We start from the raw sequence: 115,343 nt of genomic DNA on the forward strand, positions 1-115,343 counted from the left end.
CATGGCGATAGTAGGCTCGGAAATCTTCTGGAAAGGAATTGCCTCCGGGTTTTCTCCACCGCAGAGAGTATCACCGATATGGATGTCTGCAATACCGGAACTAGCAACGATAGAACCAATTGTAGCTTCCTTTACTTCAACCTTATTCAGACCGTCAAACTCATAAAGCTTGCTGATCTTAACTTTCTTACGTTTGTCCAGATCATGATGGTTTAACAGAGTCAGCTCCTGATTTACTGCAATTGTACCATTCTCAACTTTACCTACACCGATACGTCCAACATATTCGTTGTAGTCAATGGTACTGATCAGAACCTGAGTATCTGCATCAGGATCTCCCTCCGGAGCCGGGATATATTTCAGGATAGCGTCAAACAGCGGAGCCATATCCTTAGGAGTATCATTTAAGTCGATCACAGCATGACCTGCTTTTGCAGAAGCATACAGGAACGGACAGTCAAGCTGCTCATCAGAAGCACCAAGATCCATAAGAAGTTCCAGAACTTCATCTACAACCTCGTCAGGACGAGCCTCGGGACGGTCGATCTTGTTGATACAAACGATTACATGGAGATCAAGTTCAAGGGCTTTCTTAAGAACGAATTTAGTCTGAGGCATAGCACCTTCGAAAGCATCAACGAGAAGAATAACACCGTCTACCATCTTAAGTACACGTTCTACCTCGCCACCGAAATCAGCATGTCCTGGTGTGTCGATGATGTTGATCTTTGTATCTTTGTAATGAATAGCTGTATTCTTGGATAAAATAGTGATGCCACGTTCACGTTCGATGTCATTGGAGTCCATGACACGTTCCTGAACTTCCTGGTTCTCACGGAATACACCGCTCTGTTTCAGAAGCTGGTCAACCAGAGTTGTTTTACCGTGGTCAACGTGTGCGATAATGGCTACGTTACGGACGTCTTCACGTTTTGTTCTCATAAAATGATTTCCTTTCCTCTTTACTAAATGATTGGTAATGTATTTATTCCTATTATATGTGTTTTTTTCTTCAATAAGTTACCCGATTTTCCAGTTTACCACATTTTCCACAGATTACAAGGTGTTATAATAATTTTTTTTATTTTTACAGATTCTGGTTCTAAACAGGAAAGCCTGTACATAACCTTATAAAGAACAATATAAGGTACGCCAGGGCAGGAGAACAGAAACTGCAGTCTGTCCTGAGAGGAAGGAGAACAAATTATGGCAGATAAAATTATTGAAAACAATCAGGTATCAATGATGGGCAAGATTGCAGCAGGATTTACCTTCAGCCATCAGGTGTTTGGTGAAGGCTTTTATATGACAGAGCTTATGGTAAAAAGGCTCAGCGATTCAGAGGACAGGATTCCGGTAATGGTTTCGGAACGGCTGATCGATGTGACACAGGATTATATTGGAGAGTATGTAGAGATTCACGGACAGTTTCGTTCCTATAACAGGCATGAGGAGAAACATAACCGTCTGGTGCTTTCTGTGTTTACCAGAGAACTGAAATTTGTAGAGGAAGAAGATGATATAGTTCCGGTAAACCAGATTTTTCTGGATGGCTATATCTGTAAACCTCCGGTATACCGGAAAACTCCTCTGGGACGGGAGATCGCGGATCTGCTTCTGGCTGTGAACAGACCTTATGGAAAATCTGATTACATACCTTGCATCTGCTGGGGCAGAAATGCCCGATATGCTTCTGCCTTTGAAGTGGGTGGCCATGTACTGATCTGGGGCAGAATCCAGAGCAGGGAATATATGAAACGGACAGGAGAAAATGAGACAGAGAAAAGAGTGGCTTATGAGGTATCTGTGAGCAAACTGGAATATATAGAATAAAAGATTCTGCATTCTGCTGCCTGTGAACAGTGACCGGGAAATAACATTTACTTGCAATTATTCAGAAACTGAGGTAATATAAGCGTATTCAAAAACAATTCAGGTCAGAGGCAGATACCTTTTGACTCTGACATTATTTTATTAGATTAAGAGGAATTGTCTGTCATGGAAAAGGAATTTACAGAAGTTTACTGTGGAAGTGGGAAAGGCAAGACTACTCTGGCAGTTGGCCAGTGCCTGAAAGCTTCTGCCAACGGTAAGAGTGTGATCATTATTCAGTTTCTGAAAGGTAAGGAGCGGCGAGAACTGGATTTTCTGGAGGAGCTGGAGAATCAGGATATCAAGATTTTCCGGTTCGAAAAGATGGAGAAATGCTATGAGCAGCTTAATGACCAGGAGAAAGAAGAGGAAAATAATAATATCCTGAATGCGTTGAATTTTGCAAGAAAGGTAATTGCTACTCAGGAATGTGATTTTCTGCTGCTGGATGAAATTCTTGGACTGCTGGATTATGGAATTGCAACAGAGGAGGCGTTGGAGGAAATCCTGAAGCTGAAGGATGACAGTATGCATATTATTCTTACAGGAAGAGTTTTACCGGAGGGACTGCGTAAATATGCAGACAGTGTAACCACATTGACAACAGAACTTCTGCACTGTGATAAGCAGTAAAGTGCTAACTGTTCACATGCTGTTATTCCGCCAGGTGTTGAGACGGAAAGTTGATAATAAAAAAGATAGCTACAGAAGAATAAGGAGGAAAGCAAATGGCAATTTTTAAAGGTGCGGGCGTTGCAATCGTAACCCCTATGTATGAGGATGGTAAGGTTAATTATGACAAGCTTGAGGAGCTTCTGGAGTTCCAGATCGCCAACAGTACAGATGCCATCATTATCTGTGGAACCACAGGTGAGTCATCTACTATGACACATGGAGAACATCTTAAAACAATCAAATTTGCAATTGATAAAGTAAATAAAAGAGTGCCTGTTATTGCAGGTACAGGTTCCAACTGTACAGAAACTGCGATCATGATGTCAAAAGAGGCAGCTTCCTATGGTGCAGATGCACTGCTGGTGGTAACTCCTTATTATAATAAGGCAACACAGAAGGGACTGATCGCTCATTATACAGCCATTGCTGAAGCTGTACCGGAAACTCCGATTATTATGTATAATGTACCAAGCCGTACCGGATGTAACATTCAGCCTGCAACAGCAGTAGCTCTTGCAAAGAATGTAAAGAACATCGTTGGTATCAAGGCTGCAAGCGGAGATCTGTCACAGATCGCAACGATGATGTCCATGGCTGACGGATGCATTGAACTGTATTCCGGAAATGATGACCAGGTATTGCCGATCCTTTCACTTGGCGGACTTGGAGTGATTTCTGTACTTTCTAACGTGGCTCCCAAGGAAACTCATGATATGGTCATGAAATTCCTGGAAGGAGATATCAAGGGTGCAGCTGAGATCCAGTTAAAGGCAATCCCACTGATCCATGCATTATTCAGCGAAGTAAATCCTATTCCTGTAAAAGCAGCCCTGAACCTGATGGGTAAGGAAGCAGGCCCGCTTCGTATGCCGCTGACAGAAATGGATGATGCAAATAAAGCAGTTCTGGCACAGGCTATGAAGGACTTCGGTATCAAACTGGCATAAGGAACAGGACAACGGAATTTGAAAGGAAATTACAAATGGTAAAGATTATTATGCATGGCTGCAACGGCCACATGGGGCAGGTGATTTCCGGACTTGTAGCACAGGATCCGGATGCGGAGATTGTAGCTGGTATTGATGTAGCAGACCAGGGTAAGAACAGCTATCCTGTTTACACAAATATGAAAGAATGTCAGGTAGAAGCAGATGCTCTGATCGATTTTTCTTCTGCCAAAGCGACAGATGCACTTTTAGATTATTGTGCAGAACGTAAGCTTCCGGTAGTTTTATGTACTACAGGATTAAGCGAGGAGCAGCTTGCGAAGGTGGAAGAGACAGCGAAGAAAGTAGCTGTTCTGAAATCTGCCAATATGTCTCTGGGTATTAATACATTAATGAAACTGATCCAGGATGCGGCAAAAGTTCTGGCTACAGCAGGTTTCGATATGGAGATCGTGGAGAAACATCATCGTCTGAAACTGGATGCACCCAGCGGAACAGCGCTGGCTCTGGCAGACAGCCTGAATGAGGCTATGGATAACCAGTATCATTATACTTATGACCGCAGCCAGAGACGTCAGATGCGTGATGATAAAGAAATCGGTATTTCTGCTGTACGAGGCGGTACGATCGTGGGAGAGCATGAAGTGATCTTTGCAGGTCCCGATGAAGTGATCGAGTTTAAGCATACTGCATATTCCAAGGCCGTATTTGGCAAGGGAGCGGTTGAAGCAGCCAAGTTCCTGGCAGGTAAACCGGCAGGACGTTATGAAATGAGCGATGTGATCAGCGCTAAATAATACAAAAGAGGAAATACATTTATGTTATCTGTAAATGTACTTCCTCTTTTTTTATAATTTTTTATAAGTCAGGAGCGTAACTCCTTTTTCTGATATTGAGAAAACCATGGACAATAGAATCAATGCAGATATGCATAATTCAGCAGGGTGCGTGAATCCTGCCACCTGGCTGCAGAGGTCGGACCGCCAAGAACTACCGAAATATAGGTATGGCCTTTACTGGATTGGGATAAGCCTATGAAACAGTATTTGGCTTTGTTGGTAAATCCGGTTTTCATTCCCTGTACACCCGGAACATTTCCAAGAAGGGCATTTGTGGTGTTTACATAGAATCTGCGTCCTGTGTTCAGACTGCTGAAGGAATAAGAGCCTGTCCGGATCAGGCTGCGGAAGGTCTGGTTGCGAAGTGCATATCGGGCAATTATGGCAAGATCAGAAGCTGTGGTGTAGTGGTTATATCCTGCGTCCAGTCCATTTGGGGTAGCAAAATGTGTATTTGTGCATCCTATTTCAGCAGCCTTTTTGTTCATAAGCTTTACAAATTTGTCGGCAGAACCGCTGACATGTTCTGCAATGGCCACTGCAGTGTCATTATGGGAAGGAAGCATCAGTGAATATAGAAGATCCCGCAGGTAAAAAATTTCTCCTGCATTGGCATAGAGCTTGGAAGCTTCAATAGATGCTGCGTAGGGAGAGAATTTCACCTTTTCATTTAATTTACAGTTTTCCAGAGCAAGAATACAGGTCATGATTTTGTGGTACTTGCATTTGCATGAGGGACATCTGCGTTTTTGGAGTATATGACTTTTCCGGTGTCTGCATTGATTAAAAGTGCACAGTCAGATGACAGATTGTAATTTAATCCGGAATGATGCAGAACTCCACTGTTGTCAAAGTAATAATTTACTTTCTTGATCTTTTGCTGTCCTGTGACAGCTTTGTAGTCAGAACCAAAATAGAATTTTCTGCCGGAAGTATCGGTGCACCATCCGGTAATTGCTGCTCCGTCTTTTCCTGCATAGTAATAATCTCTCTTATAGTGAATCAGAGAGTTGCGGAACAGATATCCCTGGGAGCGGGTGCCGAAGTAGTATTTTTTACCGTTGACAGTGTGCCAGCCTGAGTTACATTACTGCTGAAAATAAGAAAAAATACAGTAAGGAACAGTAAAAAAATATTGCTTTTTCTCTTCATAAGACATCTCCTGTAAAATTAATAAAGAATATATGTGTTACTAATAATCAGAATAGCGCGAAAAAGTAAGTTTTTCCAGTATAGTACAAATTTTTTTGCACATATTAAACATACAAAGGTTACTGTTTACTTTGTGATCGGTAACGTACAATATTAATTCCGGAAGAATCTGTCCTGTCAGGGTGGAAGAGACCCGGAGAAAGGGAGAAAAATATGAGAAAAAATGCAAAAAAAATTTTGGTGGGCGCTGTGCTGATTCTGACTCTGGCTATTTTTACAGCCTGTGGGAGCAGTAATAATGCGGATGAGGTGGAAAAAGAGAATAACAAGACAACAGAGGAAAATGTGGCAGAAAATGAGAGTGTAGATAAGAATGATACAGACAGCAGTGAAAAAGATGAGAAGGGTACAGATGAGAATAGGGAAGAACAAAAGAAAGAAGACAGTAACAATGATGGCACTGTATCCGGTGAGCTTGGAAACAGTGTAAAGGATCTGGGCGAAGGCGTGGGAAATGCTGTTGAGGATGTGGGAGATGCAGTGGGAAATGCCACGGAAGGAAGGTAAGCCCTAAGCTTTTTGGAACGGTAGTGCGGATTTATGGGATGGGATCGTTGCTGGGAACGAAGTGAACAGTAACACAATAAATCCGCACTGTAAGTCCCGGGTTGCGGTATTGAGATAATTTATGGTATTATCATGATAAAGTGTAAGGCGGCAGCCACTGCAGATAAAAATATACGGAGGTAGAAAAGAATATGAGATTTCGCCCATGTATTGATATACATAATGGAAAAGTAAAGCAAATAGTAGGAGGGAGCCTGACAGATGTGCAGGATCAGGCAGAGGAGAATTTTGTGTCAGAACAGGACGGTGCATTTTATGCCAGGTTATACAGGGAAGCCGACTTAAGCGGCGGGCATGTGATTCTTCTTAACAGCCAGGATTCTCCATATTATGAGGCAACCAGGGCACAGGCATTTCTGGCGCTGAAGGCTTATCCCGGAGGTCTGCAGCTTGGAGGTGGGGTGAATCCTCAAAATGCAGGTGTTTATCTGGATGCAGGAGCCAGCCATGTGATTGTTACCTCTTATGTATTCAGGGATGGCAGGATTTCCTGGGAAAAGCTGGAGGAAATGGAGCAGGCTGCAGGACGGGAACATCTGGTCCTGGATCTAAGCTGCAGAAAAAAGGAAAACAGCTATTATATAGTTACAGACCGCTGGCAGAAATTCACAGATGTACCGGTAACCCTGGAGACTATGGAAGAGCTGGGTGAACACTGTGATGAGTTCCTGGTACATGCAGTGGATGTAGAAGGAAAAGCCCATGGAGTAGAGACGGAGCTGGCGGAGCTCCTCAGCGGATATACAAAGCGGCCGGTTACCTATGCCGGAGGTGTTGGTTCTATGGCTGATATTGAACTGCTGAGAAAATATGGGAAAAATAATCTGGATGTTACGGTAGGTAGTGCACTGGATCTTTTTGGAGGGAAAATCCCGTTCAGAGAGCTTGCAGAACTGCGCTAAAAGGTATACTGAATCTGCATGACCTTTATAATTGCGGCAGGAATTAGAGAATACATAGGAAAATAACAGAAAAAATGTGAAATTTTTATAAAATGATGTTAAAATTCGGAAAGGTGTGTTATAATAGGTTCATCAAACAGCAAAGGGGATGGAAGCATGAAATTTATCATCAGCGGAAAAAATATAGCAGTTACCGAGGGACTGAGAACGGCGGTAGAGGATAAGCTCGGCAAACTGGAAAGGTATTTCACTCCTGACACCGAGATTGTAGTAACTTTAAGTGTTGAAAAAGAAAGACAGAAAATTGAAGTGACAATTCCTGTAAAAGGCAACATCATCCGTTCTGAGCAGATCAGCAATGATATGTATGTATCTATTGATCTTGTGGAAGAGGTCATTGAACGTCAGCTTCGCAAATACAAAAATAAACTGGTAGACAAACAGCAGGCAGCAGCCAATTTCCAGAAAGCATATCTGGACAAGGATTACGAGGAAGATGAAGAAGTTAAGATCATCCGTACCAAGAAATTCGGCATCAAGCCAATGTATCCGGAGGATGCATGTGTACAGATGGAGCTTCTGGGACATAATTTCTTTGTATTCTATAATGCAGAGACAGATCAGGTAAATGTAGTGTACAAACGTAAAGGTAATACTTACGGACTGATCGAGCCGGAATTTTAGTACATTGTTTCATAAATTCTAAAAGATCATAGAAATTCAGCCAGGTTTGGAAAAGGGAAATTTCCCAGGTTCCGGCCTGGCTGTTTTTATTTGTCTGTGAGTTTTGACGTAGTATGGAAAATATGATAAAATGTAAGGAAATTGCAGCTGTGAAAAAAGACAGCTGTAAAAAATCCTGAAAAGAAAAGAGGAACAGAACATTATGAGAGAAGCTGGAGTTTTAATGCCAGTTTCTGCACTTCCATCCCGTGTAGGTGCAGGAGAGCTTGGTGAATCAGCATTTCATTTTATAGAATTGTTAAAGAAAAATCATGTCAGGATCTGGCAGATTCTTCCTTTGAACCCTGTAGGATATGGAAATTCTCCCTATCAGCCATATTCTTCCTGTGCAGGAGATGACATTTATATCAGTCTGGATACTCTGGCAGAAGAGGGACTGCTCAAAAAATCACCAATGCTTTTTCTGGAAAAGTGTAAAAAGGTGGATTATGAAAGAGTCCGTCAGTACAGAGAGCCCTATCTGAGAGCGGCATTTATGGCTTTTGTGGAGCAAAAGGGCTATGAGAAACCAGAGTATAAAGAGTTTGCTGCTCAATCCTGGGTCTATGAATATGGTGTTTTCCGTGCATTAAAGAAAGCAAACAACGGAGCCTGCTGGAATGAATGGCCAGAGGAAGACCGTACCTGGCCTGAGAACAGACACGTACTGGATACAGAGGCAGAAGCAGAAGCAAGATACCAGATGTTCCTTCAGTATATTTTCTATACCCAGTGGATGAAAGTAAAGAAAGCTGCCAATGAAGCAGGAATCCAGATTATGGGAGATGTTCCTTTCTATGTGGGACAGGACTCTGTGGATGTGTGGGGCGGAAAGGATAATTTCCTTCTGGACACAGATGGACGTCCGATTTTTATTGCAGGGGTACCACCGGATTATTTCAGCGCAGTAGGACAGAGATGGGGAAATCCAATCTATGATTGGGAGCATATGAAAGAGCAAGGCTATCAGTTCTGGACAGACAGGATTGGATATAGTAATAAACTTTTTGATATTATCCGTATTGACCATTTTCGTGCATTTGACACATACTGGAAGATTCCAGCTTCCTGTCCTACTGCCATTGAAGGGGAGTGGATCGAGGCACCGGGTTATGAGGTTATCGATATTCTGCAGGATAAGATTCCGGGACTGAACCTGGTGGCTGAGGATCTGGGAGATCTTCGCCCGGAAGTACTTACCCTGAAGGATCATTACCATCTGAAGGGAATGAAGGTCTTCCTTTTCTCTGTTGAAACAGGTGGAAAATATGCCCGAGATATTTTCCATGATGTGGAAAACATGATCTTCTATACAGGAACTCATGATAATGATACAGTGATGGAATGGTATGGCAGGCTCAGCACAGCAGCCAGGAGAAAATTCCGCAAATTCCTGAAGCGCAACGGAGCAAAACAGGGATCTGTAAAGGACAGAGTGCTGGCTTATACTCTGGGCAATCAGGCAGAATATGCTATTATTCCGATGGCAGATATTCTTGGACTTGGAAAAGAGGGTCATATTAATACACCTGGAACCATCGGTTCCCCTAACTGGGAATGGCATTTGCCGGATTTTGTACAGGCAGAGAAGGAACTGGTTTCTTATGGCCGTCTGATTGTAAAGACAGGCAGAAGTTAAGTCTTTGGTTTGCGGTTTTGTTCTTGGTTTGTTCATGAAATATTTATTGTGTTCCGCCATGGAAAGTGTTAAAATGTTCATTGTTATGTATTAAATGAGATAGTGTATGCTCTAAAAAAGATAAACAGGAGTTAAATTTATGAATATGTTTTCAAAAGTATTCGGGAGCCGCAGCCAGCGAGAGGTAAAGCGCATTATGCCTTTGGTGGACAAGATTGAAAGTCTGCGCCCGGAGATGCAGAAGTTAAGTGATGAGGAACTGAAAGGAAAGACCAGAGAGTTTAAGAAACGTCTGGAAGAGGGAGAGACACTGGATGATCTTCTTCCGGAGGCATTCGCAGTTGTTCGTGAGGCCGGCAAGCGTGTTCTGGGCATGGAGCATTTCCGCGTACAGCTTATCGGTGGTATTATTCTCCACCAGGGTCGTATTGCAGAGATGAGAACCGGTGAAGGTAAAACTCTGGTAGCTACTCTTCCCTCTTACCTGAATGCCTTGGAGGGTAAAGGTGTGCATATCGTAACTGTCAATGATTACCTGGCAAAGCGTGATGCAGATGAGATGGGACAGATCCACAGATTCCTGGGACTGACAGTAGGCGTTGTACTGAATGATATGAAGCAGGATGAGCGTCGTGCTGCATATAACTGTGATATTACTTATGTCACCAATAATGAGCTTGGTTTCGATTATCTGCGTGACAACATGGTTATCTATAAAGAACAGCTGGTTCAGAGAGATCTGCACTACTGTATCATCGATGAGGTGGACTCCATTCTTATCGACGAGGCACGTACCCCTCTTATTATTTCCGGACAGAGCGGTAAGTCAACCAAGTTATACGAGGCTTGCGATATCCTTGCGCAGCAGTTAGAGCGTGGTGAAGCCAGCCATGAGATGACTAAGATGGCAGCCATTATGGGTGAGGAGGTTATCGAGACCGGTGATTTCGTTGTAAATGAGAAGGATAAGATCGTCAATCTGACAGAGCAGGGTGTTCATAAAGTTGAGAATTTCTTCCATATTGAGAACCTGGCTGATCCGGAAAATCTGGAAATCCAGCATAATATTACTCTTGCACTTCGTGCACATAACCTGATGCATAAGGATCAGGATTATGTAGTAAAGGATGATGAGATCCTGATCGTAGATGAATTTACCGGACGTATTATGCCGGGCCGTCGTTATTCCGATGGACTTCATCAGGCAATTGAAGCAAAAGAGCATGTTAAGATCAAACGTGAGAGTAAGACTTTGGCAACTATTACATTCCAGAACTTCTTTAATAAATATGACAAGAAGGGTGGTATGACTGGTACAGCTATTACAGAGGAAAAAGAGTTCCGTGATATCTATGCAATGGACGTTGTTGAGATCCCGACTAACAGACCGGTTATCCGTGTTGATCATGAAGATGCTGTTTATATGACAAAGAAAGAGAAATTCAATGCAGTTGTCAATGCTGTAGTGGAGGCTCATGCAAAACAGCAGCCTGTACTGGTTGGTACAATTACAATTGAAACTTCTGAATTACTCAGCCGCATGCTGAAAAGACAGGGAATCAAGCATAATGTATTGAATGCCAAGTTCCATGAACTGGAGGCAGAGATCGTAGCACAGGCAGGTCAGGCAGGGGCAGTTACCATTGCCACTAACATGGCTGGCCGTGGTACGGATATTAAGCTGGATGATGTGGCAAGAAATGCCGGTGGCCTGATGATCATCGGTACAGAGCGTCATGAATCCAGACGTATTGATAATCAGCTCCGTGGACGTTCCGGTCGACAGGGAGACCCGGGTGAATCCCGTTTCTACATCTCTCTGGAGGATGACCTGATGCGTCTGTTTGGTTCTGAGAGACTGATGAAGATCTTTACTTCTCTGGGTGTTGCAGAGAATGAGCAGATTGAGCATAAGATGCTTTCCAATGCTATTGAGAAAGCACAGGAGAAGATTGAGTTTAATAACTTTGGTATTCGTAAAAATCTTCTGGATTATGACCAGGTTAATAATGAACAGCGTGAGATCATTTACAAAGAGCGTCGTCAGGTGCTGGATGGTGAGAACATGCGGGATGCTATTTACAATATGATCCAGGATACAGTAGACAGCTATGTGGATATGTGCTTCTCTGATGATGTAGATTCTGAAGAGTGGGATCTGAATGAATTCAACGGAGCTATCAGCCCGATCATTCCTCTCAAACCTCTGACACCGGAGAGTGTAAAGGGCAAGAGAAGAAATGAGATCAAGCATGAACTGAAGGAAGAGGCTGTGAAGCTTTACGAAACAAAAGAAGCTGAGTTCCCGGAACCGGAGCAGCTTCGTGAGCTGGAGCGTGTAGTTCTGCTGAAGAGCATTGACAGCAAATGGATGGATCATATTGATGATATGGAAATCCTTCGTCAGGGTATTGGACTGGCAGCTTATGGACAGAGAGATCCGGTTGTTGAGTACAAGATGAATGCCTTTGATATGTTTAATGAAATGATCAATTCTATCCAGGAGGATACTCTCCGTATGCTGTATCATGTACATGTAGAGCAGAAGATAGAGAGAGAGCAGGTTGCCAAGGTTACCGGAACCAACAAAGATGACAGTGGTGTGAAGAAGCCGGTTCAGAGAAAGGAAATCAAGGTATACCCAAATGATCCGTGTCCATGTGGAAGCGGAAAGAAATATAAACAGTGCTGCGGACGCAAGAAACCAGCCTGATGCTGATGTGTTAAATCATATCAACAGGGGGAAATTATTATGAAAAGAGAGTCTTTTGGCTCCCGTCTTGGCTTTATCCTGGTGTCTGCAGGATGTGCCATTGGTATAGGAAATGTGTGGAAGTTTCCATATATATGCGGAGCATATGGCGGAGCAGCCTTTATTTTGATTTATTTGTGTTTCCTGGTAATCCTGGGAATTCCGGTGCTGGTGTCAGAGTTTGCTGTAGGTCGTGGAAGCCATGTCAGTGTTGCAAAATGCTTTGACAGGCTGGCACCGGAGGGAACCTGCTGGAAACCTCTGAAATACATAGGCATTATCGGCTGCTATATGCTGATGATGTTTTACACTACCGTAGGCGGATGGATGCTGTATTACTGCTTCAAAAGCCTGCGGGGAGATTTTGTGGGAGCGGATACCGAGGCTGTTGCAGGGGCTTTTTCCAATATGATGGGAGATGCACCTACCATGATCCTGTGGATGGTGATTGTCTGTGTAATAGGCTTTATCGTCTGCTTCATGGGATTGCAGAATGGTATTGAGAAAATTACCAAGGTAATGATGAGCGCTTTGCTGATCATTATGCTGGTCCTGGCAGTTCATTCTGTGATGATGGACGGAGCCGGTGAGGGAATTAAATTCTACCTTATTCCTGACTTTCAGAAAATCAGAGATGCAGGACTGGGAAATGTGATCTTTGCGGCATTGAGCCAGTCGTTCTTTACTCTGTCCATAGGTATCGGTGCCATGCTGATCTTCGGAAGCTATCTGGATAAATCCAGAAGTCTCACAGGGGAGGCTGTAAGCATTACAGTGCTGGATACCTTTGTGGCACTGACAGCAGGATTTATTATTATCCCGGCATGTTTTTCCTATGGAATCCAGCCGGATGCAGGCCCAAGCCTGATTTTTATCACTTTGCCCAATATTTTTGCGAAAATGAGCGGAGGGGTGCTGTGGGGAAGCCTGTTTTTCCTTTTCCTCAGTTTTGCAGCGATTTCAACGATCATTGCTGTATTTGAGAATCTGATCGCATTTAATATGGAAATGTTTGGATGGAATCGTAAGAAAAGTGTATTGGTGTGTGCGATTCTGGTAATATTGTTAAGTCTTCCATGTGTGCTGGGATTCAATGTATGGTCTGATATTCAGCCTTTGGGAGAGGGAAGCACCATTATGGATCTGGAGGATTTTATTGTCTCCAATAACCTTCTGCCACTGGGCAGTCTGGGATATCTTTTGTTCTGTACCAGAAAAAATGGCTGGGGATGGGATAATTTTATTGCAGAAGCCAATGCAGGTGCAGGAATGAAATTTCCCAAGAGCCTGAGAGGTTATGTAGCTTATGGCATTCCCGCTATTGTAATCGTGATTTATCTTAAGGGATATTATGATAAATTTGTAGGTATGGGAGCAGGAGTGCTGGCTGGCTGGATGATCGTAGCACTGGCACTGCTTGGTTTTGTGTTTTATTGTGCATTTGGCACAAGGAAAAGAAAAAGATAAATTAATGTAAGAGAAAAAGCAGCAGATCACTCTGGGATGACTCAGAGGGTCTGCTGCTTTTTGGATGCTCCGGGAGACTGTTGGAATTGTTTGCGGTAGGCTCTGGAAAAAGTACTGTATTCTGCAAAACCACTTTCCTGGGCGGCTTTGATCACAGGCATTCCCTGGTCAATAAGGGATCTGGCCATAAGAAGGCGTTTGCTTACGATATAGTTGTGAAGGGTATATCCGGTTTCTTCTTTGAATTTGCGCATAAGATGATATTTACTTACATAATATCTGGCGGCAAGCTTTTCCACAGACAGATCTGCCTGCAGATTGTGATTGATATACTGGAGAAGGCTGGCAATCTGTGAGTCGTAGGAATAGGATTTCTTATCATAAATATATTGTTTTTCCAGAAAAATCCGGTTGAGATATACCATAAATTCCTGGAACAGCGCCTGGGTCAGGATCTCCTGTCCGAAGGCATGGGTTCTGGCAGAGTCTTCAAGCTGGAAGAGAGTTTCCTTTAATTTTTCCTGGAGATCGGAGCTCAGGCGGATAAGGTTGTAGCTGCGGTCTCTGGCCTTCTGGAAGCAGCTGAGCAGTTCCTGATGGGGAATATCATTCTGGATCCAGAGGATGAAGCGTTCATAGGAAACAGAAGAATCAATCTCCGGTCTGTGAATGGCATGTCTGTCTACAAGAAGAATATCCCAGGGCTTCAGAGGGTATGACCTGCCTTCAATATGGTAGGTGGCTTTGCCGGAGAGAAAGATCACTACTTTATGAAAATCATGATAATGCCAGGAAAACTCCCGGCTGGCCTGATCCCTGAGATGAAAAAGTCGGAAGGCTTCGTTGAGATATCCTGTTTTTTCGGATGGTTCATTTCGATCTGTGAAAAACATTTGTCTATCCTCCTTTCCATATCATATCATTTGCTCTTGTAATACTGCAAGAGTAAGATGAAAAAAATATGCTATAAAAATATTGACATTAGATAAAGATAATAGTATCATAAAAACACAAAGTTAATAGAAAAGCTTTGTAACTATTTCGAATGGGTAAAGAAATAGAAAACTGAATAGGCAGGTGATGCGTATGGGAAAGACTGTGATATCAGGAAGTTGGTATGGCAGTCTTTTTTTGTTATTACCGCACTATTTGCAATATAAAGCGCAGTTTAATCTATATACATAGTAAAAAATTAAATATATAATAATAGAAAATAAAACTGGATGCAAAATATTTTTTGATTTTCGTTTCATTGTTAAGGTAAAGGGGAATAAAATTATGAATCATACAATTATTATGAGTAAATATCAAGGGCTTGGAAATGATTATCTGATCCTGGATCCAAAGAAAAACAAAGTTGAGCTTCAGGGAAAAAAGGTGGCACTTCTCTGCCAGAGAGGTTTTGGGCTTGGCGCAGATGGTGTGTTGTATGGACCGGTGGAGATGGAAGGAAAGCTGGGTGTCCGCATTTATAATGCAGATGGAAGTGAATCTGCGATCAGTGGTAACGGAGTACGTATTTTTGCCAAATATCTGATGGATCAGGGATATGTGACGGAGAAAAAATTTGATATTGAAACTCTGTCAGGAACTATTCATGTTGAATGTCTGAATGGCCGTGCCACGGAATTCCGGGTGAATATGGGCAAGGCTTCCTTTGTTTCCAGGGAAATTCCTGTAACAGGGGAAATGCGAGAAGTGATTAATGAATCCTTTATTTTTAATAAGAAGGAATATAAGGCTACCTGCCTGACTGTAGGAAATCCCCATTGTATTATTTTTACAGATCAGGTCAGCGAAGATCAGGTAAAGAACCTGGGACCTTATGTAGAAAATGCAGATGAATTTCCGGAGAGAATGAATCTGCAGATCTGCCATCAGATTGATAAAGGAAATCTGGATATTGAGATCTGGGAGAGGGGCTCCGGATATACCAAGGCTTCCGGTACCGGAAGCTGTGCAGCTGCAATGGCAGCCTATAAGCTGGGACTGGTAGAATCCAGGATTAATGTAAACCAGCCTGGCGGTATGATACAGATTGATATTGCAGAGGATGAGACTATCTACATGACAGGAACTGTAGGGTACATTGCAGATGTCAGTGTGGCAGAGAGCTTTTTCTCATAAGGATTGATATTTTCCATACAGATTTCATTTGTATTTTTTTCAATGGTATGCTATTATCTTTGGAGAGTTACCACCAGAGAGTGAGTAAATTGAAATAAAATAAGAAAGTGGGTGAAGCTGTGGTTGAATTAGATCAGTTCAAGAGCATTCTTGCAACATACACAGAACCATTAGTGGAAGTGAGGGATTCACTTTGACCTGGCTAATAAGGAGCAGAAGGTCGAAGAATTAGAGCGTGAGATGGAAGCGCCGGATTTCTGGGATGATGCAGAAGTTTCCCAGAAGAAGATGAAAGAATTAAAAGATATGAAGGATGACATGGAGACCTATCAGAGTCTGGTAACGCAGATGGAGGATATGGAAACCATGATTGAAATGGGTTATGAGGAGAACGATCCGGAATTGATTCCTGAGATTCAGGAAATGCTGGATGAATTCCAGAGGAACTTTGACAGTATCCGGATCAAGACTCTTCTTTCCGGAGAGTATGACAGTGAGAATGCCATTATCAAGCTGAATGCCGGAGCAGGTGGTACAGAGGCCTGTGACTGGTGTAGTATGCTTTACCGTATGTATTGCCGTTGGGCAGATAAGAAGGGATTTTCCATGGAGGTACTGGATTATCTGGACGGAGATGAGGCTGGTATTAAGTCAGTAACCTTCCAGGTGAACGGAACCAATGCCTATGGATATCTGAAATCTGAGAAGGGTGTACATCGTCTGGTACGTATTTCTCCTTTTAATGCTGCAGGTAAGCGTCAGACTTCTTTTGTATCCTGTGATGTTATGCCGGATATTGAGAAGGATCTGGATGTGGAGATCAATGATGAGGATATCCGTATTGATACCTACCGAAGCAGTGGCGCCGGCGGTCAGCATATCAACAAAACGTCTTCTGCTATCCGTATTACACATTTCCCTACAGGAATTGTGGTACAGTGTCAGAATGAACGTTCCCAGCATATGAATAAGGACAAAGCCATGCAGATGCTGAAAGCCAAACTGTATCTTCTCAAACAGCAGGAAGCGGAAGCAAAGCTTTCCGGTATCCGTGGAGAAGTGACAGATATCGGCTGGGGCAACCAGATCCGTTCTTACGTTATGCAGCCATATACTATGGTCAAGGATCATCGTACCAACGAGGAAACCGGAAACGTGGATGCAGTGCTGGATGGAGGCATTGATCTTTTCATCAATGCATATCTGAAATGGATCGCACTGAAGAAATAAGCGCATTTAGAGATTGAGTGTCTGAAGCTGCTGTCAATGTGTCTGTTGCGGCAGCTTCTTTTATTTATAAAATGATTGCAGATTTAATTCGTGTATGGTAACATATCCAGTGTATAAAAACAAATGTCTTTAAGAAACAGACAGGAGAGAGATATGTCAAAAACTCCAGCAGAAAAGAAGAAATATTATGTGGTGAGGGAGCGGGCAGTGCCTGAAGTCCTTCTGAAAGTAGTAGAGGCGAAAAAGCTTCTGGATTCCGGTAAAGTCAGCACAGTTCAGGACGCAGCAGAGCAGACCGATATCAGCAGGAGCTCCTTTTACAAATATAAGGATGATATATTCCCATTCCATGAGGAAACCAAGGGAAAAACCATCACATTTATCATCCAGATGGATGATGAGCCCGGACTTTTGTCCGTTGTCCTGCAGACAATTGCCCGGTTTCACGGAAATATCCTTACCATTCATCAGAGTATTCCCATCAATGGAGTGGCAACACTTACATTGAGTGTGGATATTCTTCCGGGTGAGGGAGATGCAGAGGGAATGGTAGATACCATTGAGCACAGTGAGGGAATTCACTATCTGAAAATATTAGGCAGGGAGTAAAAAAATGATCAATGTAGCAGTTTTAGGATACGGCACAGTAGGCAGCGGTGTGGTAGAGGTTATCAATACAAACCACGAGAGTATTAACAAACGTGCCGGACAGGAAATCAATGTTAAATATGTTCTTGATCTGAGGGATTTTCCGGGAGATCCGGTGGAGAAAATCCTGGTTCACGATTACGAACAGATTGTTAATGATCCGGAAGTGGATATTGTTGTGGAAGTAATGGGAGGCGTGGAGCCTGCGTATACTTTTGTCAAAAAAGCACTTCTGGCAGGAAAAAATGTCTGCACCTCCAATAAGGCACTGGTTGCGGACAAGGGACGCGAGCTGATGGATATTGCCAGAGAAAAGAGTATTAATTTCTTATTTGAGGCAAGCTGCGGCGGCGGTATTCCGATTATCCGTGTGATCAATTCTTCTCTTACCGGAGATGAGATCGATGAGGTAACAGGTATCCTTAATGGTACTACGAATTACATGCTTTATAAAATGAGTACAGAGGGCTGTGAGTTTGATACTGTTTTAAAGGAAGCACAGCAGAAAGGCTACGCGGAAGCAGATCCCACAGCAGATGTAGAGGGATATGATGCATGCCGCAAAATAGCAATCTTGTCTTCTCTGGCATACAGTGAATATTTTGATTATAAGGATATTTATACAGAGGGCATCACAAAAATTACGCCTGAGGATATGGAGTATGCTGCAAAGCTGGGCAGAACCATTAAACTTTTGGGCACAAGCCGCAGAAATGCAGATGGTACCTGTTATGCAATGGTAGCTCCTTTCCTGATCGGCAGGAACAGTCCACTTTACAGTGTGAATGATGTATTTAATGCAGTCTTTGTACATGGAAATATGCTGGGAGATGCAATGTTCTATGGAAGTGGTGCAGGTAAGCTTCCTACTGCAAGCGCAGTAGTGGGAGATATTGTAGACGCTGCTAAGCATCTCCATACTAATATTTTTACCAACTGGAACAGTACTCCTGCAAAGTTGAGACCACTGGATCAGGTATCCGGAAGATTTTTTGTAAGAGTCAAAAAAGAAGCTGCAGAGGAAGCGAAGGAAGTATTTGAAAATGCAGAGATGATCTGTCTGGATCAGCTGCCGGAGGAATGTGCTTTTATTACAACGGATATGACACAGGGAGAATTTTGTGCGAAGGCTGAAAAGCTGGGGGATAAAGTCCTTGCAAAAATCAGAGTGAAAGACTGATATAGGGATAATGGAGGAAGTAAGAAATAATGTTGATTGTCAAGAAATTTGGCGGAACTTCTGTTGCAAATAAAGAACGTATTTTCAATGTGGCTGCCCGCTGTATTGAAGAGTACAGGAAGGGAAACGATGTGGTGGTAGTTCTGTCTGCAATGGGAAAATATACAGATGAACTGATCACTATGGCAAAGGATGTAAATGAGAAACCTCCTAAAAGAGAGATGGATATGCTTTTTACCATCGGAGAGCAGATGTCTGTGGCATTGATGGCTATGGCACTGGACAAACTGGGAATTCCCGCTGTATCCCTGAATGCTTTTCAGGTTTCCATGCATACTACCAGTACCCATGGGAATGCAAGACTGAAAAGAATTGATACAGAACGTATTAAAAGAGAACTGGAAAACAGGAAAATTGTAGTTGTCACCGGTTTTCAGGGAGTCAATAAATATGATGACTATACTACTCTGGGAAGAGGCGGTTCCGATACAACAGCAGTAGCTCTGGCAGCAGCACTCCATGCAGATGCCTGCGAGATCTATACGGATGTGGATGGTGTATACACTGCAGACCCGCGTAAGGTTCCAAAGGCGAGAAAGCTTAAGGAGATCACTTATGATGAGATGCTGGATCTGGCAACTCTTGGTGCAGGGGTACTTCATAACCGTTCCGTGGAAATGGCCAAAAAATATGGAGTGCCGCTGGTTGTGCGCTCCAGCCTGAATAACAGCGAGGGAACTGTAGTAAAGGAGGAAGTTACAGTGGAAAGAATGTTGATCAGCGGTGTGGCGCTGGATACAGATGCAGTGCGGATCGCAGTAATCGGATTGAAGGACACCCCCGGTGTTGCTTTTAAATTATTTGATACACTTGCAAAAAAGAATATTAATGTAGATGTGATCCTGCAGTCTATCGGACGAGCGGGTACCAAGGATATCTCCTTTACGGTCAATGAGAATGATCTGGATGATGCCATGGCAGTGCTGGAAGCAAATCAGGCACGTCTGGGATATGTGGAGCTCCATGCAGAGAGAAATATTGCCAAGCTTTCTATCGTAGGTGCGGGGATGATGAGTAATCCCGGTGTTGCCGCAAAAATGTTTGAAAGCCTTTATAATGAAGGTGTAAATATTAATATGATCTCCACCTCTGAAATCCGTGTAACTGTGCTGATCAGTGAGAAGGATGGAGTACGTGCCATGAATGCAGTACATGATGCATTTAATCTGGCAGACTGACAGAACTGAATCAGGCAAATAGTGAAGCGGATGATTTATCCGCTGATGATAAGAATCCTGCAAAACCTGCGGCGTTATAAAGATTATGACATCGCAGGTTAGTTATTGAAGAGGAGTTTTTCATGACACCAACAAAAGAATTAAAGAAACGTGCCCGGGAGGCATTGGCGGAAAAGATGGGAACCGTGATCCTGGCGTTTGTTGTATTGATCATTTTAAGTTTTGGAAGCGGATGGATTTCCAACACATTGTTTCCGGAAAATTCTAAGCTGAATATAGCTTTGGGATATGTATTTAGTTTTATTATCAGTATTCTGATCAACGTGATTTCGGCAGGAATGCTCTATATGTACCTGAATATTGCCAGAAACAAAGAGTTTTCACTGAATGATCTGTTTTATTTTTTTAAGAAATATCCGGACAGAGTGATCACAGCAACCTTTGTGCTGGCATTTATCAATGTGCTGACCATGCTTCCGTATACGATCTATGGATATTCACTTCCCACAGACATCTCAGATATGAATCTGCTGATGGAGATGGCTGTGAAAAGTGGGGTGCTGATGATTATCGGAACTGTTGTTTATGAGATCATTACGATTCCGCTGGAAATGACCTATTATATTCTGGCTGATAATCCTCAGACAAAGGGGATGGATGCACTGAAGGAAAGCATAGAGATGATGAGAGGGAATTTTTGGAGATATTTTCTGCTGAAGCTTAGCTTTGTTCCACTTATGTTCCTTTCTGTTTTTACATTTTATATTGCACTTTTATGGATCATGCCTTATATGACTATGACAGAGACCATGTTCTACCGTGATCTGAAAGGGGAATTGAAGAGATCGGGAGAAACTGAGCCTCCGACTTATGGTTATCAGTCGGAACCATACTTTAAATCTGTGGATACAGAGGCGGAGGCAATTGTAAATCCAGAGGCAGACCAGGATGACAGAGCTGAGAAGGCAGACTTATGGAATATACAGCCGGATTCTGAATCCCGGGAAAGTGCGGATAACGAAAGCACAGAACAGCCACAGACGGCAGAGGAGATTCAGGAGGAAAAGAAACCTCAGGAAGAACAACCGGAGGAAGAGGACAACGAGCCAAAACCCTGGGATGAATACTTTAACCGAATCAAGTAAGCATTATACAGTAAACCGATAAGAGGAGAATAGAAGAAACTATATGGATATTATTCAGGTAATTACACAGGAATTAAAAGTAGAAAAATGGCAGGTGGAAGCTGCAGTCAAGCTGATTGACGAGGGAAACACGATCCCCTTTATTTCACGATACAGAAAAGAGGCCACAGGTTCTCTGAATGATGAGCAGCTCCGTACCCTTTATGAGAGGATGTCTTATCTGAGAAATCTGGAGGATAAGAAGAATCAGGTATTAAAGAGCATTGAGGATCAGGGTAAACTGACAGCTGAGCTGAAGAAACAGATTTTGGATGCCCAGACCCTGGTAGTGGTAGAGGATCTTTATCGTCCATACCGTCCGAAACGCCGCACCCGTGCTACCATTGCAAAAGAGAAGGGACTGGAGCCTCTGGCTGATATTATCCTGCAGCAGATGACAGAAAAGACAGTGGAAGAGGAAGCAGAAGCCTATGTTTCTGAAGAAAAGGGCGTTAAGAATGTAAAAGAGGCTTTAAACGGCGCAAAAGATATTATTGCAGAGCGTATTTCCGATGAGGCAGATTACCGTATTTATATCCGTAATATCACAGCGAAAAACGGAAGTATTTCCTCCACAGCCAAGGATCCGGAAGCGCAGTCTGTATATGAAATGTATTATGATTTCGAAGAGCCGGTGAAAAAGCTTGCAGGTCACAGAATTCTGGCATTAAACAGAGGAGAAAAGGAAAAATTTATCACTGTAAAGGTGAACGCACCGGAGGAGGATATTCTCCGATATCTGAACAAAAGAGTGATCACCGGTGATAATCCTAATACTACCCCTATTCTGAAGGAAGTGACAGAGGACAGCTATAAGCGTCTTATTGGTCCGGCAATTGAGAGAGAAATCCGCAGTGACCTTACAGACAAGGCAGAGGATGGTGCTATCCATGTATTTGGCAAAAATCTGGAGCAGCTTCTCATGCAGCCTCCAATTGCAGGGAAAGTTGTGCTGGGCTGGGACCCTGCATTCCGTACAGGCTGCAAGCTGGCTGTTGTAGATGCAACCGGAAAGGTTCTGGATACCACAGTGGTATATCCTACAGCGCCTACCACAGAGAAGAAGATCCGTGCTGCCAAGGACACGGTAGAGAAAATGATCGATAAATATGGGGTTTCCCTGATTTCTGTAGGTAATGGAACTGCCTGCCGTGAATCTGAGCAGGTGATCGTAGATATGCTTAAGGAGATTCCGGAGAAGAAGGTACAGTATGTGATCACCAACGAGGCAGGTGCTTCTGTATATTCTGCAAGTAAGCTTGCCACAGAGGAATTCCCTAACTTTGATGTGGGACAGAGAAGTGCAGCTTCCATTGCCAGACGAGTACAGGATCCGCTGGCTGAGCTGGTAAAGATCGACCCAAAATCCATTGGTGTAGGCCAGTATCAGCATGATATGAACCAGAAAAAGCTGGATGAGGCTTTGAGTGGTGTGGTAGAAGACTGCGTAAATAAGGTTGGCGTTGATTTGAATACAGCGTCTGCTTCCCTATTGGAGTATATTTCAGGTATCAGTAAGGTGATCGCAAAGAATATTGTAGCTTACAGAGAGGAAAATGGACAGTTTACAGACCGAAAAGAGCTTCTCAAGGTTGCTAAATTAGGACCAAAGGCATATGAACAGTGTGCCGGTTTCATGCGTATTTCAGGAGGAAAGAATCCGCTGGATGCTACCAGCGTACATCCTGAGAGCTATGCGGCTGCAGGTGCACTTCTGGATAAGCTGGGCTACAAGACAAAGGATGTTGCAGCAGGAAATCTGCTGGGGCTTTCACTTCTGGTAAGAGATTATAAGAAGATGGCCAAAGAACTTGGAATCGGTGAGATCACCCTCAGGGATATTGTGAAGGAGCTGGAGAAGCCGGCCCGTGACCCTCGTGAGGATATGCCCAAGCCAATTCTCCGCTCTGATGTGCTGGAAATGAAAGACCTGAAGGAAGGAATGATTCTGAAGGGAACCGTCCGTAATGTTATTGATTTCGGTGCTTTCGTAGATATCGGCGTACATCAGGACGGTCTGGTACATATCTCCCAGATGACAGAGAGATTCATCAAGCACCCACTGGAAGCAGTGAGCGTGGGAGATGTTGTGGATGTAAAGGTAATTGGCGTTGATCTGAAGAAGAAACGTATCAGCCTGTCTATGAAGGGGCTAAATTAATGAAAGCTTTGCTGCCTGTGTATCTGTTATTCTGCCTTTTCACGGTGTGAGGTAAGGTGCTCTTCCAGGCAGCGGGCGGCAATACTCTGGGGACGCTTTACATTGCGGATCAGACAGATCTTTCGTTCGGGCAAAGCTTCCAGAAGAGGGATCTGTACAACTTTTCCCATGGCAATATGTTCTGCAGACAGAGCCTCCGGGAAAAAGCCAATGCCCAGGTTGTGCTGGATCAGGGGGAATACCTGATCTGTGGTGGCAACCTCCATATCCGGTGAAAAGGGCAGATTGTGACGCATAAAAAATTGAGTATAAAGCTCATGAGTGCTGGTACCGGGACCGATTCCCACCAGAGGGATATCCTGGAGATCTGCCAGGTGATGAGGAGTGGAGGCTATATCTGCAAATTCCGGTCCTCCCAGCAGAATCTCGCGGAAAGAAAAGAGGGGGATTCTCTGCAGTGGCTTTTTCAATGCAATAGGTGTGGTGATCACTGCAAAATCCACCAGACCATTTTCCAAAGCCTGTATTGCCTGTGGCGTGGAGTGGTTGGAGATGCGCAGCTTTACATGGGGATACTGGTGATGAAAGGATTCCAGTTCTGTCAGCAGGATCAGACGGAGGGCAGTTTCGCTGGCTCCGATATTTACCAGACCGCTTTCCAGACCCTTTTCTTTCAGAAGTTCATTTTCTCCGGCCACAAGCTGCTCCATGGCGATGGACACATGGTTATGAAGGCGTTCTCCTTCTACTGTAAGCTGGACACCTCTGTTGGAGCGGATGAACAGTTTGCAGCCCAGCTCATTTTCCAGAATGTTCATACAGCGGGTAATATTGGGCTGATTATTTCCCATTACCTCGGCAGCTTTGGAAAAGCTTTTATACTGAGCAACATAGTAAAAAATACGATAGTAATCAAGGATCATGCTTTATAAACTCCTTCTTAAATATATAAATTTGTGATAACTGATATAGAAATTTTATGTTGGTATTCAGATGTGGTAACAAGTATAATACCACGTGGACGAAAAAGCAACAAAAAAGTATAAAATCAGGAGATTATGAAATATGAAAGAGACAAACAAAATAATCAGGATCAATGATGTGGAAGAAGCAAAGAAGCTGGTAAGTGCGGCAGTGAAATGTCCCTTTGATATTGATATTGTAGCAAAAGGAAAGCTTTTTATTGATGCTAAGTCTATTCTGGGTGTGTTAAGTCTGGGGGTGGAAGAGCCGCTGGAGCTGAAATATGATGGCTTTGATGAGAATTTTGAGGCAGTTGTCCTGAGTCTGCAGAGCTGAGGGAAACTGTCCGGACAGGAGGGATTATGACAGGAATAACAGTAGCACAGCCAATCTGGGTGTATCTGATCGCTGTTAATATCTGTACGTTTTTGGTCTATGGTATAGATAAGCAGAGAGCGAGATCGGGCAGATGGCGCATTCCTGAATCCCGACTGCTGCTTCTGGCAGCAGTGGGAGGTTCCCTGGGAGCCTGGATGGGAATGTATGTTTTTCACCACAAAACAAAAAAAGCGAAATTTTATCTGGGTATCCCCCTGATATTGGTTATCCAGTGTGCATTAACATTTATATTGGAGAGATAGAGAGTGAATCCCCGCCGGGCTGGCGGGGATTTTCTCTCTTCAGGTTATTTCAGTACAGGTTCCGGAACAGAAATAAATTCTTGTTACATAGTATGGTCCGTGTTATGCTATCATATTGAAATCAAAAGTTTACTGATTTTGAAGAACAGGAAAGGGGAGTAGATCATTTGGAACAGGAAGTGCAGCAGGCAGTTAATATATTAGATAATTACAGACAATATTTTACGGATTATATGCCTGAGCTTACGAAATTTGGACTGAAGGTTGTAGCTGCAATCCTAATCTTTATAGGAGGCAGGAAGGTGATCCAATGGATCATCTATCTGATCAAGGCCTCTATGGAAAAGGCTTCTGTAGACAAAGGAGTTGTGCAGTTTATCGGCTCTCTGCTGAGAGTCTGCCTTTATATTCTGCTGGTATTTACCATCGCCACTCACTTCGGAGTGAAAGAGTCTTCGGTAGCGGCCCTTCTGGGTACTGCCGGTGTGACTGTAGGTCTGGCTTTGCAGGGGGGCCTGGCAAATATTGCAGGTGGTATCCTTCTTCTTACTTTTAAGCCATTTCAGGTAGGAGATTATATTATCATTGCCCAGCAGAATGAATGTGAGGGTACAGTATATAAAATTGAAATCTGCTATACCACTCTGATTTCTATTGATAATAAGCATATTGTGATCCCAAATGGAACTCTGTCAAGCAGTATTATTACCAATGTGACTGCCAGGGATCTGCGAAAGCTGGAGATCAAGGTGGGAATTTCCTATGATGCAGATATCCATAAAGCAAAAGAGCTTCTGGAGGATATTCTCCACAATGATGAAGATACCAAGGATGATAAGGGAATGGTGGTATTTGTGGATGAGCTGGGAGAAAGTGCTGTGATCATGGGATTACGGGTGTGGGTGGCCACAGATAAATACTGGCCGGCAAAATGGCGCCTGAATGAGCTGATCAAGGAATCTTTTGACGCAAATGGTATTGAGATTCCTTATAATCAGCTGCAGATTCATGTTAAAAAACAGAAAACAGAAGCATAAGATGATGGATAATCATTAACAACGGTTTCTTTTATTTACAAAGTAGTTCAGGATGCCTCCGCCTATTATGATCACCAATGCCACTGCAACCACTCTTTTGGCTGCTTCCTGGGGCATCTGGCTTTTGGAGCCGATGGAGGCAGAGTAGAAGGTAAGGGTATACTGGATCTCCCTGGGAGCACCCATAGCTACAGTATCTGCGATTACCGGCATTGCCTCGTCTACAGCCAGGATCGGGATTTCAAATACAGAATTTCCGCCGTCCTCATTGACAGGCAGATATTTCTCACCGTCTACGATCATATAATCATAATTAGAGCTGCTCCACTGGATTCTGGCGGTGGCAGCTTTATTTTTTACAGTAATAAGAGTAGGAGAGGTGACGCTGGCTTTGCCGCTGCCGCCCTCCAGCTCCACTTCTATAGAATATTCACCATCATCTTTGTCAAATTCTATTCCCTTTGCTTCGGAAGCACCAAAGCACAGGCTCGATGAGATCAGAATATAAAAAAATATGGAAGCCATACACAGTATGGAGCAGAATTTATGGGATTTCTTGATCATTTTTAACTCCTCTTTTCTTTGTATTTCAGATTCCGGACTGTAAGAAAATTGCCGGAAGCCGTGGTGCTTTCTACTATAGCATACCTGAATGGTTATGTAAATGTTACTGTGAACGGAGTGAACAGCAATATATTTGGAAATATATATAGAAAAACGGATGCCTTATTGAAAAAAAACTGCTGCTTTAGTATAATGGAGAATACGTGCGAATATTAAAGTTGAAAATACAGGAGGAAAAGATAGATGAGAGGAATTTTATATGGTGTAGGAGTTGGCCCTGGAGATCCGGAGCTTATGACATTGAAGGCAGTCCGTATGATCAGGGAAAATGAGGTGATCGCAGTTCCGGGTGCAGATGTGAAGGAAACAGTGGCATACAAGATCGCAGTCCAGGCAGTACCGGAGCTTGCAGACAAGGAACTTCTGCCTATTTATATGCCAATGACTCATGACAGACAGGAGCTTGAAATCAATCATGAGAAGGGAGCCAAAGCTCTGGAGGCTGTTCTGGATACAGGAAAGAATGTAGTATTTCTGACTCTTGGGGATCCTACCATTTATTCCACATTTACTTATGTACAGAAGAGAGTAGAAGCTGATGGCTATGAGACCGGACTTGTAAGCGGTATTACCTCTTTCTGTGCCACAGCAGCCAGACTGAATATTCCTCTCACAGAGTGGAATCAGCCATTACATGTACAGCCGGCAGTACATCGTCTGGACAGTGAACTGGATCAGCCGGGTACCTATGTGCTGATGAAATCCGGCAAAAAGATGAATCAGGTAAAGGAAATTCTGGCAAAAAGCGGACGCAATATCCGTATGGTGGAGAACTGTGGAATGCCGGATGAGCATATTTACAACAGTGTAGAAGAAATTCCGGATGATGCAGGCTATTATTCTCTGATCATTGCAAAGGAACAGGATGGAGGATTATGATCGAGACCAGAGATCTGACAAAAACCTTTGACAATTTTACAGCTGTGGATTCCCTGAACCTGAAAATTGAAAAAGGGGAATTTTTTGGCCTTCTCGGACCGAACGGAGCAGGCAAGACAACGACCATCAGCCTGCTGTCAACCCTTCTTCTTCCCACAAAGGGAGAAATCCTTATAGACGGTCAGCAGCTTACAAGAAAACGTCCTGATCTGAAGAGAAAGATCAGTGTGATCACCCAGGAATATTCCATGCGTCAGGATATGAATATGGATGAGATTATGGAATACCAGGGACGGCTCTATTTTATGCCGCGAAAGCAGATAAAAGAAAGAACAGAAGAACTTCTGGAGTTCTGTGACCTGCTGAAGTTTCGCAAACGTACAGTCCGTAAGCTTTCCGGTGGAATGAAGCGTAAGCTGATGGTCTGTCGGGCATTACTGACAGATCCGGAGATTCTGCTTTTGGATGAACCCACAGCAGGTATGGATGCTCTTTCCAGAAGACAGATGTGGAATCTTCTGCGTAAGCTTAATGAGAAAAATCTGACGATCCTTCTGACCACTCACTATATGGAAGAAGCCCAGAACCTCTGTAACCGGGTGGCACTGATGGACCATGGAAAGCTGGAGGAGGTAAGTACTCCGCAAGCATTGATCGAAAGTCTTGGTGCTTATGCAGTAGACGAGATGACAGCAGATGGAACACAGAATCACTATTTCCATACACGACAGGATGCTATCCGGTACCTGGAAGGACTTACAGGCCAGGCCTCTCTTCGTGAGACCACATTGGAAGACGTCTTTGTAGAAAGAGCCGGGAAGCATTTGAATACAAAATAACCGGAGAGAAAGAACATGGGAATTATAACAATATTATGGGAGAAGTGGGTAGAATTCCGTCGGGATTTCTATAAGATCACACTGGCGGCAATGATCGCACCGTTAATGTATCTAATCGTATTCGGAATGGGAATCCAGACCACTTCTCATGGACAGCCATACCTGAACTTTCTGATTCCGGGTGTGGTATCTCTGACAACTATGAACGGAAGCTTTAATGCCATTGCGCAGAACCTGAATGTGCAGAGGCTGTATGAGAAGGCTTTTGATCAGGTGATGATTTCCCCTACACCCTTATGGCAGTTTATTGCCGGACAGATCATCGGGGGAAGCCTGCGCGGTCTGTATGCAGGAGGAATCATACTGCTTCTTACAGCACCTATTGAGACCGGACTGATCTTCAACGGATGGTCCTTTCTGGTGATGTTCCTGAACGGAGCAGTATTCTCAGCTATCGGTGTGGTAGTATCCTTTCTGGCAAAAAACCACGCAGACGTGCCGAGATTTTCCAACTATATCATTATGCCTATGGCATATTTGTGTAACACCTTTTTCTCAACAGAGAAACTTCCGGGATTTATAGGCAAGTTTGTATCAGCCTTGCCATTATCCCAGACCAGCCATCTGATGAGAAGCATTTCATCAGGTGAGGCAGTGAATTACACTGGTATTGGGATTCTGCTCCTTTATTTGCTGGTGTTTACTGTAGCAGCATCATGGTTTATTTATAAGAAGAAAAATCTGTAACTGAAATCTTCTTAAAATAATGCAGATAATGCATCTAAGGCAATATCCAGTTCCTGCTTTGTATTCTCAGGTCCGAAAGAAAACCGGAGAGTACCTTCCGGGTATGTTCCAAGGGTTTTATGTGCATTTGGTGCACAGTGAAGGCCAACTCTTGTCATAATTCCGTAAGTACTGTCCAGTTCAAAGGCGGCCTGAGCCATATCCATATGTAAGGTCTGGACGGATACAACTGCACAACGTTTTTCAGTATTTTTTTTACCGATCATACGCAGGAATTTTTCTTCAGGATCCAGATTCAGGATCCCATCTATAAAGTATTGTGTCAGCATTAATTCATGGCTGAGGATTTCTTCCATGGATTGTTTCTCCAGATCACAGAGCGCGGCATGCAGTCCCAGAATCCCAGGTATATTGGGAGTTCCGGGCTCGAAACGATCCGGAAGAAAGGTCGGTACTTCCTCAGAATGAGAGGCGCTTCCTGTTCCTCCGCTGATAAGAGGCTCAATTTTCGTTGCCAGTTCATTGCGGATCAGAAAGCCACCTGTTCCCTGTGGCCCTCGGAGTCCTTTGTGACCTGTAAATGTCAGTGCGTCTATGTGATATTTCTCCATATCAATATCAATGGTTCCTGCTGTCTGTGCAGTGTCCAGAATAAAAAGAAGTCCATGTTTTTTGCAGAAATTTCCGATTTCCTGTGCCGGCATGACAGTTCCGCATACATTGGAAGCATGAAGACAGACAACAAGCTTAGTATCAGGACGAAGGAGTGTAGCTGCCCTATCAAGCAGAAGACTGCCGTCAGAAGCGCATGGGATTCTGTCAAAAGAAATTCCATGTTTCTCCAGCTGTACAAGAGGACGCATCACTGCATTATGCTCCATGGCAGTTACAAGTACATGATCGCCGGGTTTTAGAAGTCCTTTCAGAAGAATATTCAGACTGGCGGTGATATTTTCTGTAAAAATAACATTCTTACCCTTTCCGGAAGTAAAGTGAAAGAGTTTCAGAAGCTGTTCTCTTGTCTCAAAAATCTGCTCCTCCACAGAATAAGCTGCCCGGTATCCTCCCCGGTTCACATTTACAGCAGAGCCTGACAGGTAATCATAAACTGTCTGTGCTACAGATGGCGCCTTAGGAAAAGACGTACTGGCCTGATCCAGATAGATTTTGTTCATAGTAACAATCCCCCGTATTTTATATCGTACTATAGTTATTATTGTTGCTAACTTCATTCTCAGACACGCTCTAGGATATCACAATTTATAAAAGGAATCTATAAAATATCGTAAAACAGGAGGCAATTAAATGATCAGACTTCAGGATATTGCGGATATGGCAGGGGTGAGCCGGACTACGGTTTCCAATGTGATCAATGGAACGGTATGATTTTAAAAAGTTCAAGAAGATCATGATCAAATGGCAGGAAGAACTGGCAGGAAAAGCATGGAACAGTCTTTTCCTTGGGAACCATGACCAGCCAAGAAGTGTATCCAGATTTGGAAATGATAATCCTGCTTATCGGGATATTTCAGCCAAGATGCTGGCAACCTGCCTTCATATGATGCAGGGAACCCCCCTATGTATATCAGGGCGAAGAGCTTGGAATGACTAACATCTATTTCGACAAGCTTGAGGATTACCGCGATATCGAAAGCCTTCATTATTTCACTGAGCTGACAGAATCAGGCAGACTGACACCGGAGTATATGATGAAATGCCTGATGCTCAGAAGCCGTGACAATGCCAGAACACCTATGCAGTGGGATACATTCGCAGAAGGAGCTCAGTGCCTGATCACAAATATGGGCAGAACAGTGTTTGACAGGAAAATTGTCCTGAATCCATATGAAGCATTTGTGCTTTATAAAAAAGACTGAAAAATCAATAAAATCTCTTGAAATGAGTATGCGTATATAGTATAATCGGTTTCAGTTAAAAGAAAATTCTTCGGGGTTGGGTGATCGCAGTTGCGAAATTCCCTACCGGCGGTATAGTCCGCGACCCGCTTCGGCGGCTGATTTGGTGAAATTCCAAAACCGACAGTAAAGTCTGGATGAGAGAAGAACACGCAGTATACAAAAGTACGTGCTCAGTGCCCCGGATGGATATCCGGGGCTTTAATGTTGTTGTAACAGCATTCTTGTGGAATTTTCTTTTGCAGAAGGATGTGGGGATTTTGCCTGACATCTGCAAAAAATAATTTCAAAGGAGAGAAACAGTATGAGTGAACAGGTATTGAAAAATGGAAACGTGATGGCAAGGAGCAAGACGAGGACTATCACACAGATAGCCATGCTTGGCGCTATCGCAGGAATTTTAATGAATCTGGAGTTCCCGCTTCCTTTCCTGGCACCGACTTTTTATCAGCTGGATTTTTCAGAAATCCCGGTACTGGTTGGCTCATTTGCAATGGGACCGATCGCAGGTGTTCTGATTGAACTGGTAAAGATTCTTGTGCATCTGGTAACAAAGGGATCTATGACAGCAGGTGTAGGTGATGTGGCAAACTTCATCTTTGGATGTACATTTGTAGTTCCTGCAGGTCTGATTTACCGTTACAAATCTATTAAGAGCAGAAAACATGCAGTGATCGGAATGGCAGCCGGAACTGTACTTACAGCAGTAGTTGCATGCTTTATTAATGCATTTGTTTTACTTCCGGCATACGGAAAAGCTTTTGGAATGCCGATTGAGGCATTTATTGAAATGGGAGGAGCTGTGCATAACTCTGTGAACAGTCTGCTTAGCTTTGCAGCACTGATTATTTTCCCATTCAATATCTTTAAATACACACTGACATCTCTGATCGTATTCTTTATTTATAAGAGAATCCGTGTAGTGCTCAAAGGAGATTGATAGTAATAGGGGCGCAGAGAGACTGCGCCATTGCAGTATTAGAGAGAGATAATGGCAGACATGTCTGGGGGAAGGGGTGCTGTGAAAGTCATTTTCTGACCGGTTATGGGATGGGGGAATTCCATGTGGTAGGAATGTAGGGCCTGGCGGGTGATGTGTTCCATGTCAGGGTTGTAGAGGTAGTCTCCGATCAGGGGATAGCCCAGGTATTTCATATGGATACGGATCTGATGGGTGCGGCCGGTTTCCAGCTGAAGGGAGACCAGGCTGTGCCCATTTTCTTTTTTTACCAGTTTATAATGGGTGATGGCTTCTTCGCCATGGTCAAAATCTACGGTGCGTTCAATGATGGAGCCTTCTTTGCGGGAAAGAGGGGCTGTGATGGTTCCAGCAGGTGGGGTGAGGTCACCCTTTACGATGGCCAGGTATTCCCTGTGTACCAGGCGTTTTTTTGTCATATCAGCCATAATACTGGCGCTGACCAGATGCTTGGAAATTACGGTGAGCCCGGAGGTATCCCGGTCCAGGCGGTTGCTGCAGCGGAAGATAAAAGGCTTTCCCTGATCCTGGTAGTACCATGCCAGGGCATTGGCCAGAGAATTATAGTAGTTTTTCATGGAAGGATGGATGGGCATTCCTGCAGGCTTGTTGATCACCAGGATGTCTTCATCTTCATAAATGATATTCAGGGGAAGCTTTACCGGCGGGATTTTCTCCGAGGATTCTGTCTCGCAGATACAGACCTGTAGATGGTCACCTGCAGCCAGGGTCTGACGCATATAGTAGTGGATTCCGTTTACCAGGATGCTCTGGGGCATCCGTTTGATTTCTGTGAGATTCTGCCGGGAGTATCCCTTTCTTCTGAGAAATTGTTCTACCCGGAGTCCGTTCTGAGATTCTGGGATTGTATACTCTATGGTTCGGTTCATTCAGGTTCTCCTATTAGGTGTGAAATATCAGATGTGAGATGACGCCCATCTCTGTAGGTGGCGGTAACAAATTAGTATCAGGATTCAAGAGTTATACGAACAGCAGATCATGATTAATGGTTTTATAAAATAACCTTCTGCATTCCCGGAGATCCTGTGTCTGGCCCAGCACCCACATCATTTTGGTGACAGAAGCTTCCAGAGTCATGTCATAGGATTCCAGTATGGGAAATTTCTCCTTGATCACTTTTCCAACCTGGTAGACCTCCATATCGCTGCCCTCATGGGTTACCTGAGTAGCCATGCATACCAGTTTACCGGAAGAGATCCAGTCTGAAAGTGCATTCAGAAAACTGTCATTGCCATAGTTTGGAAGACCGCCTACGCCAAAGGACTCGATGATAAGTCCGTCATAGGAGTCTGCCAGAGTGTCCAGGATCCGTCCGTCAGTTCCAGGAATCAGTTTCATGAGAAAGATGTTAGTATTCATCTGATGGTAAAAAACCAGCGGGCGGGTATTCTGATCTTTGTCATCAATATAAAAGATGATCTTGTTATCGTGAACAGAGGCAATATCAGGGTAATTAATACTGGAGAAGGCATTGTAGCTTTTGGAAAATTCCTTCTTGGCTCTGGTACCGGCAATTACTTTGCCGCCAAATACAATGGAGATACCGTGAGCCCGGTCGTGGGAAGCAAAACGTAGGCTGTCCAACAGATTGGAGCGGGCGTCTGTGATGGCCAGATCAATTGGTTTCTGAGCTCCTGTGATCACGATAGGACGGCGGTTATTCTGGATCAGATAGGACAGGGCAGCTGCAGTGTAAGCCATGGTATCAGTGCCGTGGCAGATTACGAACCCGTCGTAGAATTCATATTTTTTCTCAATGAGCTGTGCCAGCTGCAGCCAGTGGTCAGCACATACATTGGTACTGTCCAGGGAAAAAGGCTGCACTGTGTCGATGGTGCAGAACTCTCTGGCAGTGGGGATATACTCCAACAGTTCTTCTGCGGAAATCTGAGGGGAAAGTCCCTCTTTGGTATATTTGGAAGCGATTGTGCCGCCGGTGGCGATCAGTAGGATTTTTTTCATAATAGTGTACTCCTGAGTTTTGATTATTATAAAAAATTTCAGAATCGTAATATTTTCTATTATACACAGAGGACGGAGAAAGGGCAAGACAGGGAATTTCTCTGTTTTGGGAGTTTCTTTTCGTGATTATGAAAGACATTGACTTTTGAAAAAATTAAGTGTAAATTATCTGTTGTGTCAGGTGTCTTGTCAGGTGAAATGACAGATACCAATATACAATGACCATATGCGTGCAAAGCGCAGTTTATTTTTATGATTGTATATATTGCACAAAAACACATATCTATAATTGTAAAACATATATAAATTATCTCTTGATATTTTATAAAAAAAAGAGTAAAACTTTAAATAAATAAAAAAGAGAAATGCATAGAACAGGACAGGTCACAGAAGGAACCGGATTACAGAGAGTCGCAGGCAGGTGAGATGCGGCAGATGGTGTTTTGTGATATCACCCGGGAGCATCCCGCTGAAATCTATAGTAAGCCGGGACGTGGTCTTCACGTTACAGGAGAAGCTGTTTGGTTTAGACAGTGTTAAGAGATTGTATCTGGTGACAGGTATAATAATACAAAGTGGTACCACGGAATATTCCGCCTTTGTTATCCAATTGGAAATTGGATAGCAGGGGCGTTTTTTATATATAAATATAAAAGAAAGAAGAGGGAAGACATTATGAGTGGAATAGTAATGATGATAATAGCCATTGTAGTGCTGGGTGTAGCATATCTTCTGTATGGCCGTTATCTTCAGAACAAATGGGGCATTGACCCAAAAGCAAAAACACCGGCATATGAGATGGAGGATGGAGTGGATTATGTACCGGCTGATACCAATGTGGTATTTGGTCATCAGTTTGCATCTATAGCAGGTGCAGGTCCTATCAACGGACCGATCCAGGCAGCAATTTTCGGTTGGCTTCCGGTTATGCTCTGGATCCTGATCGGTGGTGTATTTTTTGGAGCAGTTCAGGATTTTGCATCTATGTATGCCTCTGTAAAGAACAAAGGCCGTACAATCGGATATATCATTGAAGCTTATATCGGAAAACTGGGAAAGAAATTATTCCTTTTATTCTGCTGGCTGTTCTGTATTCTGGTTGTTGCAGCATTTGCAGATGTTGTGGCAGGAACCTTTAACGGATTTGTGACAGATAACGCAGGAACCGTTACCAAGGTAGCAGCAAATGGAGCAGTTGCAACAACTTCCATGTTATTTATCATCGAGGCAGTGGGACTGGGATTTTTCCTTAAATATTCCAAGTTTAATAAATGGATCAATACTGCAGTGGCTATTTTATTATTAGTGCTCGCAATTGCGCTGGGACTTAAATTCCCGGTATATGTAAGTCTTGGAACCTGGCATATTATTATCTTTGCATATATTCTGGTAGCCAGTGTTGCCCCTGTATGGGCATTGCTCCAGCCTCGTGATTATCTGAACAGTTATCTGCTGATCTTCATGATCGTTGGCGCAGTTATCGGTGTATTTGCAGCCAACCCATCCTGTAATCTTAAGGCATTTACAAGCTTTAATGTGGACGGACAGTATATGTTCCCTATTCTTTTCGTGACAATTGCCTGCGGTGCAGTTTCAGGCTTCCATTCACTGGTATCCTCCGGTACTGCATCAAAACAGATCAAAAATGAAAAGAACATGCTTCCGGTTTCCTTTGGTGCAATGCTTATGGAAAGTATGCTGGCAATTATTGCACTGATCGCTGTTGCATCCTTTGCAGATGGTGAGGCAGCAGCACAGGGACTTACCACTCAGCCGCAGATATTTGCAGGTGCTATTGCAAACTTCCTTTCTGTAATCGGTTTGCCACATTCACTTGTATTTACACTGATCAATCTGGCTGTATCAGCCTTTGCACTGACCTCTCTTGATTCAGTGGCCAGAGTAGGACGTCTGTCATTCCAGGAATTTTTCCTTGATTCTGATACAGACGAGGAAAATATGAGCCCGTTCTTAAAAGTAGTAACCAATAAATATTTTGCAACAATCATTACACTGGTACTTGCCTATCTGCTTACAAAGGTTGGATATGCAGAAATCTGGCCACTGTTTGGTTCTGCCAACCAGCTGTTATCTGTACTTGCCCTTGTAGCCTGCGCAGTATTTCTCAAGAAAACAAAACGCCAGGGCTGTATGCTCTGGATCCCTATGGTATTTATGATGGCAGTTACCTTTACTGCACTGGGTATGACCATCAGTAAGCTTACAAAAGCATTATTTACCACAGGCCTGGATCTTGGAAATACCTTACAGCTTATCTTCGCAGTGTTACTGCTGATCCTTGGTGTGCTGGTAGCAATCCAGGGAGTGAAGAAGCTTTTTGAAAAAAATGATGAAAAACAGACTGCATAATTTATGAAGGATAGCGGTTGATATTCTTACATAAAAATAAAAATCTGAAAAAAGACACTTTGGGAGTTTCCCGAAGTGTCTTTTTTAATAGGGTGATTATTCAATCGAATCAAGCAAGTAGCGGAGAGGATGATTTTATCCGTTTGACTTTGCGGTATATTTTGTTCAAATTAAGTTACCGTAGTTAGTAGGATTTTCAATCACCTGTCGATAGTCAGCCAATCAATTTCTCATTCACATACTCAAATCCGAGACGTTTCACAGTATCTGCAAACCGTTCTCCTGCGATTCCTTCATTTTTGAAGAGAAGGATTGCTTTCTCTATGACGGCCATTACTTCTTCTTCCTCTGTGAAAATTCTGGTAAGAGCCTGACCGTGTGAGATTCGCTTACCCCAGCGGCCTCCGATATAGATCTTATAACCATTCTGATATTCCGGTACTGCGCCGAAAGGACATTTTCCCTTGCATCGTCCGCAATGGATACATTCTTTAGGATCAATGTAAAGTTTACCGTCAACTAATTTCGGAACGTGGACAGGACAGCTTTTTTCAATCTGACATTTCTTACATCCCCGGCATTTCTCTGCATCCGGTTTTGGGATTCTCTGGCCGATAATTCCCATATCATTCAGATTAGGTTTTACACAGTTATTTGGACATCCGCCAACTGCGATCTTGAATTTGTGCGGGAGTACCACATCGTGATAGCCTACATAAAAACGCTCATGGATCTTCTTGCTGAGTGCAAATGTATCAATCAGACCATACTGGCAGGTTGTTCCCTTGCATGAGACAACAGGACGCACTTTAGCTCCGGTTCCGCCTGTCATCAGGCCATGCTCTCCAAGGAAGGCAATGGTTTTGTCAATATTATCATAAGGAACTCCCTGGATTTCCATACTCAGGCGGGTTGTCATAGTAATCTGACCATTTCCGAATTTATCTGCTGCGTCCGCAATGGCACGATGTTCATCTGTGGTAATATGACCATTTCCTGTAATGACCCGAATATTAAAGATGTCATCATATCGTTTGTCCTGAAGACATCCAAGACCTTTTACCCGTTTGATTTCCTCGGGACTCAGTTTTTTGTTGTCGGATGTTGTTATTTTTTCCTCATTCATGTTTAAGCATCTCCTTTATGTAGTTGTTGCTTTTCTCTGATATATACGGCGTTTCTTTTGTTGATTATAGGCTTCATAAATGATAAAATCAATTTATGAATTTTTATTATACGATAAGTAACATTTATGGAATTCTGATATCAATAGAGTGGAAGAGTTCAAGGAGGATATTATGTTAGATCACAGAACGGAAACCTTTATGGCTGTATGCAGTGTTATGAATTACAGGGAGGCGGCAGAGCTGTTACATATCACCCAGCCGGCAGTTACCCAGCATATTCAGTTTCTGGAGAAGGAATATGGCTGCCGTCTTTTTCTTTATGAAAACAGAAAACTGATCAAGACCCCTGCTGCACAGATGCTGGAGGATTACCTGTGTTCCGTTCAGCAGCGCGAAAATTTTCTCAGGGAAAAGATAAAAAACAATGGTCTCCGGGAACTGCGTATCGGTGCAACCAAGACCATTGGTGACTATGTGATTACAGACAGGATTCACGATTTCTTAAATCAGCCGGATACGGCACTCACTCTGATCGTGGATAACACAAAGCATCTTTTGCATTTATTGGAACAGAATACTCTGGACTATGCCATCATAGAAGGATTCTTTGACAAAAACAGATTTGGAAGCCAGTTATATCGCCGGGAACCTTTTGTGGGAATCTGTCCGAAGGATCATCCTTTTGCAGGCCGTGAAGTATCTGTAGAGGAGATTTTGAAAGAAACTCTGATCCATCGCGAAAACGGCTCCGGAACTCTGGCTATCCTGGAGGAAAAGCTTCTGGAGCATAATGAATCCCTGGAACGTTTTCACCGGCATATATGCATTTCCAGTTTTAAAATGATCATCGATCTGATCAAGTCCGGGTATGGAATCTCATTTGTATATGAAGTACTTGCCAAAAGCGACCCGGAGCTTGGAATCTTTACACTGAAGGGTGAGCCCATAGTCAGAGAATTTAATGTTATTTATCTGAAGCATGCGGATGTGAGGGAGAAGATGGAATGGTTTTTATGACCGCTTGCGTCTGTACTCGTTGGGGGCATTCAAAATTGTTTCTTAAAAGCAGTTGGAAAGTGGCTCTGGCTGGAAAAGCATGAAATGAACTATCAGTTCCAAAAATTGTTATAATAAGAGTCCGTATGCAGAACTTTTGTATATAATAGACTAAGTGAATATCTGGAAATGAGATTAAAATGCCAGACCAGAAAATCGATAACCTTTTAAATCTTGCAATGGATGCAACCCCACAGGAGCGTAGAAAGTCAGGAAATCTTAATGTAGGATATGATCCTGCAACCAGGCTATGGGATGTGATCATAAAGTACAGCGGACCGGAAAGTGGTCTGGCTGGAAATGGAATTCAGGTAGTGCCACTGTTAGGGGGCTATGCAGTGGTAACTTTGCCGGAAAGTGAGATTGATGAGTATTCCCACAGAGTGCAGGTGGAATTTATGGAGAAACCCAAACGCTTGTATTTTGAATTGTTTCAGGCGAAGGGAGTGAGCTGCATCCGCACAGTGCAGACCGGCAGGAATGGACTGACGGGAAAAGGAATCCTGACAGGAGTTGTGGATTCAGGAGTGGATTATTTTCACCCTGATTTCCGAAATGCAGACGGAAGCAGCAGAATTTTACGTTTATGGGATCAGAGCATACAAGGAAAATCACCCCAGGGATATGTGACAGGAACTGAATATACGAAAGAGCAGATCGATGAGGCGCTTGCACTTGGAGAAAACCAGGGCAGGCGCCTTGTTCCATCTTCGGATTACAGTGGACATGGAACTTCCGTGCTGGGGGTTGCAGCAGGAAATGGAAGGGCGTCAGATGGGGTGAATCAGGGAGTTGCCTATGAAAGTGATCTGCTGGTTGTGAAAATGGGAATTCCCAGAGAGAACTCCTTTCCCAGGACTACGGAGCTGATACAGGGGATTGATTATCTGGTGCGGCAGGCACTGACTATGGGACGGCCAATGGCAATTAATCTCAGTTTTGGAAATAATTATGGATCCCACAAAGGAGAGTCCCTTCTTGAAACATATATAGATATGGTTTCTTCCACAGGACGTCTGGCTATCTGTACAGGTACAGGGAACAACGGCAATCAGCCTCTGCATGAGGGCGGAACCCTGAAACAGGGACAGACCAGACAGATAGAATTATCTGTGAGCAGCAGGGAACCAACATTAAATGTGCAGTTATGGAAATCTTATGAGGATGAAATGAGTATTTATATTGAAAATCCATCCGGAAACCGGATCGGCTCCTTAGACGAAAAGCTTGGTCCTCAGAGGTACAGACTGGGAAATACAGATCTTTTAATCTATTATGGCAAACCTGGACCCTATCATCTGACACAGGAAATCTACATAGATTTCCTTCCTGGGAAAACTTATGTGGACAGTGGAGACTGGAAAATTATCCTAAGTGGAAAAAAGGTCAGAGGAGGAGAATATTACTTGTGGCTGCCAGGTGGAAATACCCTGAACAGAGGAACTGGGTTTTATGAACCAAGGGCATATGGGACTTTGACCATACCTGCCACAGCCCGGCGGGTTATTGCAGTTGGAGCATATGATTCGCTGGTTGACTCTTATGCGGATTTTTCTGGAAGGGGCAGCAGAATGCTGCCATATCTGAAACCTGATCTGGTGGCACCGGGAGTAAACATAGTTGCTCCCGTACCCGGCGGTGGTTACAGAACAGTAACAGGGACTTCCTTTGCAACACCCTTTGTCAGCGGATCCGCAGCATTGTTAATGCAATGGGGGATTGTAAATGGAAACGATCCCTACCTCTATGGGGAAAAAGTAAAAGCCTATCTCCGAAAAGGCGCCAGACCATTGCCGGGGTACGAGGAGTATCCCAATGAAGAGGTGGGGTGGGGAGCACTTTGCCTGGAGAATAGTTTTCCAAAGTGAGAATGTTGTAGATATGAGGAAAACATGCTATGGTATATACAATGTGTAAAAAGAAACAAAGAAAAAATAGAAAGTGTGGTCAAGCAGAATATATGAAGTACGAACATATCACAGAGGGCCGTTTCATAGACCGTCCCAATCGGTTTATTGCACATGTGGAGATCAATGGGCAGGTGGAAACGGTTCATGTAAAGAATACAGGCAGGTGCAGGGAGCTTCTGGTCCCGGGTACACAGGTTTTTCTGGAAAAGAGCAGCAATCCGGCGAGAAAGACAGCCTATGATCTGATCTGCGTAAATAAAAAGGGCAGGGGTCTGATCAATATGGATTCTCAAATTCCTAATAAAGCAGCGCTGGAATGGATAAAGGCAGGACATCTTTTTCCGGAGAAGGTTCAGGTAACGCCGGAGAAGACCTATGGAAATTCCAGATTTGATCTTTACGTCTGTTCAGAGAAACGTAAGGCTTTTATAGAAGTGAAAGGTGTCACTCTGGAATCTGACAATATAGCACGCTTTCCTGATGCACCGACAGAAAGAGGTGTGAAGCATCTGAAGGAGCTGATCCATTGTATGCAGGAAGGATACGAAGCCTATCTGCTTCTGGTGATCCAGATGAAGGGAGTTGACAGGTTTGAACCCAACTGGGAAACTCATCGGGAATTTGGAGAAACCCTGCAGGAGGCAAAAAAGGCAGGAGTGCATATTCTGGCCTATGACTGCCTGGTAGAACCTGACAGAATGGAAATTCAGGATCCGGTACCTGTATGCCTTGCTTCTGACTGGAAATAAAAAAGTATTCCCGCAATCAGCAGGTCCTATTCAAAATTCCATTGCCGCAGGCAATCTGGAATGAATTTTGGCTACGTTACTGTGAACAGTAACGTGTGTTTTATACTTCAGAGCAGTAAATAATTGTAGATATGAAAGTATATGAAATGTATAATATGTATCAGAAGTTTTGTTGACAGATTTATAGGCAGATCAGCCAAAAACCTGAGATGCTTATGAAAAAAGTTCCTGTAAAAGTTTTTTACGTGGAACTTTTTTTGCACCGTTTTGATGTTTACCCGAATTGGATAAGCCCTCTGTTTTAACCGAATCAAGTAAGTCCCCTGCTTCAATTGTGAAAAGCAATAAGCAGTGGGTGGGGACTTGCTTGTATCAGGAGGAGTGCAAGCTCCTTCTGATAAACTGCGGAGCAGTTATTCGGTGTAGAGCTACGTAGCGAAGCGGATTGCGAATATCCGCTTGACTTGGGAAAACAAGGTCACTGACACGCAGGTTATGAAACAGTAATAAATGGAAAGAAACTGGATATGAGAAAACATCGGACAGTGAACTGCCGGAGATTGTTATCGGAATAGATTATTTTGAACCTTACAGCTATCAGACGAGTGATGGCGAGTATAAAGGTATTGATGTGGAACTTGCAGAGGAAGCCTTTCAGAGGCTGGGCTATCAGCCTGAATTTGAGAAGGTTGTCTGGGAAGATAAAGAGAAACTTTTGTCAGATGGAACAATAGACTGTCTGTGGAGCTGCTATTCCATGAATGAAAGAGAAAACAAATATCAGTGGGCAGGACCGTATATGTACAGTCGTCAGATGGTGGTTGTAAGAGCCGAGAGTGAAATCCGGACACTTCAGGATCTGAAAGGGAAGAGGATTGCAGTTCAGGCGACTACAAAAGCAGAAGATCTCTCTCTTCATAATATAGAATCAAATCTTCCGCAGGCAGAACAGGTGAACTGTTTTTCTTCGTCGAATGAGCTTTATGCTGCACTTAGAAAAAATTATGCAGATGCGATTGCGGGACATGAGGCAATGCTTGGCAGTCTGATACAGGATGGCAAGGGCGCTTACCGTATGCTGGAGGAAAGTCCTTATAAATCAGAACTTGGAATTGCTTTCAAAAAAGGAACTAACGAAGAACTGGCAGAAAAGCTTATAGAAACGTTTACAGAGATGCAAAGTGAAGGGATTACAGAAAAAATAGTTACAAAATACGGATTGGATGCGGACGAAACTCTGCCGGGAGGAGAAAGTAAATGAGCAGACAGATAAGAAGGCAGATACCGCAGAAACAGAAGAAAAAGAGGGTCGACAGAAATGCGTGTTTGCTTGTGTTTATTCTGATTTTTTCCGGAATACTGACTTTTCTTTTGCTGACAGCGAGAGATAATAACAAGCTGAATAGTACTCTGGATGAGACCTTTGACTTTGTAAAAAATCGAATTGAAAGTTATGAGATTTATAACACCAATGATCAGGTGAAAAGCCTGGTACGTCTTTTGGACAAAACAACAGAATTAAGCAGAGTCATAGAACAGGAGGGAAATCTCAGTACAGAAATGCTGGACGAATATGCCAGGGAACAGCGTCTGACAGGAATTCTTGTACTGGATCAGAATCTGGAAGTGACAGAACAGAATGCAAAAGATGGAGATACTATGCCGCTGTGGCAAGACAGGATGCAGCAGGTATCCTGATCACATATGCGCAGAAGGAGGAAGTAAATGAGCTTAACGGAGATCTGACGATGGCATCGTTATTTTCTGACTTTCCTTTTGAGATGAATGGAAGTGTTGTGATCTGTGATGATGATAAGGTTGTCAGTACAAACAGACAGGAGCTGACTGCCCACTCTATAAAAGAAGCAAAAAGTCAGTATAAAAATAAATTTGAGGCAGATGAGAATGGAATTGTCCATCTTCGTTCAGAGACAGGAAACTGGTTCGGATGTCGGGAGAAGATCAAAGACTACGATGCATATATCTTTTTCCCGGAAAGTCAGGTGTACATCACACGAAATATTATATGTGTGATTTATGTGCTGCTTGCACTGCTTCTTTTCTTACTTTATCGGGTGAACAGGAGCAGAACAGAAAAGAGAAGTATCCTTCAGGACCAGAAAAGACTTCGGGTGATCAATGCACTGGGGCATGCATATGCCTCTATTTCTCTTGTGAATCTAAAAACAGAGGAAATCGAAATCCTGAAATCTTCAGGAAATATGAAGCCAGATCAGAAAGGGGATATGCTTTTCAAAGCGCATCAGGAAGAACTTATAAGGCAGGTGATTGCAGAGCCATTTCAGAAGGCATACTGGGAATTTGTCGATATAAGTACAGTGGCAAAACGTCTGGAAGAACGTGAAACGCTGAGTTTTACAGCTCGGACAGTGGATGAAAGATGGATGACAATGATCATTGTGCCACAGGGATATGATAAAGATGGGAAATTGTGTACAGTTCTGGTTGCAATCCGTGATGTGACAGAAGAAAAAGAACGTGAGATTGCGCAGGATAGGAATCTGAGAAATGCACTTGCGGCTGCGGAACATGCGAACAGGGCGAAGACTGTGTTTCTGAATAATATGTCTCATGATATCCGCACGCCGATGAATGCGGTCATTGGATTTACTGCGCTTGCATACCAATCATTGCGATGACTGTCAATGCTTTTGAGGAAGACCGTAAAAAGGCAATCAAAGCGGGTATGAACGCTCATATTGCCAAACCAATCAGTGTAGATATAATTCTGGAAAATCTGGAGAGAATGCGCCAAAACAGAAAGTATTTTAATGAACCTGCTGAGAAGAGTTAAAAACTTTTCAGCAGGTTTTAATTTATCCAAAAAATTACATGCATACTGTCAGAAGTGCTAGTGTAAATATCTGAGCGTTCACGTATAATGTAGATAAACAAAAAATCTTCTCACAAAATTAAGTAAAAAAGAGTCCGAGAAGTACATTAAAAAAGAAAGGAGATGTTTGTATGAGTAAAAAAATGAGGTTGTGGATGGCAGGAACAGTAGGAGCCTTAATGGCAGGCTTTATGAGCGTAAGTGTTTATGCCCTTGAAGAAAAGGATGTTATTGGAACCTGGTATGTAAATGAGCTTTCTATGGGCGAAGGTGCATCCTTCCATCCGGGGGCAATGGGAATGGAAGTGACCGTGGACATTAAAGAAGACGGTAAAATGGAAACAACAAGTTCTGTTTATGGGGAAGAGCCTGAAGTAGATGAAGCAGAGTGGAAAATAGAAAATGATAAAATTTTGATGACTCATAATGATCAGACAGAAGAATGTGAGTACAAGGACGGTAAGATAACCTTAACAGCAGATGGAACGACAATGATCCTGAGTCAGGAAAAGGAAGAGTACGAGCCTTATGTACCGGGCAAACCGGTAGAAAATCCAACCATGAAGGATTTTGAAGGAGAATGGAGCTGTACTCTGATGGAAGCATTTGGAATGCAGATGCCGGTTAATGCTGACTTTACAGGATTTGAAATGAGTATGTCTGTGGAAGACGGAAAGGCTGAAATTATCTTAATAGAGAGCGGAGAAGAGACAAAAGTAGAACTTCAGGGCGACGTGGAAGGAAACGCACTGGTATTAAAGGCTGTAACAGAGGATGAGGCAGGAACTATGTTTTTCAGTCTTGATAATATGAAGTTCAATTTACTGGATGATGGAAAACTGTGTTTGATAGCAGAAGACGATGCAGAGGAATCTGATGACGGCGAAGAAGCAGATGATTCTGAAACAGGTGAAGTTGATTTTTCCGTAAAGACATATTTTGAAAAAATAATTGTTACAGAATAAGGTAAAATACTGCCGCACCATTCCGGTGAGGCAGTATGGGTTTTCAGATAAAAAAGGAGGATAGGGTATGGGATTATTTGATAAGAAAATCTGTGACATCTGCGGAGAGAAAATTGGGTTATTGGGAAATCGAAAACTGGATGACGGAAATCTGTGTAAGGATTGTGCGAAAAAATTATCACCATGGTTTGAGGAGCGGCGGCATAGTACGGTAGAGGATATCAAACGCCAGCTGGAATATCGTGAAAAAAACAAAAAAGTGGTAATGGACTTTTGTATAACCCGTCAGATCAATACCAGAAATTACAATGTTTTTATTGATGATAATAAAGGAAATTTTACTGTTGCACGGAAACTGGATGTCAATGAAAACCCGGACATAGTTCCTTTATCAGCCATTGTACAGTGCAGAGTTGATGTAGATCAACAGCAGCATGAGGAAACATATACAAAGGATGGAGAAACTGTAAGTTATCAGCCACCGGTATATAAATATGAATTTGATTATACCATGCGTATTAAAGTGAGAACCCAGTGGTTTGATGATATGGATTTTCGCTTGAATACTTTTTCTATAAGCAGTGATAACAGAAGGGAATTGATGGAAGTGGAGCAGACTGCTTATCAGATTATTGCGGCACTGACACCAAATGCAGCGGGAATGCAGCCCGGAATGCCAGGAATGAACATGAATGGAGGGATGCAGCCCGGAATGCCGGGAATGAACATGAACGGAGGAATGCAGCCTGGGATGCCCGGAATGAACATGAACGGAGGAATGCAGCCCGGAATGTCCGGAATGAACATGAACGGAGGAATGCAGCAGACGGGAATGTCAGAAACGAACATGATCGGAGGAATGCAACAGAATAACAGTTCATGGAAATGCCAGTGCGGTGCAGAGAATACCGGAAAGTTTTGTGAATACTGTGGTCAGCCAAGACCGTTTTAAGCAATGGGAAACAGAGTGGACAGGATTGTTCACTCTGTTTGTGATAAAAACTCTGAAAATAGATGATTCTTCTGAAAACTATATGATAAAATAGTGCTTTATAGTATAATTATTACAAAAATAGGTTGGGTGTGTTTGAAAAATCATTCCCGCAAATTGTGACGCACATCTTGCGTAAAGCATTTTTCAAACCCGCTCCGATGAAAGAGGAATTTTCATGACATACAGTAAAAAGAGGGCTCTGTCATATGCAGTGATTTTGATAAGTGTGTTGCTGGCTTATTTCTGCAGGCAGGCGAGACCGGAATATGTTTTTATGAGAAATCTGGCAGATCAGTGCCGTAACTGTATTTATCTGGGAATGTACTGTGCCTGGGTGATTTATCTGGAAAAGCATGTAGTACATAGAAAAACGCGCAGATGCCTGACTGCAATTGGCTGTCTGATGGTATTCTGGTTCTTTGTGCGGACAGTGAAATTTCATATTCTTCATGATCCTCTTGGAGAACATATCTGCTGGTATCTATATTATATTCCAATGATTCTGATTCCGGTTCTGGGTTTGGCAGCAGCAATGTTTTTAGGCGAAAAGGAGGAAGAGAAAACGGTCAGAAAGGTTATAATTCTGTTGACTGTGGCAGCGATATTGATTGTAAGTGTTTTTACAAATGATTTGCATCAGCTGGTATTTCGTTTTTTCAAACAGCCCCCATTTTCGGATGAAGATTACAGCTATGGCATTGTTTTTATGGTGATTCAGGGATGGATCTTGATCTGTCTGACAGGGATGGAAATTATTCTGATCAGAAAAAGCAGAATTCCGGGAAAGAAACAGTTCTGGCTGCCGGTGATTCCGGGAATATTTCTTCTGGGATGGAATATCGGAAATATACTCCGCCTGCCTTTCATCAAAATCATTGCAGGGGATATGACGGCAGTGTGCTGCCTTTTAATGGCAGCAATTTTTCAGGGTTGTATATTATGTGGATTGATACAGACCAATAATCGATATTTTGAATTATTCCAGACTTCCGGAGGACTGGATGCAGAGATTACGGATCATTCTTTTCAGCGCTATTATCATTCCGGTGACTTTCCTGAGTTGTCGCCTGAACTGCGTAAAATCATAATAGACAGATCATCCGTACAGGAACAGGGAATCCGGATCAACCATATTCCTATAAGGGGAGGACATTTGTTTTGGTCAGAGGATATTTCGGTACTGCTGGATCAGTATCAGGATATTCGGGAACAGCAGGAGGAACTGACTGCCAGAAACCGTCTGTTACAGAAAGCTTATCAGAAAGAGGCTGAGCGGAGAAAGACAGAAGAACAGAACCGTCTGTTAAATATGATACAGAATCAGACCGCCGGTCAGCTGGAATTGCTGTCACAGTTTATGGATGAGCTGGAACGGACAGAATCAAGGGAACAATATGATCGGATTCTCGGTAAAATTGTAGTTGTTGGCACGTATTTGAAGCGGAGAAAGAATCTGGTACTGACACAATATGCATCAGATGGAAATCTGCTTACAATGGAAGATCTCAGACAAAGCCTGGCGGAATCCTGTGACAGCTTAAAATTATGCAGGATCCGGGCTGCTTACTACGTGGAAAATGTGGATGTGCAGCTGAATGCAGATGATATACTAAAATGCTATGACACCTTTGAATGGCTTGTGGAACGATTGGTTGATATCATGCAATCTGTTTTTTACCGTGTATCACAGATGGATGATGCTCTGCGGATCTCTGTTCATATTGTATCAGAGGTGGATCTGCGTGGAGTCATGTCAGAAAGACCGGAATTAAAAGTGCAGCAGGAAGATGAAAACGAATGGTTTATCAGTTGTATCGTCTTCAGAAAGAGAGGTGGAAGATGATCGATTTTGTGGAATGCGGTATGGCAATGCAGGATTTTCTGATGATTCTTCTTGAAATCTGCCTGATTTTGGAACTAATTCTCCTGTTGGTAAGAATCACCTGTTTTTCCGGAAAAAAGAAAATCGTAACGGCAGTGGCTGTCTTTGCTGTTTCTTTTATGTTTATGGGCGTTCTGATGAATGATCACAGATATTGTCTGGGAGAAAGTTTCTATCAGCCAATGCTTCAGGGGTATCCGTTCAGCGTTTTAATGACGGTGGTTATAGGATTATTGCTTTATCTTTGCTGGGCAATCCGGAGCGAGAGACGCAGATATCATCATTCTCTGTCTTACTGGTCTGTGAATGAGGCTGTGAATGACGTTCCCTGTGGAGTCTGTTTTTCGGATCCTTTTGGAAGGATTGTTTTGTGTAATACCAAGATGCAGGAACTGAGCAGAATCATGACAGGTTCTTATCTGCAGGATTATGAAGCATTAAGGAAAGCAATGAGTGGGGAACCTGAATCGGAAGGTCTTTGCAGATTGAGCAAAGACAGCAATGTGTTTTATTTTCCTGATGGTTCTGTCTGGATGTTTCAGGACTATGGTCTGCAGGAGCCGGATTGTGCAGGATATCTGCAGACAGTGGCAGTTAATGTATCAGAAATTTATTACAATGGTGAAAAGATCAGGGCAAACAATGAAAAGCTGGAAATCCTGAATCATAAGCTGGAGGAAATGTACGAAAAAATCGGAGATAAAATCAGAGAGCAGGAGACGCTTGTCATGAAAATGCAGGTTCATGACAATTTTGGACGAAGCCTTCTGTCAATACGCAGAATACTGGAAAGAAAAGAAGATCCGGATAAAATGGATAAACAGTTGTCTGTATTGAAACATCTGGTTTATATTCTTACCGGTTCTGCTGTTGAGAGTATGGAAGAAGTATATAAGGATACGATCAGACATGCAGAAGAGCTTGGAATTTCAGTTCAGATCAGTGGAAACTTTCCGCTGCATCCATCTTACAGGCTGCTGACAGACAGAGCAATCCGTGAATGTGTGACAAACTGTGCCAGACATGCCCATGGCAGTACTGTTTGGGTGAAGATAGACAAAGGTGCAGATGAATACAGCATCCGGATCACCAATGATGGAGAGGCACCTGACAGAAATGCGGAAGAGGGCGGTGGTTTATCTGCGCTGAGAAAGGCCGCTGAATCAGGAAAATGCAGGATGCAGGTTTCTTTTTCCCCTGAGTTTTGTCTGATATTGAAAATGCCTCTGGCAGAAAGGATGGGATTCGATGGTACGGATACTGATAGTAGAAGATCAGAAGATCATGCAGAAGTATTTTGAATATATTATTATGCAGGAGCCGGAATTCCGACATGTCCAGACAGTGTCAGATGCACGTGAAGCTGTAAAAATCTGTGGTTATTCGGCAATTGATTTTGTGATCATGGATGTGCAGACGTTTCATAATCATGATGGGCTCAGTGCCGGAAAAGAGATCAGGGAGAAGTATCCCTATACAAAGGTATTGATCGTTACTTCCCTGATTGATCCCAAGGTGCTGGAGAGGGCAAAAAGTGGATGCGCAGACAGTCTCTGGTATAAGGATCACGGGGAAGAGGAAATACGGAGTGTGATCCACAGAACCTTAAATGGTGAGCATGTATTTCCGGATGTGACACCGAAGGTGGAGCTTAACTGGATCACAAGCGGCGATATCAGTCCCAGGCAGATTGAGATGCTCCGCCTGTATATCCGTGGAATGTCATATTCAGAGATTGCCAGGGAAATGAAATGCTCTACCTCCGGGGTGAGATGGAATTTTCAGGAAATGATCACCAGGGCAGGATACAGCTGTAAAGAAGACCTGATAGCGGCAGCATTGGAAAGTAAACTGATCGTAACTACATTAAAATAGAAATCTGATAAACTGCGAAGTTATTCTGTTATGAGCAGAAAGCGAAGCGGAGTGCAAATGTCTGTTTGACAAGAAGGGAGATGAGAGTATGAAAAAATATTCGGTTGTTGTATGTATTTGTGCGGTACTGTTTTCTGTTGGTATCCATGGCGGAGGTATGAGAGAAGTATTTGCCAGAGCACCTGGGGCAGATGAGAATCTGGCAATTCTGCAGGACATTATCAGGGAAAATGAATGTCAGGCCGGAATGGCATTTCTGGGATATACCTATGAAGGTGCAGAGGCAGCAGAGATACTTGAATATACCAGACAGGGAGAAGTGGCAGCTGCGTATCCTTTTTTACAGGATGGAACAGTGGTTGATGCAGGGGGATATGAAATTTATGCCATTGTCCCGGGGGATGACTGCAGGGTCAGCGTTTATCCGGCTCAGCCTACGGAAGAAGGGGAATATCTGGATGATCTGAATGCCCCATACTATAGGGGGCAGGAGAATGAAATCATTATCCTGCGCTGCAATGTGAGTGAGATTCATTCCAATGTGATGGTTTCTGTACAGAAGCAGAATATGAGTGTGCAATACCATCCGATGGTGTCGTTAAAGGATGGTCATCTTGCAGCAGAAAACCACTGCTATGATTTCTCCATATATTATAATTGGGATGAGTATGATCCGGAATATAATCCGGTGTATGAGTCAGAGTACGATCCAGAGTGTAATCCGGAGCATGATTCAGCATTGAATATAAAGATTGCCAGAGAACAGCTTTCTAAGACAGATGAAGTCAGCTATTACCTTGGTCTTGGGATGTCTCTGTGGTATACAGGTACCGAGGAGTACATTGAAGGAAGAAATTGTCCGGTATTTGTTCTGGGAACGGATCATGAGGATCATTTTACAAAAGAACATTATTATGCAGTAGGAGATAATGTGGTTTATTATTATGATCCGTCTGGTGACGCATGGCTTCTGCTGGGTGCAGGCTGACAGAAGCTTCACCAATATATCATAGAATTTTGCTTAATCAGAGAAAGAGGAAACAGACATGAATGATTTTTTGACAGAAAAAAATAAAAAAGCAGGGGTGTTGGGAAAACTGAAGTGGGTTCTTTGTGGCTTCTGCATACTTTTATCCCTGGGAGCCATTGGTGCATCGGAGAAGTATATTGGTGAAGGACGCTGGGGAATGGCAGCAACAGAGATTCTGCTTTGTCTGTTATTTTTATATCCAACTTTCAGGGAAGTCCAGAAAGCATTACGGAAGAAAAAAGCCAGGGAAATTGCCTGCTGGTTTGAATCTTATGCCCAGAATACGGTCTCATTTGAGAAACTTGAGCAGGAGCTGGGAAAAGGTGCAGTAAAAAAACTGGAAAAATTTATTGTCAGGGGATATATCCGGAATATCCAGATAGACAGAGAAGGAAATTATATTATGATTACTGCACCAAACAGACGTGTAAATGAAAAGATTTATATTACAGTTACCTGTACCAGCTGCGGTGCAAAGAATCAGGTAATAAAAGGACGTCTGAGCAATTGTGAATACTGCGGACAGCGTCTTAACTCATGATACAAGTACTGAGAGAGGATTATCAGAAGTGTTCATAAAAAGGAGAATAAAAGAAACAGATGTGTTCAATCAAAAATAGCGGCAGTGTTGCCGCTATTTTTATGAGCTGTAATCTAGGAATACTTCAGTATTTTACCATTTTTTATATTAAAAACTATTTTATGAGTTTTTTCTGACGAATCATTATTATTCATTTCGTATAGAATGGTCATCTGATTACCGGAAATGTTTATTTTATATGGCCAGTAATTATTGGCTTTGGATGTGTTTGTTTTCCAGAGAATCTTTCCTTTTGTTGATACTTTGTAAACATAGTTATCGTAGTATCCGGTTACATATAGATTGTCATTTTTGTCAAATTTGCAAAGGTGTCCTGCAGGACTGATTTTTTTTGCAGTCCATAACTGTTTTCCGTCTTTTTTTCGAAGTACGACGATTTTTGAACTTTCAAAAACATAAACCTTATCCTTGCGGACAATACATTTTGTCCTTGGAAGCTCTGTAGCAGTATATTTCTTTGTAACGTATTTCCAGACTACTGTTTTCTTTGCATCCAGTCCTCTTACAGTCATGGATTCTTTGGAATTGGAATAGGAAGTTTTGGATTTAACGGTTGTAGCTGCAGGTTTGGCAGCCTGAGTCGGGATTGATATGATCAGTATTGAGAATACAAACAACAGTGACGTCAACAGGATTTGTTGGATTTTCTTCTTCATGTAAACACGCTCCTTTCTGATAAATGTTTCTGATAAATGAGTGGTTGGGGGATAAATATTTTCTTTAATTATATCATATCTTTTTGAAGCCTGCATTAGTATTTACTTGTATGGAGAGTAATTATTCCATCACCGAAGGCGATTTCTAAAGATTTGAGTTTGAGAGCGTAACTGTGTGAAGACGTTAAATCGTCATGGTTGCTATAGAATATGGTATATTGTATCCAATTTGCTAATTTCATATCTTTTACAGTACAAATATCTGCACTTCATAGAATTTTAGGATGAAACCATAGAAGAAATTTATAAAATTTGCCAATAAAACTGGATAAAATGAGCATTTTGTGATACATTTATTAAGGAATATATATTGAACTTATTTATCTGGTTTTATTGGCCCTTTTTAGAGTGCAGAGAGATGGAGGGAACGTATAAGAGCAGATACCATAAGGATATAATTTTTACTATTTTATCATAAGGAAGGTGAGCAATTGGAAAACTATACTAAGTACAAACTGAAAAGCAATGATGAACTTGCATCAGTGCTTGACGGTAAGGACAACCTGTTTGTGATTGCCTGCAACAAATGTTTCAAAGAATTTGAAACTGTTGACGAACCGGATTGTGACGAATTTCTGAAATTCGCTGCAGATCAGGGAAAGAATGTTACAGGCAGTGCGAAATTTGATTTCTTATGCAACAAGATGCACACAGAAAGAAAATTACAGGATCTGATTCCGGAAGGTACAGAGAATGTAGTAGTAATTTCCTGTGGCCTTGGTATTCAGACCGTTGCGGATCTGGCAGGTAAGCCGGTAGTTGCTGCAAGCAACACCCTTAACTACAGAGGTCATCATGGCATGGCACTTACCAAGAAGAGCTGTGACGCATGTGCGCAGTGTTATCTGAACATTACCGGAGGTGTCTGTCCGATCGTTGACTGCTCAAAGAGTCTTGTCAATGGACAGTGCGGTGGAGCAAAGAATGGAAAATGCGAAGTAGATCCCAATAAAGACTGTGCATGGGAGAAGATTTACCAGAGACTTGCAAAACAGGGACGTCTGGAAGAATTCTTAAACCAGCCTGTACAGGTTCGTGATTTCTCCAAGGTTAATTTCAAAGTGATCAACGACTATGTGAAGTCCATCAGAGAAGACAGACTGGACGGATATTATGGCGGTGTTCATCCGTCAGAGCGCAAGGAATTCAGTGAGCACATCGCTCTGAAGAAATTCCCGGATCCGAAGACAGTTGTAATCTCCATGTCACAGCATCTGGGCGCACCGGCCAATCCGATTGTTCAGGTTGGTGACACTGTAAAAGTTGGTCAGAAGATCGGTGAAGCTGCCGGATTTATCAGTGCTCCGGTACATTCCAGCGTAAGCGGAACTGTAGTTGCTGTTGAACCGCGTATGCATGGTACACGTGGAAGCGAAGTGATGGCTGTTGTCATTGAATCGGATGGAAAAAATACTCTGCACGAATCCGTACAGCCACATGGTGATCTTGACAACCTTACTCCGGATGAGATCATTGATATCATCCGTGAAGCCGGAATCGTTGGTATGGGTGGTGCAGGTTTCCCGACCTGTGTCAAACTTAAACCTGCAAAACCGGTAGATACTATCCTTCTCAACGGATGTGAATGTGAGCCTCTGTTAACAGCTGACCACAGAGTACTCCTTGAGTATGCAGATGACATTATTTTTGGTCTGAAAGCAGTCCTTAAGACAACAGGTGCCGAGAAGGGTATCATCGTTATCGAGGATAATAAGCCGGATGCCATTGAATTAATGCAGAAAAAAGTTGCTGATATCGGAAATATGGAAGTATTTGTTGCAAGAACTAAATATCCCCAGGGCGCTGAGAAAACTCTCATTAAGCGCGTTATGGGAAGAATTGTTCCAAGCGGTGGTCTTCCGGCAGATGTCGGCGTTGTAGTAGATAATATCAGTACAGTAAAAGCAATCTCCGATGCAATCCAGACAGGAATGCCTCTGGTTGAGCGTGTTGCTACAGTAACAGGCGAGAAGATCAAGAATCCTGGAAACTTCGTTATCAAGATCGGTACAAGCGTAAGAGAGCTGATCGATTACTGCGGTGGATTTACAGATGACGATGTTCTGGTTAAGATGGGTGGACCAATGATGGGATTCCCTCTGAACACATTGGATGTACCGATGATGAAAGGCTCCAATGGTATTATTGCCATTGAACCGGATGAGACAAAAGAACAGCCATGTATCAAGTGCGGACGCTGCGTAGATGTATGTCCGATGGAACTTTCACCTCTGTATTTTGTGAAATATGCGAAAGATGAGAACTGGCAGGGCATGAAAGACATGAACGTTATGGATTGTGTTGAGTGCAGATGCTGTCAGTATATCTGTTCTTCCAAGATTCCGATCATTAACAGTATCAAAGCCGGAAAAAATGCAGTAAGGGGGATGAAGTAATATGTTGATTACCCAGTTAAAAGCAAAAGAAGCGATTACATCACTGACGGCCGGAAAGAAAGTTTTCATTATCAACTGTCATGGATGTAAGGAAGTTCGTTTTCCGGAAAAAGAAGCTGCCCGACTTCAGAAGGAACTTGCTGCTGAAGGAAATGTGACAGGGATCATGACAACTGATTACATCTGTAATCCGGAAAATATGGAATTACGTCTTAAGAAACATATGAGCAAGATCCAGGAAGCAGATCTGGTTCTGGTATTCTCCTGCGGTGTTGGTGTACAGACCGTTTCAGAATATCTGGAAGATAAGATGGTCTGTGCAGCCTGCGATACATATCCGGTACCTGGTTTCCAGGGCGTGACACCGTTAGAGTACAAATGTGACCAATGCGGTGAATGCTACCTGAACCTGACAGGCGGGATCTGCCCGATCACAGCATGTTCAAAGAGCCTTGTGAACGGCCAGTGCGGTGGTTCCAAGAACGGTAAATGTGAAGTGGACAGCGAGATGGAATGTGGATGGGAACGCATCTACAGACGTCTGAAAGAGATTGGACGCCTTGACGCGCTGAAATGTCCCACACAGATTCATAACTTTGCAACAGACGATGAATTAAAATAGATTATAATGATTGGAGCAATGTACAATGAAAATGAAAGAATTATTCGACCGTGGTGAATTTGTAGTTTCTGCAGAAGTAGGACCGCCAAAAGGAATCCACGTAGATGAGCTGGTAGAAGAAGCAAAAACATACCTTAAGGATGTTCATGCAGTTAACGTAACTGATAACCAGTCTTCTGTTATGCGTCTTGGATCTCTTGCAATGTGTAAGGTTCTCAAGGATGCAGGCATGAATCCGATCTTCCAGCTTGCATGCCGTGACAGAAACCGTATTGCCCTGGAGTCTGATCTTCTCAGCGCTGCAATGCTGGGCATTGACAATATCCTCTGCCTTACAGGCGACCATACAAAGATGGGTGACCACCCACAGGCAAAACCTGTATTCGATCTTGACTCCGTATCCCTTCTTCACACAGTGAAGCTTCTGGAATCCGGTGTAGATCTTGGCGGAAACGAACTGGTTGGCGAGCCTCCGAAATTCTCCAAGGGTGCTGTTGTATCTCCATGCAGCGATTCCGTTGATGCGCAGCTTGCAAAAATGGAAAGAAAAGTAGCTGCAGGTGCAGAATACTTCCAGACACAGGCAGTATTTGAGCCGGAGAAATTCATCAAATTCATGGAAAAAGCAAAACAGTTCGGAAAACCTGTACAGGTTGGTATCATCATTCCGAAGTCCGCCGGAATGGCTAAATTCATGAACAATAATGTTGCCGGTATTCATGTTCCGGACGAAATGCTTGAGGAACTGAAAGCAGATAAAGAAAAGACAAAAGCAGGTATCACAGGTGTTGAGATTGCTGCACGTATTATCAAAGAGTGCAAGCCATACTGTCAGGGTGTACATATCATGGCACTTGGTTGGGAATCCAAGATCCCGGATCTGCTGAAACTGGCTGAGATCTAAAACGTAAATCTCTGAAATGAGAATCTGAAAATTATTATCAGGAGCTGTCTGAATTTCGGATGCAAAGCCTGCATCCGGGGCGGACAGCTCTTTTATTTGAAAAAGAACATTGACGGCACAGGATTTTGGCGCTATCATTAATGAAAACTTGTAACTGTGAAACTGTGAACAGTTACAAAACTAAATATACTGGAGGTAATGACATCATGAAGACAATTGAGACAAAGAATGCACCGGCAGCGATCGGACCATATTCTCAGGCGAAAGTAGCCAATGGATTTGTATATGCATCCGGACAGGTTCCGCTGGACCCGGCTACAGGAGAAGTGGTAGGAACTACCATTGAAGAACAGACGGAACAGATTATGAAGAATATCGGTGCTATCCTTGAAGCAGCAGGAGTTACCTATGAAAATGTGATCAAAACCACCTGTTTCCTGGCGGAAATGGCAGATTTCGCAGCTTTTAATGCAGTTTATGATAAATATTTTACCGGAAAACCGGCCCGCTCCTGTGTGGCTGTAAAGCAGCTTCCTAAAAATGTGCTGGCAGAGGTTGAAGTGATTGCAGTAGTAGAATAAGAAAACCGGCCAAGAAAGGAAATACAAAATGAGTACCTGGGAAGATAATGTGCGTAAAGTAATTCCATATACACCTGGCGAGCAACCGAACCAGCCAGATATGATCAAGCTGAATACCAATGAAAATCCTTATCCCCCTGCACCGGGGGTGGAGAGGGCTCTTAGAGAGCTGGAGACAGATACCCTGAGACTATATCCGGATCCTACAGCAGGAGATCTGGTCCATGCCATTGCAGAGAGATATCACCTGAAGGATGAACAGGTTTTTGTGGGTGTGGGATCTGATGATGTGCTGGCTATGAGCTTTCTGACTTTTTTTAATTCAGAAAAGCCGGTTCTTTTTCCGGATATCACCTATTCCTTTTACGATGTGTGGGCAGATCTGTTCCGGATTCCCTATGAGCGTCCGGCTCTGGATGAAGATTTCCACATTCGGAAAGAAGATTATTTCAGAGAAAACGGAGGAGTGATCTTTCCAAATCCCAATGCACCAACAGGTGTAGAACTTCCCTTGGAGGATGTGGAGGATATTATCTGTCATAACCGGGATGTAATCGTGATCGTGGATGAGGCATATGTGGATTTTGGTGGTACATCTGCAGTTTCACTGATTGAAAAATATGACAATCTTCTGGTAGTGCAGACCTTCTCCAAGTCCCGTTCTCTGGCAGGAATGCGTATTGGCTTTGCCTGTGGCAATGCAAAACTGATCAAATATCTGAATGATGTGAAGTATTCCTTTAATTCCTATACTATGGATCGTACAGCTTTGGCTGCCGGTGTGGCAGCAGTGAAAGATCAGGAATATTTTGAGGAAACCTGTAATAAGATCATGGAGACCAGGGAATGGACAAAAAAAGAGTTAAAGGCCCTTGGCTTTTCTTTTCAGGATTCCAAATCTAATTTTATTTTTGCATCTCATGAGACCTGTCCTGCAGCTGAGCTTTTTGCAGCGTTAAGGGAAAAGCATATTTATGTGAGATATTTTCCTAAGGGACGTACAGAAAACTTCCTTCGTATTACCATTGGAACCAGGGAAGAAATGCAGAAATTTATTGACTTTTTGAAAGAATATTTGAAATAGGAGGCTTTATGGAAGCACTGGTACAATGGTTTTCCCATAACCTTTCACAGTATATTTCTCCAGAGGGAGCGGTATTTTTTATTTCTATGATTCCCCTTCTGGAGTTACGAGGAGGGCTTTTGGCGGCATCTCTTCTGAAAATACCCGCAGTGACGGCAATTCCTCTATGTATAGCAGGGAATATTATCCCCATTCCCTTTATTTTGCTTTTCATCAGAAAGATTTTCAAGGTGATGAAAAAGACAAAGATTTTCCGGGGATTGATCCAGAAACTGGAAGACCGGGCAATGGGAAAAAGTGATCAGGTAAAAAAATATGAGTTCTGGGGGCTGACGCTGTTTGTGGGAATTCCACTTCCCGGAACAGGGGCATGGACAGGCTCTCTGATCGCTTCTTTGCTGGAGATTGATATTAAGAAATCTTCACTGGCAATCCTTACCGGAATTATTATGGCAACCGTGATCATGTATGTAGTTTCCTATGGAGTTGTAGGAAATCTGGTTCACTGATTAAGCATTGACTGTATAATGCAGAATGTTCAGATAAGAGCAATATTGTAGAAGAAGAAAAACACTGTCTTCTTATGTCTATTAGATATAGGAAGTCAGTGTTTTTTGTTGTGCGCTAATGTCAGATACTGGCTGAGATCAGAGCAGTTTACGTTTCAACATATCTGCATTGGCGGCATATTTCAAGGCTGTTTCTTTTGTGATACGGTTCTGCCGGAATAATTCCAGCAGACTCTGATCCATGGAACGCATGCCCTCATGAGCAGAGGAAGAAATTACACCGTCTATCTGATGTACCTTATTGTCCCGGACCATATTTCGGATGGCAGGATTCAGGCGCATCACTTCAAATACAGGAATGTTGTGACCTTCCACATCCGGCACCAGCTGCTGGGAGATGACTGCCTGAAGAACCATGGAAAGCTGGATGGAAATCTGGCGTTGCTGTGAGGGTTCGAAGACATCTACGATACGTCCTATGGTGTTGACAGCTCCGATGGTATGCAGACTGGACAGAACCAGATGACCGGTCTCAGCAGCAGTCATAGCAGTCTGAATCGTTTCATAGTCTCTCATCTCTCCAAGAAGGATTACGTCAGGGCTCTGGCGGAGAGTGGCTCGCAGAGATACCAGATAGCTTTCTGTGTCTGTGCAGATCTCCCTCTGGCTGACAATACAGCGATCATGTCTGTGCAGATATTCCAGAGGATCCTCCAGGGTAATAATATGCCCTTCTCTGGAATGGTTGATCTTGTCCACAAGGCAGGCCATGGTAGTAGATTTACCGCTTCCTGCAGGACCTGTAACCAGTACCATACCCTTGGTAAAATCAGCAGTGGACATGACATCTTCCGGAATATGGAGGATGTCGGGATTGGGCAGTTCAAAAGCAATCACGCGGATCACAGCTGCCAGGGAACCTCTTTGTCTGTAGGCATTCACACGGAATCTGGACAGTCCGGGGACAGAAAAAGAGAAATCATCATCTCCTGTATTCAGGAAAGGATCAATATTTCTGTTATTAGCCAGCTGATAGATCTGCCGGATCAGTGCATCCGTATCTGCTGGCATAAGTCTTTCTCCGTAAGTAGAAAGCTTGCCGTCAATTTTTACAGATAAAGGTCTGCCGGCTATGATAAAAATATCAGAAGCATGTCTGGTGGCTGAATAGGATAAAAAATCCGGGATATTAGATGATGTCATTTAGATTCTCCTTTGTTGTAAACAGGCTGTCGGGTATCTGGAGTCCAGGTTCCGGTACTGATGGTTTTCCATGTAATGATTTTGAGATCAGGCAAAGTGGAGGCACCGGCATATTCTGCTTTTGCTTCCACGTAGAGAGCCAGAGTGTCTGAATAATCCAGAGTGAGGGAAAAGGTTTCTGACTGTCTGGACCAGACAGTATTTTTAAAGTTTTTTTCCAGATTTTTCATCTGGGAAAGATAGCGCTCTTTGTCAGAAGCGGATTCGGCAGTTTTCCGGATATATTCTGTGATTTCTGTATACTGTGCAGTGGCATCAGAACAGGCTTTATAATAGGCTGTGGTCTGATCCAGGGACATCTGGCTGGTCTGCAGGTCCTGACGGGAAGTACCCAGAGCCAGGAGTGACAGGATCACCATACACAGGATAGAAAAGATGACAAACATGGATGGCAACCCACTGGAAAGAAATACAGTTCTGCGTTTATTCATGTCCTGCCTCCTTTCCGGAAAAGGGAAAGGTGATAACAGTTTCATATAGGATTGTATGAGAAGCGTTGTAAAAGGTCAGTTCAGCTTCTTTTTTTGTGTTTGAGAGGGAAAGCTGTACAGACAGGCTGTACTGTGCCTCATCTTCGGAACAGATCGTCCATTCTTTGTCATAATAATAGTAAATTTTATCAGATTCTGCAATACCTCCGGGAAGGAGTGATAAAAAGTCATCGGGATTTCCGGTCCAGCCCTCCAGAATTTCTCCTGCAGAAACAGTCAGCGTCTGGATGTGATTCAGCTCCCGGGCTTTTCTGCGGTCTGTGCCGGCTGCGGCGAAAATCCGGATGCATGCAGTACAGGCAAGAGCCAGAATCAGGATAGAAAGGATCATTTCCATCAGAAAGAGACTGGATCCGGAACGTTTGTTAAGCTTTTGCATAGTAATCATCCTTTCTGTCATGGAGTTCCGGAGTGCAGAACCAGGCTGCTCTGTTCTCCCTGACAATCCTGAAATGTAATCTGGTAAAAGTGACCGGAGGTTTCCTGTATCCTGAAATCATTGAGACTGGAAATTATAGTTCCCATTTCAGGAGAAGGGGAGGTGTCTGCAGCTGTGAAAAGTTCCTTCAGACTGTTGTCCTGCAGATAAATATAGGTAATATATTTTGTTCCCTCTATTATATCGGTCATGCACAGGGCCTGTGAATTTTCCAGAGTGTCACAGTAGATTTCCTGATCTGTGCCGGTGTCATGCTGTCGGAATTTGGCTGTTACATAGGCAGAGGCAGTGTACAGGTTATTATTTTTCTGACTGCCGGCAACAGAAACGCTGTAGGCTCTGGCTCCGAATAAAAGCATAAGTAAAAGGAAAAGGAGAAATAAGCCAAAGATCATGACAACAAAGATCCTGTGGACAGAATGTCTGGGAGAGAGTTTGTTATTCATGAGAGACCTCCCTTCTGCTGAGAAAGAACCAGGACGCTGATGGAGGGCAGCAGGTTAGAACCGTTGGGCACATATTCTACTACAAATTTATCAGGGTCATAGGAGATTTTATAATCTGTAAGCAATTCCTCCAGATTCTGGGGATAGTTTCCGGTCAGCGCATAGGTATGGATGGCTCCCTGCTCCAACGCTCTTTTTAAAGTGGTCTGCTCTTTTGTGACAGTCTCCCTGCCTGCACCTGTGATGCCCAGATAGAAGATCAGACAGACAGCTGCCAGAAGCAGTATGGGGAGGAATGCCTGCAGTCTTCTTTTTATCCGTGCTCTGTCTGTTTCAAATATATCCATAGTGGTCACCTCAAATTGCAATATCAGAAAGGATTCCAAGGAGCGGCATCATTACAGAAAGGAGGACCAGACCGATCAGGACAGAGAATATGATCACGATGGTTGGTTCTACAATGGAGATAAGATTCCCTGTAACTGTCAGTGATGAGTCGCGGTAGCGTTGGGCAAGGCGGTTCATGACTTCATCTGCAGAGCCGGCCCGCAGACCTACAGTGATCAGCCTTGCATCCATTCCCTGAAAAAGTTCTGAGTCAGACAGTGCATTTTCCAGCAGAGCACCTTCTTCCAGCAAAGCACAGGCTTTTGCATTTTTTTTCTTAATATCCGGCTGGGAGATAAGCTGTCCGGCCATTTCCAGAGTGGTAATATGGTCCATGCCGCTGTGAAGTCCCATGGCAATGGCCTGGGTCAGTCTTGCATAATCGGCAGAAATGGAGATTTCCCTTATATGGGGAAGATGACCGGCCAGGTTTTGCAGATAAATGCGGCCTCTGGAAGTAAAGAAAAGAACAGCAAAAGCAGCAATCATTACCAGGATCACGGCGAATACTACAGCGGAGTACTGGCTGATCATACTGCCGGCATGGAAAAGACCGTTGGAGAACTGATTCATTTCCAGTCCCATCTGCTGAAATACCTGGCGGAATACAGGTAAAACCTTTGACAGGAGGATAAGGATCACAGCAGCCATCATCACCAGCATGAGAAGGGGATAGGTGATTGCACTTTTAATATTTTCTGATATTTCCATCTCTTGCTGGTAGTGCAGGGAGAGACTGTTCAGTACCTCGTCCAGGCATCCGGTTTCCTCTCCGATTTTTACATAAGAGATCATAGAGTCCGGAAAAAGCCCGGTATTGTGAAGAGAAATATAAAAGGAACCGTTTTCTTCATAATCTGTCTGGAGGGACTGGAAAAAATCTCGTCCCTTTTGGGTATGACTATCCTCCAGCATCAGCTGGATTCCTTCTGCACAGGAGATTCCTGAGTGCAGAAGGATAGAAAACTGTTCGCAGAAATAAAAAAGCTCCTGATTGGTTAGTTTTGCTTTCATGAAAATTTTATTCCTTTCTGAGACTTGCGGCAGACTTATCTTGTAAATTGTACAGTGTAATTTTCATCATCTCCTATGTATTGCCGGATGGATGCATCTTCCTTGCTGTTGGAGTCAAAGGTGGGATCCATGCGGGACCAGGAATCGCCACTGAATTCCACGGCCTTATCCACCCATCCTCTGGAGCGTATATATATGCTGATCCAGGCGTGCTTGACAGTACCGGCATATCCGATCTGAAGCTTACAGGGGATGTCGCGGCTTCTGAGCATGGCTGCTGTAAGGGCGGCGTAGTCAAAGCAGATTCCCTTTCCTGTTTCAAGGGTCTGGTCTACATCCGGAAGATAATCAGAATCCACACTTTCTGCCAGTTCATAATCATAGGTGACATGGCTGATAACATAATTATAAATTGCCTGAAGGGCATCAATGTCGGAGGTACCCTCTGATACAATGGAGAGGGCTAGCTTACTGGCCTTTGATTCCGGCGAAAAATTCACATACTGATTGGGATAGAGAAAGGGGAGGAATTCATTATCTAACTGAACATCCAGATTCTCTGCGAAAAGAGCTGCATATTGTGTACCGTCTATTTGCTGGTAACAACAGATCTGATAAGTACCGCTGCCGTCTGTAAAGGGAATTACAGCGGTTTCACCGGGCTGTATAAAATAGGAATAAGTAGTTCCACCGTCTGCTGTCAGCTGAACGTTCACCTTTTGTCTTGCGGAATCAGCCACAGCAGTGAGATAACCCTGTGTGATATTGGAGATATCCAGAGCCAGTGGGGAATTTCCTACAACTTTTTTCCCGGGAGCTTTGGGAACCAGTACCTGAAGAGGGGAATAATCGGGAGGCTCTTTGGAGTCTCCGGCAGAAGTCCCGCAGCCTGCCAGAACCAGACAGGAAATCAATACCAGGACGACAAAGACATGGACAAAATGAGGTTTTGACATTGGTTCGTTCCTTTGCGTATATTTAAAATAAAAAATGTGTATATAAAGATGATAGTATTTGGGGTTAAAAAGTATTTCTATCAACAGTATAGCAGATTAGCGGAAAAAGAAAATGTAATTTACAAAAAAATTAATATTTGTAATAATTTGCCGGTAAAACTGTATTGACATTCTCAAAAACGCGGAATATACTATAGATAAATAAAGGCAAACCTGTTGAAAAGCAGGGACGCAAAGCCAAGGGTCTAAGATTAGCATTGCTGATTATGACAGCCGGTTGCCACATTAAATTCCAATTATGTAATGTGATTTCAGGAAAGAGCTGATTTGGATCAGCTTATATTTGTGGTAGCCGTTTATATTGATAAACGGTTTTTTTTATTTCCACAAATAGGAAAGTCAATTTTAATCCATATTGCTTCTGATATCTGGATCCATTTACGTAGGATTGCAACATTCAGAAAGGATGTGTAAGGTTTATGAAAAAGAAAATCACTGAATTATTGAAAAAGAGAAGGGTAGCAGCAGGATTAACTGCAATTGTGCTTGCTGTAGCTGTGGGCAGTGTGGCTGTTGTACAGCAGAAAAGCCAGATACCGGAGCTTCCGGTGTATACAGACCCTGAGATGGAAACTAACATTGAAGAAGAGGAGACACCTCTTGCAGATAAGCCGGTGGTTAAAACTACTACAAGTAAGAAAACCACGACTAAGAAAGTAAAGATGAAAAAGGCAGCAGCAAAAACATACACAAAAGAGCTTCCTGCCACATCAACTACTTCCAAAAAAACAGCTCAGACTTCCAGTGCTTCAATTGTAACCAAGACAACAGTTGTAAAAAAGATTGAAGAGAAATATACAAAGAAGTCAAAAGTGAAAGTGGTTACTACAGTAGCTACTACCACAGTTACCACAACTACAACAGCAAAGGCAGGAGTTTCCACAGGAGTTAATTCTGCAGGCGCAGTTAATAATAGTGGTGTTACAGGTACTGTTGAGGTTGGACAGCTTGCTCCGAAAGAAGACAGCCGTGTACTGACAGCATACAGAACCCTTGGATTTAAAGTCAACGTAGATCCATCTGTTTCTTATTCAGGATATTTCAATGCCCGTAACAGACAGATCACATTGAAAAAAGCAAATGAGACCATTTATCATGAATTGGGCCATTTCATCGCATTTATTGCCGGTAATGTAGACACTACATCAGAATTCAAGACTATCTATAATCAGGAGAAGAGCCTGTACACAGCTTATAATAAAGCTTATGTAACACAGAACAGTTCAGAATATTTTGCAGAATCAGCGAAAGAATATGTTCTGAACCCAGGTGCATTAAAAGCTGCAAGACCGAAGACTTATGAGGCTGTCAGATCAGCGGTTGAGTCTATTACAGATGAACGTATTGCAAAGATTCAGAAATATTACGGAGCAATCTGGAAATAATTTATAAAGTGATGAGCGAAGCCGGAAGCATGGATATGTTTCCGGCTTTTTGTAAGCTCCTTCTGATAAACTGCGGAACAGTAACACAGAACGAATTTTGGCGGAAAAGGTAATAGAAAACTACTTGCATGCAGGGGCAGGAAGAGAATATAATATGAGACAATAGAGTAGCAGTAGACAGATAACAGAAAGTATGTTAGTATATACAAAATATCTGATATTCTTGCCATTTCCGGCAGTTTATCCCATTAACAGAAACAGATAATACAAAGAAGATTGATAAATGTTATATTTTAATATAGCTGCAGAAAGCTGTGAGGTATTTATATGAGAGAAAAGTATGAATCATTATCTCTGGCAACATTAAAAGATCTGGCAAAAGCCAGAGGTTTAAAGGGAGTGTCAACGTTGCGGAAACCGGAACTGATCGAACGGATGCTTCAGGAGGATCAGTTGGAGAACGAAGAGAATAATAAAAAAGCTGAGAATAAAGAGTCTGATAAAAAGGCGGAGGAAGAGGAGCATAAGAAAGCAGAAAATGAGTCTTCCCAGAGCCATGTATCTGCGGAAAATGTACAACTGGACAGCGGAGAGAAGGCCAATGGGATTCTGGAGGTGCTTCCGGATGGATATGGATTTATCCGATGCGAAAATTATATGCCCGGTGAAAACGATATTTATGTATCTCCTTCTCAGATCCGCAGATTTAATTTAAAAACAGGAGACATCATCCGTGGTAATATCAGGATTAAGACCCAGGGTGAGAAATTCAGTGCCCTTTTGTATGTGACTTCCATCAATGGATTCCATCCCAGCGAGGGCCAGAGACGATATAATTTTGAGGATATGACCCCTGTTTTTCCCAATGAACGTCTGCGGATGGAGAGACCAGGTGGAACTGTAGCCATGAGGATCGTGGATCTTATCAGTCCAATTGGAAAGGGACAGCGTGGAATGATTGTGTCCCCGCCAAAGGCCGGTAAAACCACGCTTTTGAAGGATGTGGCCAAATCGATTCTTAAAAATAACCCGGATATGCATCTGATCATTCTTTTGATCGATGAGCGTCCTGAAGAGGTTACAGATATTAAAGAAGCAATCCGTGGAAGCAATGTGGAGGTGATCTATTCTACCTTTGATGAGCTTCCAGAGCATCATAAGCGTGTATCTGAGATGGTAGTGGAGCGTGCGCGCAGATTGGTAGAGCATAAAAAGGATGTTACCATTCTGCTGGATTCCATTACCAGACTTGCAAGGGCATACAACCTGATCATTCCGCCAAGCGGACGAACTTTGTCTGGTGGTCTTGATCCGGCGGCTCTGCATATGCCGAAGCGGTTTTTCGGAGCTGCCAGAAATATGCGGGAGGGAGGCAGCCTGACTATTCTTGCTACAGCGCTGGTAGATACCGGAAGTAAGATGGACGATGTGATCTATGAGGAATTTAAGGGAACCGGTAATATGGAGCTGGTACTAGACAGAAAGCTGCAGGAGAAGAGGGTATTCCCTGCTATTGACATCCAGAAATCCGGCACCAGACGAGAGGATCTTCTTCTGACAAAAGAGGAACAGGAAGCTGTGTATATTATGCGTAAGGCATTGAATGGTATGAAGTCTGAGGATGCGGTAGAACAGATCCTGAATATGTTTGCACGGACCAGAAATAACGAGGAATTTGTGCAGACAGTGAAAAAGCAGAAATTCATTTAAAAAAAATGTAAAATACCTTGCATTCCTCCGGGGGCTGTGATATAATCAAAAAGCTGTTTAATTAATAGTAAATTTGCTGGTGCCGTATAAGCGGCAATCAGTGATAATTCGTCAATGAATACGAATAGTAAATAGAATCTTTACAGAGAGGTGAAAATCATGAGAGAAGGAATCCATCCGAACTACTATCAGGCAACTGTAACCTGTAACTGCGGTAATACATTCGTAACAGGTTCTACAAAGCAGGACATCCACGTAGAAATCTGCTCCAAATGTCATCCATTCTACACAGGTCAGCAGAAAGCTGCACAGGCTCGTGGACGTATTGATAAGTTCAATAAGAAATATGGTCTGAGCAAATAATCAGAATATAGTATGAATTGAGAAGGTTGAGGTTGGGAAATCTCAACCTTTCTTGGTCTTTAGGAGAAAAGGATGAAATCATCAAATATTGGCGGCCAGGCAGTTATGGAAGGCATCATGATGCGCCATAAGGATAAATACTCCATTGCAGTGCGCAGGCCGGACAAAGAAATTGAGTTAAAGGTAGAGGACTATAAGTGTATATTTGGAAATGCAAAATTCCTGAAATATCCGCTGATCCGTGGAGTTGTAAGCTTTGTGGATTCCCTAGTGGTAGGAACAAAGTGTCTGATGTACTCTGCCGAGATCGCAGGTGATGAGGAGGATGAGGAAGAAGCAGAAAAGAATGCATCCCTCACTGAGGAAGAGCTTGCAGCAAAAAAGAAAAAAGAAGACAGGCAGTTTAAATGGCTGTTATATATTACAGTAGCAATTTCTATTGTAGTATCCATTGCGGCTTTCATGCTTCTGCCGTATGCACTGGCCAGTCTTTGCCGTAAGGTAGGAGCTTCTGAGTTTGTGGTGACCATTGTGGAGGCTTTTGTAAAGCTGGCATTGTTTATGGGATATATGCTTCTCATTTCCAGAATGAAGGACATCCAGAGAACCTTTATGTATCATGGGGCAGAACACAAGTGTATTAATTGTGTGGAGCATGGTCTTCCGCTTACAGTGGAGAATGTACTGGCAAGCTCCAGACTGCATAAAAGATGTGGAACCAGTTTTCTGTTTCTGGTAATGATCGTCAGTATTTTTCTGCATTTTATATTTGTACTGGTACCGGTTTACTGGGTAAGATTATTCGGAAGACTTTTGATGGTACCCATCGTGGCAGGTATTTCTTTTGAGATCATTCAGTGGGCAGGCAGATCAGACAGCAAGATCGCAGATTTCTTCAGCAAGCCAGGTCTGGCAATGCAGAAGCTTACTACAAAGGAACCTACAGCGGATATGGCAGAGGTTGCCATTAAGGCTGTTGAGGCGGTGTTTGACTGGAGAGCATATCTAAAGGATGAATTTGATCTGGAGATTCCTTATCCTTCCGATGAAGAGACAGCTGCTGAAAAGTAGGAGAAAAGACCTGGGAGGAAAGAAACTATGGAAACCCTTACAGGATTATTAAAAAAAGGACAGGAAATTCTTGTACAGGCAGGAATTGAGGAGGCCGGGCTGGATGCCCGCCTCCTTCTGGAATATATCACAGGAAAAAGCCGGGCGTATTACCTTGCACACGGAGAAGAATGTGTTACAAAAGAGACAGCGGACCGGTATCTGGAGTTGGTCACAGGTCGCTCGCAGCATATCCCTCTTCAGCATCTGACGCATCAGGCTTTTTTTATGGGATATGAATTTTACGTTAATGAGGATGTGCTGATTCCCAGACAGGATACGGAGACGCTGGTGGAGGAAGCACTCAGACTTCTGAAGGGCAGGCAAAAGCCCAGGGTTCTGGATATGTGCACAGGTTCAGGCTGTATCCTGACCAGTATTCTGCTGGAAATTCCGGATGCATCCGGAACAGGGGCAGATCTTTCGGAAAAAGCATTGAAGGTGGCTGCCTGCAATGCCCGGAGGCTTCAGACGGCAGACAGGGCAGAGTTTGTAAAAAGTGATCTGTTTTCTTCAGAATATTTCAGCGGGCCGGCTTATGATATGCTGATATCAAACCCACCCTATATTCCCACAGAGGAGATTGAGGGACTGATGGAAGAGGTAAGGCTGCATGATCCCCGGATGGCTTTGGATGGAAAGGCAGACGGACTGTACTTCTACCGTGCCATTACGAAGCAGGCAATGGATTATATGCTTCCCGGAGGCTGGCTTCTCTATGAGATTGGCTGGGATCAGGGAAAGGCTGTGAAGGAGCTGCTGGACAAAGAAGGATTTATAAATACAGAGATAAAGAAGGACCTGTGTGGATTAGACCGCGTAGTCCTGGGACAGAAATCATTACAGGAGGAACAGAATGTTTGATAAATTAGACGATCTGCTCATTCGCTTTGAGGAGGTACTGAATGAACTGGGAGAGCCCGGAGTTACAGATAACCAGGAGCATTTCCAGAAGCTTATGAAGGAGCAGAGTGATCTGCAGCCTATCGTAGACACTTATCGTGAATATAAGAAAAATAAAGAAATCATCCAGGACAGCATTGCCATGCTGGAAGAGGAAAAGGATGAAGAAATGAGGGAAATGCTCAAAGAGGAGCTGTCCGATGCGAAGAAAAAGGTAGAGGAGTTGGAGCATGAACTGAAGATTCTTCTTCTTCCGAAGGATCCAAATGACAGTAAGAATGTTATCGTAGAGATCCGTGCAGGTGCCGGCGGAGATGAAGCAGCTCTTTTTGCAGCAGAAATCTACCGTATGTATGTGAAGTATGCGGAGTCACGGCGCTGGAAAACAGAGATGATGAGCCTTAATGAAAACGGAATCGGCGGATTTAAGGAAGTCACTTTCATGATCACAGGTGCAGGAGCTTATTCCAGACTGAAATATGAAAGTGGTGTACATCGTGTGCAGCGAGTACCGGAGACAGAATCCGGCGGACGTATCCATACCTCTACCTGTACAGTGGCAATTATGCCTGAGGCAGAGGAGATAGATTTCCATCTGGATATGAATGACTGTAAATTTGATGTGTTCCGTGCTTCCGGTAACGGCGGACAGTGCGTTAATACTACAGATTCAGCAGTACGACTGACTCATATTCCTACAGGTATTGTAATTTCCTGTCAGGATGAGAAATCACAGCTGAAAAATAAGGATAAAGCCCTGAAGGTACTTCGTTCCCGTCTGTATGAGATGGAGCTTGCCAAGCAGCATGATGCAGAGGCAGAGGCACGCAGGAGTCAGATTGGAACCGGTGACCGTTCAGAGAAAATCCGTACGTATAATTTCCCTCAGGGACGTGTGACAGACCACAGGATCAAATTGACCCTCCACCGACTGGATAATATTTTAAACGGTGACCTGGATGAGATCATTGATAGTCTGATCGCAGCAGATCAGGCAGCGAAGCTGAGTAACTTACAGGATGAGGCATAAATATGAGAATTGCGGGAGCTGCTTTGCAGCGGAGCAATTCGTAGACATCAAGTTAGGGGCAAAATCCCTTTTGACCCTAACATCATAAATATAGCTATAAATTAAGGAGGAGCATTATGGGAAAATATTTTGGAACAGATGGTTTTCGAGGAGAAGCTAATGTCAAACTGACAGTAAATCATGCATTTAAGGTTGGACGTTATGTAGGCTGGTATTATGGCCGGAACCACAAAGCAAAGATCGTTATCGGTAAAGACACCAGAAGAAGCAGCTATATGTTTGAATATGCTCTGGTAGCAGGACTGACTGCATCCGGTGCAGATGCATATCTTCTTCATGTTACTACCACACCAAGTGTTTCCTATGCAGTCCGCACAGAGGATTTTGACTGTGGTATTATGATTTCTGCAAGCCACAATCCCTTTTATGATAATGGAATCAAACTGCTGAATGGAAATGGACAGAAGATTGAGGCTGAGATTGAGGCTAGGATCGAGTCTTACCTGGACGGCGTGCTGGAAGAACTTCCTCTGGCAACCCGGGAGGATGTAGGACGTACTATAGATTTTGCTTCCGGACGTAACCGCTATATCGGACATCTGATTTCTATTCCATGCCGTGATTTCAAAAATATTAAAGTTGGTCTGGATTGTGCAAATGGAAGCTCCTCAGCTATTGCCAAGAGTGTATTTGATGCACTCCGCGCAAAAACATACGTGATCAATAACGAGCCGGATGGAACTAATATTAATACAAACTGTGGTTCTACACATATTGAAGTGCTTCAGAAATATGTGGTGGATAACGGTTTGGATATTGGTTTTGCCTATGATGGAGATGCAGACCGCTGTATTGCAGTGGATCATCTGGGAAATGTGATCGATGGAGATAAGATCATGTATGTCTGTGGAAAATATCTCAAAGAGCAGGGAAGATTAAATGGCAATACAGTGGTAACTACTGTAATGTCTAACCTGGGTCTGTACAAATCCCTGGAAAGAGAAGGAATTGATTACGAGCAGACAGCAGTAGGGGATAAATATGTTGCCGAGAATATGATGGAAAATAATTACAGCATTGGCGGTGAGCAGTCAGGACATATTATTTTCAGCAGATATGCAGCAACAGGAGATGGAATCCTGACCTCTCTTATGATCATGGAGGCCTGCGTAGAGAAAAAAGCAACTCTGTGTGATCTGGCAAAGGAAATGAAAGTTTATCCTCAGCTTCTGCGCAATGTGCGTGTGTCTGACAAGAAGACTGCCAGGGAAAATCCGGCGGTTGTAAAGGCTGTTGAGGAGGTTGCCATATCTTTGGGCAATGAAGGTCGTATCCTGGTCCGTGAAAGTGGTACAGAACCTCTGATCCGTGTTATGGTAGAGGCAGGAACAGATGAACTCTGTCATGAAAATGTAGACCGGGTAGTGAAAGTAATGGAAGCAGAAGGTCTGGTTATTGATTAAATTTGTGATATAAAGGATACTCATGAAGAATAGAAAGATAGCAGTGTTTTTAGCTGTATGCCTGGGAACTGTCTTTTTTTCCGGCTGCAGCAGTGATATGAAAAATTACAGACAGGCATCCAGTGACCTGGAAGCGGAAAAATATGACGAAGCGCTGCAGGAATTTGAAACTGCCATTGCTGCCGGTGTAAATCCGGCAGGCTCTTACAGAGGGGCAGGCGTGGCGAATGTGCATCTTGGAAATTATAAAGAGGCCATTGAGAATTTTACGGATGCTTTGAATTGTAAGAAGGTGGGAAAGTCTCTGAAAAAGGATATTTTATCTTACAGAGCAGCTGCATACCTGAAAATAAAAGCATATGATGAGGCAATGGCAGACTGTCAGTCCATTGCAGCGGATTACGATATGGATGCAGATGTGTATTTTCTTACAGGTGAGGTGGCACTGGCCATGGATTCCTATGAGGAGGCTTCCGTTGATTTTGAGCAGGCATATGGAGAAGAAGCTACTTACGATATGGCAATCCGCATTTACAGTGCTTATCTGGAAAAGGATATGGAAGCAGATGGAACCCGCTATCTGGAAGCTGCTCTGGCAAAGACTGCAGACAATGCCCAGGATCACTGTGACAGGGGACGGGTATATTATTATATGAGTGATTATGATAATGCCCAGAAAGAACTACAGGAGGCTGCAGATGATGGCAATACAGAAGCCGTACTGCTTCAGGGAATGGTTTACATGGAACAGAAGGATACTGCCAGTGCCAGAAAGAAATTTGAGGAATATGTATCTCAGGCAGAGGACAGTGCTAGAGGCTTTAATGGTCTAGCTCTCTGTGATATTGAGGATGGAGATTATGACAGTGCTCTTTCCAATATTTCCAGTGCCCTCACCTTTGCAGAAGGAGAGGAACTGAAAAGCCTTTTGTTTAATGAAATGACAGTATATGAGAAGAAGCTTGATTTTGCAACTGCAAAACAGAAGGCAGAAGAGTATCTGGAACTGTATCCGGATGATAAGACGATGAAAAAGGAACTGGCATTTCTGAAAACCCGTGTAACCGGGCAGAATGAAAATTCCGGAGCAGAGACAACAGCAGGGGATACTGCTGCGGACAGCAGTACTGCAGATAATACAAATACAAACAGTTCAGAGGAACAGTAGGAGAGTATATGGAAGAGCTTAGCAGATTAGAAGAACGGGTAATCCTTATAGGCGTGCAGACGGCTGCAGAGGACAATGTGCTGGACTCTTTGGACGAGCTGGAGGAGCTTGCAGAAACTGCAGGAGCAGTGACTGTGGGAAGGATTATCCAGAACCGTGAGGCAGTACATCCCGGTACTTATATCGGTAAAGGTAAAATAGAGGAAGTGCGTTCTCTGGTATATGCCATGGATGCCACAGGAGTAATCTGTGATGATGAGCTGTCTCCGGCACAGCTGAACAATCTGGAGAGGGAGCTTGACTGTAAGGTTATGGACAGGACGTTGCTGATTCTGGATATTTTTGCTGCAAGGGCAGTTACCAGTGAAGGAAAGATTCAGGTGGAGCTGGCACAGCTTCGCTATCGTTCGGCAAGGCTGGTAGGTTTGCGGGAATCTCTGTCCCGTCTGGGCGGTGGAATCGGAACCAGAGGACCTGGTGAGAAGAAGCTGGAGACAGACAGACGTCTTATCCGCACCAGAATTTCAGCCCTGAAGCAGGACCTGGCGCAGGTGGGAAAGCACAGAGAACTGCTCCGTACCGGACGGGCAAGAGGTAAGGTAAAGACAGCGGCTATTGTAGGATATACCAATGCCGGAAAATCCACTTTGCTGAATAAGCTTACAGGTGCATCGGTTCTGTCTGAAGATAAATTATTTGCAACCCTGGATCCTACTACAAGAATTCTGAATCTGAAGGATGGACAACAAATCCTGTTGACAGATACTGTTGGTTTTATCAATAAATTGCCACATCATCTGGTGGAAGCCTTTAAAAGTACACTGGAAGAGGCTAAGTATGCAGATTATATTATCCATGTGGTAGATGCTTCTAATCCTCAGGCAGAAATGCAGATCCATGTGGTATATGAGACCTTGAAGGAACTGGGGGTGCTGGGAAAAAAGATTATTACCCTTTTTAATAAGCAGGATGCACCGGGGGCAGCAGTACTCAGAGATTTTAAATCAGATTATTCGCTGAAAATTTCAGCCAGGACCGGGGAAGGGCTGGATGCATTAAATGATCTTCTGGAGAAGCTTCTGACAGAGGAGCTGATCTATGTAGAGAGAGTTTTTCCTTATCAGGAGGCTGGAAAAATTCAGTTGATCCGTGAATTCGGACAATTGATCTCAGAAGAATATACAGAGTCCGGAATTGCTGTAAAGGCAAGAGTTCCCCGGGAAATCTACCCTCAGGTAGTATAAAAAAACAGAAAGAGAAACACCATATAATGTTTTAACGATTAAAATAAAACACAATATATGGTGTTTTTTAATGTTGACGGAATTACAGGACGATGATACAATGAAACGGAATCATTATTTACATGAGAAGGTTGGGAGGCTTTGATATGTTTCAGGTAGTGAAACGAGATGGACAGATGGATGAGTTCAAGATAGGTAAGATCACATCTGCCATTGATAAAGCGTTTAATGCGCAGGAAAAGAATTACAGCAAAGAGATGATTGATCTGCTGGGACTGCGGGTGACAGCAGATTTTCAGAATAAGATCAAGGATAATAAGATTTCTGTAGAAGAGATTCAGGACAGTGTGGAGAATGTACTGATCCAGGCTGGATATGCAGATGTGGCAAAGGCATATATCCTTTACCGCAAGCAGAGGGAAAAAGTGCGTAATATGAAATCTACGATTCTGGATTATAAAGAAATCGTAAACAGCTATGTAAAAGTAGAAGACTGGCGTGTAAAGGAGAATTCTACAGTTACTTATTCTGTAGGGGGACTGATCCTGAGTAACTCCGGTGCAGTAACTGCAAATTACTGGCTGTCTGAGATTTATGATGATGAGATTGCCGAGGCTCACAGAAATGCGGATATCCATATCCATGATCTGTCTATGCTTACAGGATATTGTGCGGGCTGGTCATTGAAGCAGCTGATCCAGGAAGGCTTGGGAGGTATTGAAGGTAAGATCACTTCTTCACCGGCCAGACATTTAAGTGTACTTTGCAACCAGATGGTGAATTTCCTGGGAATTATGCAGAATGAGTGGGCCGGTGCCCAGGCATTTTCATCCTTTGATACATATCTTGCTCCTTTTGTAAAGGTTGACAACCTGAACTATCCGGAAGTGAAGAAATGTATTGAATCCTTTATCTACGGGGTAAATACTCCCAGCAGATGGGGAACCCAGGCTCCGTTTTCCAATATTACTCTGGACTGGACAGTTCCGGATGATCTTGCAGAGCTGCCGGCTATTGTAGGCGGCAAAAATATGGATTTCAAATACAAAGACTGCAAAAAAGAAATGGATATGATCAATAAGGCCTTTATCGAGACCATGATCGAGGGAGATGCCAACGGCAGAGGTTTCCAGTATCCCATCCCCACATATTCTATCACAAAGGAATTTGACTGGTCAGATACAGAAAATAACAGATTGCTTTTTGAAATGACTTCCAAATATGGAACCCCATATTTTTCCAATTATATTAACAGTGATATGAAACCCAGCGATATCAGAAGTATGTGCTGCAGACTTCGTCTGGATCTGAGGGAGCTCCGTAAAAAGAGTGGCGGTTTCTTTGGTTCCGGTGAGAGTACAGGTTCCGTTGGTGTTGTTACCATTAACATGCCGAGAATTGCTTATCAGTCCAAGACTCCGGGAGAATTTTACAGACGTCTGGATCATATGATGGATCTGGCTGCCCGTTCCCTGCACATCAAGAGAGAAGTGATCACCAAGCTTCTCAATGAGGGCCTGTATCCTTATACTAAGAGATATCTGGGCAGCTTTTCCAATCATTTCTCTACCATTGGTCTGGTGGGAATGAATGAGGTTGGGTTAAATGCCTGCTGGCTTGGAGGAGATATGTCTGATGAGCGTACCCAACAGTTTACCAAAGAGGTTCTTCTCCATATGAGAGAGCGACTGTCTGATTATCAGGTGGAATATGAAGGTGAACTGTTCAATCTGGAAGCTACTCCGGCAGAGTCTACAGCTTATCGTCTGGCAAAGCATGACAGAAAGCGCTGGCCGGATATCCGTACAGCCGGAAGCAGAGGTGATACTCCATATTATACAAACAGTTCCCACCTTCCGGTGGAATATACAACAGATATTTTTGATGCACTGGATATTCAGGATGAATTACAGACACTGTATACTTCAGGTACTGTATTCCATGCATTTATCGGTGAGAAGCTTCCTGACTGGAAGGCTGCAGCTGCGCTGGTTCGTAAGATTGCTGAGAATTATAAGCTTCCGTATTACACAATTTCTCCTACATATTCAGTATGTAAGGAGCATGGTTATATCAGCGGAGAGCATTTTACCTGTCCGAAGTGTGGTAAAAAGGCGGAGGTTTACAGCCGTATTACCGGTTACTACCGTCCGGTACAGAACTGGAATGACGGTAAAGCACAGGAGTATAAGAACCGTACCCTGTATGATGTGATGCATTCACAGCTGAAAAAAATGAAGCCTGTACACACCAGTGTGGTAACTATGACAGAGGATGATGTGAAAATCCAGCCTGTGACAGAACATAAATATCTTTTTACTACCAGTACCTGTCCAAATTGTAAGATGGCCAAGAAGATGCTGGAGGGTGAAGAGCTTGAGATCATTGATGCTGAAAAAAATCCGGAGATGGCCAGGGAGTTTGGAATTATGCAGGCACCTACGCTGGTGGTTATGAGCGGAAAGAATGTGACAAAGTATGTAAATGCATCAAATATCCAGAAGTATGTGGATGATCTGGAGGAATAAAAGGATGATCTGCTGTGCGGCAGTGAATAAATACAGAGGGCTTTAAAATTAAGAGGACAGTTTCCTGCATAAGAGCGGAAACTGTCCTCTTAATGCTGTTGAGAACGGAGAAAGAACAGTAACTGTCGTTGTTTATTTACTGTTTGCTGGTAATATATTTTGAATATATGAAATATATCTTGACTAATCAACTAGGAAAACTTATAATTGTAAAAGACATATGGAATAAATCTGTTTAGTAGTGGAGCGGATGATTTTATCCGTTTGATAAGAGATAAAGGGAGGTTTTTGTATGCAGATTTCGACAAAAGGAAGATATGCACTGAGACTGATGCTGGATCTGGCTGTGCATAATACAGGAGAACTGGTAAAAATTAAAGATATTGCGGCCAGAGAAGCTATTTCAGAGAAGTATCTGGAGCAGATTATTTCGTCCTTGAAGAAGGCTGGATATGTGAAGAGTCTGAGAGGAGCGCAGGGCGGATATATGCTGGCCAGGGATCCAAAAACTTATACGGTCGGGATGATTCTCAGGCTGACGGAAGGCAGTATGAAGCCTGTAGCCTGCCTGGAGGATGAACCGAATCAGTGTGACAGGGCCGGAGAGTGTGTGACTCTGCGGCTGTGGAAGATGCTGGATGAAGCCATTGAAGGGGTGCTGGACAAGGTAACTCTTCAGGACCTGAAGGACTGGTATGAACAGATGGGAAATGATTATGTGATATAAAAAATTCCCTTGACAAACAGGGAAAACAGGAATATCATATCAATAACATATAATTCATATTTAGATACTATGAAATAAGGAGGGCGAACTCATGGCAAAGATTTATAAGAATGCAGCGGAACTTGTTGGTAATACTCCTCTTCTGGAGGTTGGAAATATTGAGAAAAATCTGGGACTGGAAGCAAAAGTTCTGGTAAAACTGGAATATTTTAATCCGGCAGGAAGTGCAAAGGATCGTATCGCACTGAGCATGATCGAAGATGCAGAGGAAAAGGGAGTATTGAAACCTGGTGCAGTGATCATTGAGCCTACATCCGGAAATACTGGAATTGGTTTGGCTTCTCTGGCTGCGATCAAGGGATATAAGGTGATCCTGACTATGCCTGAGACAATGAGTGTTGAGCGTAGAAATATTCTGAAGGCTTACGGCGCAGAGATTGTTCTTACAGAGGGAAGCAAGGGAATGAATGGTGCAATTGCAAAAGCAAAAGAACTGGCAGAAGAATATGAGAACAGCTTTATTCCGGGACAGTTTGAGAACCCTGCAAACCCTGCGATCCACAGAAAAACTACAGGACCGGAGATCTGGAGAGATACAGACGGACAGGTAGATATCTTTGTAGCTGGTGTTGGTACAGGCGGAACGATCACAGGTGTTGGGGAATATCTGAAATCCCAGAATCCGGATGTAAAGGTTGTGGCAGTAGAGCCTGCAACTTCACCTGTACTTTCTCAGGGAAAGAGTGGCCCTCATAAGATTCAGGGAATTGGTGCAGGATTTGTGCCGAAGGCATTAAATACAGAGGTTTATGACGAGGTTATCCCTGTAGAGAATGAGGATGCGTTTACAACAGGAAAGCTTATTGCAAAGCAGGAAGGAATCCTGGTTGGTATTTCTTCTGGTGCAGCTCTGTATGCAGCAATTGAATTGTCTAAGAGACCGGAGAACAAAGGTAAAACCATCGTAGCACTTCTTCCGGACTCAGGAGACAGGTACTATTCTACAGCATTATTTGTATAAAACAGCAGTGTAATCTGAAAAAAGCCCTGAAAGGGGCTTTTTTTAGGTTACCCAGATGTGATAGAATAGCTATGTTAATCTTGGGGATAATCCCTGACAATCATTTTAGAGAATAATTTTTAATCAGACAGGCTAAGGGCAGCAGTTTAACCGAATCAAGTAGCGAAGCGGATTGCGAATATCCGCTTGACTTATGAACCAATAACAGGACAGATTTAGTAAGATAGGATGGAATGAAACTATGAGAAAAGCAATTATTGCCATGAGCGGTGGAGTGGACAGCTCCGTAGCAGCTCTGTTGACCAAAGAATCCGGTGACCAGTGTATCGGAGCAACTATGAAACTGTTTCACAATGAAGATGTAGGAATTAAACGGGAGAAAACCTGCTGTTCTCTGGATGATGTGGAGGATGCCAGAAGTGTATGCTACAGAATGGGGATTAAATATTATGTTTTTAATTTCTCTGAGAGATTCAAAGAAGATGTTATGGATCGCTTTGTAGATGCTTATGAACATGGATGTACGCCCAATCCCTGTATTGATTGCAACCGTTATCTGAAATTTGACAAAATGTTCCAGAGAATGCGTGAGCTGGAGTATGACTATATTGTAACCGGCCATTATGCCCGTGTGGAGTATGATGAGGAAAGGGGCCGCTATCTGCTAAAGAAAGCAGTAGATGATACCAAGGATCAGAGTTATGTGCTTTATATGCTTACACAGGAGCAGCTGGCACATATTTCTCTGCCATTAGGCGGACTGCGAAAAACAGAGGTGCGTGAGATCGCAGAAAAACATGGCTTTATTAATGCCAGAAAGCATGACAGTCAGGATATCTGCTTTGTGCCGGATGGAGATTACGCGAAGTTTATTGAACAGTACACGGGACGTAAGTCCAAGCCAGGAGATTTTGTAGATATGGAAGGGAATATCCTTGGCAGACACAAGGGAATCATTCACTATACACTTGGTCAGAGGCGTGGCCTGGGAATTCCGGCGGCAGCCAGACTGTATGTGTGTGATATTTCACCGAAAACCAATCAGGTTGTGCTGGGAAGTAATGAGGATCTTTTTCATACAGAGCTGACTGCAGAAAAAGTAAATTTGATTTCCTGCGAATCCTTGAAAGAACCAATGAGACTGAAGGCAAAAATCCGCTATCGCCATCCGGAACAGGATGCAGTGGCTTGGCAGACAGAGGATGGAGTTCTTCATGTGCGCTTTGACAAACCGCAGAGAGCCATTACAAAAGGACAGGCAGTTGTTCTCTACGATGGGGATATTGTTGTAGGCGGCGGTGTGATTGAGAGCTGTATGAAATAAACAGGATATTATGAGGGGCAAAATATTTTGCCCCTCATTTTATGTCCAGGAAGTGCTGTTTTGTTTTGCAGTTCTCATAAGCTAGTACATCGTTTTCGAAATACCTATACGACGCACTTGTTTGCGAACCCGATTGATATAGTTATAAACTATAAGAAACAATAGAAAAAGACTACTCTTTTCCTATTGACATACTAGGATTAAAGTGATAATATACAAATATGATAAATCATATCAAACAGATATGAAATATGTAGAAAGAAAAGAGGCTTCGAGATGAGAGTATTAAAAAGCCAGAATCGAATTTATATAGAAGAAAAACGAATGTGCCGATGAAAGATATTATCAGGAGAACATTATTAGAAGAATATTATTATAAGATAAATCAGAGAAAGATGAGGAAAAAAACATGAGCAAAAAAATCGAAAGAAAAGACAGAAAATTTAAATTTGAAACATTACAGCTTCACGTAGGACAGGAAAGTCCGGATCCGGTTACAGATGCCAGAGCAGTACCAATTTACCAGACATCTTCCTATGTATTCAGAAACTGCGATCACGCAGCAGCTCGTTTCGGACTTGCAGATGCAGGTAATATTTACGGACGTCTGACAAACCCTACAGAAGATGTATTCGAGAAGAGAATCGCAGCACTTGAAGGCGGTTCTGCAGCACTTGCAGTAGCATCCGGTGCAGCAGCAATCACATACACCATCGAGAATCTTGCACAGCAGGGGGATCACATCGTAGCAGCCAAGAATATCTACGGTGGAACAACAAACCTGCTTGAGCATACACTTCCGTCTTATGGAATTACAACAACATTTGTTGATGTATTTGATCTTGAAGAAGTAGAGAATGCAATCCAGGACAACACAAAAGCAGTGTATATTGAAACTCTTGGAAACCCCAACTCTGATGTGGTTGATATTGAAGCGATTGCAAAAATTGCTCATGCACATAAAATCCCGCTTGTTGTAGATAACACATTTGCAACACCTTACCTTGTAAGACCGTTTGAATATGGTGCAGACATCGTGGTACATTCAGCAACTAAATTTATCGGCGGCCATGGAACAACCATCGGTGGAGTTATCGTTGAAAGTGGTAAGTTTGACTGGGAAGCATCCGGTAAATTTGCATCCCTGACAGAGCCTAATCCAAGCTACCACGGAGTAAGCTTCACAAAGGCCTGCGGACCGGCTGCATTTGTTACAAAAATCCGTGCAATTCTTCTTCGTGACACAGGTGCAACAATTTCTCCGGTAAGCTCATTTATTTTCCTTCAGGGACTTGAAACACTGTCTCTTCGTGTAGAACGTCATGTAGAGAATGCACTGAAGGTTGTTCAGTATTTAAATAATCATCCACAGGTAGAGAAGGTTCATCATCCATCTGTATCCACAGATCCGGCTCAGCAGGAGCTTTACAAAAAATACTTCCCTAATGGCGGTGGTTCTATCTTTACTTTTGAAATTAAAGGGGATGCACAGACAGCAAAAGACTTTATCGACAACCTGGAACTGTTTTCACTTCTTGCAAATGTAGCAGATGTAAAATCTCTGGTCATCCATCCTGCAACTACCACACACAGCCAGTGCACAGAGGAGGAGCTTCTGGATCAGGGAATTAAGCCGAACACTATTCGTCTTTCCATCGGTACAGAGAACGTAGATGATATTATCCAGGATCTGGATGAGGCATTTAAAGCTATAAAATAAATCCATAAAATAAATCAGAGAGCTGCTTTTGAAACTAAGATACAGTTTCAAAGGCAGCTTTTTTAACCGAATCAAGTAAGTCCCCTGGGTCGGTTACGAAAAGCAATAAGCAGTTGTTCGGTTATGAGCAAGTAGCGAAGCGGATTGCGAATATCCGCTTTAATACAGAGGGAGGTTGACAAATACTAAGAAACTGATATAATCATAAAATGCAATTTAATTGCAAATATGAAAATATGGCCTGACGGGCCGGGTGATACAGAATTATCAGAAAGGAAAAACAATATGATTGATATTATCATGGATTCCGTAATAGACAGCTTGAAATTGATACCATTTCTTTTTCTGACCTATCTTTTTATGGAAGCTTTAGAACATAAGACGGGGAGCCTTGCAAGGAAACGTATCCGCACAGCCGGGAAATTTGGTCCTGTATGGGGCGGACTTTTGGGCGTGATCCCTCAGTGTGGATTTTCGGCAGCAGCCTCCAGCCTTTATGCAGGCAAAGTGATTACAGTGGGTACACTGCTGGCTGTTTATATGTCTACTTCTGACGAAATGCTGCCGATTATGATCTCTAATGCAGTTCCTGTATCTGTCATGCTGCGTATCCTGGCATGCAAGGCGGGAATAGCCATTTTTTCAGGTCTTATGATTGAATATGTATATGTGCATGTAATGAAAAAAAGAGAAAAGGATATGGATGTTCATGTACTTTGTGAGGAGGAACACTGTCATTGTGAGCATGGAATTGTAAAATCAGCAGTTGTCCATACTCTTAAGATTTTTATTTATATATTCTTGATTTCTCTGGCATTAAATATTATCATTGGTCTGGTGGGAGAAAATACTTTGGCAGAGCTGTTTACCGGGATTCCGGTTATGGGTGAAATAATTGCGGCACTGGTGGGACTGATTCCCAACTGTGCATCTTCTGTGGTGATCACCCAGCTGTATCTGGACCAGATTATCGGCGCAGGGGCTATGATGGCCGGCCTGCTGGTAAATGCAGGTGTAGGTCTTCTGGTTCTTTTCCGGTTAAATAAGAACAGAAAAGAGAATCTGAAAATTGTAGGAGCCCTGTATGTACTTGGAGTTTTCTGGGGAGTTGTGATAGAGTTTCTGGGAATTGTTTTTTGACCAGGTTACAGGCGGAGTATTTGGAAAATCTGTCGGCAGTATGAAATTCCATCCTAAATGCGATATATAAGGAGTGTAAAATGAAAAATGCTTGATTCTAATGAAGCTTTGAAAAAGGCTGGAAATATGAAGGGAGAAAGCTTCAGAAAAGGTCTGAGAGACGGTATTCCCATAGCGCTGGGATATTTTGCCGTGTCTTTTACGTTTGGTATGATGGCAGTGGCAGACGGACTGAGTATCTGGCAGGCAGTACTGATTTCTCTGACTAATGTGACTTCCGCCGGACAGTTTGCAGGTCTGGAAATTATGGTAATGAATGGTTCTTACTGGGAAATGGCACTGACGCAGCTGGTGATTAATCTGCGCTATTGCCTGATGTCATTTTCTCTGGCTCAGAAATTCAGAAGGGATGAGGCCAGGGGCCACAGATATGTTGCGGCTTTTGGTGTGACAGATGAGATTTTCGGTATCAGTGCCAGCCAGCCGGGAAAAGTAAGTGCCTTTTATAATTATGGAGCCATGTGTGTGGCTATCCCGGGCTGGGTGCTTGGAACTCTGGCAGGTGCTATTTCCGGAAATCTGCTGCCTGATTTTATGATGAGTGCCCTGAGTGTGGCAATTTACGGAATGTTTCTGGCTATTATTATTCCTCCGGCAAAGAAAAACCGGGCAGTGCTGGCTGTGGTGGCAGCAGCAATGGCAATCAGCCTGTTGTTTAAGGTCATTCCGCTGTTAAAAAATGTATCCTCCGGATTTGTGATCATTATTACGACTCTGATAGTGGCAGGTGCAGCTGCTTATTTCTGTCCTGTTCAGGAAGAAAAACAAAGCACGGAAGCCGGAGAGGAAGAGATTATGGAAAAGGAGATAAATCATGCATAATATTTACATCTATATATTGGTAATGGCTGGTGTGACTTATCTGATCCGTATGCTTCCCCTGGCTCTTTCCAGAAAAGAAATCACCAGTCCGTTTATTAAATCATTTTTGTATTATGTGCCATATGCATGTCTGGCAGCCATGACCTTTCCAGCCATCCTTTTTGCCACCGACAGTATAATATCGGCGGCAGTTGGATTTGTTGTGGCATTGATTGCCGCATATAAGGAGAAGAGTCTCCTGACCGTTGCGTTATTTGCATGTGCGGCAGTCTTTATTGTGGAGAGAATACTGGAATTTGCAATGTAACAGAGTGTGTCTGAATTATGATCTCAGCATTTATTCCAGAAAGCTGATGTCAATTTCTCCGTCAAAAACAGTGGCAGCAGGGCCGGTCATGTAGACCAGGTTCTCCTGTCTGTCCCAGAAAATTTCCAGATCACCGCCTAGAAGTTTCACTGTGACAGGCTTTTCTCCGTCAACATGGCCGTTGAGAATAGAGGCAACTGCCACTGCGCAGGCACCTGTACCGCAGGCAAGAGTTTCGCCGGAGCCACGTTCCCAGACACGCATTTTTAAGGTATGATCGTCCAGCACTTCTACAAATTCTGTATTGACTCTGTCTGGAAATGCCATGTGATTTTCAAAATAGGGACCGATTTCTCCAATATCCAGGTGATCCACATCTGCCATATATACAATGGCGTGGGGATTTCCCATGGAGACAGCAGTAATATAGTAGGTTTCCCCGTTTACCTTCAAAGGTGCATTGATCATCTCCTCTGTGGAAGATACCACCGGGATCTGGCTGGCAGTCAGAACCGGAGACCCCATGTTTACTCTGACCAGAGCAACTTTACCGTCCCTGACAGTGAGATCCAGATACTTGATCCCACTTTTGGTGGATACGGAAATATTTTCTTTTTTTACAATACCATAGTCATATACATATTTGGCAACACAACGGATACCGTTGCCGCACATGGCACCCTGGGATCCGTCCAGATTATACATATCCATTTCGCAGTCTGCTATATCTGAAGGCTTGATCAGGATCAGTCCGTCAGATCCGATACCGAAGTGACGGTCACTGACATATCTGGCAACAGCCGCCGGATTTTTAACGGTTTCCTCAAAACAGTTTACATATACATAATCATTTCCAATGCCTTGCATTTTTGTGAATTTCATCAACAAATCCTCCTTGTATTTAAGTAGCTTTCAATAAATATTTATATGTTTTTAAATTTTCAATACCTGTAACTATAAAGTAAAAATGTTATGAAAAAGTGAAAAATATAAATTTCCGGGTCTATTATATCTCATATGGAAAAAATATCTGTTATGCAGAATTTACCATGAGCAGCTCCGGCTGTTGGTATTATATATAAATATTTATGGTGTATATAGGGAATGATAGCATAAATATGCTGAAATGAAAATATCATCTAAGTTTTATCTTGCATTTTGTAGAAAGTATGATAAAATTAGAAATAAAAATATACAGCCGAAATGCATAATTATACGCTGCTGTGTGAAAAAATAAAAAACAGCAGCAATAGGTATACTTTCGGATGCGAGGAGGAAAAAAGATGAAAGATCAGAAAAGATTTGCAGCCCTTGCACTGAGTGCGATTATGGTAGTTTCCATGGCTGGCAATGTATATGCAGCCAAAGAAATAAAATCAAAGGATGACCTTGCAGGAGCAACTATTGGTGTTCAGCTTGGTACAACAGGTGACCTTGATGCATCTGATTATGAGAAGGATGGTTCTACAGTTGAACGTTACAGCAAAGGCAGCGAAGCTGTCCAGGCATTAAAAGCAGGCCAGATCGACTGTGTGATCATTGATTCACAGCCTGCTCAGAAGTTTGTAGAGAATAATGATGATCTTAAGATCCTGGATGAGCCTTTTGAGGAAGAAGAATATGCCATCTGCTTAAAGAAAGGCAATGATGAACTTCTTGAAAAGATCAACGGAGCTCTGGAAGAACTGAAAAAAGACGGAACCATTGACAGTATTATGGATAACTACATCGGTGAAGATGCAGGCAAGACACCATATGAATCTCCGGAAGATGTTGACCGTTCCAACGGAACACTGGTAATGGCAACCAATGCTGAGTTTGAGCCATATGAATATCATGAGGGTGATGATATTGTTGGTATTGATGCAGATATTGCACAGGCAATCTGTGATAAACTTGGATATGAACTGAAGATTGAAGATATGGAATTCGATGCCATTCTTCCTGCAGTACAGTCCGGTAAGGCAGACTTCGGTGCAGCAGGTATGACTGTAACAGAAGACCGTAAATCCAGTGTTGATTTTACAGATACCTATGCAGATGCAAGCCAGGTTATCATTGTAAAAAAATAATAGAAACAATATAACAGAGCTGTTGACAATCTGCCAACAGCTCTCTTTTCGGGGACAGAGGTTTTTATGAATAATCCTATGATATTAGCAAGTATAAAAGAAGACTTTTATCTGAACTTTATTAAAGACGACCGTTATCTCTGGCTTTTGGATGGTCTGAAAACAACTCTTATCATCACAGTGTTTGCGTTGATCATTGGTCTGATCATCGGCTTTCTGGTAGCCATTATCCGTTCAGCACATGATAAGTCAGGTTCCTTTAAGGTTCTTAATGCAATCTGCAGAGTGTATCTGACTGTGATCCGTGGAACACCAACCATGATCCAGCTGCTGATCATGAATTTTGTAATTTTTGGTGCTGTAAGTATTAACAAGATCATTGTAGGCAGCCTTGCCTTCGGTATTAACTCCGGTGCATATGTAGCTGAGATCGTCCGTTCCGGTATCATGTCTATTGATCAGGGACAGACAGAGGCAGGACGAAGCCTGGGACTGAACTTTTCTCAGACCATGCGTCTGATCATTATCCCCCAGGCATTTAAGAATGTACTTCCTGCACTGGTAAATGAATTTATCGTATTGATCAAAGAGACCTCCATCATTGGATATATCGGTATGATGGATCTTACAAAGGGCGCAATGCTGATCCAGAGCCGTACCTATAATGCGTTCTGGCCATTGATGGCAGCTGCGGTAATTTATCTTGTGATTATTGGAATCCTTACATGGGCCATGAATAAACTGGAAAGGAGATTAAGAACCAGTGAGCGATAAGAATGTACTGATCCAGGTAAAGGATCTGAAGAAAGCTTTTGGCACAAATCAGGTTCTTGATGGAATTACAACAGATATCTGTCAGGGAGAAGTAGTAGCCGTCATTGGTCCTTCCGGTTCCGGTAAATCTACTTTCCTGAGATCCTTGAATCTGCTGGAGGTTCCGACAGGCGGACAGATCCTCTTTGAAGGAACTGATATTACAGATCCGAAGGTTGACATTAACAGACACCGTCAGAAGATTGGAATGGTATTCCAGCAGTTTAACCTGTTCCCTCATAAAACAGTAAAAGAGAATATTATGCTGGCACCTGTAGAACTGAAGCTGATGACAAAAGAGGAAGCTTCAAAGAAAGCAGACGAGCTTCTGGCACGTGTAGGGCTTCCGGACAAAGCCCAAGCATATCCGGATATGCTTTCGGGCGGACAGAAACAGCGTATTGCTATTGCACGTTCTCTTGCCATGAATCCGGATGTAATGCTTTTTGATGAGCCAACTTCCGCACTTGACCCTGAGATGGTAGGTGAGGTTCTGGAGCTGATGAAGGAGCTTGCGCAGTCAGGAATGACTATGGTTGTAGTTACCCATGAGATGGGATTCGCAAGAGAAGTGGCAACCAGAGTTCTTTTTATTGATGAGGGTAAGATACAGGAAGAGAATACTCCGGAAGAATTTTTTGCAAATCCGAAGAATCCGAGACTGAAAGACTTTCTTTCAAAGGTTTTATAACAGAAATTAAAAAAGATTGCGGGTTGATTGACCCGCAATCTTTTTTTGAGGCCGGAATTATTTTGCTTCCGGCTTATTGGATGATTCATATTTCTTCAGTTCTTTGTAGCAATATTTGATAATTTCCTTTCGGGTGATGATTCCGATAAAATAACCCTGGTCATCTGTTACCGGAACATAGTTCTGATTGATGGCTTTGTCTAACAGATCCTCCATATTGGAATCTGCGTGTACAGCCTTGTAAGTGGCTCTCCGTGGGATTGCCATAATAGAAATTCCCTCTGCTGCTTTGATATCGGGAACATTCAGGGTCTTCATTCCCCAGAGAAGATCTCCCTCAGAAATGGTGCCTCTGTATTTGCCATCCAGACTGAGGAGAGGAATGCAGGAAAACTTCCTGTGTTCCATTTTCTCCAGTGTCTGTCTCAGGGTTTCATTTTCAAATATGTATGCTACATCGCTTTTTGGTGTTAAAAAAAATAAAATATTCACTTTTGTATTTACCCCATTACATTATTAAGGGATATGTCCCTTATGCTGTTATGATAGTATTCATGGGCAGTTCTGTCAATAAGATGAACTATTAAATTTTTCGAAAAAACTGTGAACACACCGACGATTTTTGGCCAAAATTACAGAAGCTGAACACCTTTTTCCTTTGCTTCATTCATTACGTCCTGGGACCACAGGGAAGCGTGTACTTCACCGATATGTGCCTTGCGAAGGAAGAACATACAGATACGGGACTGTCCGATACCGCCGCCGATGGTATATGGAAGCTCTTTGTTCAGGATTGCTTTCTGGAAAGGAAGTTCTCTTCTGTCATCGCAGCCTGCGATAGTAAGCTGTTTGTCCAGAGAGTCTTCGTCAACTCGGATTCCCATGGAGGAAAGCTCCAGGGCAATATCAAGAACCGGATAATATACAAGGATATCACCGTTTAATTCCCAGTCATCATAGTCCGGGGCACGTCCGTCATGGCGTTCACCGTTGGTCAGGGTTTTGCCTACCTGCATAAGGAATACAGCACCCTTTTCTTTGACAATCTGATATTCACGTTCCTTGGGAGTCAGTTCAGGATACATATCTACCAGCTCCTGAGTGCTGACAAAGGCAATTTCTCTTGGCAGGATTTCTTCGATATAATCATACTGTACTGCCATATATTTTTCGGTTTTTCTGAGAACACTATAAATCGTGCGGACAGTGGAAATAAGGGTATCCATGTTGCGCTGGTCTTTGCCAATGATTTTTTCCCAGTCCCACTGGTCTACATATACAGAATGAATATTGTCCAGGTCTTCATCTCGACGGATCGCGATCATGTCGGTATAGAGACCCTCACCCTGGGCAAAGCCGTATTTTTTCAGGGCATATCTTTTCCATTTGGCCAGGGAGTGTACGATCTCGGCATTTTCCGGCTGTCCTTTAATATCAAAACTTACAGGGCGCTCTACGCCATTTAAGTTGTCGTTCAGACCAGATGAAGGATTGACGAAAACCGGAGCTGAAACACGAAGCAGATTCAGCTTCTGAGCCAGGGTCTGCTGAAAGAAATCCTTCACAGTCTTAATTGCAATCTGGGTATCATGGAGGTTTAAGGCTGAATGATAACCATCGGGAATTTTAATCTGTTCCATTATTATTGAAGTCCTCCTATAGTTTTGTTTGCATATTCTATTGAATATCCATTTATTTTACACCACGCTATTATAACAGGAAAAAGTGCGATTGGCAATTTTCATCTTGCAAGATTGGCGTAAAATGTTACAATTATTTATACAATGATTTGTGAAGTGGGGGATAGAATATGGGAAAAAGATGCCAGGTATGTGACGGACCAATCGTAAACGGACGCTGTAAATACTGTGGAATGCCTTATAGAAACGATGCGGTTATGTACCATCTTAATGAGGATCGTTCTGAGCATTACCGCCATTCTTCGGCAAAGGTGAGAAGAGAAATGGATCAGAGCGAGATCCCTCTTCCTGACCGGAAGGGCGGCGCGGATTATACAAAGAAAAAGAATGCCGGGAACACAAGTAAGACAGTAAACAATACTGGGAGAACTGCTTCGAAAACATATACCTCTGGAAAACAGAGCGGAACTCAGGAAAAGAAAAAAGGAAAAAAGATGGTCATATTCTGGCTGGTGATCGCTCTTCTTGCAGCTCTTATAGAATGTGTCCCTGATGCGTTGGAAACACTGAAGTCTCATCAAATTGAAGAATTTATATATAAGACAAAACTCATTGACAAAGATGACAAAGAGAAAAAAGAAGTGCCTGACCAGAAGGTGATGTCTTCTTCTGAGCTGGATAAGTATGCTTACTATATGCTGAACACAGAAGATAGCTATTATGAGGTTGTGGAAAGCAACACAGAAGACTTCATGGGACCAGGAGAATATGTTGTGGAGGCTGTCTGGGAGGGTATAGAGCTGGAGCTTATTCCGGCAGACGGTACTGGAGGAGAAATCTGGGACTTTAATCAGGAAGGACAGCAGCTGAAGCTGGAGTTACACAAGGGTGATAAGCTCACAGTTACTTCTCTGGATGGACAGTATAATTATTTTAGATTATATGAAATTCAGCAATATGACGAATAAAATTTTCCCCCTTTCTTTTTTACAGGCGATGTGCTATACTTGTAAAGCGCACCACATATAGGTGTAAATATGGGACGAACCAATATTTTATACTATATCTTGTATATTGGAGTGAAAAGGTATGATTTATGTAATAAAGAAAGACGGAACAAAGGAAGAATTTAATTCCAAAAAGATCGTAGCAGCTGTGAATAAATCAGCAGCCAGGATTTTATACACTTTTTCTGAGGAAGAGCAGGATTTTATCTGCAAGTTTGCCGAGGAGCATGCAGCTTCCCTGGGAAAAAATGAGATCCAGATCCAGGAGATGCACAACATAGTAGAGGGTGCCCTGGAGAGAGTAAATCCAGCTGTAGCCAAAAGTTACCGGGATTACAGAAATTATAAACTGGATTTTATCCATATGATGGATGATGTATATACCAAGAGTCAGGCAATTCGTTATATTGGTGATAAGAGCAATGCCAACACAGACAGTGCTCTGGTTGCCACTAAGCGAAGCTTGATCTTTAATGAACTGAATAAAGAGCTTTACCGTAAATTTTTTATGAACCGTAATGAGCTTCAGGCATGTAAGGATGGTTATATTTATATTCATGATCAGTCCGCCCGTCTGGATACTATGAATTGTTGTCTTTTTGATGTTGCAGCTGTGCTAAAGGACGGCTTTGAGATGGGAAATGTATGGTACAATGAACCCAAAACTCTGGATACAGCATTTGATGTTATGGGGGATATTATTCTGAGTACAGCCGCACAGCAGTATGGCGGATTTACAGTCCCGGAAGTGGATAAGATCCTGGCACCTTATGCAAAGAAAAGCTATGACAGATATATTGAGGAGTTTATGCAGTATTCTGATCCGAGCTGGGCAGGAAGAGAAGAAAAGGCCATTGAGCGCGCACTGGATAAAGTCCGCAGAGATTATGACCAGGGCTGGCAGGGAATTGAGTATAAGCTGAATACAGTAGGGTCCTCCAGAGGAGATTATCCTTTTGTCACTGTCACACTGGGACTGGGAACCGGACAGTTTGAGAAAATGTGCAGTATGTCACTTCTGGCAGTACACAAAGGCGGACAGGGTAAGGAAGGACACAAGAAGCCTGTACTTTTCCCGAAAATCGTATTTCTTTATGATGAAAAGATCCATGGAAAAGGAAAAAGCTGCGAGGATGTTTTTGAGGCGGGGGTAGACTGTTCTTCAAAAACAATGTATCCGGATTGGCTTTCCATGTCAGGAAAGGGATATATTGCCAGTATGTACAAACGGTACGGAAAGGTGATCAGCCCTATGGGTTGTCGTGCTTTCCTGAGCCCATGGTACGAAAGAGGCGGTATGTATCCTGCTGATGATAAGGATGTGCCTGTATTTGTAGGAAGATTTAATGTTGGAGCAGTAAGCCTTCATCTGCCTATGATCCTGGCCAAAGCCAGAGCAGAGAGCAGAGATTTCTATGAAGTGCTGGATTTTTATCTGGAAATGATCCGGAGCCTTCATATCCGTACCTACGAATATCTGGGACAGATGCGTGCCTCTACCAATCCTCTTGCTTACTGTGAGGGTGGTTTCTACGGCGGCCGTCTGAAACCAAATGAAAAGATTGGTAAAATCCTCAAACCTATGACGGCATCCTTTGGAATCACAGCTCTTAATGAGCTGCAGGAACTTTATAATGGAAAATCCATTGCAGAGGATGGCCAGTTTGCACTGGAAGTTCTGAAATATATCAACGAAAAAGTAAATAAATTTAAGGAAGAGGATGGATATCTCTATGCAATCTATGGAACTCCTGCAGAGAGCCTCTGCGGACTTCAGGTAGAACAGTTCCGTAAAATGTATGGAATTATTGAAGGTGTTTCTGATCGTCCTTATGTCAGCAACAGCTTCCACTGCCATGTAACCGAAGAAGTCACCCCGATTGAAAAACAGGATCTGGAGGGCCGCTTCTGGGAACTGTGCAACGGAGGTAAGATCCAGTACGTCCGTTATCCCATCGATTACAATAAAGAGGCTGTCCGAACCCTCATCCGCCGCGCCATGGCCCTGGGCTATTACGAAGGAGTCAATCTCTCCCTGGCCTATTGCGATGACTGCGGACACGAAGAACTTGAAATGGATGTCTGCCCCGTATGCGGTTCCAAAAACCTGACCAAAATCGACCGCATGAACGGCTATCTCTCCTACAGCCGCGTCCACGGTGACACCCGCCTCAACGAAGCCAAAATGGCCGAAATCGCCGAACGAAAATCCATGTAATCTATAAAAAGAAGGATGTAATTCGAAATGAATTACATCCTTCTTTTTATAAGCCTTCTTATTTTCAGACAATCTCTTTTTATGATACATCTCCAAATATGAGTATTACCTTCCCAACCTTCTCAAAATTATCTCAATACCAGGGGCAGGCCCCGCCGCCTCCCCGTCCGTCTCACCAACAAAGTAAAGTTAACAAAAGCTCCCTCATATCTCAACCCGGAGCTCCTTCCATACCTAAAAACAACAACACCCCTTCCGTCAGACACCAGCGCGAGGGGTGTGCAAAGGGGACGCCGCTATGCGTCCCCTTTGCAAAACATCATTTAATTATAGTCCCCGTCTTCTCATAAAACCCATCCTTCGCATGGGCAATATCCGTAATAATAGTCCGGCGTCCGTCTCCTTTTTCAACAAAGTTGACGCCCGCTTCAAACTTCGGCAGCATAGATCCCGGTGCAAACTGATTCTCATCCATATATTTCTTGGCATCTGCTACAGAGATTTCACCTAGGAATTCTTCATTATCCATGTCAAGATTTAGGCTTACCTTCTCTACACTGGTCAGGATCAGCAGAGTATCTGCATTTAACTCCTGAGCCAGAAGTCCGCTTGTCAGGTCTTTCTCGATAATAGCACTGGCACCGTTTAAGGAAACACCCTGCTCCATAACAGGGATACCGCCGCCGCCGGCTGCAATGACGATCTCTCCGGCATCTACAAGTGTGCGGATCGTTTCAAGTTCTACGATTTTCTGCGGCTTTGGTGCAGCAAGGATTCTTTTGTAGGTACCGTCTGCAAGTTCTGTGACAAAATTACCCTTATGTTCCTCTGCTTCTGCTTCTTCCTTGGTCAGTACACGGCCGATGATCTTCTCTGGCTCTGCGAAAGCGTCATCATAAGGATCGATCACAACCTGAGTCAATACAGTGGCAACCGGTTTGTAAATACCTCTGGAAAGCAGCTCTGCACGGATGGCAGTCTGAAGGTCATAACCGATGTAACCCTGGCTCATGGCAGAACATACGGACATAGGTGCAAATGTATAATCCGGATGTGCCTTACCGAATTCGTTCATAGCAGTATGGATCATTCCGACCTGTGGTCCGTTACTGTGTGAAATTACTACACGGTTTCCTGCTTCTACAAGGTCTGCAATAGCTTTGGCAGCTTTTTTTGTGGCAATTTTCTGCTCTGGCAGAGTTGTACCTAATGCTCTGTGGCCCAATGCAACTACTGTGATTTTTTCGCTCATGGGAAATACCTCGTTTCTTTATTTTGTTGTACACAGGTGGCTGTGGTTCAAGCCTCCCGAGATAATCATAATGATACACTATATTATAAAAGACTGTCCGGGGAAATGCAATAGATTCTTCTCCGAACGGCAATTAAAAACGAATAAAAATAATAATAAAATAAACAGCTCCCGCATTGCTGCAGGAGCTGTCCATTTTTTGAGGGGGGAGATAGAGAGTGGTTTTCATCTATCCAAAACCTATTATAGGAGAAAAATATGTGCAAAGTATGTCAATAATCTGAAAGAAACAGAAAAAATATAAAAGAATTATAAACAAAAATTAAAGTAAGTATATATTTACTACAATTGCTTGCTTTCCGAAAAGGGACATGCTAAAGTAAAGACAGAGTTACCGGATCTGAGGTAACCCTCATCTGTTTCTGCATTCTGCAGAGATGATTTTCAGGCACTGTTTCGGTGTATTATTTCACAAAACATCATTAAATGGAAGACGGAGATTGATGATCTGTCTGGCAAGGAGGGGGGATGCTTATGTCTGTATGATTGTTCTGTACTCCTGGATAAGATGCAGACCTGTAGGCTGAGATGAAAAAGAGCCGGCAGTAGGAATGCGGCATGAGAAACGACAGTAAAAGATCGCAGATTGCGAAATTTTCATGAAATAAATTATTAGGAGACGATAATATGAAAAATAGAATATGGAATCAGACGAAAGCAGCAGTACTTGCCATGGCAGCTATTCTTTCAGGCATCTGTGTACCATTTCAGGAAATGCAGGTATCAGGGGCAGAACTGGTGGCGCCGGTTCTGAATATAGAACAAAGCGCAAAATGGACAGATGAGGAAAACTATAAGGCAGAGCTGACCCTGCGGCTTAGCGGACTGAATACTCTGAAAGATGTCAGTAAAGTGGATCAGGAACAGGAGAAAATCCAGGCGGAAATGGAGACAGAAAGCTTTACAGAAGATGCGGGGGAGAAGGCGGAAGAAGACTTTGGGGAAGGTGGAGCAGCGGAGAAAGCTGAAGCTGCAGAGGAGACAGAAGTCAGAGAAAGTGTGGAGACTGGCGAAGACGCAAAGACAGAAGAGGTTTCTGGTAAAGTTGACAATCCTGTGAACGAAACTGAAAATCCCGCAATTCCGGAAGAAAAGAAGGAATATATTCTGACTACATACATATCTGAATATTTCTTTCTGGATACAGCTTCTCTTCCGGAAGAAATTACAGCAGAAACTGTTTCCATAAAGAACCAGAAGGGAGAAGATACGGAAATACTTCGCCTTACGGAACATCTGCAGATGGAAAAAATCACAGAGGACTATTATGCACTGACTGTTCCGGTAACACTGCGTCCGGAATATCAGCTTTCCTGGGAGAAAAGAACTTATCCGGTGGTACAGGATGAACCCTTACAAAAGGACCAGACGGGCTTGGGTACATTTTTACAGGAAAAAAAAGGAGAAGAACTTCAGACCCTGGTTTCCAATCCTTCCCCTGAGTTGTTGGTAAACGCGGCAAAAACAGGAATCGAAGCAGTTCTTAGGGCAGATGTGGAGAAAACAAAAGCCGGACAGCCGGTAAATTATATTCTGGATGTGACCAATACAGGCCAGCTTCCTTTAACAGACATTCAGTTTTCAAGCAGTTTTTCCATGGAAGATATCCGGGCAGTGTGGGAGTCTGAATCAGATTTTTATGTAGATGGCAAAGAAGCAGTTCTGGCTGCATTAAACCCAGGAGAGAGCAGAAGACTTCGGATGACGCTTCTGCCGGATGAAAATAAGGAGGGAGATTTGTTTCACACGGTAACTGTAAAAACAAAACATCCGGGACGAGAAGAACTGATTGGCTGTCAGGCTTCATGCCAGATTAAAGTAGAAGGACTGAAGGCCTCTTTTGAAGTGGAAAAAACAGCGGACAGAACGGAAGCCTTTCCGGGCGATACGATTACCTATCAGATATGTATCCGTAATACAGGAGAAAAAACACTTCATTCTGTTCTGAGCACAGAGAGATTTCTAAATGCAAATATTCAGGCTCAGTTTATGCCAAAGGAGGGAGTAACCTTAAACAGTACAAGAACACAGGCGCTGATTTCCAGCATTGCACCGGGAGAGGCTTTGGGGCTTTATGCGGTTGTAACGATTCCTCAATATTTTGAGAGTCAGGAGCTGGTAAATGAGGTAACTGTTATTTCTGATGAGACCGGGACAACGAATATGAAATCTCGGTCAGAGGTGACTGTGAAGTCTGCGGAGGTGACGGTAACACCACAGATCACACAGACCTATTCTTCTTATCAGTCCTATGGGTCAGGTTCGAAATCAGGGAGCGCCTATGAGACAGCCTCCAAGCCCAGCACAGGAGATGATACAAAAGGAACATTTTTTCTTGCCTTATGTGTGTGCGCAGTTATTGTAGGAGCGGCAGCTGCCAAAAAACAACGTTGAAACGAGAATGGAGGTGTGCTATTCTAATATAGAGTATATAAAAATATGGAGGACATCAATGAAGTTAATATCCTTATTAGAGCGTCTGGAGTATACCTGTATTCAGGGAAGCACAGACCAGGAAGTTAAAAACGTTGTATATGATTCCCGAAAGGTAGAAGAGGGTTCTCTTTTTATCTGCATCCGCGGGGCGGTTGTGGACGGACATAAATTTGTGCCGGATGTGATCGCAAAAGGTGCGAAAGTTCTGATAGTGGAGGAGAAAGTTGAGGCTCCTGCAGATGTGACTGTTATTCTTGTGGAGGACAGCCGCTATGCCATGGCATTTATTTCTGCCGCATATTTCGGATATCCGGCAGAAAAATTGAAAACGATCGGTATTACAGGAACAAAGGGAAAAACCACAACTACCTATATGGTAAAATCCATTCTTGAAAATGCCGGATATAAGGTGGGGCTCATCGGAACTATCGAGGCCATCATCGGTGATAAGGTGATTCCTGCAAGCAATACCACACCGGAATCTTATATGGTTCAGAAATATTTCCATGATATGGTTGAAGCAGGCTGTGACTGTGTGGTAATGGAGGTTTCTTCCCAGGGACTTATGCTTCACAGAACACAGGGCTTTGTCTTTGATTTTGGTATTTTTACCAATATTGAGCCGGATCATATCGGGCCAAATGAGCATAAGGATTTCGATGATTATCTCAGATGTAAATCGCTGCTGCTGAAACAGTGCAAAACAGGGATTGTAAACAGAGATGATGAGCATTTTGAGAAAATCATACAGGGACATACCTGTGAGCTTGAGACTTATGGATTTTCACCGGAGGCAGATCTTCGGGCTGAGGATGCAAAGCTGGTGGGAGGTAAGGGATATCTGGGAATTTCCTATCATTTGAGAGGACTGCTTGACTTTCCGGTAGAAATCGATATTCCGGGTAAATTCAGCATCTATAATTCTTTAACTGCCATTGCCATCTGCCGCCATTTTAAAGTATCAGAGGAGAATATCCTGAAGGCTCTGAAAGTGGCAAGGGTAAAGGGACGTATTGAAATGGTGAAGGTGTCTGAGGACTTTACACTGATGATCGATTACGCACATAATGCAATGGCACTGGAAAGCCTTCTGACCACACTGCGGGAATATCATCCACACAGACTGGTATGCCTGTTCGGATGTGGAGGAAACCGCTCCAGGCTTCGCCGTTATGAAATGGGAGAGGTGGCAGGAAAGCTGGCAGATCTGACGATCATTACCTCGGATAACCCAAGGGATGAGGAGCCCCAGGCTATTATTGATGATATAAAAACAGGAATGGCCAGGACTAACGGTAAATATGTGGAGATCATAGACCGTAAGGAAGCGATCGCCTATGCGATCCACCACGGAGAACCGGGAGATATTATTGTTCTGGCCGGTAAGGGACATGAGGATTATCAGGAGATCAAAGGCAAGAAATATCCAATGGATGAGAGAGTACTGATTGCTGATATCCTTGCAGGCAAATAATGACTAATTATGATTTATGCTGATATAATAATAGATATTTCCAGTGAAAAGCTGGATAAAACATTTCAGTACAGGGTGCCGGAAGAACTGGAGCAGGAAATAAAGGTAGGGATGGTGGTATCCATCCCTTTTGGAAACGGAAATAAGATCCGTAAGGGATATGTGATAGGCCTGACGGATAAGCCAAAGGTAGATCCTGACAGGATAAAGGCGATTTCTCAGTGCAGCAGCGGACAGGAGACAACAGAATCCAGACTGATCATTCTGGCGGCCTGGATGAGGGAAAATTATGGCTCTACCATGATCCAGGCATTGAAGACGGTTCTTCCCATACAGGAGAAGATACGGGCAAAGGAGAAGAGATATCTCTGTCTGAACGTTTCAGAGGAAGAGGGAAGAAAAATTCTGGAAGGATTGGAAAAAACCAGGTTTAAAGCGAGAACAAGGCTCCTGAGGGAGCTTCTGGACAAAAAACGGCTGGAGTATACTCTGGCAGCAAAAGAGCTTGGAGCTACTTCTGCTGTTGTGGGAAAAATGAAAGAGCAGGGAGTCTTGCGTATAGAGTATGATGAAATTTTTCGTAATTCTATAGATGGAAAGGACATTCCCAGAGAACCGGCTCTGACTCTGAACCGGGAGCAGGAGCAGGCAGCAGAGAAAATACTGCAGGAATGGGAAAGGCCTGAGCCACGGCCGGTACTGCTTCAGGGAGTGACCGGAAGCGGTAAGACCCAGGTATATATGCGGCTGATCGAGGAAATACTTGCAAAGGGCCAGCAGGCTGTTGTGCTGATCCCTGAGATTGCATTGACTTATCAGACTGTGAGGCGGTTCTATGCCAGGTTTGGAGAGAAGGTTTCTGTCATTAATTCCAGACAGTCCCAGGGAGAACGCTATGATCAGTTTAAGCGTGCAAGGGGAGGGGGAGTCCAGGTAATGGTGGGTCCCCGTTCTGCATTGTTTACCCCCTTTCCGGATCTGGGGCTGATCATAATAGATGAGGAACATGAGCCAAGCTATAAAAGTGAAAGTTCTCCCAGATACCACGCAAGGGAGACCGCCATTGCCAGAGCAGGGATTGAACATGCCAGAGTTGTTCTGGGATCAGCCACTCCTTCTCTGGAAGCATACAGCAGAGCACAGAGCGGTGAATATGGTCTGGTGAAACTGACTGCCAGATATGGGGACAGACCAATGCCGCAGGTATCAGTTATTGACCTCAGGGAAGAGTTGAGAGGGGGAAACCGCTCGGTTTTGAGCAGATCCCTGCAGGAGAAAATGAAAGAACGGCTGGAGAAAAAAGAACAGATCATGCTGTTTTTGAACCGCAGAGGCTATGCAGGCTTTGTATCCTGCCGTTCCTGTGGTTTTGTGGTGAAATGTCCACACTGTGATGTATCACTGTCAGAGCATAATAATGGCAGACTGCTGTGCCATTACTGTGGATATGAGACCAGAAAGCCGCAGGTATGTCCTCAGTGTGGCTCTCCTTATATTGGTGGCTTTAAGGCCGGCACCCAGCAGATTGAGAAGGTTGTAAGGGATACTTTTCCTGGAGTCAGAACCTTGCGCATGGATTTTGATACTACCAGAAATAAAGGAAGCTATGAACAGATTCTGGCAGCCTTTGCTTCTCATGAAGCAGATGTACTGGTGGGAACCCAGATGATCGTGAAAGGGCATGATTTTCCGGATGTAACACTGGTAGGAGTGATTGCTGCAGACCTTTCCCTCAATGCAGAGGATTACCGCTGCGGAGAGCGTACTTTTCAACTGCTGTGTCAGGCAGTGGGACGCTGCGGAAGAGGAATGAAAGCAGGTGAGGCAGTGATTCAGACCTATCACCCTGAGCATTACAGTATTCAGGCATCGGCTGCCCAGGACTATCAGACCTTTTATGAGGAAGAGATGAGCTACCGTATGCTGTTGGATTATCCGCCTGCATCTCACATGCTGGCAATTCTTGGATCAGGGGAGAATGAGGAAGTACTGACTCAGGCTATGCATTATCTGGAACTGTATATCCACAGGATCTACAGGGAAAAAGATCTGCATGTAATAGGTCCTGCTTATGCAGCCATAGGTAAGGTGAAGGATATTTACAGGCAGGTTATTTATTTAAAGCATAAAGAATATAAAACACTGGTCCGGATCAAGGATCAGATGGAAAAATACATTGAAATAAATTCCGGTTTCCGGAAAATATATATACAGTTTGATTTCAGTTGAGAAAAGGAGATTAGAAAATGGCACTTAGAACAATCAGAGTAGAGGGGGATCCTGTACTTACAAAAATCAGCAGACCGGTAGATAAAATGACACCGCGTATCCAGGACCTGATCACAGATATGCTGGATACCATGTATGAGGCAATGGGTGTTGGACTGGCTGCACCGCAGGTGGGTATCCTGAAGCGTATTGTGGTAATTGATGTAGGTGACGGACCGATTATTTTAATCAATCCGGAGATTATTGAGAAGTCCGGAGAGCAGACCGGAGATGAAGGCTGCCTTAGTGTTCCGGGGATGTCAGGACAGGTAACCCGCCCTGACCATGTAAAGGTGAAAGCTTTGAATGAGGATATGGAAGAAGTGGTATATGAAGGAGAGGGACTTCTGGCCCGTGCTTTTTGCCATGAGCTGGATCATCTGGATGGACATATGTATACAGAGCTGGTGGAGGGAGAGCTTCACCGGGTCAGCTACGATGAAGAAGACTGAGAGGATAAGATTAGAATATGAAAATAGTTTTTATGGGAACACCTGATTTTGCTGTGCCGTCCTTAAAGGCACTGGTGGAAGCCGGATATGATGTGGCAGCAGTGGTTACTCAGCCGGATAAACCAAAAGGAAGAGGGAAATCCTTACTTCCTACACCTGTAAAGGAAGAGGCTCTTTTGCATGAAATTCCTGTTTATCAGCCCCAGCGTGTCAAAAATAACAGGGAATTTCTGGACACACTCCGTGAAATTGCTCCGGATGTGATTGTTGTGGCAGCCTTTGGACAGATCATTCCCAGGGATGTGCTGGAATTGCCGAAATATGGCTGCATTAATATTCATGCATCACTTTTACCGAAATACAGAGGAGCTGCCCCCATCCAGCAGGCTGTGATCGATGGAGAAAAAGAATCCGGTGTTACCATCATGCAGATGGGAGAGGGGCTGGATACCGGAGATATGATCTCAAAGATTGTGATCCCTCTGGAAAAGGAGGAAACCGGAGGAAGTCTTTTTGCAAAGCTTGCCCAGGCCGGTGCAGAACTTCTGATCAAAACGCTGCCGTCTATTGAACAGGGAACTGCAGTATGGGAAAAGCAGCCGGAGGAGAGTCCGACTCCTTATGCGGCAATGATCAACAAAAAGATGGGGCTTATGGACTTTCATAAGTCTGCTGTGGAACTGGAAAGACTGGTACGTGGACTGAATCCATGGCCAAGTGCTTATACCTTTGTAAATGGAAAGACTCTTAAGGTATGGAAATGCCGGGCAGATGAAGAATGCTCCGGTGAGACACCCGGAACAGTTATTCTTACAGATAAAGAAGGAATTCATGTTGCCTGCAAGGATGGAACACTGATTCTGACAGAGGTACAGCTGGAAGGTAAAAAACGGATGGATGCAGAAGCTTTTCTGCGGGGATACCATATAGAAGCAGGAAGCAGATTTACAGATCATAAGGAGTGATTGTATGTACGGATATTATTTTGATCCCACTTATATTTTGCTGGTCATAGGAATGGTACTGTCTCTGGCTGCATCAGCCAAAGTAAAGGGGACTTTTGCGAAGTACAGCAAAGTCCACAGTACTTCCGGTCTTACAGGAGCGGAGGCTGCACAGCAGATTCTGCACATGGCAGGAATCACAGATGTTTCTGTGGTGGCTGTTGCAGGAAGTCTGACAGATCACTATGATCCCAGAACCAGACAGGTTGCTCTTTCCCAGGATGTATATGGAAAAACATCAGTAGCAGCCATTGGAGTAGCAGCTCATGAATGCGGACATGCAATCCAGGATGCGGTAAACTATGCTCCTCTGAATATCAGAACTGCTATTGTACCGGCTGCCAATATTGGCTCTACTCTCTCCTGGCCGTTGTTTCTGGCAGGGCTTGTTTTCTCCATTCGTCCGCTGCTGACTGTGGGAATTCTTTTATTTTCTCTGGCTGTCCTTTTTCAGCTGGTGACCTTGCCGGTGGAGTTTAATGCATCAGCCAGAGCTTTGAAAATGCTGGGTAACAACCGACTGATCGCCCAAGAGGAGGTAAAGGGAGCACAGAAGGTTCTGGTGGCAGCTGCTCTGACTTATGTGGCAGCCCTTGCAGCATCTGTTCTGCAGCTTCTCAGACTAATCATACTGGCCGGAGGAAGAGACCGTGACTAATGGAATTAATACCAGAGAATTAATATTGGAAATACTACTTGAAATTGAAGAAGAGGGAAAGCACAGCCATATTGCCATTCGCAATGCCCTTTCTAAGTATCAGTTCCTTCCCAGACAGGAACGGGCATTTATTACCCGGGTATGTGAGGGAACTCTGGAATACAGAATTCTGATCGACTATATCATTGATTCTTATTCTAAGGTGACAGTGGATAAAATGAAGCCTGCAATCAGAGAAATCCTGCGTAGCGGGGTATATCAGATTAAATTCATGGACAGTGTACCGGACAGTGCAGTGTGCAATGAAGCGGTGAAGCTGGCTCAGAGAAAGGGCTTTTATAATCTGAAGCCGTTTGTGAACGGAGTTTTGCGGACCATAGCCAGGGAATATAAAAATCTGGAGCTTCCATCCAGAGAGCAGGATCTGGTGAGATTTCTTTCTGTTAAGTACTCCATGCCTGAAAATCTGGTCAATCGCTGGCTGGAAGCTTACGGTGAAGAAAAGACAGAAATGATTCTGGCAGAGTTTCTGAAGGAGAAGCCGGTTACTGTGCGCTGCCGGATCCATAAATATCCACAGGAAGAGATTTACAGGAGCCTGACAGAGCAGGGAGTAAAGGTAACTCCTGCTCCCTATCTTTCCTATGCATATGAAATTTCTGATTATAATCATATTCTTGCCCTGGATGCTTTTATTCAGGGGAAAATTCAGGTACAGGATGTAAGTTCCATGCTGGTAGCTGAGGTTGCAGATCCAAAGAAGGGAGATTATATTATTGATATGTGTGCTGCTCCCGGAGGAAAAAGCCTTCATGTAGGAGATAAGATGGGAGATTATGGTACTGTAGATGCCAGAGATGTGAGCCAGCAAAAGGTGGACCTTATTGAGGAAAATATCAATCGTCTGGATTCCATCAATGTGCAGGCAAGAGTGATGGATGCCACTGTTTTTGACGTGGATTCGGAATTGAAAGCAGATATTGTTCTGGCAGATGTACCCTGCTCAGGTTATGGGGTGATCGGCAAGAAGCCGGAAATAAAGTACAGAGTGACACCTCAGAAGCAGGAAGAAATTGTAATCCTGCAGAGAACGATCCTGGATCGGGCAGCAGAGTATGTGAAGCCAGGTGGAGTATTGGTTTTCAGTACCTGCACCATTGCAAAAGAAGAGAATGAGGAAAATATGATGTGGTTTATGAATAATCATCCGTTTAAACTGGAGAGCCTGGATCCTTTCCTTCCTCAGGAACTTCATTCTGAAACCACTGCTCTGGGGTATCTTCAGTTATTGCCGGGAGTGCACAAAACAGATGGTTTCTTTATTGCAAAATTCAGGAGAAAATAAGTAATGACAGATATCAAGTCAATGACAGTTGATGAATTAAAAGAGCTGGTTACTGCTCTGGGGGATAAGCCTTTCAGGGCAAAGCAGATATACAGCTGGCTTCATGAGCACCTGGTTACTTCCTGGGATGAGATGACCAATTTATCCAGGGGGCTCAGAGAGAAGCTGAAGGAATACCCTGTTACTGCCCTGGAGGTGGTAGATGTACAGACTTCCAGACTGGATGGAACGCAGAAATATCTTTTTCGTCTCAGTGACGGAAATGTGATCGAAAGTGTGCTTATGCGGTACAAACATGGAAATTCCGTATGTATTTCTTCACAGGTGGGATGCCGCATGGGATGTCGTTTCTGCGCTTCTACGATCGGAGGACTTACCAGATGTCTGCTTCCCTCAGAAATGCTGGACCAGATTTATCGTATTCAGACTCTGACAGGTGAGAGAGTGTCCAATGTAGTAGTGATGGGAACCGGTGAGCCACTGGATAATTATGACAATCTTTTGCGGTTTATACACATTCTCACAGAGGATGGAGGACTTCATATCAGCCAGAGAAATCTGACAGTATCTACCTGCGGACTGGTACCCAAAATCTATGAACTGGCTGAAGAAAAGCTGCAGATGACACTTGCACTTTCTCTTCATGCGCCGAATGATGAGAAAAGACAGGAACTTATGCCGATTGCCAGAAAATACAGTATGGATGAAGTTCTGGAAGCATGCCGCCACTATTTTGATATGACAGGCAGAAGGATCACATTTGAATATAGCCTTGTGGCCGGGGTGAATGACAGTGATGAGGATGCAAGAGAGCTTTCCGGAAGAATCCGGGATATCAATTGTCATGTAAATCTGATTCCCGTAAACCCGATTAAGGAACGCTCTTTTGAACGTTCTACACGACAGGCTGTTGAGAATTTTAAAATAAAACTTGAAAAATGTGGAATAAATGTTACTATTAGAAGGGAAATGGGCAGTGATATAGACGGTGCCTGTGGACAGTTAAGAAAAAGCTATATGGAAAAAACAGAAAGCGAGAAGTGACATGAGGATATATTCAGCTACTGATGTGGGTCAGAAGCGGAAGATGAATCAGGATTATGTGTTCGCCTCTTCCGACCCGATTGGGAATCTTCCGAATCTGTTTGTTGTTGCGGATGGAATGGGCGGACATAATGCTGGTGATTATGCATCCTCCCATGCTGTCAGTGTTGTGGTAGAGGAGATTCGACAGGATCAGGATTTCAATCCGGTTAAGGTGATCCGTCATGCCATTGAAAGTGCGAACATAGAGATCATTGAGCAGGCACAGAAGGATGAGAAACTGAAGGGAATGGGCACCACTATGGTAGTTTCCACTATCGTTGGGCAGTATGCATATGTGGCCAATGTGGGGGACAGCCGTCTCTATGTGGCGGACAGAGAACTTCAGCAGATAACAAGAGACCACTCATTGGTGCAGGAGATGGTCAGGATGGGAGAAATCAGTGCCGAAGAGGCCAGAAACCATCCGGACAAAAATATCATCACAAGAGCGCTGGGTGCGGAAAGGACAGTGGATGTAGATTTTTTTGATCTGAAACTGGAACCGGAAAGTGTGATTTTAATGTGTTCGGATGGATTGAGCAACATGGTCGAGGACAGCCGGATAAAAGAGATACTTTCCAGAAGGGATGAGGCCCTGGATGAAAGAGGCAGGACCCTTATCGGTGAGGCAAACCGTAACGGCGGTAAAGACAATATTGCAATTGTATTGATAGAACCATTCGCAAATGAGGTGGAAGAATGTTAAAAACAGGAATGATCATAGCAGAGCGCTATGAAATATTAGGCAAAATAGGTACCGGCGGAATGGCGGACGTATACAAGGCAAAGGATCACAAGTTGAATCGTTTTGTCGCTGTCAAGGTGCTGAAGCCGGAGTTTCGGGAAGATACAACTTTTATACAGAAATTCAGAAGTGAGGCACAGGCTGCTGCAGTTCTGACACATCCAAATATTGTTAATGTATTTGATGTTGGAGATGACAATGGAGTTTATTACATTGTTATGGAACTGATCGAGGGAATCACACTGAAGGAATATATTTCCAAGAAGGGCAGACTCTCTGTAAAGGAAGCTACCAGCATTGCCATTCAGGTTTCCATGGGACTGGAGGCCGCACACAGCCACGGGATTGTACATCGTGATGTAAAGCCCCAGAATATTATTATTTCCATGGATGGAAAGGTAAAAGTAACAGACTTTGGAATTGCCAGAGCAGCGTCATCCAATACCATCAGCTCCAATGTAATGGGATCTGTTCATTACAGTTCTCCGGAGCAGGTGCGTGGAGGATACAGTGATGAGAAGAGTGATATCTATTCTCTGGGTATCACGCTTTATGAGATGGTGACAGGCAGGGTTCCTTTTGACGGAGATACTACAGTTGCCATTGCCATCAAGCACCTTCAGGAAGAGATGGTACCGCCAAGTGTATATGCACCGGAGCTGCCTCACAGCCTGGAGCAGATCATATTGAAATGTACACAGAAAAGTGTTGACAGACGATACCAGAATATGGAGGATGTGATCGGGGATCTGAAGCATTCTCTTATTGATCCCCAGGGTGATTTTGTAAAGCTCACATCAGTAGATAACGATGCCAAAACAGTAGTGATTTCTGATGCGGAACTGGGTGAGATCAAGCATACACCAAAGCAGATTTCAAAGGCTGATCCGGAGGCTCTGGAAGCAGAAATCAATGAGACGGATTATGATGATGAGCCTGAGGATACATCACGGAAGAGGCGGGAAAGCAAAAAGGATAAAAAACACAAGAAAGGCAATGGTCAAGTGATGACCATTATCATGCTTCTGATGGGTGTGTTGATCCTGATTGCAATCATTTTGATCGCAGGAAAAGCTTCTGGTCTGATCGGAGGAGCTAAAACGGAAAATAAACAGCAGGTTCAGACCGAGAAAGCAGAGGATGATGAAATGGTCACTGTCCCGGATCTTCGTGGAAAAACAGAGGAAGAGGCTAAGACGATCACTAAGGATATGAAGCTGGGAATCCAGCCTATGGGTGAGGAAGCTTCTGACATGGCAAAAGGAACGATTTCTTCTCAGGATATTCCGCAGGGAAGCAAGGTTGAGCAATATACAACTATTAAGTATTATATCAGCAAGGGAACTCAGCAGATCACCATTCCGGATGTGGATGGACAGACAGGCGTAGATGCCCAGCAGACACTGGAGGATATGGGACTTACTGTAAATGTTCAGAAGGAATACAGTGAGTTAAATGATGACGGATATCCCCTTGTGGATCCGGGATATGCATATTCTACCACTCCTGCTGCAGGAAATCAGGTGGCTTCCGGAACAAGTGTTACGTTGGTTGTCAGCCGTGGTGTTGATTATGGTGACAGTGTGGAAGTACCAAGTGTTGTTGGTATGACGAAGAATGATGCGATTACAACCTTTGGCAAATTTCTGAATATTGAAGTTAAAGAGCAGAAGAGCACAGATGCACCGGCAGGAGAGGTAATTGCCCAGGAACCGGAAGCAGGTGACTGGGATGATCCGGATACTGTGAATGTAGTACTTACTGTAAGCTCCGGAGATCAGGATCCATCTTCTGCACAGACTTCCGATTCAAATACACAAAGCAGCAGTACAGATAGTACAGATAGTGCAGCCGGCACAGATACTTCCGCAGCAGATCTGGCACAGCAGAGTGCAGCTGCTGCAAACGGTGAGGTCTGGAAATGTACACAGGCATTGAATACACCGATCGGATATTCAGGAGGACCTATCCGCCTGGAACTGATACAGAATGTAAATGGTAACCCATCTGCATCTGTGATCCTGGAGGGACAGACACTGCAGTTCCCGTATACACTGGATATTACTGGTGCACCGGGAGTCAGCCAGGGTACTTTATATCTTTCTGAGGAAATTAACGGAACCTATCAAAAGCTTGGAGAATACTCCATCACATTTGCTAAGGCTGAGTAGTACATGCAGGGAAAAATTATTAAGGGAATTGCAGGATTTTATTACATTCATGCTGAGGATAATGAAGTATATGAATGCAAGGCCAAAGGAATTTTCAGAAAAGATAACCGGAAACCTCTGGTAGGTGATAATGTGGAAATAGAGGTGCTGGATGAGAAGGAGAAGGAGGGCAGTGTTACTGCTATCCTTCCCCGGAAAAATTCCCTGATCCGCCCGGCAGTTGCCAATGTGGATCAGGCTTTTGTGATTTTTGCAATGGAAAACCCAAAACCTAATTTCATGCTGCTGGATCGTTTTCTGATCATGATGGAGCAGGCAGATATTCCGGTTACCATCTGCTTTAACAAAAAAGATCTGGGAACCAGGGAAGAACTGGACTTCTTATATGAGACCTATCAGAGCTGCGGATATAAGGTAATCCTGTCCAGTACCTATCAGGGAGATGGTATGGAGGAGATAAAAAAAATACTCCAGGGAAAGACTACAGTGGTTGCTGGTCCTTCCGGTGTGGGAAAATCTTCGATTACCAATGCCCTTCAGGGAAATGTACAGATGGAGACCGGTGAGATCAGCAAAAAACTGAAACGGGGAAAACATACTACCCGTCATTCCCAGGTTATTCCGGCGGGAAAGGATACCTATCTGGTGGATACTCCTGGTTTTTCCTGTCTGTATCTTTCAGATATGGAGGAGCAGGAACTTAAGGATTATTTTCCGGAATTCCGGAAATATGAAGGGCAGTGCAGGTTTCAGGGATGCAGACATATCCATGAGCCGGGCTGTGCAGTAAAGGAAGCACTGGATAACCATGAGATCAGTAGCCTCAGATATGAAGATTATCTGGGACTTTATGAAGAATTAAAAGAGAAAAGGAGATTCTGATTATGTATCAGTTATGTCCGTCTATTTTATCAGCGGATTTTAACCGTTTAGGCGAACAGATTAAAATTTTGGAAGAAGAAGGGATTGAATGGCTTCATATTGATGTGATGGACGGTGATTTTGTACCCAGCATCTCATTTGGAATGCCAGTGATCAAATCAATCCGAAAAGAATCAAAATTATTTTTTGATGTGCATCTGATGGTGACAGAACCGGAACGGTATATCAGAGATTTTGTTGATTGTGGCGCGGATTCTATCACTGTACATGCAGAAGCCTGTGAAGATCTGGAACGTACCATAGAACAGATCCGTGAAGCAGGAGTAAAGGTGGGTGTATCCATTAAGCCTGCTACTCCGGTAAATGATATCAGCCATATGCTTGAGGATGTGGATATGGTTCTGGTTATGACTGTACAGCCGGGATTCGGAGGTCAGAAATATCTGGAGGAGTGTACAGAGAAGATTCAGGAGCTTCGTGACCTGATCCGGGATGAAGATCTGAATGTAGACATTCAGGTGGATGGAGGAATCAATGATGAAACAATGGAAACTGTATTAAAGGCAGGGGCAAACCTTGTGGTGGCAGGTTCCTATGTTTTTAAAGATAATCTGGTTTCCGGAGTACGCCATGCAAAGAAGCGAATGAATGAAGTAATCAGAGAGATTGACTGAGGAACAGTATGAAAGATACGGTTATTGTAAGCGGGGGCGATATCCAGAGAGATTTTGCCCTCGATTTTTTAAGAAACAGAATAGAAAGAACAGGGCGGGAAAAGCTTTGCCTGATTGCTGCAGACAGAGGGTTGGAATTTTTTATGGAAAATCATCTTCTTCCGGATGTGGCTGTAGGTGATTTTGACAGTCTGTCTCCTCAGGGTGAGGAGTTTCTGAAAGACTTAAGTACGGTGGAAGTGATACGTCTCAAGCCTGAAAAGGATGATTCGGATACCCAGTGTGCTGTGAATCTGGCTATCCGGCGGGGAACAAAGAGAATAGAAATCCTGGGAGCAACAGGCCGGAGGGTGGATCACCTGATTGCAAATCTGGGTCTTCTTATTCTTGCAGGTCAGAAAAGGGTTTCTCTGGCATTAGTGGATCAGTATAATTATATGACGCTGGCAGAGAATGGAAAGGTGCTGGAGAAATCCAGTCAGTTCGGCAAATATGTATCTTTTTTTGCCATAGGAGGAGCTGTGAAGGGACTTTGCCTGGAAGGTTTTAAATACTTATTAGATGGTTATGATCTGAGTCTGTTGGATTGTGGACTGACTGTAAGTAATGAAATACAGGAAGAGCAGGCCAGGGTTACATATGAGTCAGGAACCCTGTTGATGATCCAGTCCAGAGACAGGTAGCTGGCAAAAGATGAAGAAACGGAAGAAGGAAAAATATCATGGACATCAAAATTCGGACAGCCGCAGTTGAAGACGCAGAACAATTGTTGGAAATTTATGCATATTATATAAAAAACACAGCAGTAACTTTTGAATATGAGGTTCCGTCTGTGGAAGAATTCCGTGAGCGGATCAGCCATATCCTGGAACATTATCCCTACTTTGTTGCAGAAAATAAGGGGGAGATCATAGGGTATTCCTATGCAGGAAGATTTCATCCCAGAGCTGCTTTTGGATGGGATGTAGAGATGACCGTTTATCTTAACCAGAAGGTACGGAGAGCGGGCGTGGGACGACAGCTGTATGCTCTGATGGAAGAAGTTCTGAGAGAGCAGGGAGTCGTACGGGCAATTTCGCTGATCGTGAAACCGGAAGATGAGTATTCTGATTATAATAGTATTCAGTTCCATGAAAAAATGGGATATAGATATGCGGGAGAACTGAAAGACTGCGGATATAAATTTCACAGATGGTATACCCTTGTTTATATGGATAAGCAGATTGGTGTTACACAGGAAAATATGCTGCCTGTCCGTGATTTTGCTGCTGTCAGGGAGAAATTCGGATTATAGTTTTCGGACTTTTCCTGTGCACCGGAAAGCGTATTGCTGAGAACAAAGGGGATAAGTACACAAGAGGTATACAAAAGAGTTTTGATATGATATAATTCATGCTGAAAAAAGACCGTACAATCAATACATTTAAAGGAGATATAGAGAAAAATGAAATTAGGAATCGTCGGATTACCCAATGTTGGAAAAAGTACATTATTTAATTCATTGACAAAGGCAGGAGCAGAATCAGCAAACTATCCGTTCTGTACCATCGACCCTAATGTAGGTGTTGTTACAGTGCCGGATGAGAGACTGAAGCTTCTTGGAGATTTTTATCATTCTAAAAAAGTGACACCTGCTGTAATTGAATTCGTAGATATTGCAGGCCTTGTAAAGGGAGCATCCAAAGGCGAAGGTCTTGGAAACCAGTTCCTTGCAAATATCCGTGAGGTAGATGCAATCGTTCATGTAGTCCGCTGCTTTGAAGATTCCAATGTGATCCATGTAGATGGAAGCATCGATCCTCTTCGTGACATTGAGACCATCAACCTGGAATTGATCTTCTCAGACCTTGAAATCCTTGAGAGAAGAATTGCAAAAGTGACAAAGACTGCACGTATGGATAAGGAAGCTGCCAAAGAACTGGATTTCCTTCAGAAGGTAAAAACACATCTGGAAGACGGCAAGATGGCCATTACGATGGAACTGGAAAATGAGGACGAGGAAGCATGGATGGCAACTTATAATCTGCTTACCTGGAAGCCTGTGATCTATGCTGCAAACGTAGCAGAGGGAGATCTGGCTGATGACGGTGAAAGCAACAGCCATGTACAGGCAGTGCGCAAATATGCGGCAGAGCAGAACAGTGAGATTTTCGTTATTTGTGCAGAAATTGAAGAAGAGATTTCAGAACTGGATGATGATGAGAAAAAAATGTTTCTGGAGGATCTGGGACTGACAGAATCAGGACTTGAGAAACTGGTAAAAGCAAGCTACCATCTTCTGGGACTGATGAGCTTCCTTACATCAGGGGAAGATGAGACCAGAGCATGGACTATTAAGATCGGTACCAAAGCTCCTCAGGCAGCAGGTAAGATCCATACAGATTTTGAACGTGGATTTATTAAGGCAGAGGTTGTGAATTATCAGGATCTGCTGGACTGTGGCTCCTATGCCGGTGCCAGAGAAAAAGGGCTTGTGCGAATGGAAGGTAAGGAATACGTTGTGCAGGATGGAGATGTGATCTTATTCCGCTTTAACGTATAATAAAAAGGTGATATATGGATATGTCAATTCGTTTTCCGGGAATAAATCTGGTATTGGACTATGTGCCCAGGGCATTTCAGATTTTCGGAATGGAATTTACAATTTATGGGATGCTTATTGCGGCAGGTGCCCTTTTGGGAATGGGACTTGTGGTACTGGAGGCAGGAAGGAATCATGAAGACCAGAATAAATATCTGGATATGATGATACTTTCCCTGGCTGCTTCCGTGGTGGGTTCAAGACTGTTTTATGTTATTTTTTCCTGGGAGTTGTATCAGGGAAATCTCCGGACAATTTTTGATGTGAGAAATGGCGGATATGCTTTTTATGGTGGATTACTTGGCGGTGTCTTTGCTGCGACACTGTTCTGCAGACTGGCAAAGCTGCCTTTCTGGCAGATGGCAGATACAGTCAGCCTGGGGGTACTTCTGGGGCAGGTTGTGGGACGCTGGGGTAATTTTTTTAACAGGGAATCCTTTGGGGAATATACAGATGGAGTTCTGACCATGCAGCTTCCTATATCTGCGGTTCGTTCCGGAGAAGTGTCGGGAGCTATGCGTGATAACCTTCTGACAATCGATGGAGTGTCCTTTATCCAGGTCCAGCCGGTGTTTCTCTATGAGAGTCTCTGGTGCCTGTTACTGCTCCTGGTACTTCTGGCACTTCGGAGAAAGAAGAGATATCAGGGAGAGCTGTTTATGTGGTATCTTGCAGGATATGGACTGGGACGTTTTGTCTGTGAATGGCTGAGAACAGATAAACTGTATATTCCCGGAACATCAGTGGATATTTCACTGTTGATTTCCGGAGTACTGGTGGTTGTTTTTGTTCCGATTGTGACAGTGCGGCGTGTTATGGTCAAGAAACGTGCAGATATCCGCAAGATCCGCAGAGAAAGGGTTTTCCGGGAAGAAGAGGAATCCAGAAGGGAACATAAGCCAGTGGATAAGAAAACGGAAGAGCCAGTAGAAAAACCATCAGAAAAACCATCAGAAAAACCATCAGAAAAACCATCAGAAAAACCATCAGAAAAACCATCAGAAAAACCACCTGTCCAGGAGGAAGAAACTATTCAGGAGGATAAAATCCAGGGAGAAACAGACAATTGGGAGAACCTGGAATATGCCCATATTCCCAGTCAGTGGAGAAAGTCTTCTGATAAGGCATCTGAAAAGCAGGAAGAATAGAATACAGATCAATATATATGGAAAAAGCTCTGAAAAGAGCTTTTTTTTGTGGATAGAAACAGAATAAAAAATATTGGTTTAGCTCTTGTTTTTTCCACATAAATAGTTTATTATTGTTACATAAGTGGTAGAAAGTGGTGATTAGTGGTGGCAAATGGGGGAACAGTGGCAGATGAAACCATTACCATCCGGAAGCCTGAAGGGGAGATTCAGACTTCACGAGAGTAGGTGAGTAATATGTTCATGGGCGAGTACAATCATACAATAGATGCTAAGGGGCGTCTGATCATCCCTTCCAGATTCAGGGAGCTCTTAGGGGAAGAGTTTGTCCTGACCAAGGGACTTGATGGTTGTCTTTCCATTTATCCGATGGATGAGTGGGAGGCCTTTGAAATGAAACTCAGAGCTTTACCACTTACAAATAAGAACGCCAGAACTTTCTCACGATTCTTTGTTGCCGGTGCAGCTATGTGTGAACTGGACAAGCAGGGACGAATCCTTGTGCCTCAGACATTACGTGAATTTGCAGGCTTGGATAAGGATGTAGTCCTGACCGGAAATCTGAACAGGATTGAAATCTGGAGCAAAGAGAAGTGGAGTGAGAACTGTAATTATGACGACATGGACAGTATTGCAGAGAGCATGCAGGAAATGGGAATTGTCATATAAGGGTGTTTGAGATGTTATTGTTCACAAGTGATATCCCGCGGGGAAATCCAGACAGGAGACGGAGATGGAATTTAAACACAAATCTGTATTGCTGGAGGAAACCATTGACGGCTTGAACGTAAAGGCCGACGGAATCTACGTGGATGGCACCTTGGGTGGTGCCGGGCATGCCATGGAGGTATGTAAGAAGCTTTCTGCCAAGGGGAGATTTATTGGTATAGATCAGGACCAGGATGCGATAATTGCTGCGAGTGAGAGGTTAGCCGCCTATAAACAGGCGACGATCATTCGCAGCAATTATTGTTACATGGTACCGGAACTGGCAGCAAGGGGGATTCATAAGGTCAATGGGATTCTTCTGGACTTGGGAGTATCTTCCTACCAGTTAGATAATGAGGAGCGTGGCTTCACCTATCGTGTGGATGCGCCTCTTGATATGAGAATGGATCAGCGCCAGACGCTGACAGCCAGTGACATTGTCAATGGCTATGAAGAAAGAGAACTGTACCGTATCATCCGTGATTACGGTGAAGATAAATTTGCAAAAAATATTGCCAGACATATTGTTACAGCAAGGCAGACAAAGCCGATCACTACAACCGGAGAGTTGACTGAGATCATCAGACAGTCCATCCCGATGAAGATGCAGGTCAAATCAGGACATCCGGCCAAGAGAACATTCCAGGCAATTCGTATTGAACTGAACAGGGAACTGGATGTACTGAGAGATTCGTTGGATGGAATGATCGATCTTCTGGATGACGGAGGCCGGCTTTGTATTATTACTTTTCATTCTCTGGAGGATCGGATTGTTAAAACGATTTTCCGTAAGAATGAAAATCCATGTACCTGTCCTTCTGATTTTCCTGTTTGTGTATGTGGAAAAAAATCAAAGGGTCGGGTAATAACCAGAAAACCAATTCTTCCGGGGGAGCAGGAAATGGAAGAAAATCCGCGTTCCAAAAGCGCGAAGCTCAGGATTTTTGAAAGGGTATATTAATTGGAAAGAGGCATAAAATGGGGAGAACGACTAGGGCTGAAACGGCAAGAAGAAATAGATATCAGACCCCGGTAAACAGGGGAGCATATGTGGATGGAAATACAGTCAGACGGCTCAATGAAATCCCGGAGAGAAGGCAGGAGGCAGGCAGAAACCGCAGGGTACAGCCTCAGCCTGTCCCTCAAACACAGCATCAGCTGAGTAAACAGGCACAGCAGAACAGACAGAGGGCTCTGGGTATGAACTGGGCTTTTGTAGCGTTTCTGGCTGTTGTATGTGTAGCCATACTTTTTTGCTCAGTAAATTATCTCAGATACAAGTCAGAGATCACAGCGAAGATGAGTAGGGTTGCTGCACTGGAGGAGGAGCTTTTGCAGCTCAGGGAGGACAATGATGCATATTACAGTCAGGTAACTTCCAATGTGGATCTGAATCTGATCAAGAAAAAAGCAATGGGAAGTCTGGGAATGAAGTATCCTTCTGAAGATCAGACTGTAACCTATTCATCCTCTGGAAACAGCTATGTCAGACAGTATCAGGATATACCGGATATAAAGTAGGTGAGTGATTGAGTAATATGGGGAAAAAACAGCGGGGAAAGCCCGTAAAGAAAATAAACTATAACATGAAAAAGAAGCTGGTGATACTATTTTCTTTAGTATTGCTGGCTTTAGTAGCATTAACACTAAGAATTACCTATATTAATGCTACCAGTGGAAGTAAGTATAAAAAGCAGGTTCTCAGCCAGGCCCAGCAGAAATATGAAAGCCAGACGCTGCCTGCCAAGCGAGGAGATATTTATGATAAGAACGGAAATATTCTCGCAACCAGCAATAAGGTTTACAATGTGATTCTGGACTGTAAGACGGTGAATTCCGATGAAGATTATGTGGAGCCTACCATCAAGGCTCTTACGGAGGTACTTGGACTGGAGGAGGAGAAAATCCGTTCACTGCTGTCTGATTCCGATACCAGTCAGAGTCAGTATCAGATTGTGACCAAGCAGCTTTCCATGGACAAGAAGAAGGAATTTGAGGCTTATGAGGAAGCAGACGAGGATTCCGGTCTGAGTGCGTCCCAGACAAAGGAAAGAGCCAATATCAAGGGTGTCTGGTTTGAAGAGGATTATCTGAGAACCTATCCGTTTAATGAAGCAGCCTGCGATACGATTGGCTTTACTCTGGACCGTGATGTGGCAGACAGCGGTCTTGAGGGATATTATAACAGTACTCTCACAGGCGTGGATGGCAGACAATATGGATATATCAATAATGATTCAGATGTGGAACAGACCATCATTCCAGCCACCAATGGAAAGAGTATCCAGACCAGTATTGACATTGGGGCGCAGCAGATTGTAGAGAAATATGTAAATGGTTTCAAGGAAGCAATGGGTGCCAAGAATATTGGTGTGATCGTGGAAGACCCATCTACAGGTGAGATCATTGCCATGGATGGAGGAGACCGCTATGATCTGAATAATCCCAGAGATCTTTCCGTCATATATTCAGAAGACCAGATCAAAGCAATGAATGATGATGAGACGGTAGAAGCACTAAATGGCATGTGGAGTAATTTCTGTGTCACAGATGCCTATGAACCCGGCTCTGTTGTAAAACCGATTGTTATGGCTTCTGCATTGGAAAAGGGAGCCATTCAGGAGTCTGACACCTTTGTGTGTGACGGATCCCAGACCTTTGGAGATACTCTGATCAAATGT

General features: G+C 43.4%; 108 protein-coding genes, 1 pseudogene, 2 riboswitches and 1 other annotated feature (2 of these 112 cut by a window edge). Of the genes and pseudogenes, 88 read left to right on the forward strand and 21 right to left on the reverse strand.

Annotated elements, in window-relative coordinates:
* Positions 1–942, reverse strand: the 5' portion of a protein-coding gene (gene typA, locus ACTNC6_RS00300) for a translational GTPase TypA (protein ID WP_441042927.1). 891 nt of this gene lie to the left of the window's left edge; 942 of the gene's 1,833 nt are visible here — the first part of the coding sequence; the start codon lies at positions 940–942; its stop codon lies off the left edge, out of view.
* Positions 943–1,206: 264 nt separating this feature from the next.
* On the opposite strand from typA, the gene ACTNC6_RS00305 reads away from it, so the two are divergent.
* The 4 genes from ACTNC6_RS00305 to dapB all read left to right on the forward strand — a co-directional run bounded on the left by ACTNC6_RS00305 (position 1,207) and on the right by dapB (position 4,291).
* Entirely contained in the window at positions 1,207–1,833 is a 627-nt protein-coding gene (locus ACTNC6_RS00305) for a single-stranded DNA-binding protein (protein WP_441033636.1), read from the forward strand.
* Positions 1,834–1,998: 165 nt separating this feature from the next.
* The gene (locus ACTNC6_RS00310; protein ID WP_441033639.1) at positions 1,999–2,505 is read left to right on the forward strand and encodes a cob(I)yrinic acid a,c-diamide adenosyltransferase; all 507 of its coding nucleotides are present in this window, start codon (positions 1,999–2,001) and stop codon (positions 2,503–2,505) included.
* A gap of 95 nt (positions 2,506–2,600) precedes the next feature.
* On the forward strand, positions 2,601–3,494 hold the full coding sequence (gene dapA, locus ACTNC6_RS00315; protein WP_173743601.1) for a 4-hydroxy-tetrahydrodipicolinate synthase: 894 nt from the start codon (positions 2,601–2,603) through the stop codon (positions 3,492–3,494).
* Between the two features lie 35 nt (positions 3,495–3,529).
* Entirely contained in the window at positions 3,530–4,291 is a 762-nt protein-coding gene (dapB, locus tag ACTNC6_RS00320) for a 4-hydroxy-tetrahydrodipicolinate reductase (RefSeq protein ID WP_303242969.1), read from the forward strand.
* A gap of 119 nt (positions 4,292–4,410) precedes the next feature.
* On the opposite strand, the gene ACTNC6_RS00325 is transcribed toward dapB, so the two are convergent.
* On the reverse strand, positions 4,411–5,040 hold the full coding sequence (locus ACTNC6_RS00325; protein WP_441042928.1) for a D-alanyl-D-alanine carboxypeptidase family protein: 630 nt from the start codon (positions 5,038–5,040) through the stop codon (positions 4,411–4,413).
* Positions 5,041–5,698: 658 nt separating this feature from the next.
* Here ACTNC6_RS00325 and ACTNC6_RS00330 point away from each other — a divergent pair.
* The 6 genes from ACTNC6_RS00330 to ACTNC6_RS00355 all read left to right on the forward strand — a co-directional run bounded on the left by ACTNC6_RS00330 (position 5,699) and on the right by ACTNC6_RS00355 (position 13,595).
* Positions 5,699–6,052 (forward strand): hypothetical protein, encoded by a 354-nt coding sequence (locus ACTNC6_RS00330; protein ID WP_441042929.1) that lies wholly within the window; start codon positions 5,699–5,701, stop codon positions 6,050–6,052.
* A gap of 191 nt (positions 6,053–6,243) precedes the next feature.
* A complete protein-coding gene (hisA, locus tag ACTNC6_RS00335; protein ID WP_303242967.1) occupies positions 6,244–7,014 on the forward strand; it encodes a phosphoribosylformimino-5-aminoimidazole carboxamide ribotide isomerase in 771 nt (256 codons plus the stop codon).
* A gap of 156 nt (positions 7,015–7,170) precedes the next feature.
* Positions 7,171–7,698: a ribosome hibernation-promoting factor, HPF/YfiA family gene (gene hpf, locus ACTNC6_RS00340; RefSeq protein WP_173743596.1), complete on the forward strand. Its 528-nt coding sequence runs from the start codon at positions 7,171–7,173 to the stop codon at positions 7,696–7,698.
* A gap of 175 nt (positions 7,699–7,873) precedes the next feature.
* Positions 7,874–9,376, forward strand: coding sequence for a 4-alpha-glucanotransferase (malQ, locus tag ACTNC6_RS00345; protein WP_441043082.1), 1,503 nt, complete (start codon positions 7,874–7,876; stop codon positions 9,374–9,376).
* 139 nt (positions 9,377–9,515) lie between these two features.
* Positions 9,516–12,089 carry a preprotein translocase subunit SecA gene (gene secA, locus ACTNC6_RS00350; protein ID WP_441042930.1) on the forward strand — a complete coding sequence of 858 codons (2,574 nt, stop codon included), beginning with the start codon at positions 9,516–9,518 and terminating at the stop codon, positions 12,087–12,089.
* Between the two features lie 39 nt (positions 12,090–12,128).
* Positions 12,129–13,595 carry a sodium-dependent transporter gene (locus tag ACTNC6_RS00355; RefSeq protein ID WP_441042931.1) on the forward strand — a complete coding sequence of 489 codons (1,467 nt, stop codon included), beginning with the start codon at positions 12,129–12,131 and terminating at the stop codon, positions 13,593–13,595.
* 41 nt (positions 13,596–13,636) lie between these two features.
* Here ACTNC6_RS00355 and ACTNC6_RS00360 read toward each other — a convergent pair whose 3' ends face one another.
* Entirely contained in the window at positions 13,637–14,488 is an 852-nt protein-coding gene (locus tag ACTNC6_RS00360; RefSeq protein WP_433844830.1) for a helix-turn-helix domain-containing protein, read from the reverse strand.
* 385 nt (positions 14,489–14,873) lie between these two features.
* Between ACTNC6_RS00360 and dapF (ACTNC6_RS00365) the strand changes: the two genes are divergently transcribed.
* From dapF (ACTNC6_RS00365) to ACTNC6_RS00395, 7 genes are all read left to right on the forward strand, one after another.
* Positions 14,874–15,722: a diaminopimelate epimerase gene (dapF, locus tag ACTNC6_RS00365; RefSeq protein WP_173743591.1), complete on the forward strand. Its 849-nt coding sequence runs from the start codon at positions 14,874–14,876 to the stop codon at positions 15,720–15,722.
* Between the two features lie 119 nt (positions 15,723–15,841).
* Positions 15,842–16,952, forward strand: a protein-coding gene (gene prfB / locus ACTNC6_RS00370) for a peptide chain release factor 2 (RefSeq protein ID WP_173743590.1) whose coding sequence is annotated in 2 segments (ribosomal slippage) — positions 15,842–15,916 and positions 15,918–16,952 — 1,110 coding nt in all. Because the reading frame shifts where the segments join, the coding sequence is not laid out codon by codon here.
* A gap of 153 nt (positions 16,953–17,105) precedes the next feature.
* A complete protein-coding gene (locus tag ACTNC6_RS00375; RefSeq protein ID WP_019162909.1) occupies positions 17,106–17,561 on the forward strand; it encodes an ACT domain-containing protein in 456 nt (151 codons plus the stop codon).
* Between the two features lie 4 nt (positions 17,562–17,565).
* A complete protein-coding gene (locus ACTNC6_RS00380; RefSeq protein ID WP_441042932.1) occupies positions 17,566–18,780 on the forward strand; it encodes a homoserine dehydrogenase in 1,215 nt (404 codons plus the stop codon).
* Between the two features lie 29 nt (positions 18,781–18,809).
* Positions 18,810–20,018 (forward strand): aspartate kinase, encoded by a 1,209-nt coding sequence (locus tag ACTNC6_RS00385; RefSeq protein ID WP_173743587.1) that lies wholly within the window; start codon positions 18,810–18,812, stop codon positions 20,016–20,018.
* Between the two features lie 122 nt (positions 20,019–20,140).
* Positions 20,141–21,163 (forward strand): DUF975 family protein, encoded by a 1,023-nt coding sequence (locus ACTNC6_RS00390; protein ID WP_441042933.1) that lies wholly within the window; start codon positions 20,141–20,143, stop codon positions 21,161–21,163.
* 43 nt (positions 21,164–21,206) lie between these two features.
* Positions 21,207–23,363 (forward strand): Tex family protein, encoded by a 2,157-nt coding sequence (locus tag ACTNC6_RS00395; protein WP_441042934.1) that lies wholly within the window; start codon positions 21,207–21,209, stop codon positions 23,361–23,363.
* Between the two features lie 26 nt (positions 23,364–23,389).
* On the opposite strand, the gene ACTNC6_RS00400 is transcribed toward ACTNC6_RS00395, so the two are convergent.
* Positions 23,390–24,286: a LysR family transcriptional regulator gene (locus ACTNC6_RS00400; protein WP_441033668.1), complete on the reverse strand. Its 897-nt coding sequence runs from the start codon at positions 24,284–24,286 to the stop codon at positions 23,390–23,392.
* A 142-nt stretch (positions 24,287–24,428) separates the two neighbouring features.
* Here ACTNC6_RS00400 and ACTNC6_RS00405 point away from each other — a divergent pair, with 142 nt between their 5' ends.
* The 3 genes from ACTNC6_RS00405 (at position 24,429) to ACTNC6_RS00415 (ending at position 26,004) form a co-directional block, all read left to right on the forward strand.
* Complete coding sequence (locus ACTNC6_RS00405; RefSeq protein ID WP_441042935.1) at positions 24,429–24,662, forward strand: HPr family phosphocarrier protein; 234 nt, start codon at positions 24,429–24,431, stop codon at positions 24,660–24,662.
* A gap of 26 nt (positions 24,663–24,688) precedes the next feature.
* Positions 24,689–24,967, forward strand: coding sequence for a DUF1294 domain-containing protein (locus ACTNC6_RS00410; RefSeq protein WP_303242959.1), 279 nt, complete (start codon positions 24,689–24,691; stop codon positions 24,965–24,967).
* 167 nt (positions 24,968–25,134) lie between these two features.
* Positions 25,135–26,004 carry a mechanosensitive ion channel family protein gene (locus tag ACTNC6_RS00415; RefSeq protein ID WP_441033673.1) on the forward strand — a complete coding sequence of 290 codons (870 nt, stop codon included), beginning with the start codon at positions 25,135–25,137 and terminating at the stop codon, positions 26,002–26,004.
* A 15-nt stretch (positions 26,005–26,019) separates the two neighbouring features.
* Here ACTNC6_RS00415 and ACTNC6_RS00420 read toward each other — a convergent pair whose 3' ends face one another.
* A complete protein-coding gene (locus ACTNC6_RS00420; protein ID WP_441033676.1) occupies positions 26,020–26,568 on the reverse strand; it encodes a hypothetical protein in 549 nt (182 codons plus the stop codon).
* A gap of 243 nt (positions 26,569–26,811) precedes the next feature.
* Here ACTNC6_RS00420 and cobI point away from each other — a divergent pair, with 243 nt between their 5' ends.
* From cobI to ACTNC6_RS00435, 3 genes are read left to right on the forward strand one after another with little or no spacing between them, the layout of a single operon-like run.
* Entirely contained in the window at positions 26,812–27,507 is a 696-nt protein-coding gene (cobI, locus tag ACTNC6_RS00425) for a precorrin-2 C(20)-methyltransferase (protein WP_186995348.1), read from the forward strand.
* On the forward strand, positions 27,504–28,346 hold the full coding sequence (locus ACTNC6_RS00430) for an ABC transporter ATP-binding protein (RefSeq protein WP_173743578.1): 843 nt from the start codon (positions 27,504–27,506) through the stop codon (positions 28,344–28,346). The genes cobI and ACTNC6_RS00430 overlap by 4 nt, the downstream gene beginning before the upstream one ends.
* A gap of 15 nt (positions 28,347–28,361) precedes the next feature.
* A complete protein-coding gene (locus ACTNC6_RS00435; RefSeq protein ID WP_025578870.1) occupies positions 28,362–29,093 on the forward strand; it encodes an ABC transporter permease in 732 nt (243 codons plus the stop codon).
* An 11-nt stretch (positions 29,094–29,104) separates the two neighbouring features.
* Here the strand turns inward: ACTNC6_RS00435 and ACTNC6_RS00440 are convergent, their stop codons facing one another.
* The gene (locus tag ACTNC6_RS00440; protein WP_441042936.1) at positions 29,105–30,268 is read right to left on the reverse strand and encodes an aminotransferase class V-fold PLP-dependent enzyme; all 1,164 of its coding nucleotides are present in this window, start codon (positions 30,266–30,268) and stop codon (positions 29,105–29,107) included.
* Between the two features lie 157 nt (positions 30,269–30,425).
* Between ACTNC6_RS00440 and ACTNC6_RS00445 the strand changes: the two genes are divergently transcribed.
* The 3 genes and pseudogenes from ACTNC6_RS00445 to ACTNC6_RS00455 all read left to right on the forward strand — a co-directional run bounded on the left by ACTNC6_RS00445 (position 30,426) and on the right by ACTNC6_RS00455 (position 31,949).
* Positions 30,426–30,479 (forward strand): hypothetical protein, encoded by a 54-nt coding sequence (locus ACTNC6_RS00445; protein ID WP_441033864.1) that lies wholly within the window; start codon positions 30,426–30,428, stop codon positions 30,477–30,479.
* Positions 30,469–30,970, forward strand: a pseudogene (locus tag ACTNC6_RS00450) (alpha-amylase family glycosyl hydrolase); the annotation flags it as partial. The gene ACTNC6_RS00445 and the pseudogene ACTNC6_RS00450, both read left to right, overlap by 11 nt.
* A gap of 62 nt (positions 30,971–31,032) precedes the next feature.
* A riboswitch (FMN riboswitch) is annotated at positions 31,033–31,162 on the forward strand.
* 151 nt (positions 31,163–31,313) lie between these two features.
* Positions 31,314–31,949 (forward strand): ECF transporter S component, encoded by a 636-nt coding sequence (locus ACTNC6_RS00455; protein WP_441033687.1) that lies wholly within the window; start codon positions 31,314–31,316, stop codon positions 31,947–31,949.
* Between the two features lie 38 nt (positions 31,950–31,987).
* Here ACTNC6_RS00455 and ACTNC6_RS00460 read toward each other — a convergent pair whose 3' ends face one another.
* Both ACTNC6_RS00460 and ACTNC6_RS00465 read right to left on the reverse strand, forming a co-directional pair.
* Positions 31,988–32,878, reverse strand: coding sequence for an RluA family pseudouridine synthase (locus ACTNC6_RS00460; protein ID WP_303242947.1), 891 nt, complete (start codon positions 32,876–32,878; stop codon positions 31,988–31,990).
* A 91-nt stretch (positions 32,879–32,969) separates the two neighbouring features.
* Positions 32,970–33,971, reverse strand: coding sequence for an asparaginase (locus tag ACTNC6_RS00465; RefSeq protein ID WP_441033690.1), 1,002 nt, complete (start codon positions 33,969–33,971; stop codon positions 32,970–32,972).
* A gap of 361 nt (positions 33,972–34,332) precedes the next feature.
* Positions 34,333–34,575, forward strand: a binding site (T-box leader).
* A 71-nt stretch (positions 34,576–34,646) separates the two neighbouring features.
* Between ACTNC6_RS00465 and ACTNC6_RS00470 the strand changes: the two genes are divergently transcribed.
* Entirely contained in the window at positions 34,647–36,341 is a 1,695-nt protein-coding gene (locus ACTNC6_RS00470; RefSeq protein WP_441042937.1) for a carbon starvation CstA family protein, read from the forward strand.
* 214 nt (positions 36,342–36,555) lie between these two features.
* Here ACTNC6_RS00470 and ACTNC6_RS00475 read toward each other — a convergent pair whose 3' ends face one another.
* The gene (locus tag ACTNC6_RS00475; RefSeq protein WP_441033694.1) at positions 36,556–37,467 is read right to left on the reverse strand and encodes a 4Fe-4S dicluster domain-containing protein; all 912 of its coding nucleotides are present in this window, start codon (positions 37,465–37,467) and stop codon (positions 36,556–36,558) included.
* A gap of 172 nt (positions 37,468–37,639) precedes the next feature.
* Between ACTNC6_RS00475 and ACTNC6_RS00480 the strand changes: the two genes are divergently transcribed.
* The 13 genes from ACTNC6_RS00480 (at position 37,640) to ACTNC6_RS00540 (ending at position 51,324) form a co-directional block, all read left to right on the forward strand.
* Positions 37,640–38,485 (forward strand): LysR substrate-binding domain-containing protein, encoded by an 846-nt coding sequence (locus ACTNC6_RS00480; protein WP_441033697.1) that lies wholly within the window; start codon positions 37,640–37,642, stop codon positions 38,483–38,485.
* 179 nt (positions 38,486–38,664) lie between these two features.
* Positions 38,665–40,392: a S8 family peptidase gene (locus ACTNC6_RS00485; RefSeq protein ID WP_441042938.1), complete on the forward strand. Its 1,728-nt coding sequence runs from the start codon at positions 38,665–38,667 to the stop codon at positions 40,390–40,392.
* A 92-nt stretch (positions 40,393–40,484) separates the two neighbouring features.
* Positions 40,485–41,183: a DNA/RNA nuclease SfsA gene (sfsA, locus tag ACTNC6_RS00490; protein WP_055058168.1), complete on the forward strand. Its 699-nt coding sequence runs from the start codon at positions 40,485–40,487 to the stop codon at positions 41,181–41,183.
* 571 nt (positions 41,184–41,754) lie between these two features.
* Complete coding sequence (locus ACTNC6_RS00495) at positions 41,755–42,444, forward strand: substrate-binding periplasmic protein (protein ID WP_441043083.1); 690 nt, start codon at positions 41,755–41,757, stop codon at positions 42,442–42,444.
* Positions 42,441–42,881: a hypothetical protein gene (locus tag ACTNC6_RS00500; protein ID WP_441042939.1), complete on the forward strand. Its 441-nt coding sequence runs from the start codon at positions 42,441–42,443 to the stop codon at positions 42,879–42,881. Before ACTNC6_RS00495 ends, ACTNC6_RS00500 begins: the two co-directional genes overlap by 4 nt.
* A complete protein-coding gene (locus ACTNC6_RS00505; RefSeq protein WP_441042940.1) occupies positions 42,851–43,843 on the forward strand; it encodes a hypothetical protein in 993 nt (330 codons plus the stop codon). Before ACTNC6_RS00500 ends, ACTNC6_RS00505 begins: the two co-directional genes overlap by 31 nt.
* Positions 43,844–44,168: 325 nt before the next feature.
* A complete protein-coding gene (locus ACTNC6_RS00510; RefSeq protein ID WP_441033703.1) occupies positions 44,169–45,002 on the forward strand; it encodes a hypothetical protein in 834 nt (277 codons plus the stop codon).
* Positions 45,003–45,069: 67 nt separating this feature from the next.
* Positions 45,070–45,954 carry a DUF4428 domain-containing protein gene (locus ACTNC6_RS00515; protein WP_441042941.1) on the forward strand — a complete coding sequence of 295 codons (885 nt, stop codon included), beginning with the start codon at positions 45,070–45,072 and terminating at the stop codon, positions 45,952–45,954.
* Between the two features lie 217 nt (positions 45,955–46,171).
* Positions 46,172–47,839, forward strand: coding sequence for a histidine kinase N-terminal 7TM domain-containing protein (locus ACTNC6_RS00520; RefSeq protein WP_441042942.1), 1,668 nt, complete (start codon positions 46,172–46,174; stop codon positions 47,837–47,839).
* Positions 47,794–49,179, forward strand: a complete 1,386-nt coding sequence (locus ACTNC6_RS00525) for an ATP-binding protein (protein WP_441042943.1) — start codon at positions 47,794–47,796, stop codon at positions 49,177–49,179. Before ACTNC6_RS00520 ends, ACTNC6_RS00525 begins: the two co-directional genes overlap by 46 nt.
* Positions 49,127–49,753 (forward strand): response regulator, encoded by a 627-nt coding sequence (locus tag ACTNC6_RS00530; RefSeq protein ID WP_441033712.1) that lies wholly within the window; start codon positions 49,127–49,129, stop codon positions 49,751–49,753. The genes ACTNC6_RS00525 and ACTNC6_RS00530 overlap by 53 nt, the downstream gene beginning before the upstream one ends.
* Before the next feature lie 88 nt (positions 49,754–49,841).
* A complete protein-coding gene (locus ACTNC6_RS00535) occupies positions 49,842–50,741 on the forward strand; it encodes a hypothetical protein (RefSeq protein WP_441033715.1) in 900 nt (299 codons plus the stop codon).
* A gap of 58 nt (positions 50,742–50,799) precedes the next feature.
* Positions 50,800–51,324, forward strand: a complete 525-nt coding sequence (locus ACTNC6_RS00540) for a hypothetical protein (RefSeq protein ID WP_441042944.1) — start codon at positions 50,800–50,802, stop codon at positions 51,322–51,324.
* A gap of 113 nt (positions 51,325–51,437) precedes the next feature.
* Here the strand turns inward: ACTNC6_RS00540 and ACTNC6_RS00545 are convergent, their stop codons facing one another.
* Positions 51,438–52,040 (reverse strand): outer membrane protein assembly factor BamB family protein, encoded by a 603-nt coding sequence (locus tag ACTNC6_RS00545; RefSeq protein ID WP_441033718.1) that lies wholly within the window; start codon positions 52,038–52,040, stop codon positions 51,438–51,440.
* 491 nt (positions 52,041–52,531) lie between these two features.
* On the opposite strand from ACTNC6_RS00545, the gene rsxC reads away from it, so the two are divergent.
* The 6 genes from rsxC (at position 52,532) to ACTNC6_RS00575 (ending at position 58,196) form a co-directional block, all read left to right on the forward strand.
* Complete coding sequence (gene rsxC, locus ACTNC6_RS00550) at positions 52,532–54,496, forward strand: electron transport complex subunit RsxC (RefSeq protein ID WP_441033721.1); 1,965 nt, start codon at positions 52,532–52,534, stop codon at positions 54,494–54,496.
* Position 54,497: 1 nt separating this feature from the next.
* Positions 54,498–55,118 (forward strand): methylenetetrahydrofolate reductase C-terminal domain-containing protein, encoded by a 621-nt coding sequence (locus tag ACTNC6_RS00555; RefSeq protein WP_008706433.1) that lies wholly within the window; start codon positions 54,498–54,500, stop codon positions 55,116–55,118.
* Between the two features lie 25 nt (positions 55,119–55,143).
* The gene (locus tag ACTNC6_RS00560; protein WP_008706435.1) at positions 55,144–56,022 is read left to right on the forward strand and encodes a methylenetetrahydrofolate reductase; all 879 of its coding nucleotides are present in this window, start codon (positions 55,144–55,146) and stop codon (positions 56,020–56,022) included.
* Positions 56,023–56,228: 206 nt separating this feature from the next.
* Positions 56,229–56,603 (forward strand): RidA family protein, encoded by a 375-nt coding sequence (locus ACTNC6_RS00565; RefSeq protein WP_019162838.1) that lies wholly within the window; start codon positions 56,229–56,231, stop codon positions 56,601–56,603.
* Between the two features lie 28 nt (positions 56,604–56,631).
* Positions 56,632–57,687: a histidinol-phosphate transaminase gene (gene hisC / locus ACTNC6_RS00570; protein ID WP_441033730.1), complete on the forward strand. Its 1,056-nt coding sequence runs from the start codon at positions 56,632–56,634 to the stop codon at positions 57,685–57,687.
* An 8-nt stretch (positions 57,688–57,695) separates the two neighbouring features.
* Complete coding sequence (locus tag ACTNC6_RS00575) at positions 57,696–58,196, forward strand: COG2426 family protein (protein ID WP_019162836.1); 501 nt, start codon at positions 57,696–57,698, stop codon at positions 58,194–58,196.
* A gap of 138 nt (positions 58,197–58,334) precedes the next feature.
* Here the strand turns inward: ACTNC6_RS00575 and ACTNC6_RS00580 are convergent, their stop codons facing one another.
* The 7 genes from ACTNC6_RS00580 to ACTNC6_RS00610 are packed head-to-tail and all read right to left on the reverse strand — an operon-like array spanning position 58,335 to position 63,192.
* Positions 58,335–59,399 (reverse strand): type IV pilus twitching motility protein PilT, encoded by a 1,065-nt coding sequence (locus ACTNC6_RS00580; protein WP_441033732.1) that lies wholly within the window; start codon positions 59,397–59,399, stop codon positions 58,335–58,337.
* Positions 59,396–59,890, reverse strand: coding sequence for a hypothetical protein (locus ACTNC6_RS00585; RefSeq protein ID WP_433844876.1), 495 nt, complete (start codon positions 59,888–59,890; stop codon positions 59,396–59,398). Before ACTNC6_RS00585 ends, ACTNC6_RS00580 begins: the two co-directional genes overlap by 4 nt.
* Positions 59,883–60,329, reverse strand: a complete 447-nt coding sequence (locus ACTNC6_RS00590) for a hypothetical protein (RefSeq protein WP_173742290.1) — start codon at positions 60,327–60,329, stop codon at positions 59,883–59,885. The genes ACTNC6_RS00585 and ACTNC6_RS00590 overlap by 8 nt, the downstream gene beginning before the upstream one ends.
* A 17-nt stretch (positions 60,330–60,346) precedes the next feature.
* On the reverse strand, positions 60,347–60,835 hold the full coding sequence (locus ACTNC6_RS00595) for a DUF4860 domain-containing protein (protein WP_441042945.1): 489 nt from the start codon (positions 60,833–60,835) through the stop codon (positions 60,347–60,349).
* Positions 60,832–61,182, reverse strand: coding sequence for a hypothetical protein (locus ACTNC6_RS00600; RefSeq protein WP_433844879.1), 351 nt, complete (start codon positions 61,180–61,182; stop codon positions 60,832–60,834). The genes ACTNC6_RS00595 and ACTNC6_RS00600 overlap by 4 nt, the downstream gene beginning before the upstream one ends.
* A 10-nt stretch (positions 61,183–61,192) precedes the next feature.
* Positions 61,193–62,236, reverse strand: coding sequence for a type II secretion system F family protein (locus ACTNC6_RS00605; RefSeq protein ID WP_441033742.1), 1,044 nt, complete (start codon positions 62,234–62,236; stop codon positions 61,193–61,195).
* 35 nt (positions 62,237–62,271) lie between these two features.
* Complete coding sequence (locus ACTNC6_RS00610; RefSeq protein WP_441042946.1) at positions 62,272–63,192, reverse strand: transglutaminase-like domain-containing protein; 921 nt, start codon at positions 63,190–63,192, stop codon at positions 62,272–62,274.
* A 196-nt stretch (positions 63,193–63,388) separates the two neighbouring features.
* Positions 63,389–63,477, forward strand: a riboswitch (cyclic di-GMP riboswitch).
* Between the two features lie 194 nt (positions 63,478–63,671).
* On the opposite strand from ACTNC6_RS00610, the gene ACTNC6_RS00615 reads away from it, so the two are divergent.
* From ACTNC6_RS00615 to ACTNC6_RS00695, 17 genes are all read left to right on the forward strand, one after another.
* Entirely contained in the window at positions 63,672–64,637 is a 966-nt protein-coding gene (locus ACTNC6_RS00615) for an anthrax toxin lethal factor-related metalloendopeptidase (RefSeq protein WP_441033748.1), read from the forward strand.
* Positions 64,638–64,964: 327 nt separating this feature from the next.
* A complete protein-coding gene (gene rho / locus ACTNC6_RS00620; RefSeq protein ID WP_441042947.1) occupies positions 64,965–66,347 on the forward strand; it encodes a transcription termination factor Rho in 1,383 nt (460 codons plus the stop codon).
* 159 nt (positions 66,348–66,506) lie between these two features.
* The gene (gene rpmE / locus ACTNC6_RS00625) at positions 66,507–66,710 is read left to right on the forward strand and encodes a 50S ribosomal protein L31 (protein WP_019162824.1); all 204 of its coding nucleotides are present in this window, start codon (positions 66,507–66,509) and stop codon (positions 66,708–66,710) included.
* 72 nt (positions 66,711–66,782) lie between these two features.
* The gene (locus ACTNC6_RS00630) at positions 66,783–67,781 is read left to right on the forward strand and encodes a DUF1385 domain-containing protein (RefSeq protein ID WP_441033755.1); all 999 of its coding nucleotides are present in this window, start codon (positions 66,783–66,785) and stop codon (positions 67,779–67,781) included.
* A gap of 27 nt (positions 67,782–67,808) precedes the next feature.
* Positions 67,809–68,684, forward strand: a complete 876-nt coding sequence (prmC, locus tag ACTNC6_RS00635) for a peptide chain release factor N(5)-glutamine methyltransferase (protein ID WP_441033758.1) — start codon at positions 67,809–67,811, stop codon at positions 68,682–68,684.
* Positions 68,677–69,753 (forward strand): peptide chain release factor 1, encoded by a 1,077-nt coding sequence (prfA, locus tag ACTNC6_RS00640; RefSeq protein ID WP_441033761.1) that lies wholly within the window; start codon positions 68,677–68,679, stop codon positions 69,751–69,753. Before prmC ends, prfA begins: the two co-directional genes overlap by 8 nt.
* A gap of 116 nt (positions 69,754–69,869) precedes the next feature.
* Entirely contained in the window at positions 69,870–71,216 is a 1,347-nt protein-coding gene (gene glmM / locus ACTNC6_RS00645) for a phosphoglucosamine mutase (protein ID WP_173742281.1), read from the forward strand.
* A gap of 22 nt (positions 71,217–71,238) precedes the next feature.
* The gene (locus ACTNC6_RS00650; protein WP_441042948.1) at positions 71,239–72,384 is read left to right on the forward strand and encodes a tetratricopeptide repeat protein; all 1,146 of its coding nucleotides are present in this window, start codon (positions 71,239–71,241) and stop codon (positions 72,382–72,384) included.
* A gap of 8 nt (positions 72,385–72,392) precedes the next feature.
* A complete protein-coding gene (hflX, locus tag ACTNC6_RS00655; RefSeq protein WP_441042949.1) occupies positions 72,393–73,628 on the forward strand; it encodes a GTPase HflX in 1,236 nt (411 codons plus the stop codon).
* Positions 73,629–73,774: 146 nt separating this feature from the next.
* Positions 73,775–76,156, forward strand: a complete 2,382-nt coding sequence (locus ACTNC6_RS00660; RefSeq protein WP_441033768.1) for a ribonucleoside triphosphate reductase — start codon at positions 73,775–73,777, stop codon at positions 76,154–76,156.
* Between the two features lie 292 nt (positions 76,157–76,448).
* Positions 76,449–76,883 carry an RrF2 family transcriptional regulator gene (locus ACTNC6_RS00665; protein ID WP_019162816.1) on the forward strand — a complete coding sequence of 145 codons (435 nt, stop codon included), beginning with the start codon at positions 76,449–76,451 and terminating at the stop codon, positions 76,881–76,883.
* A 91-nt stretch (positions 76,884–76,974) separates the two neighbouring features.
* On the forward strand, positions 76,975–77,904 hold the full coding sequence (gene cysK / locus ACTNC6_RS00670) for a cysteine synthase A (protein ID WP_303241817.1): 930 nt from the start codon (positions 76,975–76,977) through the stop codon (positions 77,902–77,904).
* A 241-nt stretch (positions 77,905–78,145) separates the two neighbouring features.
* Entirely contained in the window at positions 78,146–79,228 is a 1,083-nt protein-coding gene (mnmA, locus tag ACTNC6_RS00675) for a tRNA 2-thiouridine(34) synthase MnmA (RefSeq protein WP_173742276.1), read from the forward strand.
* A gap of 409 nt (positions 79,229–79,637) precedes the next feature.
* Positions 79,638–80,948 (forward strand): O-acetylhomoserine aminocarboxypropyltransferase/cysteine synthase family protein, encoded by a 1,311-nt coding sequence (locus ACTNC6_RS00680; protein WP_173742275.1) that lies wholly within the window; start codon positions 79,638–79,640, stop codon positions 80,946–80,948.
* 285 nt (positions 80,949–81,233) lie between these two features.
* Entirely contained in the window at positions 81,234–82,088 is an 855-nt protein-coding gene (locus ACTNC6_RS00685) for a putative manganese transporter (RefSeq protein WP_441042950.1), read from the forward strand.
* A gap of 87 nt (positions 82,089–82,175) precedes the next feature.
* Positions 82,176–82,970, forward strand: a complete 795-nt coding sequence (locus tag ACTNC6_RS00690; protein ID WP_433844888.1) for an AzlC family ABC transporter permease — start codon at positions 82,176–82,178, stop codon at positions 82,968–82,970.
* The gene (locus ACTNC6_RS00695) at positions 82,963–83,277 is read left to right on the forward strand and encodes an AzlD domain-containing protein (protein ID WP_433844889.1); all 315 of its coding nucleotides are present in this window, start codon (positions 82,963–82,965) and stop codon (positions 83,275–83,277) included. Before ACTNC6_RS00690 ends, ACTNC6_RS00695 begins: the two co-directional genes overlap by 8 nt.
* Positions 83,278–83,307: 30 nt before the next feature.
* Here the strand turns inward: ACTNC6_RS00695 and dapF (ACTNC6_RS00700) are convergent, their stop codons facing one another.
* Complete coding sequence (gene dapF, locus ACTNC6_RS00700; RefSeq protein WP_441042951.1) at positions 83,308–84,159, reverse strand: diaminopimelate epimerase; 852 nt, start codon at positions 84,157–84,159, stop codon at positions 83,308–83,310.
* Positions 84,160–84,560: 401 nt separating this feature from the next.
* On the opposite strand from dapF (ACTNC6_RS00700), the gene ACTNC6_RS00705 reads away from it, so the two are divergent.
* The 3 genes from ACTNC6_RS00705 to ACTNC6_RS00715 all read left to right on the forward strand — a co-directional run bounded on the left by ACTNC6_RS00705 (position 84,561) and on the right by ACTNC6_RS00715 (position 86,853).
* A complete protein-coding gene (locus tag ACTNC6_RS00705; RefSeq protein WP_243873938.1) occupies positions 84,561–85,349 on the forward strand; it encodes a transporter substrate-binding domain-containing protein in 789 nt (262 codons plus the stop codon).
* A 66-nt stretch (positions 85,350–85,415) separates the two neighbouring features.
* Positions 85,416–86,123 (forward strand): amino acid ABC transporter permease, encoded by a 708-nt coding sequence (locus ACTNC6_RS00710; RefSeq protein ID WP_243873937.1) that lies wholly within the window; start codon positions 85,416–85,418, stop codon positions 86,121–86,123.
* On the forward strand, positions 86,113–86,853 hold the full coding sequence (locus tag ACTNC6_RS00715) for an amino acid ABC transporter ATP-binding protein (protein WP_441033779.1): 741 nt from the start codon (positions 86,113–86,115) through the stop codon (positions 86,851–86,853). Before ACTNC6_RS00710 ends, ACTNC6_RS00715 begins: the two co-directional genes overlap by 11 nt.
* Positions 86,854–86,910: 57 nt before the next feature.
* Here the strand turns inward: ACTNC6_RS00715 and ACTNC6_RS00720 are convergent, their stop codons facing one another.
* Both ACTNC6_RS00720 and asnA read right to left on the reverse strand, forming a co-directional pair.
* Complete coding sequence (locus tag ACTNC6_RS00720) at positions 86,911–87,345, reverse strand: CBS domain-containing protein (protein ID WP_303241822.1); 435 nt, start codon at positions 87,343–87,345, stop codon at positions 86,911–86,913.
* A gap of 140 nt (positions 87,346–87,485) precedes the next feature.
* The gene (gene asnA, locus ACTNC6_RS00725) at positions 87,486–88,493 is read right to left on the reverse strand and encodes an aspartate--ammonia ligase (RefSeq protein WP_303241823.1); all 1,008 of its coding nucleotides are present in this window, start codon (positions 88,491–88,493) and stop codon (positions 87,486–87,488) included.
* A gap of 170 nt (positions 88,494–88,663) precedes the next feature.
* Between asnA and ACTNC6_RS00730 the strand changes: the two genes are divergently transcribed.
* Together ACTNC6_RS00730 and nrdD are read left to right on the forward strand one after the other, a co-directional pair.
* The gene (locus ACTNC6_RS00730) at positions 88,664–89,461 is read left to right on the forward strand and encodes a hypothetical protein (RefSeq protein ID WP_441042952.1); all 798 of its coding nucleotides are present in this window, start codon (positions 88,664–88,666) and stop codon (positions 89,459–89,461) included.
* A gap of 121 nt (positions 89,462–89,582) precedes the next feature.
* Positions 89,583–91,718 carry an anaerobic ribonucleoside-triphosphate reductase gene (gene nrdD / locus ACTNC6_RS00735; RefSeq protein WP_303241825.1) on the forward strand — a complete coding sequence of 712 codons (2,136 nt, stop codon included), beginning with the start codon at positions 89,583–89,585 and terminating at the stop codon, positions 91,716–91,718.
* Between the two features lie 319 nt (positions 91,719–92,037).
* On the opposite strand, the gene arcC is transcribed toward nrdD, so the two are convergent.
* Positions 92,038–92,970, reverse strand: a complete 933-nt coding sequence (arcC, locus tag ACTNC6_RS00740; RefSeq protein WP_441042953.1) for a carbamate kinase — start codon at positions 92,968–92,970, stop codon at positions 92,038–92,040.
* A 687-nt stretch (positions 92,971–93,657) separates the two neighbouring features.
* Between arcC and ACTNC6_RS00745 the strand changes: the two genes are divergently transcribed.
* The 20 genes from ACTNC6_RS00745 to ACTNC6_RS00840 all read left to right on the forward strand — a co-directional run.
* Complete coding sequence (locus ACTNC6_RS00745; protein WP_441042954.1) at positions 93,658–95,424, forward strand: DUF7507 domain-containing protein; 1,767 nt, start codon at positions 93,658–93,660, stop codon at positions 95,422–95,424.
* Positions 95,425–95,482: 58 nt separating this feature from the next.
* Positions 95,483–96,940: a UDP-N-acetylmuramoyl-L-alanyl-D-glutamate--2,6-diaminopimelate ligase gene (locus ACTNC6_RS00750; protein WP_441042955.1), complete on the forward strand. Its 1,458-nt coding sequence runs from the start codon at positions 95,483–95,485 to the stop codon at positions 96,938–96,940.
* 9 nt (positions 96,941–96,949) lie between these two features.
* On the forward strand, positions 96,950–99,169 hold the full coding sequence (gene priA, locus ACTNC6_RS00755; protein WP_441033786.1) for a replication restart helicase PriA: 2,220 nt from the start codon (positions 96,950–96,952) through the stop codon (positions 99,167–99,169).
* A gap of 17 nt (positions 99,170–99,186) precedes the next feature.
* The gene (gene def, locus ACTNC6_RS00760; RefSeq protein ID WP_173742265.1) at positions 99,187–99,660 is read left to right on the forward strand and encodes a peptide deformylase; all 474 of its coding nucleotides are present in this window, start codon (positions 99,187–99,189) and stop codon (positions 99,658–99,660) included.
* Between the two features lie 17 nt (positions 99,661–99,677).
* Positions 99,678–100,625, forward strand: a complete 948-nt coding sequence (gene fmt / locus ACTNC6_RS00765) for a methionyl-tRNA formyltransferase (RefSeq protein ID WP_441042956.1) — start codon at positions 99,678–99,680, stop codon at positions 100,623–100,625.
* Between the two features lie 4 nt (positions 100,626–100,629).
* Entirely contained in the window at positions 100,630–101,322 is a 693-nt protein-coding gene (locus tag ACTNC6_RS00770; protein WP_303241830.1) for a zinc metallopeptidase, read from the forward strand.
* Complete coding sequence (rsmB, locus tag ACTNC6_RS00775) at positions 101,315–102,667, forward strand: 16S rRNA (cytosine(967)-C(5))-methyltransferase RsmB (RefSeq protein WP_441033789.1); 1,353 nt, start codon at positions 101,315–101,317, stop codon at positions 102,665–102,667. The genes ACTNC6_RS00770 and rsmB overlap by 8 nt, the downstream gene beginning before the upstream one ends.
* A gap of 3 nt (positions 102,668–102,670) precedes the next feature.
* Entirely contained in the window at positions 102,671–103,711 is a 1,041-nt protein-coding gene (gene rlmN, locus ACTNC6_RS00780) for a 23S rRNA (adenine(2503)-C(2))-methyltransferase RlmN (protein ID WP_303241832.1), read from the forward strand.
* Between the two features lies 1 nt (position 103,712).
* Positions 103,713–104,459, forward strand: a complete 747-nt coding sequence (locus ACTNC6_RS00785) for a Stp1/IreP family PP2C-type Ser/Thr phosphatase (RefSeq protein ID WP_441033792.1) — start codon at positions 103,713–103,715, stop codon at positions 104,457–104,459.
* Positions 104,453–106,669 (forward strand): Stk1 family PASTA domain-containing Ser/Thr kinase, encoded by a 2,217-nt coding sequence (gene pknB, locus ACTNC6_RS00790; RefSeq protein WP_441042957.1) that lies wholly within the window; start codon positions 104,453–104,455, stop codon positions 106,667–106,669. Before ACTNC6_RS00785 ends, pknB begins: the two co-directional genes overlap by 7 nt.
* 3 nt (positions 106,670–106,672) lie before the next feature.
* Positions 106,673–107,551 carry a ribosome small subunit-dependent GTPase A gene (gene rsgA, locus ACTNC6_RS00795; RefSeq protein WP_173742258.1) on the forward strand — a complete coding sequence of 293 codons (879 nt, stop codon included), beginning with the start codon at positions 106,673–106,675 and terminating at the stop codon, positions 107,549–107,551.
* Complete coding sequence (rpe, locus tag ACTNC6_RS00800) at positions 107,551–108,225, forward strand: ribulose-phosphate 3-epimerase (RefSeq protein WP_433845472.1); 675 nt, start codon at positions 107,551–107,553, stop codon at positions 108,223–108,225. The genes rsgA and rpe overlap by 1 nt, the downstream gene beginning before the upstream one ends.
* Positions 108,226–108,233: 8 nt before the next feature.
* Positions 108,234–108,908, forward strand: coding sequence for a thiamine diphosphokinase (locus ACTNC6_RS00805; RefSeq protein ID WP_441033796.1), 675 nt, complete (start codon positions 108,234–108,236; stop codon positions 108,906–108,908).
* A 38-nt stretch (positions 108,909–108,946) separates the two neighbouring features.
* Positions 108,947–109,519 carry an N-acetyltransferase family protein gene (locus ACTNC6_RS00810; RefSeq protein ID WP_441033798.1) on the forward strand — a complete coding sequence of 191 codons (573 nt, stop codon included), beginning with the start codon at positions 108,947–108,949 and terminating at the stop codon, positions 109,517–109,519.
* Positions 109,520–109,669: 150 nt separating this feature from the next.
* Positions 109,670–110,767 (forward strand): redox-regulated ATPase YchF, encoded by a 1,098-nt coding sequence (gene ychF / locus ACTNC6_RS00815; protein ID WP_173742254.1) that lies wholly within the window; start codon positions 109,670–109,672, stop codon positions 110,765–110,767.
* Between the two features lie 20 nt (positions 110,768–110,787).
* Positions 110,788–111,954 (forward strand): prolipoprotein diacylglyceryl transferase, encoded by a 1,167-nt coding sequence (gene lgt, locus ACTNC6_RS00820; protein WP_441042959.1) that lies wholly within the window; start codon positions 110,788–110,790, stop codon positions 111,952–111,954.
* Between the two features lie 237 nt (positions 111,955–112,191).
* Positions 112,192–112,623 (forward strand): division/cell wall cluster transcriptional repressor MraZ, encoded by a 432-nt coding sequence (gene mraZ / locus ACTNC6_RS00825; protein ID WP_019162783.1) that lies wholly within the window; start codon positions 112,192–112,194, stop codon positions 112,621–112,623.
* Between the two features lie 64 nt (positions 112,624–112,687).
* Positions 112,688–113,623: a 16S rRNA (cytosine(1402)-N(4))-methyltransferase RsmH gene (rsmH, locus tag ACTNC6_RS00830; protein WP_173742252.1), complete on the forward strand. Its 936-nt coding sequence runs from the start codon at positions 112,688–112,690 to the stop codon at positions 113,621–113,623.
* A gap of 17 nt (positions 113,624–113,640) precedes the next feature.
* Positions 113,641–114,183: a hypothetical protein gene (locus ACTNC6_RS00835; RefSeq protein ID WP_441033803.1), complete on the forward strand. Its 543-nt coding sequence runs from the start codon at positions 113,641–113,643 to the stop codon at positions 114,181–114,183.
* Between the two features lie 17 nt (positions 114,184–114,200).
* Positions 114,201–115,343 carry the 5' portion of a peptidoglycan D,D-transpeptidase FtsI family protein gene (locus ACTNC6_RS00840; RefSeq protein WP_441033805.1) on the forward strand. 1,089 nt of this gene lie beyond the right edge of the window, so 1,143 of the gene's 2,232 nt are visible here — the first part of the coding sequence; it begins with the start codon at positions 114,201–114,203; the stop codon falls past the right edge of the window.

This window comes from Blautia sp. HCP3S3_C4 (genome assembly GCF_052064095.1).
Taxonomy (GTDB): domain Bacteria; phylum Bacillota; class Clostridia; order Lachnospirales; family Lachnospiraceae; genus Blautia_A.

Coding starts and splice junctions, on each gene's coding strand:
- ACTNC6_RS00305 (WP_441033636.1), top strand. CDS start 1,207: ATGGCAGATAAAATTATTGAAAACAATCAGGTATCAATGATGGGCAAG.
- ACTNC6_RS00310 (WP_441033639.1), top strand. CDS start 1,999: ATGGAAAAGGAATTTACAGAAGTTTACTGTGGAAGTGGGAAAGGCAAG.
- dapA (WP_173743601.1), top strand. CDS start 2,601: ATGGCAATTTTTAAAGGTGCGGGCGTTGCAATCGTAACCCCTATGTAT.
- dapB (WP_303242969.1), top strand. CDS start 3,530: ATGGTAAAGATTATTATGCATGGCTGCAACGGCCACATGGGGCAGGTG.
- ACTNC6_RS00325 (WP_441042928.1), bottom strand. CDS start 5,040: ATGACCTGTATTCTTGCTCTGGAAAACTGTAAATTAAATGAAAAGGTG.
- ACTNC6_RS00330 (WP_441042929.1), top strand. CDS start 5,699: ATGAGAAAAAATGCAAAAAAAATTTTGGTGGGCGCTGTGCTGATTCTG.
- hisA (WP_303242967.1), top strand. CDS start 6,244: ATGAGATTTCGCCCATGTATTGATATACATAATGGAAAAGTAAAGCAA.
- hpf (WP_173743596.1), top strand. CDS start 7,171: ATGAAATTTATCATCAGCGGAAAAAATATAGCAGTTACCGAGGGACTG.
- secA (WP_441042930.1), top strand. CDS start 9,516: ATGAATATGTTTTCAAAAGTATTCGGGAGCCGCAGCCAGCGAGAGGTA.
- ACTNC6_RS00355 (WP_441042931.1), top strand. CDS start 12,129: ATGAAAAGAGAGTCTTTTGGCTCCCGTCTTGGCTTTATCCTGGTGTCT.
- ACTNC6_RS00360 (WP_433844830.1), bottom strand. CDS start 14,488: ATGTTTTTCACAGATCGAAATGAACCATCCGAAAAAACAGGATATCTC.
- dapF (WP_173743591.1), top strand. CDS start 14,874: ATGAATCATACAATTATTATGAGTAAATATCAAGGGCTTGGAAATGAT.
- ACTNC6_RS00375 (WP_019162909.1), top strand. CDS start 17,106: ATGTCAAAAACTCCAGCAGAAAAGAAGAAATATTATGTGGTGAGGGAG.
- ACTNC6_RS00380 (WP_441042932.1), top strand. CDS start 17,566: ATGATCAATGTAGCAGTTTTAGGATACGGCACAGTAGGCAGCGGTGTG.
- ACTNC6_RS00385 (WP_173743587.1), top strand. CDS start 18,810: ATGTTGATTGTCAAGAAATTTGGCGGAACTTCTGTTGCAAATAAAGAA.
- ACTNC6_RS00390 (WP_441042933.1), top strand. CDS start 20,141: ATGACACCAACAAAAGAATTAAAGAAACGTGCCCGGGAGGCATTGGCG.
- ACTNC6_RS00395 (WP_441042934.1), top strand. CDS start 21,207: ATGGATATTATTCAGGTAATTACACAGGAATTAAAAGTAGAAAAATGG.
- ACTNC6_RS00400 (WP_441033668.1), bottom strand. CDS start 24,286: ATGATCCTTGATTACTATCGTATTTTTTACTATGTTGCTCAGTATAAA.
- ACTNC6_RS00405 (WP_441042935.1), top strand. CDS start 24,429: ATGAAAGAGACAAACAAAATAATCAGGATCAATGATGTGGAAGAAGCA.
- ACTNC6_RS00410 (WP_303242959.1), top strand. CDS start 24,689: ATGACAGGAATAACAGTAGCACAGCCAATCTGGGTGTATCTGATCGCT.
- ACTNC6_RS00420 (WP_441033676.1), bottom strand. CDS start 26,568: ATGATCAAGAAATCCCATAAATTCTGCTCCATACTGTGTATGGCTTCC.
- cobI (WP_186995348.1), top strand. CDS start 26,812: ATGAGAGGAATTTTATATGGTGTAGGAGTTGGCCCTGGAGATCCGGAG.
- ACTNC6_RS00430 (WP_173743578.1), top strand. CDS start 27,504: ATGATCGAGACCAGAGATCTGACAAAAACCTTTGACAATTTTACAGCT.
- ACTNC6_RS00435 (WP_025578870.1), top strand. CDS start 28,362: ATGGGAATTATAACAATATTATGGGAGAAGTGGGTAGAATTCCGTCGG.
- ACTNC6_RS00440 (WP_441042936.1), bottom strand. CDS start 30,268: ATGAACAAAATCTATCTGGATCAGGCCAGTACGTCTTTTCCTAAGGCG.
- ACTNC6_RS00455 (WP_441033687.1), top strand. CDS start 31,314: ATGAGTGAACAGGTATTGAAAAATGGAAACGTGATGGCAAGGAGCAAG.
- ACTNC6_RS00460 (WP_303242947.1), bottom strand. CDS start 32,878: ATGAACCGAACCATAGAGTATACAATCCCAGAATCTCAGAACGGACTC.
- ACTNC6_RS00465 (WP_441033690.1), bottom strand. CDS start 33,971: ATGAAAAAAATCCTACTGATCGCCACCGGCGGCACAATCGCTTCCAAA.
- ACTNC6_RS00470 (WP_441042937.1), top strand. CDS start 34,647: ATGAGTGGAATAGTAATGATGATAATAGCCATTGTAGTGCTGGGTGTA.
- ACTNC6_RS00475 (WP_441033694.1), bottom strand. CDS start 37,467: ATGAATGAGGAAAAAATAACAACATCCGACAACAAAAAACTGAGTCCC.
- ACTNC6_RS00480 (WP_441033697.1), top strand. CDS start 37,640: ATGTTAGATCACAGAACGGAAACCTTTATGGCTGTATGCAGTGTTATG.
- ACTNC6_RS00485 (WP_441042938.1), top strand. CDS start 38,665: ATGCCAGACCAGAAAATCGATAACCTTTTAAATCTTGCAATGGATGCA.
- sfsA (WP_055058168.1), top strand. CDS start 40,485: ATGAAGTACGAACATATCACAGAGGGCCGTTTCATAGACCGTCCCAAT.
- ACTNC6_RS00500 (WP_441042939.1), top strand. CDS start 42,441: ATGAGCAGACAGATAAGAAGGCAGATACCGCAGAAACAGAAGAAAAAG.
- ACTNC6_RS00510 (WP_441033703.1), top strand. CDS start 44,169: ATGAGTAAAAAAATGAGGTTGTGGATGGCAGGAACAGTAGGAGCCTTA.
- ACTNC6_RS00515 (WP_441042941.1), top strand. CDS start 45,070: ATGGGATTATTTGATAAGAAAATCTGTGACATCTGCGGAGAGAAAATT.
- ACTNC6_RS00520 (WP_441042942.1), top strand. CDS start 46,172: ATGACATACAGTAAAAAGAGGGCTCTGTCATATGCAGTGATTTTGATA.
- ACTNC6_RS00525 (WP_441042943.1), top strand. CDS start 47,794: ATGGTTTATCAGTTGTATCGTCTTCAGAAAGAGAGGTGGAAGATGATC.
- ACTNC6_RS00530 (WP_441033712.1), top strand. CDS start 49,127: ATGGTACGGATACTGATAGTAGAAGATCAGAAGATCATGCAGAAGTAT.
- ACTNC6_RS00535 (WP_441033715.1), top strand. CDS start 49,842: ATGAAAAAATATTCGGTTGTTGTATGTATTTGTGCGGTACTGTTTTCT.
- ACTNC6_RS00540 (WP_441042944.1), top strand. CDS start 50,800: ATGAATGATTTTTTGACAGAAAAAAATAAAAAAGCAGGGGTGTTGGGA.
- ACTNC6_RS00545 (WP_441033718.1), bottom strand. CDS start 52,040: ATGAAGAAGAAAATCCAACAAATCCTGTTGACGTCACTGTTGTTTGTA.
- ACTNC6_RS00555 (WP_008706433.1), top strand. CDS start 54,498: ATGTTGATTACCCAGTTAAAAGCAAAAGAAGCGATTACATCACTGACG.
- ACTNC6_RS00560 (WP_008706435.1), top strand. CDS start 55,144: ATGAAAATGAAAGAATTATTCGACCGTGGTGAATTTGTAGTTTCTGCA.
- ACTNC6_RS00565 (WP_019162838.1), top strand. CDS start 56,229: ATGAAGACAATTGAGACAAAGAATGCACCGGCAGCGATCGGACCATAT.
- hisC (WP_441033730.1), top strand. CDS start 56,632: ATGAGTACCTGGGAAGATAATGTGCGTAAAGTAATTCCATATACACCT.
- ACTNC6_RS00575 (WP_019162836.1), top strand. CDS start 57,696: ATGGAAGCACTGGTACAATGGTTTTCCCATAACCTTTCACAGTATATT.
- ACTNC6_RS00580 (WP_441033732.1), bottom strand. CDS start 59,399: ATGACATCATCTAATATCCCGGATTTTTTATCCTATTCAGCCACCAGA.
- ACTNC6_RS00585 (WP_433844876.1), bottom strand. CDS start 59,890: ATGAATAAACGCAGAACTGTATTTCTTTCCAGTGGGTTGCCATCCATG.
- ACTNC6_RS00590 (WP_173742290.1), bottom strand. CDS start 60,329: ATGCAAAAGCTTAACAAACGTTCCGGATCCAGTCTCTTTCTGATGGAA.
- ACTNC6_RS00595 (WP_441042945.1), bottom strand. CDS start 60,835: ATGAATAACAAACTCTCTCCCAGACATTCTGTCCACAGGATCTTTGTT.
- ACTNC6_RS00600 (WP_433844879.1), bottom strand. CDS start 61,182: ATGGATATATTTGAAACAGACAGAGCACGGATAAAAAGAAGACTGCAG.
- ACTNC6_RS00605 (WP_441033742.1), bottom strand. CDS start 62,236: ATGAAAGCAAAACTAACCAATCAGGAGCTTTTTTATTTCTGCGAACAG.
- ACTNC6_RS00610 (WP_441042946.1), bottom strand. CDS start 63,192: ATGTCAAAACCTCATTTTGTCCATGTCTTTGTCGTCCTGGTATTGATT.
- ACTNC6_RS00615 (WP_441033748.1), top strand. CDS start 63,672: ATGAAAAAGAAAATCACTGAATTATTGAAAAAGAGAAGGGTAGCAGCA.
- rho (WP_441042947.1), top strand. CDS start 64,965: ATGAGAGAAAAGTATGAATCATTATCTCTGGCAACATTAAAAGATCTG.
- rpmE (WP_019162824.1), top strand. CDS start 66,507: ATGAGAGAAGGAATCCATCCGAACTACTATCAGGCAACTGTAACCTGT.
- ACTNC6_RS00630 (WP_441033755.1), top strand. CDS start 66,783: ATGAAATCATCAAATATTGGCGGCCAGGCAGTTATGGAAGGCATCATG.
- prmC (WP_441033758.1), top strand. CDS start 67,809: ATGGAAACCCTTACAGGATTATTAAAAAAAGGACAGGAAATTCTTGTA.
- prfA (WP_441033761.1), top strand. CDS start 68,677: ATGTTTGATAAATTAGACGATCTGCTCATTCGCTTTGAGGAGGTACTG.
- glmM (WP_173742281.1), top strand. CDS start 69,870: ATGGGAAAATATTTTGGAACAGATGGTTTTCGAGGAGAAGCTAATGTC.
- ACTNC6_RS00650 (WP_441042948.1), top strand. CDS start 71,239: ATGAAGAATAGAAAGATAGCAGTGTTTTTAGCTGTATGCCTGGGAACT.
- hflX (WP_441042949.1), top strand. CDS start 72,393: ATGGAAGAGCTTAGCAGATTAGAAGAACGGGTAATCCTTATAGGCGTG.
- ACTNC6_RS00660 (WP_441033768.1), top strand. CDS start 73,775: ATGTTTCAGGTAGTGAAACGAGATGGACAGATGGATGAGTTCAAGATA.
- ACTNC6_RS00665 (WP_019162816.1), top strand. CDS start 76,449: ATGCAGATTTCGACAAAAGGAAGATATGCACTGAGACTGATGCTGGAT.
- cysK (WP_303241817.1), top strand. CDS start 76,975: ATGGCAAAGATTTATAAGAATGCAGCGGAACTTGTTGGTAATACTCCT.
- mnmA (WP_173742276.1), top strand. CDS start 78,146: ATGAGAAAAGCAATTATTGCCATGAGCGGTGGAGTGGACAGCTCCGTA.
- ACTNC6_RS00680 (WP_173742275.1), top strand. CDS start 79,638: ATGAGCAAAAAAATCGAAAGAAAAGACAGAAAATTTAAATTTGAAACA.
- ACTNC6_RS00685 (WP_441042950.1), top strand. CDS start 81,234: ATGATTGATATTATCATGGATTCCGTAATAGACAGCTTGAAATTGATA.
- ACTNC6_RS00690 (WP_433844888.1), top strand. CDS start 82,176: ATGCTTGATTCTAATGAAGCTTTGAAAAAGGCTGGAAATATGAAGGGA.
- ACTNC6_RS00695 (WP_433844889.1), top strand. CDS start 82,963: ATGCATAATATTTACATCTATATATTGGTAATGGCTGGTGTGACTTAT.
- dapF (WP_441042951.1), bottom strand. CDS start 84,159: ATGAAATTCACAAAAATGCAAGGCATTGGAAATGATTATGTATATGTA.
- ACTNC6_RS00705 (WP_243873938.1), top strand. CDS start 84,561: ATGAAAGATCAGAAAAGATTTGCAGCCCTTGCACTGAGTGCGATTATG.
- ACTNC6_RS00710 (WP_243873937.1), top strand. CDS start 85,416: ATGAATAATCCTATGATATTAGCAAGTATAAAAGAAGACTTTTATCTG.
- asnA (WP_303241823.1), bottom strand. CDS start 88,493: ATGGAACAGATTAAAATTCCCGATGGTTATCATTCAGCCTTAAACCTC.
- ACTNC6_RS00730 (WP_441042952.1), top strand. CDS start 88,664: ATGGGAAAAAGATGCCAGGTATGTGACGGACCAATCGTAAACGGACGC.
- nrdD (WP_303241825.1), top strand. CDS start 89,583: ATGATTTATGTAATAAAGAAAGACGGAACAAAGGAAGAATTTAATTCC.
- arcC (WP_441042953.1), bottom strand. CDS start 92,970: ATGAGCGAAAAAATCACAGTAGTTGCATTGGGCCACAGAGCATTAGGT.
- ACTNC6_RS00745 (WP_441042954.1), top strand. CDS start 93,658: ATGAAAAATAGAATATGGAATCAGACGAAAGCAGCAGTACTTGCCATG.
- ACTNC6_RS00750 (WP_441042955.1), top strand. CDS start 95,483: ATGAAGTTAATATCCTTATTAGAGCGTCTGGAGTATACCTGTATTCAG.
- priA (WP_441033786.1), top strand. CDS start 96,950: ATGATTTATGCTGATATAATAATAGATATTTCCAGTGAAAAGCTGGAT.
- def (WP_173742265.1), top strand. CDS start 99,187: ATGGCACTTAGAACAATCAGAGTAGAGGGGGATCCTGTACTTACAAAA.
- fmt (WP_441042956.1), top strand. CDS start 99,678: ATGAAAATAGTTTTTATGGGAACACCTGATTTTGCTGTGCCGTCCTTA.
- ACTNC6_RS00770 (WP_303241830.1), top strand. CDS start 100,630: ATGTACGGATATTATTTTGATCCCACTTATATTTTGCTGGTCATAGGA.
- rlmN (WP_303241832.1), top strand. CDS start 102,671: ATGACAGATATCAAGTCAATGACAGTTGATGAATTAAAAGAGCTGGTT.
- ACTNC6_RS00785 (WP_441033792.1), top strand. CDS start 103,713: ATGAGGATATATTCAGCTACTGATGTGGGTCAGAAGCGGAAGATGAAT.
- pknB (WP_441042957.1), top strand. CDS start 104,453: ATGTTAAAAACAGGAATGATCATAGCAGAGCGCTATGAAATATTAGGC.
- rsgA (WP_173742258.1), top strand. CDS start 106,673: ATGCAGGGAAAAATTATTAAGGGAATTGCAGGATTTTATTACATTCAT.
- ACTNC6_RS00805 (WP_441033796.1), top strand. CDS start 108,234: ATGAAAGATACGGTTATTGTAAGCGGGGGCGATATCCAGAGAGATTTT.
- ACTNC6_RS00810 (WP_441033798.1), top strand. CDS start 108,947: ATGGACATCAAAATTCGGACAGCCGCAGTTGAAGACGCAGAACAATTG.
- ychF (WP_173742254.1), top strand. CDS start 109,670: ATGAAATTAGGAATCGTCGGATTACCCAATGTTGGAAAAAGTACATTA.
- lgt (WP_441042959.1), top strand. CDS start 110,788: ATGTCAATTCGTTTTCCGGGAATAAATCTGGTATTGGACTATGTGCCC.
- mraZ (WP_019162783.1), top strand. CDS start 112,192: ATGTTCATGGGCGAGTACAATCATACAATAGATGCTAAGGGGCGTCTG.
- rsmH (WP_173742252.1), top strand. CDS start 112,688: ATGGAATTTAAACACAAATCTGTATTGCTGGAGGAAACCATTGACGGC.
- ACTNC6_RS00835 (WP_441033803.1), top strand. CDS start 113,641: ATGGGGAGAACGACTAGGGCTGAAACGGCAAGAAGAAATAGATATCAG.